Genomic DNA, 113438 nt, shown 5'->3' on the forward strand with positions numbered 1-113438 from the left:
GAATATGTTAACAATGGCATCTTGATCTAACGTCAAGATTTCAGTCTTGGTGACGTTTAGAAAAGCGCCCGATCAGAATCGAACTGACACCGGTAGCTTGGAAGGCTACAGCTCTACCATTGAGCTACGGGCGCGACTAAAAAGGAGATATTAATTTAATAAAGCTTTTTACGCAAGATTGTAATCTCTAGGTCTCTAGCTTCTAGGAAATTTTGACAGAAGATTGCTTCTTATATGAATGGGTTTTAGAAAAGAAATTTGAAGGTGGGGCAGGGGCTTTAAATAAAAAATCAGAACCCAGACGCTCCTAGGTTCTGATAGCGGGACAAAAAGTTAGGATAGTATAAACTAAATCCTTAGAATCTGAATTGAGCGTTTACGTGAGCAGCTCTTTCGTTGATTAAGCGAGCTTCACCAGTGATCGACCATTTGTCAGCATCAATTAAGGTTGCACCAACAGCAATACCACAAGCTTTTCTAGACTTCATTTTGTTGATTTGAAGCGAAGCAATTTGTAACTGGTCAGCATATTTTGCTCCAGTGTTTATAGTAGTAGCCTCCCCTAATAAAGTAGGGTTCCATGTAGTTAGGTTTAAAATGGCCGTAGGTAATTTAGGCTGAGCAATGCGGATAGAGTCAGCATCAAATGTAGCTCTGGACCAGTTTACTCCAATATATGGAACAAGCATGTTCAATCTATAAGAAAGAGCTAAACCAATTTGCCATTCATGATACTTAATTGTAGCTGATTTAGTATCAGTAGCGCTCTCTGTTCCAGCGGTTAAAGGCAGAGGGAAGTTGGCCGCTGTCCCTTTATATCCTCTAGGCTTATGAATCACAAATTGTGTTGGGCTAGAAATTACATTAAGCATTTCGATCTTAGGATTAGACTGCGCATATTGGAACTCTGCTCCTAAAGTTGCGCAACCACATTCCCATAAAGCTCCACGCGCACCAACGCTCCAAGAGAAGGTTGTGTCAGTATAAAGCTCTACAAGGCCTTGAGAGATGGCTACGTTTGGATATTGGCCTTGAAGATCTGTTCCTGTTACCCCAAGTAAGCCGACTAGATTGAAAGCTGCAGCATTTGCTTTGAGATAGCCGTTAGATGCCCCTAATGTGCAGAAGACATCAAAACGATCCCAAATGTTTAATGCTAAGAAAGCCGCGTTTGTGGACCATTCTGCATCTTGCATATGTTTGCCGTAGGCTATGTTATTCCTGTCTGCAACGGTTTTAAAGTCAGCAGCTGCATTACCAGTTGGAGCTGTCCCCATGCTGATAGTTTTATTAACATCAACTTTTAAGATGCGATCGAAAACATAATCTCCGTAGTACCCTGCGCGGATGCTGATAGCATCACACCAAGTAGAGCAAGGATCACAAGGATCGCCTGAAGCGCCTTCCCACATAGTGCCATCAATTAATAAACTTGGTTCAGCTGGATTCCCTACAGGCAAGGCTTGTAAGGAGAGAGCGGAACCCGTAGTGGCAAACAATAATGCCGATTTCAAGAGTTTTTTCATACTCACCTCTAAAGATTATGCTTAGTATCTTTTCTTTTTGTGCTCGCTATTCTAAATTGCTCTTCTGGCGGCACCACGTCCAAGTTAAAGCCAGACAAGATATCCTGTAGGCAATTAATGGCTTTGAGGAGTGTCTTGCAAGTGAAAACAGCCTTAAGCATGAACATACAGTTCATTAATCGAAAACATAACAAACTTTTCTTATTATAGTAAAGACGATAAGAAAAAACGCTGTTTCCAGGCATAGGCTTCAAGCACTAACTCCTTATACGTGCTAATAAGTTAGCTAATAGATTTTTGTCCACGCTTTTATTTCTTATGCTACTTAGAATAAGTTAGAATTGCCTTCACAGAAGGGTGTAAAAAGGCTTTCTTATAACCGAATCCTAAAGCGCTATTCTTTGTTTTTGCAAATAAAATAAAGCGAAATTATTTAATAAAACATTAAAGTTTTGGATGGTTTTTGCTTTTATATTTTATTTGTGATGTTTTCATGTTTGCAAAAATGGCATGTGTTTTACCCATTATTGTGCTTTGTGAAGTAGGGTTTATAACTAGCCGAATCACTTGCCAGACAATGGTTGAGAACCTAGTATTTGTTTTATGAAACCCTCTAAGAAACGTCGTTCTTATCTTACAGTTCCAGAAAAGACAAATAGGCTATTGTCGGGAATTATCGTAGCGTTAGCAATCATTGCTGTGCGTTTATGGCATCTCGCTGTTGTTGAGCATGATCAGAAGCTGGAGGAGGCTTATAAGCCGCAGGTAAGGGTGATTCCAGAGCTTGTTGAGCGTGCGACAATTTGTGATCGTTTTGGCAAAGTATTAGCAAAAAATACGATGCAATATGATGTGAGCGTAGCTTACGGAGCTATTCGGGACTTGCCATCTAGGGCTTGGCATGTTCATGCAGATGGCACGCGAGAGCTGATTCCTGTTAGGAAAAATTATATCACACGTTTATCAGAACTCCTTGCTCAAGAGTTGCATCTAGATAAAGATGCAATAGAAGACAGTATTCATGCAAAAGCTTCTGTATTAGGCTCTGTGCCCTATTTAGTTCAGGCTAATGTTCCTGAGCGTACGTATTTAAGACTAAAGATGATGTCGAAACATTGGCCTGGTTTGCATGTAGAGCCTAGTGTACGACGTTATTATCCCATGCGCAAGATGGCTTCTGATATTTTAGGTTATGTAGGACCTATTAGTGCTCAAGAATATAAGCAAGTTACGCATGAGCTAAGTAAGTTGCGAGAATGTGTTCGAGCGTATGAGGAAGGTGAAGATCCGAAATTTCCTGAAGGTTTAGCAAGCATAGATCAAGTGCGTTCTTTATTAAGTTCTTTAGAGAACAATGCGTATAGTTTGAATGCTTTAGTTGGAAAGTTGGGTATAGAGGCGTGTTGGGATGGGAAATTACGGGGTCAATTAGGTAAAAAAACCGTTCTTGTAGATCGTCGTGGTAACTTCATTCAAGGTATTAGTGCAATTGCTGCAACTTCTGGAAAGAAGTTGCAGCTTACATTATCTACAGAGCTACAAGAATTTGCAGATGCTTTGCTTTTAGATCATGAAAGAACGGAGCATTTCCGTTCGGCACAATCATTAAAGAAGCAAAAACTTTTACCTCCTTTATTCCCTTGGATTAAAGGCGGGGCAATTATTGCTTTAGATCCTAACAATGGCCAAATATTGGCGATGGCATCATCTCCGCGTTATCACAATAATGACTTTATTGATATGCGGATAGGGTCAGATTTAGAAGCAAGATCTGAAGTATATCGTTGGCTGGAAAATGTTGAACATATTGCAGAAGTCTATGATAGGAAGGTTCCTTTGCGTCGTGAAAAGAGAAATCCTTTGACGGGTTTATGCTATGATGAGGAGCTTTCTCTTACTTTTGATTATTTCCTAGATTTCATTCTTCCAAATACATCAGAGCTTAAGTCAGTTGTTAAGCGTTATGGGACTGTAGAGAACGCTATTAAGCTACAACAGGTTGTGGAGCGTTTATTAGATATATTTTCTTATTCTGAAGGGCATTGCTCGTGCTCTTCTATATTTGATGCTGTGTTTCCTTCAGAGCACGAGCACGTGACTATAGGCAGGGTGATTTCTAAAAAGCAGCAGCAGTGGATAGCGCGCTGTTGTAAAGACTATGAGCAAGAAATCGAGGAGGTTAAGCTTGAGCTTGAACCATTTTTTGCTGAGCTCCCAGCAAATTACGATAAGCTGTTGCTTATAGATCTATTTCAGATGGTTATCGATCCTTCGAGATTTCATCCTGAGCTACTTTCGTCAGTAGGCTCTCTTTCTTTATCGGAATTTTTCGAATGTCAGGGCCATTACGTAGCTTTGCGTAGTGCATTTTCTAAGATTGTGGAAGATATTTTTACTGAGATAGATTTTAAAGAGTGGAGAAAGCTTTATTTTGCAAAGTTTCTAGAGCTTAAGCGTAAAGAGGAAAACGAGAGGAAGCAACGTTATCCTACACCCTATGTAGACTATTTGTTAGAGCAAAAACGTGCGCAATATCAAGATTTTCGTCGTTGTTACCTTGATACGTTTTTAACGTATTTACTTTCTGGACAAGGGGAAACAGAGCATCTAAAGGCTTATTATGAAGCCCTTTCCATATGGAAAAGAGAATTAGAGAGTGGAGCACATAAAGCACTACCTTGGTATGAGCATTATGAGTTTTTAAAACAGAAGTTTTCTGATTCTTCAATTGATCTACTACAATTGTTCTTATCCTTCAGGGAGTTTTCTGAGCTACAGCGCCCTCTCTATGGTAATTATGCTCCCATGCTTACAAGAAATATTCCTCAAAAAGAACAAGATTTAGCTGCAGCATTTTATCCTACTTATGGTTATGGATATCTACGCCCACATGCTTTTGGTCAGGCAGCAACTTTAGGGTCTATTTTTAAACTTGTCTCTGCCTATTCTGTATTATCTCAAGAGGTGATGCGAGGGAATGTTGATGTAGACTATCTATCTCGTTTGCTGGTTATTATTGATAGGCAGTCTTTTGGTTATGTAAGTGCTAAGCCGCATGTGGGCTTTTTTAAAGATGGCTCCCCCATTCCTTCCTTTTATCATGGGGGAATTTTACCGAAGAATGATTATGCGGGACGCGGACGCATTGATTTGATTGCTGCTTTGGAAATGTCTAGCAACCCCTATTTTTCTTTGCTTGTTGGTGAGCATCTCTCTGATCCTGAAGATCTATGTCACGCAGCATCTTTATTTGGTTTTGGAGAAAAAACAGGCGTGGGATTGCCAGGAGAGTATGCTGGTGTCATTCCTCATGATGTGGCTTACAATCGTTCAGGATTGTACGCAACCGCAATAGGACAGCATACTCTTGTTGTTACTCCTTTGCAAACGGCTGTTATGATGGCAGCATTGGTTAATGGTGGGGCTCTTTATGTCCCTAGTTTAGTTTTGGGAGAATGGGATGGGGAGGAGTTTTATAAAGTATCTCCTGTGAAAAAACGGGATGTATTTATGCCTGAGTGCATAACGGAATTATTTAAGTCTGGGATGCACAATGTAATTTGGGGAAAGTATGGAACGACACGAAGTATTCGCGAGCAGTTTAGCCCAGAATTATTAAGCCGTATTGTCGGAAAAACAAGCACGGCTGAATCTATAGTACGTGTAGGTTTAGATCGACAATATGGAAATATGAAGATGAAGCATGTATGGTTTGCTGCTGTAGGGTTTCCTGATGCCGAACTTGCTCATCCTGATATTGTTGTCATTGTTTATTTGCGTCTTGGAGAGTTTGGAAGGGACGCAGCTCCTATTGCTGTGAAAATGATAGAAAAGTGGGAGAAAATAAGGAAAAAAGAAGGTTTTTCTTCTAATTTGTAAGGGCTGGCACGCTTTTTGCTCCTGTGAAACATGAGGTCAACGAACTTGTGTGCCAGGAGAAATATTCATGGAAGAAGCTGCGAAACATCTAGCCAAAGAATTTCTCTGCTCAGGAATTAACTTCTTTTTGAGTGGGGAATATGAACAGGCAGAACGAAGGCTAAAAGAAACTTTAGAGCTAGATCCTAAAGCAGCGCTAGCCTACTGCTATTTAGGAATTATTGCTTTAGAATTAGGAAGAATTCCTGAAGCGCTAACTTGGTGCACAAAAGGATTAGAATCCGAGCCTGGGGATAGCTATTTACGTTATTGTTATGGAGTAGCTTTAGATCGGGATAATCGTTGTGAAGAAGCTATAGAGCAATACCGTGCTTATATCATTTTGCATCCAGATGACGCTGAATGTTGGTTTAGCCTAGGAGGGGTCTATCATCGTTTGGGTAGATATATAGAAGCAATAGAATGCTTTGATAGGATCTTAGAGCTGGATCCTTGGAACCCACAGAGCATGTACAATAAAGCTGTTGTTTTAACAGATATGGACAATGAGCTAGAGGCTATTGCTCTATTAGAGACTACGGTAAGTAAAAATCCTTTATATTGGAAAGCGTGGATAAAGTTGGGCTACTTACTTTCACGCCATAAGCAATGGGACAAAGCCACAGAAGCTTATGAAAGGGTTGTGCAGTTACGTCCCGATCTATCCGATGGTCATTATAATCTAGGTTTATGTTACCTCACCTTAGATAAAACACGTTTAGCTTTAAAAGCTTTCCAGGAAGCTCTCTTTTTAAATGAAGAAGATGCGGATGCGCATTTTTATGTTGGGCTAGCTCATATGGATCTTAAGCAAAACCAACAAGCGTCCGATGCTTTCCATCGTGCGCTTGGAATTAATTTAGAACACGAGCTGTCTCATTATCTTCTCGGCTATCTTTATCATATGGAAGGGCAGTCAGAAAAAGCAGAGAAAGAGCTGTCGTTTTTAACTGTGAAAGACTCCATGTTCGCTCCTTTGCTACAAAAGACGGTGTCTTCGGGGCAATTTGAACGTAGATTGGATGTGCTGCCATAAACAATAAATTAGAAATCGCAAATTATTAAGGTAAGCAATTTTTTTGATAATTCGTTGAGCCCTCATGAGGTCAAAAAATTGCTTTGACTTAAAAAGTTTGGGGACAAAAAATAAAGATCTCAAATGGTTTTGTGTTTCAAGGCCATAGGTCTTTTTTTTTTTTTGAACACAAAGTATGATTTCTAAGAGAATGTCTGTTATCAACATTCTTTTCTAAACAGGCGTGGAAGCCGAAGCCAAGCTTTTTTTTCACGCCTTCTTTAATGCTTCGAAAAATATTGAAAATCTGTTAGTCTAGTTGAGCCCTCGTGTAGTCCTACACAATGACATTAGATACGCAGAGGTTGGGCGTTTATGAGCCAGTCTATAGAAGATTTTTTACAGAATCATCAAGATTATCCTTATGGTTTCGTCACACCTATAGAGTCGGAGGGATTAACTAGAGGTCTTAGCAAAGAGACTATCGAAGAAATTTCCCAATTGCGCAAAGAACCTTCTTTCATTTTAGATTTCCGCTTAAAAGCTTATCAGCATTGGAAAAAATTGCAGGAGCCTGGCTGGGCTAGGCTAAATTATAATCCTATGGATTATGAGGAGATCGTCTATTTTTCTGCTCCGAAGCAAAAAAATCCTTTAGGGCGTTTAGAGGAGGCTGATCCTGAAATTTTAGAGACTTTTAAAAAGCTGGGCATCCCTTTAGATGAGCAGAAACGTCTATTAAATGTTCAGAATGTCGCTGTAGATTTAGTTTTTGATTCTGTATCGATAGGGACGACCTTCAAAGAAGCTTTGGATAAAGCTGGGGTGATTTTTTGCTCAATGAGTGAAGCCATTCGTGAACATCCTGAACTAATAAAAAAATATTTAGGCACAGTTGTCTCTCATAGGGACAACTATTTTGCAGCTTTAAATGCTGCTGTTTTTAGTGATGGTTCTTTTGTCTATATTCCGAAGGGTGTGCGTTGCCCTATGGAGATTTCTACCTATTTTAGGATTAATGATAAGGAGTCAGGGCAATTTGAACGCACGTTAATTATTGCAGAAGATGATGCTTTTGTGAGCTATCTTGAAGGGTGTACGGCTCCATCATTTTCTTCAAATCAGCTGCATGCAGCTGTTGTAGAGCTCGTAGCGCATGAACGGGCTGTTATTCGTTATTCTACCGTGCAAAATTGGTTTTCTGGAGATAAGAAAACGGGCAAGGGTGGAATTTATAATTTTGTAACCAAGCGTGGCTTGTGCGCGGGTTATAAATCAAAGATCTCTTGGTCTCAGGTTGAAGTTGGCGCAGCAATTACGTGGAAATATCCAAGCTGCATTTTGAGGGGGAAAGAAAGCGTGGGAGAATTTTATTCCATAGCTTTGACAAATGGCAAAATGCAAGCCGACACCGGGACTAAGATGATTCATGTGGGGGAAAAAACAACTTCAACAATAGTTTCTAAGGGAATTTCTTCTGAGGACTCTCATAATACTTTCAGGAGTCTTGTTTCTATTTCGGAAGGAGCTGTAGGAAGTCGTAATTACACACAATGTGATTCGATGTTGATAGGCCAGTCATGTGGAGCTTATACCGATCCTAAAATTACGGTAGAAAACTCCAAATCATCAGTTGAACATGAGGCCACAACATCGAAATTACGCGCAGATCAGTTAATGTATTTGCGTAGTCGCGGATTGAGTGCGGAAGAGGCTGTAAGCTTGGTGGTGCATGGGTTTTGCCGTGAGATTATCGAACAGTTGCCTTTAGAGTTTGCTCGAGAAGCTTCGAAATTATTGTTTGTTAAGTTGGAAAATAGCGTGGGGTAGTTGATGCTACATATACAAAACTTACATGTATGTTGTGAGGATGTTAAAATCCTGGATGATTTAAACTTACACATCTCTCCAGGAGAATTACATATTATTATGGGCCCTAATGGAGCAGGAAAATCTACCTTTGCTAAAGTGTTATCAGGAGATGATAGCGTGTCTATTATTTCTGGAGATATTCGCTTGTTGGATCAGGATCTATTAGACAAAGCTCCTGAAGAACGAGCGCAGATGGGATTATTTATGGGATTCCAACAGCCTCCGGAAATTCCTGGTGTAAACAACAGGCTTTTCTTGAAAGATGCTTATAACGCCTGTAGGCGGTCTCGTCAGGAAGAAGAAATAGCAGAAGCTGAATTTGATATGCTTCTGTCTTCTGTTTCTGAAACTTATGAATTTGAATCATTTAATCACTTCTTAGAAAGAAATATCAATGAAGGATTTTCTGGCGGGGAGAGAAAGAAAAACGAAATCTGGCAAATGCTTGTTTTAGAGCCAGAGATGATACTATTAGATGAGCCCGATTCAGGATTAGATGTGGATGCTTTAAGGTTTATCTGCAAAACGATTGAGAAGTATCGAGAGATTCATCCTAAGAGTGCTGTGTGTATAGTTACGCATAACCCTAAATTAGGTAATCTTCTTCAACCCGATCACGTTCATATCTTATTAGAAGGAAGGATAGCGTGTTCAGGGGGAGTTTCTTTGATGCGTGAGCTAGAAGAAAAGAGTTATCACGAAGTATTGTCCTGCTCTTCTCGGGGGTAATATGTTGAATTTTTTAGAACATAGCCGCTCTATAGCTAAAGGTTCTCCTATACATCAAGCGACGCAAATATGCTATGAGAAACACTTTCAGTCTGAATCTTTTAAAGAGATTTTTCGGGCTTTCTCTTGGCTTAAGGATCTTACGCAATTTCCAGAGAAATACTATATTTCCCATGGAGGATCGGAGACTGCGAAGCAACATTGGTTACATCATGAAAATTCTCTGTCTTGCGAGTGCATTTTAATTAACGGTAAATACGAACCTTCACTTTCTCAATTACCAGAGGGAGTGTTGTCGATGTCGTTAAAAGATGCGCAATCTGTTTTCTCTACTTTTATTCAAAGATATGATGTAGATGCACAACCTCTAGCATTTCTGAATGCTGTGTGTTCTCAAGAAGAAGGAGTCGTTATTTATGTTCCTGAAGAATTTCAGGTGCGTGAACCTTTAAGCATTCGTCATATTTGCTTCCCAATGGCTCAAGATGAGCGGGTGATTTATTCTCCAAAGATTGTCGTCATCTTAGGAAAGCAATCCAGCTGTTCTGTCCAAATTTCTCATCATACTGCGCGAGAAAGCGGTGTTACTGAAAGCTTTGCTATTATTAATGGTGTTACAGAAGTTTTTGTATCAGAGGGTGCGGAGTTGTCTTTAACTATGCTACCTAAATACATCCACGAGGAAAGAATAAGTTGGTCGCATATAGCAACTATTGAAGAACAGGGGGCCTGTTCTATAACCCAATATCTTCAAGAAGATGTTGGAGGTTATGGTTGGTTTGACAATACCTTTTCTATGATAGGAAATAACGCTCATGGAGAGTCTTTGGTTTCTACCCTATCTCCGAAAAAGACGTGGGTAAGGAACCTTATGTATCATGATGCAGAGTCTACAACATCACGACAGAATATCAAATCCATCCTGTATTCTGGGCATTTCCTTTTTGAAGGAGGTATCCATATAACGTCTCGTGGGATGTTTGCTGATGCTTATCAAAAGCACGACACGTTATTGCTTAGTGATCACGCCCATGTTACAACTTTCCCAAGATTAGAGATTCTTACCGATGATGTTAAAGCCTCTCACGGAGCTACGGTAGGACCGTTAGATGCTCAACAGATGTTTTATATGCAATCTCGGGGAATGACACGCGAGGAAGCTCAGAAGAAGCTTGTTCGGGGATTTTTATCTGTAGAGACTTCTCAAGAGCATTTTCCAAAGTTGACCAGACTATCTCAAGAAATTATTAAGGAGCGCTCTATAGATGGTATGTAGGATAAAAGAAGACTTTCCTATTTTTGCTAATAAAGAGCTTCAAGGGGAACCCTACATTTATCTAGACTCTGCTGCTACCACGCACAAACCTAAAAAGGTAATAGAGGCGATTAGTGATTTTTATAGCAGTACATATGCTACTGTAAATCGTAATGTCTATAGTTCTTCGAAAAACATCACCGAAGATTATACTGCTGTTCGTGGAAAGATACGCGAGTGGATACACGCTGCGTATAATGAAGAAATTATTTTTACTCGAGGCACGACAGCAGCTTTAAATTTATTGGCAATATCTGCCAATGATACCTTCATTCCTGAAGGTGGTGTTGTATTAGTTTCTGAAGCAGAACATCACGCAAATGTTTTATCTTGGGAATTAGCTTGTCGTAGACGCGGATCTTGCGTGAAGAAAATAGCTGTTGATGATTCTGGTTATATAGATCTAGAGCATTTAGAGGCCTTGCTTAAGGCTGGGGCTTCTTTTGTCAGTATAGCACATGTAAGTAATGTTACAGGATGTATCCAACCTTTAAAGCATATAGCCCATCTTGTTCATCAATACGGAGCCTATATTTCTGTAGATGGTGCTCAGGGAGTTGCTCATACCTTTGTGGATGTTGTGGATTGGGATGTTGATTTCTATGCTTTTTCAGCTCATAAGATGTATGCGCCTACAGGGTTAGGCGTGCTATATGGTAAGAAAGAGCTTTTAGAAAAACTATCTCCTGTAGAGGGAGGTGGGGATATGGTCTCTATTTATGATAGTGAAAATCCAGAATATCTTTCTGCGCCATTAAAATTTGAAGCAGGAACCCCCCCTATAGCTTCTATTTTAGGATTAGGAGCTGCTATAGACTATCTACAATCTCTACCTGATACTGTATATCGGCAAGAGGAAGAGCTAACGCAGTATCTTTATAATGAGCTCATGACGATTCCTGGTATGCAGATACTAGGTCCGGGGATAAATCAGCTGCGCGGAGCTTTGGTGAGTTTGAAAGTTCAAGGCGCGCATCCTTTTGATATCGGTTGTCTTTTAGATCTTCAGGGAATAGCCGTGCGTACAGGGCATCAATGCGCACAACCTGCCATGAACCGATGGAATCTAGGCCATGTTCTTAGAGTATCCTTGGGGATATACAACGATAAGAAAGACATTGATACTTTCATGTCTGCTTTACGAGCTATACTAGCTAGAGTGCGGGTGTAGTCTTAGCGAGAGCTTTCTTGAAACGCAATGCGTTCTTTGTTAGGGCTCCAGCGCAAATACGTCTGTCTACATTTATCCATTAGCCAATTTTTGATGTATTGTGGTCTGTGGATATTGGGCAACGTATATGCTGCATGTGTCATATCTATACGATAGATCCCGTGATACTTTGTTTTTCTGTTTAGTGTATTTCCTAAAACAAAAGAAAAAGGGTAGTGTTTCTTAACTACTTCTGCACATGCATCGTCATATTTCCCAAAAGGATAGAAAAATCCTAAGGGAGTTTTCCCAAGAGCTTGTTCTATAGAATATTTAGATAAGAAAATCTCTGTAGCAAGGTAGGGAGGAGAGTGTTGTAAATTGCGAATAGCAAATCCTGATGAGGCTAATTGTATATAGGGAGAATCTGCAAGTATTTGCAATTCTTGTTTTGTACAAAATGGTTGATGAGCTGCAAAAACTTCATCTTGAAACGCGAGAGTTTCGCTAGGAGATAAACGATGGCTGAGAGGAAGAGAAGAAGCAGAATCTTTAGCGACATATCTCCAAGCAATTCCAACAACAGCAGGGATGTGATGCTTTTGTAGAAACGGAAAAATATGAGAGTAAAAATCTACGGAGGCATGATCAAAAGTTAACATCAGGGATAACTTTTTTATAGGTTCTCCGGGGAGCACTAAGGGATAAGCTTGTTTAAGCAGTAACAAATACCTTTGCAATTTTTCTAAAAGACCTGGCTGTTTAGAGAAAAAGACTTGGCGAAAGGCTAAAACAATCAGCATATGCTTGCCTTACGATGCGGGTTTGTTATCCTCGTGAGGATAGATAACTAAAGATCCAGAAAGAATTTTTGGGGAATGTTGAGGAAAGGGTTCTGTTGCTGTTTGTGTAGAAGAGGAAGATTCCGTTGAGGAGTTCGAGAGCTCTTGAGTGTCTACAGGAGATGGCATACAGATCCTTAATATAAATAGGTAGTTAGCGCTTTTTGCCAAAACGTTTAGTTAATGTCCACTCTCCATCCTTATAGAATTGTTCAAACTCTTTGAACAATGGCAGGGTTTTGAGTTCTTCAAAATCCGCTTCGGTATCTTGGTTTAAGATTTCTTTGATTTCTAGGATTCTTAGAAGTGTGAGAAAGCGTAATGTAGGATAATCTTCGGAAGATGCCGCCAATTGAAGAAGCTGGGAAGATTTTTCTAAAGCTACGTGATAATCTTGATTAGCTTGAGCATCTACGATTTCTTTTAATAAAACCTGAGCTGGAGAGGGCATATGGAAATTTGCTCCGCTACCGTAGGCAAGTCCTGCATAATAAGCACCACGTAGGGGCTCATTATGAATGTAAAAACATGAAGAAAGGAAACCTGCATAAGGTTTTAACGAGTTCCCACCCATGCGATAGGCACGTTCTAACATAGGTAAGGCAGTTTTAGGAGGTATGAACCCTTGAAAAACTGCAGCTTCTGCAGTTTTTGTAAGAAGAAGAATACTTTCATGCTTCTCGCGATCGCTCTTTTGGAAATTATAAATGATCTTTCCTGTCAGGAATAGGGACGAGGTCACTAGGACTGTTAAAGCAAACGAATAGGAATAAACCCTTTTCCATATAGAGGATAGTAAGTTCTTCATGATTTTAGAATGCAAAGCGCTTAATGCCCTCAGTGTATCTGGAAAAAATTTTTTCGTAAACTCCTTGATTTGAGATATCCTAACAGGAGGAAACACTAAAAAAAGCACTTCACTTCTACAAGCTCTTTTGATAGAAAAACTTCTGTGATACTATTTCTCCTTAAAATAAATTGGGATAAATACCATCTCTATGCCACTAATAATGTTTCAGAGATGAAAAGAAAATAGCGAAGGTAGTTTGTGAGCGGAGTTATCAATAAAGATACGATAATAGAAGTGGCTGTTGATAGTATTCGGGTGAGTCCCTTTCAACCTCGCCGGGTGTTTTCTGAGGCAGAGCTTCAGGAGTTAGTGGCGTCTCTACAATCCGTAGGGTTAATACACCCTCCTGTAGTTCGTGAAATTCGTAGTGGTGATAAAGTTTTATACTATGAATTAATTGCTGGGGAACGTCGTTGGAGGGCTTTACAGCTTGCAGGATATACTACGATCCCTGTTGTCCTTAAGCAAGTGATTGCTGATGATATTGCCGCAGAAGCAACGCTTATAGAGAATATCCAACGTGTAAACCTCAGCCCTATGGAAATGGCAGAGGCTTTTAAAAAGCTCATTAATGTTTTTGGTTTAACTCAGGATAAAGTCGCTCTGCGCGTAGGGAAAAAACGTTCTACAGTTGCAAATTACCTACGTCTTTTCTCTTTATCGGAAACTATTCAAAAAAGTCTTTATTTAGGAGAGATTACCTTAGGACATGCTAAAGTTATCCTGACTCTTGAAGATCCTAAATTGCGAGAAATTCTCGCTGAGAGGATTATCTCGAAGCGTCTTGCTGTTCGTGAAGCAGAGCAAGAAGCAAAGAAATTATTGTCAGGGGAGTCTATATCTTTATCTTCTAAAGAACATGTAAAAACACCCTCAACTGTATCTTATCAAGATATGCAAGAGCGTCTTAGCCAATCTTTAGGCTATAAGGTAACAGTAAAATCACAAGGTTCTCACCATAGCGTCTCTCTACATGTTCACGATGAAGAGCAGCTAAAGCAGTTAGAGGAGTGGCTTTTGAAGAAAGCCTAGTTTTTATAAAGAAGATCTTAGATCTTCTTTATTATCTTTTAAAGAATGCACTGATATGAGTGCTTATCCCCATCGGTTCGTTCTGGAATAGGTCCTTGAAGGCAGGTTTTTTGTCGCTTAGGACAGCGATTATAAAAAACACATCCCGTAGGTGAGGGGATCTCGGAAGAGTTTGTCTGATATGCTTTTAATTTGTGCTCTATACTGCGATTTTCTGGAAGGTCAGGAAGTTGCGAGTTGAGAAGCATTTGCGTATAAGGATGTTTAGGATTTAAGAAGATCTCTTCTGTTGTTCCTGATTCAACAATTTTCCCTTTATACATAATCATTACTTCCGAACAAAAAGAGCGCACAACAGCTAAATCATGAGAGATAAAAAGATAGCTCATCTTCAGCTCTTTTTGTAAATTTGAGAGCATATTTAAGATCTGCGCTTGCATCGAAAGATCCAAAGCAGAAACTACCTCATCACATATAATAAGCTTAGGAGCTCCTAATAAAGCTCTAGCTATGGAGACGCGCTGTTGTTGACCACCTGAAAGTTGATGAGGATAACGGTAAAAATAATCAGCAGATAACCCTACAAGTTCTAAAGTATCCCCAATAACAGAGTGGAGCTTCTCTTTTGTAATTATACGGTGATGAATAAGAGCGTGGCCCAAACTGTCAAAAATCGTTTTTCTAGGATTTAAAGAAGCTTTGGGATTTTGAAAAACCATACGCACGAAAGAACGAAGCTTTTTTAAATCATGCTTAGAGTGTAGTTTGATAGGGGTGTTATTAAAAGATAAATAGCCAGAGGTTAGCGATAATAGTCCAGAAAGCGCTAGGGCTAGTGTTGTTTTCCCCGATCCCGATTCTCCAATTAGACCTACGATCTTCCCTGAAGGTATAGAAAAAGAAACATTATCAATAGCTCTTGTTGCTATTGTTTTTTTCCAAAACCAGCTCGAACGCTTGTAGTAATATTTTTTTAACTGATTAGCTTGTACTAAAGGATCATTCATATAGCCAGCACCTTACTTTATGCCCCTCGCTTGCATTGTGAACTTCTGGAGACTCGTTTTTACATTTCCCATAAGCTTTTGAACATCTCGGGTAATAGCAGCATCCAGAAGGAAGAGAGCTATAGTGAGGAGGTTGTCCAGGAATTGCCCTAAACGTTTCATTTTGCAGCGAAGGGCGTGACGCTAAAAGATCTTGGGTATAGGGATGGCAAGGGTTATGGAAAATTTCCTTTGCAGAAGCATATTCTGCCTTTCTTCCTGCATAGAGGACGAGGACCTCATCAGAGGTTTCAGCAACAACACCCATATTATGGGTGATGATGAGCAAGCTCATCCCGAATTTCTCTTGTAAGCCTTTTAATAGTTGTAAAATCTGATATTGAACAGAAACATCGAGAGCTGTTGTTGGCTCGTCAGCAATTAAAATTTCTGGAGAAGCAAGCAGAGCCATAGCAATAGAGACTCTTTGTAACATGCCTCCGGAAAGCTGGTGAGGATAGAGTTTTAAACAGAGTTCAGGATTATGGAATCCTGTATCTATAAGAGCTTGGATGATTTTCTCTCGTCCTTCTTTATGGGGAAGATGGAGATGCGTGCGGATAAACTCTTGGAATTGTTGCTCTATTGTGAAAACAGGATTTAAAGAGGATTGGGGATTTTGGAAAATCATAGAAATTTTCGTTCCGAAAATCGATCTTAGGATTCCCCGCGGTGCTTCTAACAAATCTTTTCCATGGAAAAGGATTTTTCCTGACGTAGAAAATAGCGGAGAAGGTAATAGCTGCATAAGAGCCTGAGCAGTTACCGATTTCCCCGATCCTGATTCTCCGATAATCGCTAATGTTTTCCCCTTATGTAAATCAAAGGACAATGACTCGATAATGGAGTAGCGTTCGCGACGTTTATTCAGGCTGACCGATAGATCTTTAACCTGTAAGATAGGTAGATGAGTCATAAGTCATTTACAAGATCGTTAAAGCACGTTATTATTGCTAAAAAGGTATTCTTATGCAAACCCTTGCTCGTCTGTTCGGACAGTCTCCTTTTGCCCCGCTACAAGCGCACTTGGAAGTCGTAGCATTTTGCGTTCAGCAAATGGTGCCAATCTTCACAGCCTTGCGTGATGGGGATTACAAACAGGTACAAACAATAGCGAAAAATATTTCTGATAAGGAATACCAAGCAGATTGTATAAAAAATGATATGCGCAATCACCTTCCTGTAGGCTTATTTATGCCGATATCGCGGGCAGGATTGCTAGAAATTATTTCTATACAAGATAGCATCGCTGATGTTTCCGAAGATGTAGCCATCTTACTTACCGTTAGAAAGCTGCATTTTTATCCAGAATTTGAGAAGATCTTTTTCCAATTCCTACATAAAAGTGTTGAAACTTTTGATCTTACTATGACGGTCATACAAGAATTCAATAAATTACTAGAAAGCTCTTTTGGAGGGCGTAAAGCTGACAAAGTACGGTTTCTAGTAAGTCGCGTAGCGAAAGCTGAGCACGAGTGTGATGTTATTCAACGAGAGATCATGCAAATATTCTTTTCTGATGAATTTATGATCTCTGAAAAAGAATTTTATTTATGGCTGCAGGTAATTAAGCGCGCTGCGGGGATTTCCGATAGTTCGGAAAAACTTGCTCATCGAGTTAACATGACGTTAGAAGAAAAGTAATATTTCATGCTTGTTCTACTCATTTTTGTTCTCTTATGTGGTTTTTATACCTCTTGGAATATAGGAGCTAACGACGTGGCTAATGCCGTTGGTCCTAGTGTGGGATCCGGGGTATTAACATTACGTCAGGCAGTAATCATCGCTGCTATTTTTGAATTTTTAGGAGCTTTGTTCCTCGGAGATCGTGTTGCAGGAACTATAGAAAGTCGTATAGTCTCTGTTTCCGATCCGTTGATCGCCTCTGGCGATTATATTTATGGTATGACGGGGGCCTTATTGGCCACAGGAGTCTGGCTACAACTTGCATCATATTTCGGATGGCCGGTTTCTACAACCCATTCTATAGTAGGAGCTGTAATCGGTTTTGGTCTTGTTCTTGGTAAGGGAACAGTCATTTATTGGGGATCTGTAGGGACAATTTTAGTGAGTTGGGTAATCTCTCCGCTCATGGGAGGTTGTATTGCTTACCTCATCTTTTCTTTTATACGTAGAAATATCCTTTATAAGAATGATCCCGTAGGTGCAATGATTCGCATAGCACCATTTCTTGCTGCTTTTGTCATCATTACCTTAGGAATCATTATTGTTTGTGGCGGCGTGGTTACACGCTTGGTCCCTCTTCCCTTGGCTTTACTGTTAGTGTTTCTTGTCGGCAGTCTTGCCTATGCCCTCATGTTTAAGTATGTGCATACATCACATTGCTCCTTTATTTGTGAATCTCCGAAACCCGGAAGTTTGCTTTGTCGTTTAAAAACATGTGGGGGAAACTACGGTAGGAAATACCTTATCGTAGAGAGAATCTTTGCTTATTTGCAAATTATCATTGCTTGTTTCATGGCTTTTGCCCACGGATCTAACGATGTGGCTAACGCCATTGCTCCTGTAGCTGGAGTTTTGCGCCAAGCATATCCCCAAGTGTATTCTTCCTATACATTAATAGGGCTTATGGCTTTCGGCGGCGTCGGATTAATTATTGGATTATCCGTTTGGGGATGGCGCGTGATTGAAACTGTAGGGTGTAAGATTACCGAACTTACCCCCTCAAGGGGATTTTCTGTAGGCCTAAGTGCTGCTGTTACAATTGCTTTGGCATCAGCTATGGGCTTGCCTATATCAACAACTCACGTGGTTGTGGGAGCTGTGTTAGGCATAGGTCTTGCTCGTGGGATTCATGCGATTAATTTAAATATTATCAAAGATATTATCATGTCGTGGTTTATTACTCTTCCTGCAGGAGCGATACTCTCTATTCTATTTTTCTTTGCTTTAAGAGCGCTCTTCCATTAAAAATAGGGAAATCATCTTAGATAGTTTCTCAAGGTATATGGATAGATTGACAGTCAGGGAACTTTCCCCAGAAGAAAACAAGGTTTTAGTTCGTGTAGATTTTAATGTTCCTATAAAAGATGGGAAGATTCTTGATGATATTCGCATTCGTAGTGCTATGCCAACAATTAACTATCTGTTGCAAAAACGCGCTGCTGTAATTTTAATGAGTCATTTAGGCCGCCCTAAGGGAACGGGGTTTGAAGAGAAGTATTCCCTCCAGCCTGTTGTTGAAGTTTTAGAAGGCTACTTAGGCCATCACGTTCCTTTAGCTCCCGATTGTATTGGGGAGGTTGCTCGTCAGGCAGTAGCGCAGCTATCTCCAGGGCGCGTATTGCTATTAGAAAATCTCCGTTTCCATAGGGGTGAAGAACATCCCGAAGAAGATCCTACATTTGCTGCTGAACTTTCTTCTTATGGAGATTTTTATGTGAATGATGCTTTTGGGACTTCTCATAGAAAACATGCTTCTGTTTATCATGTGCCCCAAGCTTTCCCTGGAAGATCTGCAGCAGGCCTTCTTATGGAGAAAGAACTCGAGTTTTTAGGGCAGCACCTTCTGCATTCTCCTAAACGTCCTTTTACTGCTATCCTTGGTGGGGCTAAAGTATCTTCAAAAATCGGGGTAATAGAAGCCTTACTATCGCAAGTGAACAACTTACTCTTAGCAGGAGGCATGGGATTCACCTTCTTAAAGGCACTAGGTAAGTCCGTAGGGAATTCCCTAGTTGAAGAATCGGGAATAGAGCTTGCTCGTCGTGTTTTGAAACTTGCAGAGCAGCGTAATGTGCGTATCGTTCTCCCTATAGATGTAAAAGTTGCCAAGGCGTGCGAGCCTGGAGTCAGCTGGTCAGAAACACTTATAGATCAGGGGATTCCTGCAGATCTTGAAGGTTTAGATATCGGAACCAAAACGATTCAAGAGTTTTGTAAGATCATTGATGCTTCAGCAACAGTATTTTGGAACGGCCCCGTCGGTGTTTATGAAGTTCCTCCTTTTGATCAAGGTTCTATGGCTATCGCCAACTGTCTAGCACGACATTCTTCTGCAACTACCGTCGTGGGTGGTGGTGACGCCGCTGCTGTTGTTGCTTTAGCCGGATGTACCTCTCAAGTCTCACACGTATCGACAGGCGGGGGAGCTTCTTTAGAGTTTTTAGAAAACGGCTTTTTACCAGGCACAGAAGTTCTCTCTCCAGCGCAAGATTAAGATTATTAAGCGGTTAGCATTATATCAGGGGCTCTATATAGAGCCCCTGATATAATGAAAGCGTACGTATATAATGACTTTCTTCGTTGATTTTCGCAGTTAAGATTTCTTTAATGCGTATGTAATGTGCTTTTATAAAGAATTAATAATTTTCTATTTTCCTCGATACAAACTTATTTTAATTTCTCATTCAACTAAAGACCTTGTTTTTAAGCTATTCATTTATAGTGGTTAAGGTCGATTCGACGCGCTCTCGCTCTTCAAATCTCAAGAAGCCTGCTTCATATAGCCTAAGAAGCACATTTTCAGCGTGATACGCCTTATTTGTTTGTTAGTTTGTTTTTCTTCATTTTTATAATTAAACTGTTCAGTTTTGGTTTTATTTTTAAATAAACATGTGCGGCTAAATCAGTTTTAATTTTAAAATTAAAATATAAAAATGGAGAAAAACTATGGGAATTAATCCAAGCGGTCGAAACAATAACAATGATCTATGGATTTCAGGAGCTCATGAGCAACATCCAGATGTCCAGGAAACTAGAGGATCTTCTGAAGCAGCGGGACCCAGTAGAGTTTCTTCACAAAATAATACACCAGAGACTCAGGGTTTCTTATCAAGAATCAGTTCCGCTGTAAATAGTTTCTTCTCCGGAATATTTGGTAAGAGCTCTTCACAAACAAGTTCTCAGGATTCTTCGCAGCTAGCTACTCCGTCTAGTAGTCGTAGATCTTCGACTGCATCAGATTCAGATATGGATGTAGAGGGAGAGGGATCAGATACAGGTAGTGTAGCATCAACAGAAAGTACGAGCTCTAGCGATAGTGCAAGATCAACAGAGGGTGCTGCTAGAGGATTACAGAAGAAAGGCTATACTCCAGGAGTTAAAGCGGACTCTCCAAGAGTTCCTCGTAGAGGAATTCAACGTCCGAATACCCCACCTCCACCACCTCCAACTGCAGCAGGGACATCACAATCTCCATCAACAAGTGGAACTGGGGTGACAAAACGTAAGGCTCCTCAACCTCCAGCAGGAGATCCTAAAAGAACACGTCATGAAAGTGGATCCTCTATTTCTAGTACAGATTCTACAGTGAGTACAGATTCCGGTGTTGATGAGTCACAATCCATAGCAGCTAAATTAAAAGCAGAATTAGAAGCTAATAGCGCATCGAGACAAGAGCGGTTAGAGGCGTTATCTGGTCAGATTAAAGACCGTTGGACAAGTCAAGAAACTCAAGAGCCGGTGGCTTACAAGGTTTCTTGTATGCAGACATTAACAGCACGATTAGGGCAAGCACGTGCGGATGCTCAGAAAGAAGTAGAAGTAGCGCGTCCTGGAATTAATGAACGTCCATTAAAGGCAGCGTCTTCTCTAGCTCGATCTATATGGGATCTTGGAGAGAAAGAGCAGAGACAAGATGGGGATTCCGTCCTTCTTCAAGTGCTGATACGCATGGGATTAGAGGGAGGCTTATTAAGCCCTGAAGTTGACTACGTGGATTATGTAAATCAGCTTGTTAGTGAATATGGAGATTCTGAGGAAGATTACGATTGGCAACCTACAATGCAAACTCTTGCTCAAGATTTAAATGAGATAAGAAATACTAACCCCAATGGTATGCATAAATTCTGGTCTTCATTTTCTGGAAAAGGTGAGGTCGTTGTAAGGAGCTTAGCCAATAAGTATATGGCTACAAATGCAGGAAACTATGAGCCTTCTTCGGTTAAAACTGCTAATCGTTGGAATGCCGGTGCTTTGGATTTAATGAAGTCTTTAAATCCCGGAGTCTATGTAACAACAGTATCTGTCTTAGGCTTGGATGCTTTTAGTTCAGAAGAATAGGATGAGGAGGTTTTAGTTATGGGATCACCAATTTCAGGTGGTGGAGGCGTTGAACCCCCATGGAAAGATCTATTTACAGAGCAGGGTTCTTCGCCAGAGGGTGAGGCTGACGATATTGATTTAAACGATCGTATTTCCGATCATGTGGAATCTATCTTCGAAGATCAACAGGCTGAACGTGGTATTCCTGAAGCACATGCTTCTGAAGGAATGAATAGCGATCTGCAAGGCAGAGTACAGTCAGAACCTCAGGAAGGCTTCTTAAGAAGCATACTCAATAGAATCCGTAGCGCAGTTTATAGATTATGGCATCATAGATCGGGGTCTCGTTCAAGAAACGCGAGCTGTTCTAAAGGTTATGCCGATCTTTTTGCAGAAACAGAGCTGCCCGCATCAGCTATTGCTGAAGCTCAAGCAGCTACAAAAGAAACCGCGGGGTGCTGCGCATCTATAAGAAAGTTCTTCACGAAAGCATTTAGAAAAATGTGCAACTGCATCACTAAAAGACAAGCAGAGTCGTCTATAGATTTTTGCGGTGGAGATCCTGAAGGGCCTGAGGGAACCATGGCGCTTGCATTAATGTTGCGTATGGCGTGCAAGTGGGCCTCACAACAAGAATTTTTCTGCAAATTGCAAAAGAAGGGGTTGGACGCCTTTATATCCATGGGAACAGCTCCTATTGCAAGTATTGTAGAAGCCACAGCTATTTTAACACAGCTGGAGGACATAGTAGAAGGAGAGAAACCAGAGTCTATAGCCACAGTTCGGGGGATTACAAAACTTTGCGCTCTTTCTTATAACGCAAGAATTTGTTGCAGGGAAGCTATAGAGTCTCTCCAGGAAGGCGATCCTGACTACGACTATACAGCGATGCTGAAGTTGGCTACGCGTCTTGATAATCTTGCAAGTAAGGGCTCTCAAGAATCTACTACAGTGAGACAAATTCTCTCATCTTTGCGCTGCACGCATACAAATTTAATGGCAGAATATCTCAGTGTATGGGCAGATGATTCTTCACAAACCAGTCAGCCAGTTCCCATAAATTATGATTTAGTTGTTGCTATTGTTGGTAGCAACTTACCTTCTTTAGAAGAGGCATACCGAGATGATCGTGAGGAATACGAGAAAAAACTGAACGATATCATACGAAACTTTTTCTTTTCCTATGAACCAAGATCATCTAAATTGAGAAGGTTGTATCAAGGCAATACAGAAAATTTTCAAGATCTGGGGTAAAGATAGGGGAGAGCTATTTGTAGAAATAAAAATAATGCATTAATATTTCCTCTAGAGAATAAGCAAAAAGAAAACGCTACAGTCGTATTCTTCCCATGATGTTGGATTTGCGATTTTCTACAGACTATTATTTACGTGTTGTCGAATTAGCGATCCGTGATGGATCGCGCGCTCTTGTCTATAATAAGAAACAATCTCTTTTAGAAACTTGGCCTATAAATGCACCTCTTTCTTCTGATCACGATGACAGGAAAGAAACCATCCAACAAGGCATTCAGGAGATTTTTTCACGTTCCGTGATTTCCTATTCCTTATCAGGAAGGCTCCTTTCTATTATTGATACGCGTCTACGTCAAGAAACACCCTACACAGGTATTTTATATAGAGTGTTTCGCAAAGACACATTCTTGAGAAAAAAGGCCGTTGTTAAGAAGCTCCTATTATTAAAGAATATCATTTTCCTAGAGCATCAACGCCCCTTAAATAAAATCTCTACTGTGGCGCATTCTGTATTTGGAAAGGAAAAGACAAATTTTTCTTCATGGGAAGACTTTACCCATGATGTAGAAATCCATGCAGAAAATACTGATATGAGCTCTTCGGTAAAAGAAAGCATGGCTGCAGAGGCTTCTTCCCAAGTCATAATGGAAGCTTTGATGACTTTTTTAGAAAGCCAAAATACCTACCTACCTTTGAGTTTAGAGCTTTTAGATCAATTTCTTTCGGAAAAGGTAGTGCCTTTACATACACTGTCAGAAAGAAATTTCCACCTACTCACAGAACTAAAAAATCTCTACACATTCAGTCGTGAAGACTTCCAAGCGATTCTTGGAGGGATTATTACCAACTCTCTTTCCGATGTTCTTGCAAATTCTTTAGTAGGCTCTCAGCTGCTCTCCCCCCAAGGGAAAGCTATGGTAAGTACTTGGAAAGAAATTGTTGAATTTTCTTCAGAAGAGGCTATTGTTGCTCAAGGATTTCTAGCCGAAATCCTTCGGCGTATCGTTTCTGAAGATTTAACAACTGCTATTTCAATAACTAACGATGCCGCTCCAGAACAGATCGGCAGGATGTACAGTATCCGTGATTGCAGTCCAGGATTATGGTTGAAAATGATGCGCATACTTTTAATGCGCTGGCTTTTGGACTTCGATAATAGGGTGTACTCTTTATTGAAAAAAGGGATCAACTATTACACGCCACAACCGACCCTCTGGCAGCAAATATTGAGCCTATTTAAAAAATTTTAATACTAGTCTTTATTTTAAAATCTCCTTTTCTCTGCTATAGATAATAGAGTTTAAATAGATAGTTTTTCTTTTAAGGTTTTTTCAAAGGAAAATAACGTAAAAAAAGTGTATACTTCCTCCGTTATGGTTCCTTTTCGTCTACATCATTTATATACATTACTTAATGAGCTCTACACCACACCTATCGGTGAGGCTAATCGTGTAGCTTTATATTTTAAACAACATCGTTCTTTAGGTTCTAAAGATCGTCAATGGATAAGCGCGCGTATTTTTGCTATTCTTCGTCATCGACGGTTATTAGAAGCTCTTATCCAACAAGATAATCAAGAGGTGACTCCTGAGACTTTAGTGGCTAAGGTTGAAGAAGGCGTTTTGGATGATATTGAAAAATATCAAGATCTCCCTTGGCCTGTGCGCTATTCTGTATCCGATGATCTTGCTGAATGCTTAATCGAAGATTATGGCCAAGAACGAGCCAAGGAGCTCTGTGAGATTTTTCTTCATGAAGCCCCTTGCGCTATTCGTGTAAATACACGACGGACTTCTGTAGAAGATCTCCAAAAGCGTTTAGAATACCCCTGTACACCAGGATCTGTTCCAGGTTCTCTATGTTTTGATAAGCGCTACCCTTTACAACATAGTGCAGCTTTTCATCGCGGTTTATTTGAAGTTCAAGATGAATCGTCTCAGAAAATCGCTTTAGGCATTCCTATAAGTAAAAAAGATCGTGTTTTAGATTTTTGTGCAGGGGCTGGAGGGAAAAGTCTGATTCTTGCTGAGAGAGCGCATCACGTTGTATTACATGATAGCCGTAAGGATATTTTGGAAGAGGCAAAACAACGTTTGCGTAGAGCGGGAGCAAGGAACTTTTCTATAGGAGAGCAACATCTAAGAAGAAATAGCTTTTCTATTGTTGTTGTTGATGCTCCTTGTACAGGATCAGGAGTATTCAGACGGCATCCTGAAAAGAAAAGCCAGTTTTCTAAGAAACTTCTTACTACATTTTCACAAGTGCAGAGAAAGATTCTCAGAGAAGCTATGCATTATGTAAAACCTGGTGGAAGGCTGATCTACATTACCTGTTCTCTACTTTCTCAAGAAAATGAAAAGCAAGTTGCGTTCATGAAATCTTTGGGGTGGGAAGAAGAACGTCATGTACACACTGCGTTATCAGCAGAAAGCGGGGACGGCTTTTTTGCTGCCCACTTTGTTCATAAAAGTAGCAAGGCACCTATATAGAACGCCTATGCCATGTTCATGGTAAGGGTCATTATTCTATGTCGGATAATGACCAACAATAAATCGTGACATTCTCCGGATTTTTCTGAGAATTTATCAAATTGTAACAAGATATGCAGAAGATTTATAGGGTCGTTCCATATTTCAGGACGTTTTAATGCAGAAATTACCTGTTTGAGAAAGTAGGCATGTTGCTCGTCTCTGATAACTTGTGGGTCTTTCCAAAAGTGCCAAGATGATGTTGTTGGAGCATCATTTTTAGAAATACACAATGTAGCAAATACTAAACTCTCAGAAGTTTCGCCTCCAATTCCCGCTATAGGTAGGAAAAAAGCAAGCAAGCTACAAATTAGATATTTGCGCATAATATTCCCTGTTATCTCAATAATACCCACGTAGTTTATGCAAAAACCAGGTTTTCCATAAGCTAAAAGAAAGAGTTATATCATAGGTAATACCGAGAGGATTTCCTGCGATGTGCACGCGTTTTCCTATAATACAGAACGATTAACGTCAAAATAATATACGTTCTATATGAGGTGATTACACGCTTGCCATACAAACAGATTTTTTGGATCGCGAGCAGGCGGATAGTATCTGGTGCATATAGAGGTTCAGCACGGACCTTCTCCCCAGAGAGATTGCGAAATACCCAATGACCCAGAAGATCACCCTTTTGAATAGGAAACTTTGTTGCATGAGGAACAAAACAGATAGTTCGAAGCTCTTCTCCTTCAGAAGCATAGAAATCGTAGTAGACGCCATTAGGTAAAGGAATAGAAACTTTCCCTAAAAGCCCCAAGCGTAAGGTATATTTTTCCGTAGGAGGAATGAGATACCTCCGTAAAACAGGCTCGTTAAATACTCCCTCACATAAAGCGATAACATCTTCATAAAGCTCCCCCATAGTAGGATAGCCCGCAGCTATAGTGATAATAGAGCGACCATGTTTTTTCGCCGCGAAGACAAGATTTTTTCCAGCATCTTTTGTTGTTCCTGTTTTCCCTCCTAATGCGGGAGGATAGTAATAGGTAGATCCAGGAAGGATGAGTTTATTTGTAAGATTTAAAACTCTCTCTTGGCTGAGATTTGTCGCGGCCATTTTATAATTGGTAGTGCGAATAACCTGACGAAATAAAGGCTCTTTTAGACCTTCACGCATAATAGAGGTTAAATCTCGAGCTGTTGTGTAGTGGTTAGGGTGGTGCAAGCCATGAGGGTTATTAAAATGGGTGTCAGCGCAACCTATCTCTTTCAGGAAGCTATTTAATTGCTTCATAAACTCGCTTACAGATCCCGAGCAGGCCATAGCGAGGGTATTAGCAGCATCGTTAGCTGAGCAGATCAATAACGCATGAAATAGGTCCCATCCCGACACCTCTTCTTTATTTTGCAGTTGTATTGTCACACCATCGGTTTCTAGCCAATGTGGAGGGCTGCGATAGCCCGATTGTTTTTTAGCCTGAGGGGTGATTGAAGCGATAGCATCTTGTTTTACAGTAATGAAGCGATTCAAAAGATCGGGATGTTTTCTTAAGATAAATAGCGCTGTGGCTATTTTTGTCATGCTTGCAGGATAGATTCTTTTGTCTATGTCCTTAGCATAAAGCACCTTGCCAGTTTCCGATTGAATGACGGCTACGGCATTTCCTCGTGTTTCGGGGAAAGGTGAATTCGCATACGAAGGAATCGTAAAGATACCTGCAAAAAAACCAATCAGGCCAGATCTAAAAAAAACTCTTGTCATTGTAGGGGTTTTGATAGCTTGTTACTTAGGTTGGAATCTTCGCGTAAGTCTGAGAAAGCTCTTGACGCCCCTTAAAATAAAGAATTACCATGAGTGAGAGGGAAAACGCTATGAGTTTGGATTTTTTAGAAGAATTTTACCGTCGTTCTATTTGTAACAAAGGAACGGCATTTCCTGAGGGCTTCATGGATATTGCCGATGTCCTATCCCATTCTGCGTCTGAACTTAAAATCGAGTCTATGAGCGATCTTCCTGTTAACAATTTCATCATTGCAGAATCGGCAGATAAACTCACTTTATTTAATGCAGATTTTGCTGTTTGGTTAGTGCCTGAGCTTGTCCAAGGAGAAGCTGTGACTCGAGGATACATCGCTTTATACCATTCTGGAGGGGATTATACTCCAGAAATGGCATTTCAAGCCTCTGGGGAGTACAATCAATCAGCATTAATTCTTGAAGCACTTCAGATATATCTACAAGACATAAAAGATACCGAAAGCACGCTACGCTCTTTCCGCTTTAATCAAGACTAGTGCCGCTATTATGGATTTTTAGATGAACGATATTGGAGTCTCCATGTCTTTCATACTGAAATTCATCCACAGAGTTTTTTGCTAAGAAGATCCCTAGCCCACCCAGTTTTCTCTCATCTAAAGGAAGTTGATCTTGAATATCAATAGATGCCGTTAGAGGATTAAAAGAAGGCCCATTATCTTTGATAGTTACCTTTAAAGCCTCTTTATCTCCATCACAACAAATGATGATTTTTCCAGGAGAGGGGGCTTCTTGGTATGCATAGGAGATGATATTAACAAGAAGTTCTTCGCAGGCAAGTTCAAGCTTTAATAGCTTTTCTTTTGGGAATGTATTGAGTTGTCCTGTCTCTTTTACGAAGTCGAGCATATTGTGAAGTTCACTAAGGAGTGCTGGAAAGACTGCTTCTCCATCAGAAGAGGTCATAATATACCTGTTGAACAATAGTCTCAGCTAAATGAGCGTATAACACACGCCAAGCGCTCTTAATAGCTTCATTGTGCATTTCAAATTGGCCTAAGGCAAATTGATGAGCATTCGCCGTGCCTAAATCAGGTTCAAAATCAAAGGAGACCGATCTTCTTGATAAACAGTCATCGACAATGACTTTCCCCGAATGCTTGTCAATAAGTTGTACTTTCGCAGATATAGATAAACGCCCCTCACTAGAGACAATAAAATGTCTTGGGGTCTTATCATCAATTTTATTTGGGGCATACGTAAAACCCGTATTCTCGTCAACTTCATTCAGGAGCTGTACCTTGAGAAGATAGCGAGCGTTACTTTCTCCGTTGCGTATAGGAAGAGAACGTTTCCCTAATTCATAAATGAGAGCTGATGTCAATTGTCCTAAAGAATCTTTTTCAATAGGAGAAATGTAGATGCCCTCAGAACGTATAGAGCGTCCTAAATCCGATAAGGCCGCTGAAGAATTTAGGAGAGTATATCCACTGCAAGAAGATAGTCCTAAACCGGATAAACAAGAAAACAGGGCAAAAACTAATATACGCATGAGAATTATCTTAAAACTAAGAAGAATGTTTTGCTATTCTATTTAGTCGTTTATGACACTTAGCTACTAAAGATGATTCAGGGTAATTGTCAATCGCTGCAGTATAATAGATGCTCGCTGCATGATGCTTCTTCTTTTTCTCATAAAAACGTCCAGTAGCGTATAACCCTGAAGCATAACGCTCATGCATAGAGCGAACATTAGCAGAGACAACCTCTGTTAAAGGATGGTTAGGATGTTGTTTTTTAATAGCTTCTTCATTGATCTTTGCTAAATTTAAATACTGCACATTATGAGGCTCTTTTTGTGCTTGCATAAGATAAATTTCTGAAAGACGCACAAAGGCTTTTGGAGATAATGCATGCGCAGAAAATTGTAACGTGAGCTTTTTGAAAATCTTAATAGCTTCGGAAAAATCTTTTGTAATAACAAGCAAGTCACCTTTTAGATACAAAGCTTGAGCTCCTAAATCTTTATCTGGGAAAGCTGTGAGGATCTCATCGTAAATACGTAAGGCATCAGCATCAGCATTAACGAGTTTAGGGAATCCTTCCAAAAGGAATAAGCGCTTGCGTTTTCCTTGAGCAAAGCTCTGCGCTATAGAATACTTCATTAGAAATAACTCTTCAGAATAGTCAGCATCAGGAAGTTGCATGTAAGCAGCAAAAGCTTTTTCAGCTAAATCTGGTTGACCATTTTTAAAGTAACATACTCCAGTTAAGTATACAGCTTCAGTGTACAAAGGATCTTTTGGAAAATGATGAGTAATCATACCAAAACAAAGCAATGCTTTACGGTAACTTTGTTGTTCTAAATAGTTCTTTCCTTCTGAAAGATATTGCTCCGGAGAGTATTTAGGTACAAACTTTTGAGGAGATAATTTACCAGAAAAAGGCTCAAAAGAAATTGGCCTGGCGTAGCATCCAGAACACAAAAGTAGTAATAAAACAACGAACTGTAAAACAGATTTCATAAATCCGGCATGAAGCTATGATAACAAAACGTTATCATAGAAAAGAAAAAGAGAATTTGTCAAATCCGTTGTTTTTGTTTTGTTTACAAAATATAATTTTTTTGTTTGATAAAACACTTTTTTATTTAGTAAAATAAATAAAAAGGTTTTTTATGAAAAAGTTAGTTTTGTACTTTGTTACTTTTGTTGGTTCTCTTTTTTGCGGAGTTTTTTTATGGGATAATGTGCCGTGTGCACATAAAGCCATGCAAGTTACCGCAAGCTATAGCGTGAATGTTTTTGAAAAGAGTTGCCGATTTGTGCGCAAAGTTTCTGGATTTGAGAGGCTGCGAGTTTTTGAGAGGAAATTCTCTCCGGAGCAAGTATTGGCTTTCTTCCCAGAGCATATAGAGGGAAATGCTTCTATAGAGCTAACTTTTGTTCCTCATACACTGATGCATGTGCGTTTTTCTAAAGAAGATGCTGCTAAGAAAACGATGGTAAGTCAAGAAGGAGACATCCTTTGGAACTTAGCAAACGGTGAGATGGTTCTGAATACAGGAGCATGGTCCTATTCTAAAGGATTTAGAGAGTGCTTGATGTTGAAAGCAGGAAAGCAAGATGTCAGTGTTATGCAAACTCTAGCAAATCTTGGAGGAGCTGCTACTAAAGACTCCTTAGCGCAAGCTCTATCTATGAAAAATATCAGAGCTGATAAGGTAATTCGTGCTTGTCAGAAAAAGAAATTGATTTTCTCTACGGGCAGTCAAATAGGAAGTCATTTCCAACAGCTGCAGCCGATTAAAGGTTGTACAACAATCATCCACTCTTCTCCTGTATGGTTGCGAAGACCTCGAGGCTCCTCTATGGTATCGCCACAATTTTCTGAAGATCGCGTAAGCAATCTTGCAGGAATGATTTTTGGAAATAACTTCCTTATTTTAAACAAAGCTGTTGTTTATGTTCCTGTATATCAGGTGTCTTTAATGGCTGCGGATAATAGTGTGCGCATAGAATACATTAACGCGGTAACAGGAAAGCCGTTTTTAGATATTTAAACAGCGATAAATCGAACGGGAAGTTGAGAATTTTCTAAGTCTTTTTGAAGGTCGCTAGTATCGTTGGAGACGAAATAGTCGGTATCAGGAGAAATAGAAGCTATACGCTCATTGTCCTTTGTGAAAACTAGAGAGAGGGTACGCGGTCCAGGATATTTGCGTATGATTTGTTTTAATACACACAAATGACTATGGCGTAATTGCCCAAGATCAAGAGATAGCTTAACTATAGAAGCTTGAGATCGATTATCAGTAGCTTTTGACATAGTAGATGTTTTCCTCTGATTCGTATCTTTATTAGTTTCTAAGTTTAAATACGACATTTTCTGCATCTGACCTTTGATCTTATCAAACATATCATCGCATTCTTGAATGAGCTCTTGGTTAATAAGAGATAAGTCTCTCATCCAGCGGCAGGATAAGCGTAAAGATTCGCTACGTTTATCGATAGATAAAATAGCATAAATTAAACGATCTTCTTCTAAAAGGTCTTGTTGCTCAGTATACATTTCTGGCCATATCGGTAATTCATAAGAATCCACACCGTCATTAACACGTAACAAAGCAAATTTCCTTTGCCCTTTTGAAGAGATCCGCGTGGTGACTTTATCAATAATAAATATGGTTCGAATTACCGAGCCGTGAGGGAGATTTTCAAACTCTCCTGAGTTGACAACAGAAAGTTGAGGTAAAATATCTTTAACGGCATCCATCGGATGCTCAGTAAGATAAATGCCTAATAATTCTTTCTCTTTCTTGAGTATTTCTTTTTTTGATCTACGAACAACATTGGTCGCTGGAGGCAACGCTACACGATGTTCTTGATGCATAGTATTCAAAGAAAAGAATGTCATGACTCCAGTTGCAGCCTCTTTCTTTTCTTTAGATATCGTATCATAGAGAGTTTCTAAAGTCGCTTGAGCAACATCTCTGTCAGATTCAAAAACATCAAAACATCCTGCGTCAATTAGGTTTTCCGTATGCTTCTTAGTAACCTTTTTTAAATCAGAACGTTGGATGAAGTCTTGAATGCTTTGATAGGGACCGTGTTTTTCTCTTTCTTCGACAATACTTTCTACAAGACCTTTTCCTATACCGCGGATAGCTCCCATAGCAAAACGAATCCCTTTATCTGTAGCGACAAAATTTGTTCCTGACTCATTAATATCAGGAGGGAGGATACAGATATCCATGCTATGGGCTTCGTGAATGAGTTTCCCGACCTTCTCAATATCATCAGAGTCACAGGTAAGAAGGGCTGCTAGCCATTCTTTAGGATAGTTTGCTTTAAGGTAAGCAGTTGTATAAGTAATTAATCCATAAGCAGCCGCGTGGGACTTATTAAAGCCATAGGAAGCAAACTTCTCCATTTTATCAAAAATGGTTGTTGCCAAATCTGCATCGATACCATTTTTGCAGGCGCGTTCACAAAACTTTGTACGCTCTTGAAGCATTTGCTGGATATCTTTTTTCCCCATGGCACGACGTAAGACATCACCTTCCCCAAGGGAATAGCTTGCTAGAGAGCCAGCAATTTGCATCACTTGCTCTTGATACACCATAATGCCATAGGTTTCTTTGAGAATCGATTCCATGAGAGGATGATCGTATTCTATGATCTCTTTACCATGCTTTCGGCTAATGAAGGAGGGGATCATATCCATAGGACCAGGACGATATAAAGCGCCTATAGCAATGATTTCTTCAAAGGAATCAGGACAGAGATTTTTTGCTAACTCTTGCATCCCTTTAGATTCCATTTGGAATATCCCCATGGTCTTTCCTTGATGCAAAAGAGCAAAGGTCGTTTTATCATCTAAGGGAAGAGATGCCATCTCTAATAGCTTCCCAGTCTTCTTTTGGATTGCCTGAATAGCAATATGGATACTCGTTAAAGTTTTTAATCCTAAGAAATCAACCTTAAGCATTCCCACACTTTCCACAGGCTTCATGGAAAATTGTGTGGTAATCATTGTAGAATCTTTAGAAATACAGATAGGGATATGATTGGTTAAATGATCTCCACAAATAATAACGCCAGCAGCGTGGACTCCTGTATTGCGGATCGAGCCTTCTAGATGCATCGCCATATCAAGAACTTGAGCCGCCTCAGAGTCATTGGTATATAACTCATTTAGATGAGGATCTGTTTCTAAAGCTTTTGCCAATGTGGTATTCATCTCTGGAATATGCTTGGCGATATGGTTAACTTTAGAAAGAGGGACATCCAAAGTTCTTCCCACATCTTTTACAGCCATTTTGGCTTTCATCGTTCCGAAAGTAATAATCTGAGCCACGTTATCTTTTCCATGCCGCTCTATTGCATAGTTGATAACACGTTCACGCCCCGCCATACAAATATCGATATCGATATCGGGATAGGATAAACGCTCGGGATTGATGAATCTTTCAAAGAACAAATCGAAGCGGATAGGTTCTATTTCTGTAATTCCCAATAAGAATAACATGACAGATCCAGCTCCAGAACCACGGCCAGGACCTACAGGGATTCCGTTATCTTTTGCCCAACGGATAATATCCCAAACGATAAGAAGGTAGTCACACATCCCTTTAGGAATGATAATCGACATTTCCATCTCTAACCGTTCTTTAACTAATTCTAGAGGATCGCGATCGGGAAATTTTTTAGAGATATGCGCAAGTTGTTCTGCAGTATATTTCGTAAACAAGCCCTGTTCGCAAAGCTCACGAAGAAAGGTAGAAGACGCTGCATAGCGCTCTTCTTCGGTATATGTCTGCTTTTCTTTAAGAAACTCAGGAACATAAATAGGATAATGCTTAGACGAAAGATTCAGGCTAAGGTTACATTTATCAGCAACTTCTAAAGTATTGGAGATTGTTTCTGGATGATCGGCGAATAGAAGCGCCATTTCTTCAGGAGACTTAAAATAGTATTCCCTACTGCGGAAAGCTTTTCTTTTAGGATTAGGGATATACGTATTTTGTTTTGCGATTCTTATTGTTTCGCCTATTTGCACATTAAGAAGAATCTCATGCGCTAACCAATCATTAGGATGGATATAATGGATATCATTAGTAGCTACCGAACGAATTCCTAAACGTCGACTAGTTGCTAATACAGCCTGATTAACTTTTATCTGAGCTTCAATAAATTGATGATACTCGTGCTTTAACCATTCTTCTCCCAGAGAAGCTATTTTCTCCTCTGACATTTTGTGGAGCTGGATTTCACTATAAAAATCATCACCAAATAGATTTTGATACCAGAGAAGGTCTTTTTCCAGGGCTTCCTCGGATTCTAAAGCTGCCTGAGCTACAGAGCCAGAAAGACAGGCTGATAGACAAACCAAGCCCTCAGAATGTTGGCTGAGAAGTTCTCTATCTATTCTAGGGAAATAATAAAACCCTTCAGTGAATGCTAATGAGGATAATAAGCAGAGATTGCGGTATCCTTGTTCATTTTTACATAAAAGAATAAGATGATTTGCTACGCGGCTTTTTCTCTCTTTCTTCTTATCAAAACGTGAGGTGGGAGCTACATAAATTTCACAACCAATGATCGGCTTAATGTCATTTTGTCGACACTCTTTATAAAACTCAATCGCACCGTATAAGTTCCCGTGATCTGTTAATGCTAACGAAGGAATTTGATATTCCTTTGCCTTTGCTACAAAGCTCTTAATAGAGCTTGTAGCATCTAAAATGGAATATTGAGAATGACAGTGAAGAGGTATCCAAGTCACCAGTAATCCCTCGTTTCAACCTGCATTATTTTTTAGTCTGTAAACTTCTCTCGGAGGCATTCCATGTAGGTAGGAATAAAACCAAAGCAATTAAAGCACAGCTTAGAAGAGCAATGAAAAATCCTTTCCATCCCCAATCCTGAGCTATTTTTCCTAATGGATAACCTGCAAATGCTGCTCCGAAATAAGCAAACCAACCTGCGAAACCGCTAGCGGTACCCGCAGCTTTTTTATGGGATAATTCAGCAGCTGCTAAACCAATCATCATTTGGGGACCAAATAAGAAGAAACCGATAACAAAGAGCAGGGTGCCGTCTAACCACCACATATCTTGATCTCGGCCATACCACATGCCTAAAATTGCAAATAAGAGTCCTAAAGAAAATACAACATTCATCGGACCGCGCTTGCCCTTGGAAATCTTATCAGATAACCATCCAGCAATTAACATACCGAAAAGCCCGCCGATCTCAAATAGAGAAACGCAGAAGTTGGCCTTTACAGCAACATAACGTTTTGTTTCGATTAAGAATAACGCGCTCCAATCATTTACAGCCATACGGACAACATAAATGAAAAATGAAGCAAAAGATAATAACCAGATCCATTTGTTCTTCAAGACATAGGTGAAGAGGATTTCTCTAGTGGATAATTCTTTTTCAGCTTCTTCTTCTAGGATATCTGCTGTTGTCTTTTCGTGTTTTTTAGCCTTTTGTGCTTTTCTATATTTTTCAATAGCTGGAAGGCCTAAAGATTGTGGCGTATCACGAAGACGGTTGATTAAAACAAATCCCATCATAATACATAGGGCACCTGGAATAAACATCGCCCCACGCCAACCACAGCAATCAATAGCAAACCCTGTAAGAATAGGAATTAAAGCACCACCAATATTATGTGATGTGCTCCATACACTCCACCAAGTCCCTCTTTCGGATTTTGAGTACCAGTGAGTTAATAAACGAGCGCAAGGAGGCCATCCCCATCCTTGAAACCAACCATTAAGTCCCCACCATAAAGCGAATAAAAGAATAGAGGAGGACATTCCGAAAAAGATGTTAGTGAGCCCTGTGATAATTAAACCCAACGCCATGAAGTAACGAGGGTTGGACTGATCAGATATAACGCCGCTAACAAACTTACTGATGCCATAACTGATGTACAAAGTACTACCAATGATCCCTAGTTGTGCTTTATCAAAACCAAGGTCTGTCATCAGCGTAGGCATGGCAAAGGTAAAACTCTTCCTTGTGAAATAATAGAAGACATACCCTATAAACATGCTGTAGAAGATGCGAATTCTCCAATACTTGTACTGTTTTTTGACTAATTCTGGATCATCAAGTTCTTTAATGTGCTTGGGAGGCTGAAAGAATCTGGTCCAAATATTCATCATAAGATCTCATGTTTAAATATTTAATATAGTTTCAGTAGAATAGGGAAGACCCGAGGTTAACATATGGGCATTGAAAAAACAAGAACGTAATAACATGTTGTAGCGTACATAAACATGGATTAATTGTAGTTTTCACTTACTTATTTTAGTATAAATCGACTTATTAATACCTCAGATTACATCTTCCTATTTGTGTTTTATCATTACTAGAAAAATGAAGCAACTGCCTTGGAGAATCGTGTTGTGAAGAGACTGGCTGTACTGTTCATAAGTTTATTTTTAACTCCTATAGGCGTTGGAGATAATAATAGAGAGGCGTCACCTTCTGAGCCTAAGACTTGGGAGAAAATATTACGTGTATGTGTTCAAGAATACGAGTTTCCTCATCGAGAGATTATAGAACCTATCTTTTACAAGCCCCTTGATGCTCATATAGGAAGGGTTTAATTTTGCTCTTTATCTGAATTTGGGATATTCTACTCTTAAATTTGTTCAATTAAAATTAAAGACATACGGTGAAAGTAGCCTTACCCAAAGGGGTTTTCGATATATTCCCTTATATTACTGATGCGAAACATATGTGGAGACACACTTCCTTGTGGCATCGGGTGGAAGATGTTATTCATGAAGTATGTGATTTATACGGATTCTCAGAAATCCGCACACCTGTTTTTGAAAAGTCAGAAGTGTTCTTACATGTTGGAGAGCAAAGCGACATCGTAAAAAAAGAAATGTACACTTTTCTAGATAAGAAAGGACGGTCGTTGACTCTACGCCCTGAAGGAACAGCTCCAATAGTGCGTTCGTTCATAGATAATCCTATGAGTCAACGTGAAGATAATAAATTCTATTACATCCTTCCTATGTTCCGCTACGAGCGTCAACAATCTGGAAGGTACCGTCAGCACCATCAATTTGGTGTAGAAGCTATAGGAGTGCGCCATCCTCTTCGTGATGCAGAAGTTCTCAGCTTACTCTGGAATTTTTATTCCGCAATAGGTTTGCAGTATATGCAAATTCAATTGAATTTTTTAGGGGGAAGTGCCACACGTAAGCGCTACGATCAAGTTTTGCGTGGATACTTTCTCCAACATTTAGATTCCCTGTCTTCTTTAAGTAAAGAAAGATTTAATACAAATCTATTGAGAATATTAGACTCTAAAGAGCCAGAGGACCAAGAGATTATTAAGTCTGCGCCTCCTATTCTTGAATATGTGTCTGATGAAGATCGAAAATATTTTGATGAGATTCTTTCTGCTTTAAGTGCTTTAAATATTCCTTACTCTATTAATTCGAGATTAGTTCGAGGTTTAGACTACTATACCGATGTGGTTTTCGAAGCGATCACAACATTCGGAGGGCATTCTTATGCCTTGGGAGGGGGAGGCCGTTACGACGGACTTATTGCTGCATCTGGAGGCGTCGCAACTCCTGCATGTGGTTTTGGAGTCGGTTTAGAGAGAGTTATTCAAACTCTATTAGCTCAGGGGAATCTAACACTTCCATCTTCTCATAAATTACGTTTGATCCCTGTTGAGCCGGAAGCGGATTCTTTCTGTTTTGTTTGGGCGCAACATTTACGTAGTTTAGGCATCCCTACAGAAGTAGATTGGACACATAAGAAATTGAAAGCTGCTTTAAAAACAGCAGATACAGAGAAAGTAACTTTTGTTTGTCCAATAGGAGAGAGAGAGTTACTTTCCGAGCAATTAACCATTAAAAACATGTCTTTACGCCAAGAGTTCTCTGGTTCGAAGCAAGAGGTAGAGCAAAGGTTGCTATATGAAATACAGAACACATCGTTGTAATGAATTGTCCCTAAGCAATGTTGGAGAACGTGTGCGCGTATCCGGATGGGTGCATCGTTATCGTAATCATGGGGGCGTCGTTTTTATAGATTTACGAGACCGTTTTGGGATTACGCAGATAGTATGTCGTGAAGATGAGAAACCAGAATTACATCAGTTAGTTGACTCTGTGCGTTCGGAGTGGGTGCTCTCTGTAGAAGGAACTGTATGCCGACGTTTAGAGGGTATGGAAAACGCTAATTTAGCTACCGGGGATATAGAAGTAGAGATTGAAAAAGTAGACATCTTGTCGAAAGCTAAAAATCTTCCTTTTTCTATTTCTGATGACCATATTCATGTGAATGAAGAGTTGCGATTAGAATATCGCTATTTGGATATGCGTAGAGGGCAAATTTTAGACCGCTTAATTTATCGTCATAAAGTGATGTTGGCCTGTCGTCAATATATGGACAAGCAGGGTTTTACTGAGGTTGTGACTCCAGTTTTAGGTAAATCCACTCCTGAAGGAGCTAGAGATTACCTTGTTCCTTCTAGGATATATCCTGGAAGTTTTTATGCTTTACCTCAGTCTCCACAATTGTTTAAACAAATTCTGATGGTGGGTGGTTTAGATCGTTATTTTCAAATAGCCACTTGTTTTAGAGATGAAGATCTTCGCGCAGATCGTCAGCCAGAATTTGCTCAGATTGATATTGAGATGAGTTTTGCTACACCTGATGATCTCTTCCCTATTATTGAACAATTAGTGGTCGAGATGTTTTCTGTTCAGGGAATTAAAATAGATCTGCCCTTGCCTAGAATGACGTATCAAGAAGCAAAAGATTTGTATGGAACGGATAAGCCAGATCTTCGATTTGGTTTGCAATTACGCGATTGTCGAGAGCATGCAAAACAGTTTTCTTTCTCTATCTTTTTAGATCAGCTGGCGCAGGGAGGCACAATAAAAGGTTTCTGTGTTCCTGGTGGTGCAGACATGTCCCGTAAACAGCTTGATGTTTACACAGAGTTTGTAAAGCGTTACGGCGCTATGGGCCTTGTTTGGATTAAAAAACAAGAAAATGGCTTAGCTTCTAATGTTGCTAAATTTGCGTCAGAAGAGGTGTTTGACGCCATGTTTGCTGATTTTAGTGCTAAAGATAATGATATCTTACTTTTGATAGCAGCTCCGGAATCTATAGCCAACCAATCTTTAGATCATCTACGTAGATTGATTGGTAAAGAGCGCAACCTATATAACGAATCGCAATACAATTTCGTTTGGATTACAGATTTCCCTCTATTTGCTAAAGAAGAAGGAAAGATATGCTCAGAGCATCATCCATTTACTTCACCTTTAGATGAGGATATTTCTTTATTGGATACAGATCCTTTATCCGTACGCTCTTCAAGTTATGATTTAGTTCTTAACGGATACGAAATAGCTTCGGGATCACAACGTATTCATAACGCAGATTTGCAAAATAAAATCTTTTCTATTTTAGAGCTGTCGCCCGAGAGTATAAAAGAAAAATTCGGTTTCTTTATAGATGCTTTAAGTTTTGGTACACCACCACATTTAGGAATTGCTTTAGGTTTGGATCGTATTATGATGGTGTTAACAGGGGCTGAAGGTATTCGAGAAGTAATAGCTTTCCCGAAAACTCAAAAGGCTGCAGATTTGATGATGAATGCGCCTGCGGAAATTATGACTTCCCAATTAAAAGAACTAAATATTAAGGTAACTTCTTAAATAATTTTATACCTATTTTAGGTGCATGGCACCCTATAAGGTGAGTGTCTAGGCTACAACCATAGGAGAGAAAATATGAAAAAACGATGGCATTTAATGATAATAACAATGGTTGTGTCCTTTTCCATTGCTTCCTGTGATTCAAGTTCTCAAAGAGGGAACCAAATAGCACAAGTTGAGGAGAAAAGCGCTGCCAACGATTCGCAACTTTCTGTAAATCAACAGATATCGCGTACTTTCGGTCATTTGCTCGCAAGACAGTTACGCAAATCAGAAGATATCATGATGGATATCGCTGAGGTTGCTAAAGGATTGCAAGGTGAGCTAGAATGCAAAAGCGCACCTTTAACTGAATCAGAATATGAGGAAAAAATGGCAGAAATACAGAAATTAGTTTTCGAGAAAAAAGCGAAGGAAAATCTCTCCTTGGCAGAAAGATTCCTACAAGAAAATAAGAAAAATTCAGGTGTTGTCGAAGTACAAGCTGATAAACTGCAATACCGCATTGTCAAAGAAGGTACAGGGAGAGCTATTTCAGGTAAGCCTTCAGCGCTTCTTCACTACAAGGGGACTTTTATCGATGGTCAGGTATTTAGTAGCTCAGAAGCTAATAAAGAGCCTATTCTTCTTCCTCTAGCACAAACAATACCTGGATTTGCTTTAGGTATGCAGGGAATGAAAGAAGGTGAAACTCGTATCCTTTACATCCATCCTGATCTTGCTTATGGAACTTCTGGCCAACTGCCTCCGAACTCTTTATTGATTTTTGAAATCAATTTAATCGAAACTACAGATGATTCTGTAGCAGCACAAAACACAGAGAATGAAAACACTGCCTCATGAAAGTAGTTCTTTATAATCCTGATATTCCCCAGAACACGGGGAATATAGGAAGAACGTGTATAGCTCTAGGTGCTGAATTAATTTTAGTGAGGCCCCTAGGGTTTTCTTTATTGGATAAATTTGTTAAGCGCGCAGGGATGGATTACTGGGATAAGGTTAATCTATCTGTTGTAGACTCTTTAGACGAAGCTTTATCCGGAGTAGATCAAAACAAGGTTTTTTGTCTTTCAACCAAAGGATCACAATACTATGGGGATGTTTCTCTCCCTATGGATGGTGTGTATGTTTTTGGTTCTGAATCAAAAGGATTGCCAGAAGACGTATTAAAGAAATACTACAACCACTGTTATTACCTACCAATGCGGCCTGGTATCAGATCTTTGAATTTGGCAACAACTGTGGGCGTAGTACTTTTTGAAGCAGTTCGACAAAATAATCAAAGTGCTTGTATCCGCAATGGGGATTAAGAGTGCTGATTAATTAACCTAATCAAAGAATCCTTATCTTTTAGTCCGACTACACGATCAACCTCTTTCCCATCCTTAAATAGAATTAGAGTAGGAATTGAAGAAACACCGTACTGCTCTGCTGGTGCAGGATGGTCATCTATATTGACTTTTCCAATAAGCACTGAGGAGACTTCTGCTTCAAGACTTTCTAATACAGGGGTGAGCATTTTGCAAGGGCCACACCATTCAGCAAAAAAGTCTATAAGTACTAGGCCCGTGGCGATGAAGGAATTGAAATTTTCAGCAGATACGACTTTGACCATAATTCTCCAATAAGTTCGGGGGATTCATTTTGAATGTTACTTGCAGCTAAGAAGACTTGAACTTCCATGAGCCTAAGCTCACTAGAACCTGAATCTAGCGCGTCTACCGGTTCCGCCATAGCTGCATGAAGGCAGATTGTAGACATAGGTTAAAAAAAACACAATTCAGAAACTTTTTCAAAGGAAAAGAGAAAAAATCCCTATCTATTTCCACTGTTCTTTAATGGGAATGAATAGAGAGCGTCTACCTCTATGTATGCAAGGCGCTTGTGTTAGAAAAATCCTCACATGCCTCTGTATAGGTTATTCATGTTTGTCAGGTCTTCTAATTGTTTTTAATCACTTGATTTGAAATACTTTGAGAGTCTGTTAAAGACTATTTTAAGATTAAAAATTCTCAAGGAATGTTATGGAAACAGAACAATATGAAACTTCTGAGAACATGAAACAATTCTTTCAAAATCTAGAAAAAATCAAACTTTTCTTACAGGAACATGCGAACGAACATCCAAAACTTCAAGAAGCTTTTGATATGTTCGATAAAACATTTAAAGTTGAAGATTAAAAGAGATGAATAGTTTTATATTTAGGATGATGATCTGCTTTAGACGCCTGTGTGAGGGCCAGTAGAAGTTCTGGAGCTTCCATAGTAGATCCTAGAGGAAAGAGTTCTTTAGATATCTAAGAGCTTAAAAATTCTAACTATTAAAATTATTTTCTAATTTTTTCTTAGGCTTCATTATTTTAGTGCGGCATATTTAATAAAATGCCGCCGTAGTTAAAAAACCCCCACAATAACACCACTCTTTGCTTTATTGCAAATAATCAAATTATCTTTTTAGAGGGCGCAATAGGCTAGCAGCTTTATGTTCAACATAATTCTCGTGTTATGCTAGTATGATTAATTTAATGTGAAACAGCACTAAACTATTCTTGAGTTTATTGTTTTAGAAAACAGTTTTTCTTCAGTAAACCAAGAAAGCTTTTAATTTGCTTCATTAGCTGAAAAAGGGATGAGCATGAATATTTCTGGAAGTATCAAACAGAAACTTCTCCAGTTTTTGGGAAAACAAAAAGCACCAGAATTGTTGGCTACGTATTTATTTTATCTAGAACAAGCTCTAAATATAAATCCTGTGGTTTTTGCTCGCGACAAAATAATTTTTAAAACTCCAGAAGATGCTATTCGAATTCTTGAGGAAGATAAAAAGATTTGGCGCGAAACAGAGATACAAATTCGCTCTGGGAAGCCAGAAGTTAACGAACACACAAAAAGAATCTATATTTGTCCTTTCACTGGGAAAGTATTTGCTGACAACGTGTACGCTGATCCTCAAGACGCTATTTATGATTGGCTATCCTCTTGCCCTCAAAATACAGAGCGCCAAAGTGGTGTCCGTGTAAAACGTTTCCTTGTATCCGATGATCCAAATATGATCAAAGAGTACATAGTCCCTCCTAAAGAGCCAATTGTTAAAACTGTTTTTGCCTCCGCTATTACGGGGAAATTGTTCCATAGTTTGCCAGCGCTTATAGAAGACTTCACTTCTACATATTTACGTCCTATGACTTTGGAAGAAGTGCAAAATCAAAATAAGTTCCAATTGGAAGGCACTTTCTTATCTTTGCTACAAGATGCTCTCGAGGAAGACAAAATTGCTGAGTTTGTAGAAAGCTTAGCGGACGATACGGCCTTTCATGTATATATTAGTCAATGGGTAGATACAGAAGAGTAACCAATTCTGCTCAAGAAACTGTGGACATAGGCATCGAACTCGGCAAAATAGTCCCTCAAGGAGTTGTTTTGTTATTGTTTGGTGATTATGGTTCAGGGAAAACAGAATTTGTGCGCGGTATTGTACAAGGGTATTTAGGGGACACTCTAGCTCAAGAAGTTGCTAGTCCCTCGTTTTCTCTTTTACATGTGTATGGTAGTGAACCGCGAAGAATCTGCCACTATGATCTTTATCGGATAGATGCTATTGGAGAGGATCAGCAAGGCCTTTTTCAAGATGCTGAAGAAGACGATATTTTATGTGTGGAATGGCCGGACAAAATAACATTACCGCGATTCCGAGAGACAATACAGATTCATATTAATGTGCTAACTGCTGTTCAAAGAGAGGTGAGCATAGATGCCTCACCATCGATAATGTTAAAATTGCTGAAGGAATAAAAGAGAATCATGACTTTACTAAAAGATACGATTTTTGTTTGCCTGGATTGTGAAATGACTGGGCTGGATGTAAAAAAAGATCGTATTATTGAATTTGCTGCAATGCGTTTCACTTTTGATAAGGTGATAGATTCCATGGAGACTCTGATCAATCCCGACCGTGTAATTTCAGCAGAATCACAAAGAATACACCGTATTTCCGATGCAATGTTAAAAGATCAGCCTAGGATTGCGGAGGTGTTTCCGAAAATTAAGTCCTTTCTGAAAGAAGGAGACTACATAGTTGGACATAGCGTAGGGTTTGATTTGCAGGTCTTAACTCAAGAAGCTGAGAGAATAGGGGAGAGTTTCTTATCTAAGTACTACATTATCGATACTTTAAGATTGGCGAAAGAGTACGGAGATAGCCCGAATAATTCACTAGAAGCTTTAGCTGTACATTTCAATGTTCCTTATGATGGTAATCATCGCGCTATGAAAGACGTAGAGATTAACATCAATATTTTCAAACATTTCTGTAAGCGTTTCCGCACCATAGAACAACTTAAGCAAATGTTGTCAAAACCAATAAAGATGAAGTATATGCCTTTAGGTAAACATAAAGGGCGCTGCTTCTCAGAAATTCCTTTATCTTACCTACAGTGGGCATCTAAAATGGATTTTGACGCCGACCTACTCTTTTCTATAAGACACGAAATTAAGCATCGGCAAAAAGGCACAGGATTTACTCAAGTTAATAACCCATTTATAGGATTATAGAACAAATCTGATTTATAAAAAGTTTATTTGAAATCTTTAAATTTCGATTTATTAAAGAAATCAAAAATATCGTTTCAAGTAATCTCTTGATTTTCTTTAGGGCTAAGGATACTATCCAACAAAAAGTAGGAAGCGCTGTCTCTTCCCGAGGGAATTTTTAATGCTTAAGAAAAAGCCCGTATCTTTCAGTTGTATTGATGGCCATATCTATAAAATTTTCCCAAACGATCTAAATACCAATAACACCGTATTCGGTGGTCTATTAATGAGTTTACTAGATCGTTTAGCTCTTGTAGTTGCAGAAAGACATACAGAAGGAATTTGCGTAACAGCTTTTGTGGACGCTCTACGTTTTTATGCTCCTGCCTATATGGGAGAAAATCTAATTTGTAAAGCTGCTGTTAATCGTACGTGGAAAACTTCGTTAGAAGTTGGAGTGAAAGTATGGGCAGAGAACATCTATAAGCAGGAAAGACGTCATATTACCTCTGCCTATTTTACATTTGTTTCGGTAGATGAGAATAATGCTCCTACTCCTGTGCATCAGGTTGTTCCAGAAACCCCTGAAGAAAAACGCCGCTACGATGAGGCTGATCAGCGTAGACAATCTCGATTGAATATGAATAAATAGGAACGCTTTGTTCAGAATTCTTAGTTTTCTTTGTTCCTGGATTCTCATAGCCTTTGCTCAACCCGATATGAGTTGGTTTTTTTCTCTATTGGGGAGTGCCGTGGGTTACGGACTTTTGTGGTATAGTTTAGAACCTCAAAAGAGCCCCAAGCTATCTTGGAGGCAACTGACATCACTATTATTCTTGTGGTCTGTTACGGTATATGGAGTGCATTTTTCTTGGATGCTCTCAGATTTATATGTCGGGAAATTTATCTACGTAGTTTGGGGCGTGCTCATTAGTTTGTTAGCACTGCTATTTACAGCTTTCTCTTGTCTGTTGTTTTTTATCGTGCGCAAAAAACACACGAAAATTCTTTGGTGTTTACCTGGTCTATGGGTAGCCGTGGAGATGGTGAGATTTTATTTTCTTTGTTCAGGAATGTCCTTGGACTATTTAGGTTGGCCTATTACCGCAAATGCTTATGGACGCCAATTTGGAGGTTTTTTTGGCTGGGCTGGAGAAAGTTTTATCCTAGTCGCTACAGGAATTAGCTTTTACCAGGTATTGTTGAGAAAGTGTTTTTCACGATACGTATGGTTGGGATGTTTGCTTTTCCCTTATATTTTAGGAGGAGTGCATTATGAATATCTCAAAAATACTTTTTCAAAAGAAGAAAACCTACGCGTTGCTGTTATACAGCCTGCATCTTCAATGCTTCTAGAAGGGCCCTGGTCAGGATCCCCAGCAATGGCTTGGCAAAGGCTGGTTAGTCTTTCTTCTATTGTAAGAAAACCTGTAGATCTTCTTATTTTCCCTGAAGTTTCTGTTCCCTTTGGAAGAGATAGAAAAGTCTATCCTTACGATGATAGTCAGGTAATACTTTCCCCCCTGACACATTTTAAACATCAAGATGAGCTATTAGCCAATGTAGATTGGATGCAAGCCCTTTCCAACCATTTTAATTGTCCTATTCTTATGGGTTTAGAGAGATGGGAAGAGCTAGATTCTAAATTGCATCTGTACAACTCCGCAGAGTGTATTTCTCAACATGGCGAGCTAATTGGATACGATAAACGTATTTTAGTTCCTGGAGGAGAATATATCCCCGGAGGAAAAATTGGCTGGTCAGTTTGTAAGAAATATTTTCCAGAATATGCATTGTCATGTCAACGGATCCCTGGAGCGCGTTCCGGAGTTATAGAGGTAGAAAATTTACCAAAAATGGGAGTTTCTATTTGTTATGAAGAGACTTTCGGAATGCTATTGCGTAATTATAAGCGAGAAGGAGCAAAGCTCCTTGTCAACCTAACCAATGATGGATGGTATCCCTCATCAAGGTTGCCACAAGTGCATTTTTATCATGGGATTTTACGAAATCAGGAATTGGGAATGCCCTGTGTTCGTTCTTGCCATACGGGAATTACTGTAGCTGCAGACGCATTGGGGAGAGTAATAAAAATGCTTCCTTATGAGACGCGTTATAGAAAAGCCTCCCCAGGAGTTTTACAAGTATCTCTTCCTATGCAAAATTATCCAACTTTGTATGCATTTTGGGGAGATTTTCCAATGATTTTCTTGTCTTTGTTATCTATTGGATGCATTGGTTGTTATTTTGGATATCGCTTGCTTGCTAAAAAAGAAAAAGCATAATATACGGACACTCTTTGTCAGGTTTTTGCATGTTAGAACGAGCTCAAAGAACGTTAAAGCGCGAAGTACGTTATTCAGGTGTGGGAATTCACTTCGGAAAGTCAGCGACTTTAACTTTAGAACCTGCCAAAGAAAATACTGGAATAGTCTTTTGCCGCTCCGATCTTTTAGGAGAACGTATCCCCGCTTTACTCCCACATGTATACAATACAGGGCGCAGCACTACCTTATCAGCAGGAGATTCGGTTATTGCTACCGTTGAGCACCTTATGGCTGCTTTACGTTCAAGTAATATTGACAATGTCATTGTTCGCTGTAGTGAAGAGGAAATCCCCATAGGGGACGGAAGCTCTCACGTTTTTATGCAGCTCATAGATGATGCTGGTATTTGTACGCAGAATGATAAAGTTCCCATTGCGAGACTATCTCAGCCTGTGTACTATCAGTCCCAGGATACTTTTCTCGCTGCATTTCCTTGTGACGAGTTAAAGATTTCTTACACCTTACACTATCCTCAAAGTCCGACTATAGGGACCCAATACCGTTCTTTCGTTATTACGGAAGAATCTTTCCGTAAGGAGATCGCTCCTTGCAGAACGTTTGCTCTGTATAATGAGCTGTGTTTCTTAATGGATAGAGGTTTGATTAGAGGAGGGTGTTTGGAAAATGCCGTGGTTTTTAAAGATGATGGTGTCATTAGTCTTGGGCAATTGCGGTTTTCAGACGAGCCTGTAAGGCATAAAATTTTGGATTTGATAGGGGATCTATCTTTGGTAGGCAGACCTTTTGTTGCTCATATTGTCGCAGTAGGGTCAGGACATTCTTCAAACATTGCCTTGGGTAGAAAAATTTTAGAAGTGCTACAACCCTAAGAAATGAGTGACAGATGAAAGAGGCGCCTGTAATTAAATTACGAGAATTATTAAACTTACTTCCACATCGTTATCCTTTTTTGCTTGTGGATAAGGTGTTGTCTTATGATTTAGAGAAGCGATCCATTGTTGCACAAAAAAATGTAACAATAAATGAGCCTTTTTTTGTAGGGCATTTTCCTGAAGTACCCATTATGCCTGGAGTGTTAATATTAGAATCTTTAGCGCAAGCAGCCGGAGTTTTGCTAGGCTTGGTTTTAGAAAACGACAGAAATAAAAGGTTGGCTTTGTTTTTGGGAATACAAAAAGCGAAGTTTCGTCAGGCTGTGAGACCTGGTGACATTCTTACATTGAGCGCTGAATTTTCATTGATTTCGTCGAAGGGAGGAAAAGCTTCGGCACGAGCTTGTGTGGGTTCTCAGGTTGCTGCTGAGGGAGAACTGAGCTTTGCTCTTGTAGATAAGCAATCTTTAGATTAACGGAGACATATGACGAACATTCACCCAACAGCAATTATCGAACCCGGGGCTAAAATCGGAAAGAATGTTGTTATTGAGCCGTATGTTGTTATTAAATCTACGGTGACCCTTTGCGATGATGTAGTTGTTAAATCTTATGCGTATATTGATGGACACACTACTATTGGCAAGGGAACAACGATATGGCCATCCGCAATGATTGGCAATAAACCTCAGGATTTAAAATATCAGGGGGAGAAAACCTATGTTACCATAGGAGAAAATTGCGAGATTCGAGAATTTGCTATTATCACTTCATCTACATTTGAAGGGACGACAGTTTCTATAGGAAATAATTGTCTTATCATGCCTTGGGCGCACGTAGCCCATAACTGCACAATTGGGAATTATGTGATTTTAAGTAATCATGCACAGTTAGCTGGGCATGTTGTCGTCGAGGATTACGCAATTATTGGCGGCATGGTAGGCGTTCATCAATTTGTTCGTATTGGTGCGCACGCTATGGTTGGAGCTTTAAGTGGTATCCGGCGTGACGTTCCTCCGTACACTATAGGTACTGGAAATCCATACCAACTCGGCGGTATCAATAAGGTTGGTCTGCAAAGACGGCAAGTTCCTTTTGAGACGCGTTTAGCTTTGATTAAAGTGTTTAAAAAAGTCTATCGTTCCGAAGACAGCTTCTCTGAATCTTTGTTAGAAGCTCAAGAAGAATACGGCCACATTCCTGAGGTTCAAAATTTTATTCATTTTTGTCAGAACCCAAGTAAGCGTGGTATAGAGCGTGGAGCTGATAAGGATGCTTTGCAAGATGAGAGCGTAGAAAAGGAAGGAGCTCTTGTTGAATCTTAAAGTTATTTATTTCGGCACTCCTCAGTTTGCCGCTACAGTTTTAGAAGATTTATTGCATCATGATGTTAATGTTATAGGGGTTGTTACTCGCGTAGATAAACCTCAAAAACGTTCGTCTCAGCCGATTCCCTCTCCTGTTAAAACACTGGCTTTATCTAAGAATATTCCCCTTTTGCAACCTGAAAAAGCTTCAGATCCACAATTTATTGAACAACTCAAGGCTTTTGAAGCCGATGTGTTTATTGTGGTCGCTTATGGAGCTATCTTGCGTCAGGTAGTTTTAAATATCCCAAAATACGGTTGTTATAATTTACATGCGGGCTTATTGCCTGCGTACCGCGGGGCCGCTCCCATACAACGCTGTATCATGGATGGTGTTACACAGTCTGGAAATACTGTAATTCGTATGGACGCAGGCATGGATACTGGAGATATCGCTGGCGTATCCTATGTCCCTGTAGGCCCTGACATGACAGCAGGAGAACTGGCAGAAGCTCTATCTGCTCAGGGCGGAGAAATTCTAATAAAAACTTTACAGCAAATCTCTGACGGAACAATCTCTCATACGCCTCAGGATTCGTCCAAAGCATCGATAGCTCCTAAGTTATCGAAGGAAGAGGGGTTTGTTCTCTGGAATCATCCTGCTGAAAAGGTATATGCTCAAATACGGGGTGTTACACCGGCTCCTGGAGCCTGGACGCTCTATTCTTATCAAGATAAACCAGCAAAACGTTTGGTTATTCGCAAAGCCTCCTTAGCTTCTAACAAGGGCATTTATGGCAACCCCGGTGATGTTATCGTATCAGATCAGCAAGAGCTTCTTATTGCCTGTGCTGAAGGGGCTATTTGTCTAAAAGAAATCCAGCCCGAAGGTAAGGGAGCAATGGATTCAAAAACTTTTTTGAATGGACATTCTAATCATAAATTGAAATTATCTTTTCAAAACAACTAATTAAAGTTGGATCTTAGTCAAGATAGCTTAGTTTATTAAGTCACCATTGTGTTATAATTGCAGGCTAAAGTAGTTGTCTTTTACTAAAAATCTTTTAATTTTAGAGGAGGTGAATATGACATCTGCAATGCCTCGTGTGGCTAGCCTTGTAGTGGGCAGTAGAAATGTGTTTATGCAAACAGCTATGCAGGGAGCCAAGAAAGGCGATGTAGGCTGCTGCATTAGGCAGTTTGTTACGAATGGAAACAACCATTTAGCACGCTTTGTCGGAAGTACAAAAAATATAGATAAGGCATTTAAGTTTGCTAAATCCGTCTCTGAATTTAGCTGCGGTGTTATTGAAAGCACAGGTGATACAGGACCTGCTCTTCAGATAAGTAAAAACGTTGCATCGACTTTAAGCACGGCTAGAAATGTTGTCGCCTTGTCTAATGTGTTCACTGGTGCGATTCCTGGATTCGTCCTTTCCTCAAAGAATTGCTATAATCATATTAAGAAATGTTTTGCTCCAGAAACTGAGTACGATTGCGGTAGTATTGAGAAAGGCTTGCCTTATAACAAGCTTTATCTCACTAAGGGTGATCATGTGTTGGGTGCGATTAAAGAAGGTTGCTCTGCAGTTGGCGCGGGAACTTACGTTGCAACGTTTGGTGTCAGCCGTCCGGTGCTCTTGGCAAACAAGCTTGCTCACAAGCCTTTCCTCTCTTCAGGAGTGAAGGCAGCATTTTGTAACAGCGTAACCTATATGATGACAGCAAACCACGCTGCAGGGGTTATCGGCGGAGCAGCAGCCTTGCTCTATGAAAACCGTGTATATAAACGCGCTTCTGAGGGATTGTTAGCTTCTAAAATGACAGAGAGTCTGGATTCTGAAGTTTACGATCAAGTGTCTAAAGGCTTGAAAGAGTCGCACTACCAAGCTGTTAAAAAAACAATACTTGGAATTTTAGAAAAAGCATTTGAATTGATCGCTGATATATTCGATTTCATTGCTTTACCAATTACTGCTTCAGTTCGCTTGGCAATAAAAGCGGGATTAGTCACAGTATCCAGTGGTTTCGGTCTTTACAGCGTCTGGGTCAATTCTTAAGAAAAAGATTTGTCAGTTTAAGGCAATGCTGAAGTCGCTTCTAGGTTTTCTAGAAGCGATTTTTTTATTTATTAGCGAACTAAAATTTTATAAGAACTTTTTATCTTTCTCTCATTAAGGTGTTCCCGCTTTTTCTTATTGTAAAAATCTTTCCCCTCTGATAACCTGTCCCTTTATTTTCTTAAGGAAAAGGTTCCTTTTCTTTTTAGGGAATTCTACGAGTAAAAATGCTAAAACGATTTGCCTGGTTGCTCTCACCTGAGTGTGAACAACCATTGTGTTAATGGGTAATTATATGCGATCTCAGCTTAGCTTAATGGGAAAAAAGGAAGGCATGATTCATGTCTTTGACAAAGATGGAAATCTGGTTGCGTGTTCGGTAATTAGCGTGGGTTCCAATGTTGTTACTCAAATAAAAGTTGATTCAACTGATGGTTACAATGCTATTCAGATGGGCGCAAATGAAATCAATGTCCCAGAAAAAACATTAGAAAAACGTATGAACAAGCCTGAACTCGGCCATCTTAAGAAATCGGGGTCGCGTGTTTTTGGTTTGTTAAAAGAAGTTCGCCTTTCCGAAGATGCTATTAATGAAGTTTCTTTAGGAAACGAATTTGGTTTAGAAGTCCTTGAAGATATCTCTTCTGTAGATATTAGCGGTGTTTCTAAGGGTAAAGGGTTCCAAGGGGTCATGAAGAGATTTGGATTCCGTGGAGGTCCTAAAACTCATGGTTCCGGATTCCATCGTCATGCCGGTTCTATAGGAATGCGATCAACTCCTGGACGATGCTTCCCTGGAAGTAAACGTCCTAGTCATATGGGTACTGTCAACGTAACCGTTAAGAATTTAGAAGTGGTAAAAATAGATTTAGAGAAAAAAGTATTACTAGTGAAGGGGGCAATCCCTGGTCCTAGAGGCTCTGTTGTTGTCATCAGACGTTCTTCTAGAGCAAAAGGGTAATACAGAAGAGGTCCTAATGGTTTTATTGTCAAAGTTTGATTTTTCTGGGAATAAGGCAGGAGAGGTTGAATTGCCAGATGCCTTTTTTGTTCAAGAAGGAAATGGGCTTCAATTAGTGAAGGACTATCTTGTGGCTATTCGGGCCAACAAGAGACAGTGGTCTGCGTGTACGAGAAATCGTTCAGAAGTCAGCCATTCTACTAAAAAGCCTTTTAAACAGAAGGGGACAGGAAATGCCCGTCAGGGGTGTTTAGCTTCTCCTCAGTTTCGTGGAGGGGGCGTTGTTTTCGGCCCCAAGCCTAAATTTGATCAACATGTTCGCATTAATAGAAAAGAAAAAAGAGCGGCGATTCGTTTGTTGTTATCTCAAAAGATTCAAACAAATCGATTAATTGTGGCTGATGACAGCGTATTCACAAGTAGTTTAGCTTCTCCAAAGACAAAAGAAGCATTGAGATTTTTAAAATCTTGTAATGTGGAATGTCGTGGGATCCTCTTCATTGATGATTTAGATCATGCTCAAAACAATGAAGGTTTAAGATTAAGTTTGCGTAATTTGTCGGCTGTACGCGGGTTTACGTACGGAATGAATATCAATGGATATGATCTAGCTTCCGCCCGCAATGTAGTGATTTCCGAAAAAGCCCTGAAAGGACTCGCTGGGCATCTTATTTCTGGAACGAAAGATTAAAAGGGAAAATTAGGATATGAAAGATCCTTACGATGTAATCAAACGGCATTATGTAACCGAGAAGGCTAAAACTTTAGAAGGTTTGAGTCTAGGGAATGGTGAGGGTAAAAAGAAAGGCAGTTTCTGCAAGCATCCAAAGTATACATTTGTTGTATCTTGTGATGCTACTAAGCCTTTAATTGCTCAAGCTTTGGAATCTATTTATGCAGATAAAAAAGTAAAAGTTAAAAGTGTAAACACGATATGTGTGAAGCCTCAGCCAGCCCGAATGTTTCGTGGAAAACGAAAAGGAAAGACTGCAGGATTTAAGAAGGCAGTTGTGACCTTCTATGAAGGCCATTCTATCGGGTAATCTATCAGAGGGAAGAAAAACATGTTTAAAAAGTTTAAGCCAGTAACTCCAGGGACTAGACAGTTGGTTCTTCCGGCTTTCGATGAGTTGACCAGACAAGGCGAGTTATCGGGGAAAAAAACTAGAAAAAGTGTACGTCCAAATAAAAAGCTGTCATTTTTCAAAAAAAGTTCAGGTGGCCGTGATAATTTAGGTCACATTTCCTGTCGTCACCGAGGTGGAGGGGTTAAACGCCTGTACCGAGTTATCGATTTTAAACGCAATAAAGATGGTATTGAAGCGAAGGTGGTTTCTGTTGAGTACGATCCAAATCGCTCCGCCTATATTGCTTTATTAAATTATGCTGATGGAGAAAAGCGTTACATCCTTGCTCCAAAAGGCATAAAAAGAGGAGATGAAGTCATCTCCGGAGAAGGTAGCCCGCTCAAATTGGGTTGCTGTATGACTTTAAAAAGCATGCCTTTAGGGTCAACCGTTCATAATATTGAAATGAGACCCAACTCTGGAGGAAAATTAGTAAGATCCGCAGGTTTGGCTGCGCAGGTTATTGCTAAGACTCCAGGATATGTTACATTAAAAATGCCTTCAGGCGAATTTCGCATGTTAAATGAAGGCTGCAAAGCTACTATCGGCGAAGTTTCTAATTCTGATCACAATTTATGTGTTGATGGTAAAGCAGGAAGAAAACGATGGAAAGGCGTTCGCCCAACCGTTCGTGGTACTGCTATGAACCCTGTCGATCACCCTCACGGAGGTGGTGAAGGCCGTCATAATGGTTATATCCCACGCACTCCTTGGGGTAAAGTCACGAAAGGACTAAAAACTCGTGATAAGCGCAAAAGCAATAAGTGGATAGTTAAAGATCGTAGGAAATAGGGATTATGAGTAGATCGTTAAGAAAGGGTCCTTTTGTTGATCACCATCTAATAAAAAAAGTACGTGCTATGAACTTGTTGGAGAAAAAGTCTCCAATTAAAACCTGGTCTCGTCGTTCTATGATTACCCCTGAAATGATTGGACATACATTCGAAGTTCATAACGGGAAGAAGTTTCTAACAGTTTTTGTTTCGGAAACTATGGTAGGACACAAGCTGGGAGAATTTTCTCCAACGAGAATATTTAAAAGTCATCCCGTGAAGAAAGGGTAAGTCTAAAGGAGACATGTCATGTTTAAAGCGACCGCCCGCTACATACGGGTTCAGCCTCGCAAAGCTCGACTAGCTGCCGGGCTTATGAGAAATTTAAGTGTTATGGAAGCTCAGCAGCAGCTGAATTTTTCTCAGCTAAAAGCTGGAAGATGTTTGAAGAAAGTTTTAGACAGCGCTGTAGCTAATGCTGTGCTCAATGAGAATGTAAAACGTGAGCAATTGAGCGTTATCGAAGTCAGAGTGGATGCAGGTCCTGTATATAAGCGAGCTAAATCTAAAAGTCGGGGAGGACGATCCCCAATTTTAAAACGCACCAGTCACTTAACTGTTATTGTTGGTGAGAAGGAGCGGTAGGAGAAATTATGGGTCAGAAAGGATGTCCAATCGGTTTTCGTACAGCTGTTACTAAAAAATGGCGTTCCCTGTGGTACGGAAACAAACAAGAGTTTGGTAAATTTCTTATCGAAGATGTGAAAATTCGAGAACATTTAAGAAAAAAACCTTCTTGTCAAGGGGCTGCGGGCTTTATTGTAAGACGTATGAGCGGTAAAATTGAAGTTACAATTCAAACAGCTCGCCCAGGACTAGTTATCGGGAAAAAAGGGGCAGAGGTAGATCTTTTAAAAGAAGAGCTAAGAAAGCTTACTGGTAAAGAAGTTTGGGTAGAAATCGCAGAAATTAAACGCCCTGAATTGAATGCAAAACTAGTTGCAGACAATATCGCCAGACAAATCGAGCGTCGAGTTTCCTTTAGACGCGCTATGAAAAAGGCTATGCAGTCCGTTATGGATGCCGGCGCTATTGGTGTTAAGATACAGGTTTCTGGAAGATTGGCAGGCGCTGAGATTGCCCGTTCTGAATGGTATAAAAATGGCCGCGTTCCTCTGCATACATTGAGAGCTGATATTGATTACGCCACAGCATCTGCAGAGACTACTTACGGAATTATCGGTGTAAAAGTTTGGATTAATCTTGGTGAAAAAACCTCTACAGCTAATGCTAATACTGGCGCTACGGCACCAGCTGCACAATAGTTGTAAACAAGTGTGTGTGAATTATTATGTTGATGCCTAAACGAACAAAATTTCGCAAACAGCAAAAAGGTCAATTTGCTGGCCTAAGCAAGGGGGCTACTTTTGTTGACTTTGGCGAGTTTGGAATGCAGACCTTGGAAAGAGGTTGGGTAACTAGCCGGCAAATAGAAGCTTGCAGGGTTGCTATCAATAGATATTTAAAACGTAAGGGAAAAGTTTGGATCCGTGTTTTCCCAGATAAAAGTGTGACTAAGAAACCTGCTGAAACTCGTATGGGTAAAGGTAAAGGAGCTCCAGATCATTGGGTGGCGGTAGTTCGTCCAGGAAGAATTCTTTTTGAAGTGGCTAACGTTTCCAGAGAAGATGCTCAGGATGCCTTGAGAAGAGCAGCGGCAAAATTAGGAATAAGAACACGTTTTGTAAAGCGGGTTGAAAGGGTATAAGTAATATGGCAGCGAAGAAAAAGTTATTAGCTGAGCTTAGAGAGAAAAGTCTAGTTGAGCTAGATGCGTTTATCCATGAAAATAAGAAAGCTCTCTTTTCTTTAAGAGCCGAGGCTGCTTTACAAAATAAAGTAGTCAAGAAGCACTTGTTCTCTATGTACAAGAAAAACATAGCTCGATCTATGACGGTCATGCAAGAAAAAGAGGGAAAAATCGATGGCTAGTGAAGAAAGAGGCCTTAGAAAAACCAAAGTTGGTGTTGTTGTCTCGTCAAAAATGGATAAAACCGTAGTTGTTCGAGTAGAAAGAATATACTCCCATCCTCAGTACGCTAAAGTTGTTAGAGACTCTAAAAAATACTACGCGCATAATGGTTTAGATGTTTCTGAAGGCGATAAAGTTAAAATTCAAGAAACACGACCAATCTCTAAATTGAAAAGATGGCGTGTTGTTGAGCGTGTAAGTTAGTTTGGTAGATTAGCAACATTGGGTAGATGCAGTTATGATTCAGCAAGAAAGTCAGTTAAAAGTTGCCGATAATACCGGGGCTAAAAAAGTAAAGTGTTTTAAGGTTTTAGGCGGATCTCGAAGACGTTACGCTACAGTGGGTGATATCATTGTATGCTCGGTTAGAGATGTAGAACCCGATAGCTCTATCAAAAAGGGTGATGTGGTTAAAGCTGTAATTGTTAGAACACGACGCGATATTCTTAGAAAAGATGGTTCTTCTTTGAGATTCGATACTAATAGCTGTGTAATTATCGATGAGAAAGGAAATCCCAAAGGAACACGAATTTTTGGTCCGATCGCTCGAGAGATTCGGGATCGTGGCTTTGTGAAAATTAGTTCTTTGGCTCCTGAGGTGATTTAAGGATAAGAAAAGATATGAAAAGATATAGTGTTTGTGTTGGCGACACGGTTTATGTGTTGGCCGGGAACGACAAGGGAAAGCAAGGTAAAGTTTTATCTTGTCTTAGAGAAAAAAACAAAGTGGTCGTTGAAGGAGTCAACGTTCGTACGAAAAATATCAAGCGTAGTCAAGAAAATCCTAAAGGTAAAAGGATTAGTATTGAAGCTCCGATACATGTTTCTAACGTACGTTTAAGTATAGACGGTGCTCCAGCAAAACTTTCTGTCAAGGTTACTGAAAACGGACGAGAGTTGTGGAACAAGTCTCCTGATGGCACTTCTAAACTATATCGTTCTGTGAAAGAGAGAAAAGGTTAATATGAGCAGGTTAAAAAAACTATATACTGAAGAGATCCGAAAGTCCCTCCAAGAAAAGTTTGGGTATGGAAATACCATGCAAATCCCTGTTCTTAGAAAAATTGTCATAAGCATGGGTCTTGCTGAGGCAGCTAAAGATAAGAACCTTTTCCAGGCTCATTTAGAAGAACTTTCCATGATTTCCGGACAAAAACCTTTGGTAACAAAGGCTAGAAATTCTATCGCCGGTTTTAAACTTCGTGAAGGACAAGGCATTGGAGCTAAGGTAACTTTACGAGGCCAGCGCATGTACGATTTTATGGATCGTTTTTGCAATATAGTCTCTCCTAGAATTCGCGACTTCCGCGGTTTTTCAATGAAAGGAGATGGACGCGGATGTTATTCATTGGGATTAGATGATCAGCAGATTTTCCCTGAAATAGATTTAGATCGCGTTAAGAGAACTCAAGGAATGAACATTACTTGGGTAACTACAGCACAAACAGATGTTGAATGCACTACTCTTTTAGAGTTGATGGGTTTGCGCTTTAAGAAGGCTCAATAGGGGAGATACAAGATCAGAATGGGCATGACAAGTGATACTATAGCCGATTTATTAACACGAATCCGAAATGCTTTGAAAGCAGAGCATTTGTATGTGGATTTGGAGCATAGCAAGATGCGTGAAGCGATTGTGAGAATCCTGAAGCAACATGGGTTTTTAGCTCATTATTTAGTGAAGGAAGAGAATCGTAAACGCACAATGCGTATCTTTTTACAATATAGCAATGACCGCAGGCCTGTGATACGCCAATTAAAGCGAGTTTCTAAACCTTCTAGAAGGGTTTATGTTCCTGCAGCAAAAATCCCTTATGTTTTCGGAAATATGGGTATTTCCGTTCTCTCTACATCTCAAGGGGTGTTAGATGGAGCAACAGCTAGGGCTAAAAATATTGGCGGCGAACTACTCTGTTTAGTTTGGTAACAGGATAAAAGAATTTATAGGACGGTAAGGAATGTCTCGTAAAGCTCGAGACCCTATTGTGCTCCCTCAAGGAGTAGAGGTCTCCATTCAAAATAATGAAATCTTAGTAAAAGGTCCTAAGGGCTCTTTAAAACAAGTATTGGCTCCAGAAGTGGTTGTCGACATCAAAGATAGGGAAGTTTTTGTTCATGCTGCTCCCCATGTTGTTGATAGACCAAGTCGTATGCAAGGTTTGTTTTGGGCATTGATTTCTAATATGGTTCAAGGAGTCAATACAGGATTTGAAAAGCGATTAGAAATGATTGGGGTCGGTTTTAGAGCTGCTGTTCAAGGCTCCGTTTTAGATTTATCGATTGGAGTATCTCATCCTACGAAAATGCCTATTCCCGCAGAGCTTCAAGTTAGTGTTGAAAAGAACACTTTGATTTCAGTGAAGGGAATCAATAAGCAGCTAGTCGGAGAATTTGCTGCTAGTATCCGTGCTAAACGTCGTCCTGAACCTTATAAAGGTAAAGGTATCCGCTATGAAAATGAGTATGTCCGTCGTAAGGCAGGAAAAGCGGCAAAAACAGGTAAGAAATAGTGTAGTAAGGCAGAGTTAGGTTATGGAAAATTCGTTATTCAAGAAGTCTGAAAAGAAAGTTCATAGGGCTTTAAGAGTGCGTAAAGTCTTAAGAGGCTCTTCTTTAAAGCCTCGTTTGTGTGTTGTGAAGACCAACAAACATATCTATGTGCAATTAATTGATGATTCTATTGGCAAGACTTTGGCTTCTGTCTCAACTATGGCGAAATCAAATAAAGCTTCCGGATTAATTAAAAAAAATCAAGACGTTGCTAAAACGTTGGGAACCCAAATTGCCGAGATAGGGAAAAGTCTTCAAGTAGATCGAGTTGTTTTCGATCGTGGCCCTTTCAAATATCATGGAATTATTGCCATGGTTGCTGATGGAGCTAGAGAAGGCGGATTACAGTTTTAATGAAGGTTTAAAGAGATGACGTTATCAAAGAATTCTCACAAAGAAGATCAGCTAGAGGAGAAAGTTCTTGTTGTCAATCGTTGTTCGAAAGTAGTCAAGGGCGGTCGTAAATTTAGTTTTTCCGCGCTTATTTTAGTGGGTGACGGTAAGGGACGCTTGGGCTACGGTTTTGCCAAAGCAAACGAATTAACAGATGCTATTCGCAAAGGCGGAGAAGCTGCCAGAAAGAATCTAATTACTATTGAATCTTTGGAAAGTGGTTCTATTCCTCATGAAGTTTTAGTTGATCAGGATGGAGCTCAGTTGCTTTTGAAGCCTGCTAAGTCAGGAACTGGAATTGTGGCAGGTTCTCGTATTCGTTTGATTTTAGAAATGGCTGGAGTCAAAAATATTGTTGCCAAAAGTTTAGGCTCAAATAACCCAATGAACCAAGTAAAAGCTGCTTTTAAAGCTCTCTTGAGTCTTTCTAGCAGGAAAGACGTTTTGCAAAGGAGAAGAGTGACACATGATTAAATTAGAATCGTTACAAGATCCTTCACCACGTAAAAGAAGAACAAAATTATTAGGACGCGGTCCTAGTTCTGGTCATGGCAAAACAAGTTGCCGAGGCCATAAAGGAGATGGAAGCCGTTCTGGTTATAAGCGTAGATTTGGTTATGAAGGGGGCGGAGTGCCTCTTTATAGAAGAGTCCCTACGAGAGGATTTTCTCATAAGCGTTTCGATAAATGCGTAGAAGAAATTACTACTCAACGTTTGAATGTTTTATTCAATGAAGGGGAAGAAATTACTTTGGATGCTTTGAAGGAAAAAAGAGCTATAGATAAGCATGCGATTAGAGTAAAAGTAATTGTTAAAGGCGAATTAGAGAAAACGTTTATCTGGAAGGACGCTAATGTAGTATTGTCTCAAGGAGTACGAAACCTTATTGGTGTTGCTTAAAGATAAAAATTTTCAGGCCTGACTATGACAACTTTACGACAGATATTTTCCATTGCTGAGCTAAGAAAAAAGTTATTTTTTACTTTTGCTTTACTTGCGGCCTGCCGAGTTGGTGTGTTCATTCCTGTTCCAGGAATTAACGGGGAACGCGCCGTAGCTTATTTCAAACAATTACTAGGTTCTAGTCAGAACTTATTTCAGTTAGCTGATATATTTTCTGGAGGAGCCTTTGCGCAAATGACAGTGATTGCGTTAGGCGTGGTGCCGTATATTTCGGCATCCATCATAGTGCAACTTCTTTTAGTGTTTATGCCCTCAATACAGAGGGAGATGCGCGAAAGTCCTGACCAAGGGAAAAGAAAGATTGGTAGGATGACTCGTCTATTTACAGTTGGCTTAGCATTTATTCAGTCTCTGCTCTTTGCTAAGTTTGCTTTAAAGATGAATATGTCTATTCCTGGTATTGTTCTTCCAACCCTATTGTCCTCCAAATTATTTGGAGCTCCTTGGATCTTTTACATGACAACAGTTGTTGTTATGACAACAGGAACATTGTTGCTAATGTGGATAGGCGAACAAATTTCTGATAAGGGGATTGGTAATGGCGTTAGCTTAATTATCAGTCTTGGGATTTTAGCTTCCTTCCCATCTGTTTTGGGATCCATAGTGAATAAGCTAAATCTTGGTTCTCAAGACCCTTCACAACTAGGTTTGTTCTCGCTCCTCTTGTTGTGCTTTATTTTTGTATTTGTTCTCGTCACAACAATATTAATTATTGAAGGTGTGAGAAAAATTCCTGTGCAATATGCACGTAGAGTAATTGGTAGGAGAGAAATCCCCGGAGGAGGATCCTATTTGCCGCTGAAGGTAAACTATGCGGGCGTTATACCTGTTATTTTTGCTTCGTCCTTGCTGATGTTTCCTGCGACTATAGGGCAGTTCATGTCCTCGGATTCTTCATGGCTTAAGCGCATTGCTATGATGTTATCCCCAGGTAGCTGGGTATATTCCTCATGTTATGTTCTGCTTATAATATTTTTTACTTATTTCTGGACTGCAACCCAGTTCCACCCGGAACAAATTGCTTCTGAAATGAAAAAGAATAACGCCTTTATTCCTGGAATTCGACAAGGGAAGCCTACACAAACATATTTAGAATACACCATGAACCGCGTCACTTTATTAGGGGCGGTCTTCTTAGCTGTTATTGCTATTTTACCATCTATTTTAGGACGCGTTCTTCATGTAGATGCTAATGTAAGTTATTTTTTAGGCGGCACAGCAATGTTGATCGTAGTTGGTGTGGTTTTAGATACGATGAAACAAGTGGATGCCTTTTTGCTTATGCGTCGGTACGATAGTTTTTTGAAAAAAGATCGTTCCAAAGGAAGGCATTGAAAAATAACAATTTTTGACCTAAGATGCTTATACTACTTTAAGGGAGGCCCTACGTATGCCACGCATCATTGGAATTGATATTCCTGCGAAGAAAAAATTAAAAATAAGTCTTACATATATTTATGGAATAGGGCCAGCTCTTTCTGAAGAGATTATTGCGAAATTGCAATTGAATCCTGAAGCTAGGGCTGTTGAATTGACGGAGGAAGAAATAGGCCGCCTCAATTCCCTCCTACAATCAGAATATGTAGTTGAAGGGGACTTGCGACGTCGTGTGCAGTCGGATATTAAAAGATTGATCTCTATACACGCCTATCGTGGACAAAGACATCGTCTTTCATTGCCTGTTAGAGGACAGAGAACAAAAACAAATTCTCGAACACGTAAAGGCAAGCGTAAAACAGTCGCAGGTAAGAAGAAATAATTTTTTTAGGAGAACGTGTTTTGGTTAAACATCAAACGCAGAAAAAAGGCGTAAAAAGAAAACAGTTAAAAAATATTCCTTCAGGCGTTGTTCATGTTAAGGCTACCTTCAACAATACGATTGTATCCATAACAGATCCTGCAGGAAATACTATCTCTTGGGCTTCAGCTGGAAAAGTTGGATATTCTGGATCTCGTAAGTCATCTGCTTTTGCTGCAACGATGGCTGCACAAGACGCTGCAAAAAATGCTATGAATTCTGGCCTTAAAGAAGTCGAAGTATGTTTAAAAGGTACTGGAGCTGGCAGAGAATCTGCGGTTCGCGCTCTCATAGCCTCTGGTTTAGTTGTTTCTGTCATCCGTGACGAAACTCCTGTTCCTCATAATGGTTGTCGACCAAGAAAAAGGCGCAGAGTGTAGTTTTAGGGAAGGAGAAAGGGATGTCGGATAATTCACAAAATTTACTTTACGATAAATTTGAATTGCCAGAATCAGTCAAAATGATGGCTGTAGAAGGTAGCGGGGGATCGGTTGATAAGCAGGCGAGTTTTGTCGCAGAGCCTCTAGAGAGAGGTATGGGTCATACCTTAGGTAATGCTTTGAGAAGAGCATTATTGATTGGTTTAGAAGCCCCTGCAATTATTTCTTTCTCTATGACTGGTGTGCTTCATGAGTACATGGCGATAGAGGGAATCGTAGAAGATGTAACAAACATTGTCTTAAACTTGAAAGGAGCTTTGCTCAAGAAATATCCTTTCCAAGATAGTGAAGACGGTCGTTGTACTCAATTATTAAAGTCTACTATTTCTGTAGATGCCTCTGATCTTGCTGCTTGTGGTGGTCAAAAGTCCATAACATTGGCTGATTTATTGCAAGAAGGTGGGTTTGAATCTGTTAACCCTGATCATGTGATTTTCACTGTCACACAACCTATGCAGCTTGAAATTGCCCTAAGAGTGGCATTTGGAAGAGGATATTCTACATCTGAGAGAATCGTTCTTGAGGATAAAGGTGTGAATGAGATCGTCTTAGATGCGGCCTTTTCACCTGTAGTTTTAGTTAATTACTTTGTAGAAGATACTCGTGTTGGTCAAGATACAGATTTCGATCGCTTGATTTTGCATGTGGAAACAGATGGTAGGGTATCTCCTAAAGAAGCTTTAGCTTTCTCTACACAAATTTTAACTAAGCACTTCTCTATTTTTGAAAAAATGGATGAGAAGAAGATAGTCTTTGAAGAAGCTATTTCTATCGAGAAAGAGAACAAAGACGATATTCTTCATAAGTTAGTCTTAGGTATTAACGAGATCGAGTTATCTGTAAGATCTACAAATTGTTTGTCTAACGCAAATATTGAAACTATTGGTGAGTTGGTGATTATGCCGGAACCTCGCCTGTTGCAATTCAGAAACTTTGGTAAGAAGTCTCTTTGTGAGATTAAGAACAAGTTGAAAGAAATGAAACTTGAATTGGGAATGGATCTCAGTCAGTTTGGTGTTGGTTTAGACAACGTAAAAGAAAAAATGAAGAGTTACGCCGAAAAGATTCGGTCTAAAAACGTCAAGGGATAATTAAGTATATGCAACACGCAAGAAAGAAATTTAGAGTTGGTCGTACTTCTGCGCATAATCGTTGTATGTTAGCTAACATGTTAAAATCTCTAATTCACCAAGAAAGAATAGAAACTACTTTGCCTAAGGCAAAAGAGTTGCGTCGTTGTGCTGATAAGATGATTACACTAGCTAAGAAAAATACATTAGCTGCAAGACGTTTAGCTGTTGCTAGGCTAATGGTTAGATACAATAAGTTGACAAGCAAGGAAGCTCGTCAAGCTAAAGCAGGCGATTTATCAGCTTATAACGTAGACCGTACCGTTATAAACAAACTATTCGATCAATTAGGCACTCGTTTTGTCTCTAGAAATGGCGGTTATACACGCATTTTAAAGTTGCAAAATAGAGTTGGTGATAATGCACGAAAGTGTATTATAGAATTTTTAGCCGACTAGGCTATTTTTTTGCGAATACTGACTACTAGGGAATAGCGATGAAAGTTGTAATTAACGGTTTTGGACGGATTGGAAGATTAGTTTTAAGACAAGTTCTAAAAAGAAATTCTTCTGTCGATGTCGTGGCTGTTAATGATCTTGTCCCTGGAGAGGCTTTAACGTATTTATTCAAATACGATTCTACTCATGGACGTTTCCCAGCAGACGTGTCTTATGATAACGGCTATCTCGTTGTTGATGGCCGTAGAATTCAATTGCTAGATCAACGTGATGTTCAAAAGCTTCCCTGGAAAGATCTGGGTGTAGATGTTGTCATTGAAAGTACAGGTTTATTTACCAAAAAAGAGGATGCTGCAAAGCATCTTGATTCTGGAGCTAAACGTGTACTTATTACTGCTCCTGCAAAAGGAGATGTCCCGACGTTTGTAATGGGAGTAAATGAGAATGCATTTGATCCTGAGAAGGATACAATTATTTCTAATGCTTCCTGTACTACAAACTGTCTTGCTCCTTTGGCTAAAGTGTTACTAGATAATTTTGGTATCGAAGAAGGTTTGATGACCACAGTGCATGCCGCTACAGCTACCCAAAGTGTTGTAGATGGTCCATCCAAGAAAGATTGGAGAGGTGGTAGAGGAGCTTTTCAAAATATCGTTCCTGCTTCTACAGGAGCTGCTAAAGCTGTTGCCTTATGTCTCCCAGAATTAAAGAATAAATTAACCGGAATGGCTTTTAGAGTTCCTGTTGCCGATGTTTCTGTCGTTGACCTTACTGTAAGATTACAGAAGTCAACAACATATGAAGAGATATGTAAAGCGATTAAAAATGCTTCAGAAACTAATCTGCGTGGGATTCTAGGTTATACGGATCAAGAAGTAGTATCTTCTGATTTTATAGGATGCGAATATTCTTCTATATTTGATGCTGGTGCAGGAATAGCGTTAACCGATCGCTTTTTCAAACTAGTTGCCTGGTATGATAATGAGATAGGATATGCAACCCGCATAGTTGATTTGTTAGAGTATGTAGCAAAGAACTCTAAATAAAAGGTTAAATTCGTGTATTTTACAAGAGATCCAGTTATTGAAACTGTAATTACGTCGAGGGAAGGATACAAGTTATCAGTTCGCAATACCAAGCATTTTTCTCAGGATCCCTTTGTTGTTGAAGCGGTTGAAGTGATTTCTTTGGGGAACACCTGTTTCTTCCGTAACTGCGATCATAGTAAGCCATTCATTGTCCCTGCTGGTGATTACGAAGTAATGGAAATTCGAGATACTAAGATCAACCTAAAAGCTGTAGGTTTGGATCGTGGTATTAAGATTGCCGGAGGTAGAGAAGCCTTAATTAAGTTGCCTAAAGTAGCTCCTGTAACTGTTGAAGAAAGTTCTTCATCTGAGACAGTTGCTACAGCTGAATCTTCATCTTCAGAATCTTCCACAACACCATCTTCTCATTCTACAACTAGAAAAGAGAAGAAAGAACGTAAGGGAGATAAGTGGAAAGAGAAGAAAAAACAGGGCCGTAAAAAAGCCAATAAAGAAGTATCCGAAGTTGCGGGATCTTCACAAGAGATCATTGATACCGTTACTGAAGAACTTTGGGAAGAGTCACAGGAAAATAAATTAGGGGAGCAGAAGAAGTTTTCTCTACTACCTCCTCCAGCAAAATTAATTTCTGAGATTATTTCTCAAACTATTTCGGATCCTGAAATAACTTCAGCTGATTTAGATGAATCTCTACAGGCTTTAGTAACCGAAAGTTCTGAAGTGATCAATGCTTTACTATCAGGTGATCAGACAATTATTTTCCCTGAAGAAGAAATGGAAGCTTCTCCAGTTTGTGAACAGCCTGTCTGTGAACAGCCTCTACCTTCTTCTTTCCCAATGGAAGACGAGTAATAAGTCGTTATAGATTTTGCCCGTCTTCTCTTTGAAAACCATTGATCTAGAAAGTGTCATCTGGTAAGATTCTGAGTTATATTTTTGGTGTTTCTCTTAAAGTTGGTATATCCAAAAACTATAATTCGAATCATGTCAGTTGCTTAATTCATAATTGGCAAGATTCTTCATTATTGCTCAGATGGTGGAATGGTAGACACTAGGGACTTAAAATCCCTTGGGCGCAAGCCCGTGCAAGTTCGAGTCTTGTTCTGAGCAGTTTCTTCCTTTTTTGTTTAGATCTTAACCTAATCGCTTCTGTTCATTGTCGGACATCGTGCAGGTTATTTGGTTTTTTTTTTCCATATAATTTTTTTGTGAAATTCTAAAAATTGGCATCCACACTAGGAAATATTAACTTAGATTTCGTAGGTTTTTCGGATGTCTTTTTTTTGGTTGTGAATTTGAGACAATAACTCCCCCCTGTGCTATAAACCGGAAAAATCTAATTAATATCTTAGAGGTATCCTTTGCGGCGGCTCTTATCGGCAATTAAGCTGCATCTAACTTCTATATGGTCTAGCAACTCCACCTATTCTTCTTCAAATCACTACGACATATACTCGAGATCTATGCTTCTGTTGCTCTGTCGATGGAAAGATGCAGACATTATGGAATGGCAATACACATGTAATGCTTTAGCAGATGTTTGTAGCAAAATGAGTGGGCAATTAGTTTGTAGTAAATCTGAAGTATTACAAGTAGATCTTTCTCATGAGCAAGATATCCATTTAGAATGGAAACATCGGTTATTGGCTTTGGAAAAAGAGTTTTCATCTCGTGATGAGGTTAAAAATTCTGAAATTGAGAAATTAAAGAATGAGAATAGCTGGTTACAACATCGTCTTTCTGAGAAGTTACAGCAAACACGTCATCAAAATGACATCATCGAGGAATTAAAACGAGATTTGATAGAAAGTGTTCAGCAAACAGAAATTAGTGAGGGAAGACGTCTCTGTTATGAGCATAAGATTAAGGTCCTCGAGGAACAGTTAGATAAGTTAACGCTATCGCGTATTCCTGAAACTGATATGTTTGAACAAGGACCGAAAGAAAGCGTATTGCAACAAGAGATAGTCGATTTAAATGAAGCTATGACGGCTTTGCATCAGAAAAAAGCTGATCAGGATAAGAAGTATCAAGAAGAAATCGCAAGATTAAGTCTAGAGTTACAGAATTATAGACAGTCCGAACGCACAAATACAGAAACAGAGAAACTCCTACAGATTCAGGATGAGCTAGTTCAGAAGAAGAAAGAGGTTGCTTTACTACAAGATCTTGTTGAAGAACAGTATTGTCGTATACTGACGCTTAATAAGAAACTAGGATGTGAAGATGTTTTGAGTGTATCCCATTTAAAACGGCTTTTAGGTAGAGATTTAGACTGTGATACCGAATGTATTGGAGAATCACAATGTAGTGGGCTTGTAGAGTAGACCTTACATGGAGATTTCTAGTTGTAATTATATATAGCTAGCATAGAATAAACGCTACACACTCCGTTCGGGGAACTTTTCTTAAGCCTGTATAAGGACTCGATTATGACGCAATTGATTATGGGGATTGATCCTGGGACACTAGTTTCTGGATACGCTATTATCCATATTGAACAGCGTTATAAGATACGAGCTCATAGCTATGGGGCTATCCGTTTATCTTCAAAAGATTCATTAACACAGCGTTATAAACAGCTTTTTCAAACATTGTCTGGGGTATTGGATGATATTACTCCTGATGCTGTGGTTCTTGAAACGCAATATGTGCATAAGAACCCTCAAAGTACTATAAAATTAGGCATGGCGCGGGGAGTGCTCATACTTGCTGCTGCTTTACGAGACATTCCTGTTTTTGAATATGCTCCAAACGTAGCTAAGAGAGCTGTTGTCGGTAAAGGAAATGCCAGTAAACAGCAGGTGCAACTTATGGTTAGCAAGATTTTAAATATTCCTGATGTCTTAAATTCCAATTGTGAAGATATTGCAGATGCATTTGCATTAGCAATATGCCATGCACATACTTCTGCTTATACTTGTTTAGGAGTTCGATAATGTACGACTATATTCGTGGAATTCTTACTTATATGAGTTCTGGAACTCTTGTGATCGAATGTCAGGGATTAGGATTCAATATTTTTGCTCCCGATCGATGGTTGATTGAGCTGTCAGGTCAATTACATCGTGAAGTTGTTGTGTATACCTATACGGTTGTTCGTGAAACAGAACATGTGTTGTATGGATTTAGTTCTCGAAGAGAACGCGAATGTTTCCGTATGTTAATTTCATTTTCTGGAGTAGGCCCTAAGACAGGCCTAGCAATATTAAATACATTTTCTCTTAGCAAATTATGTTCTATAGCACGTGCTGAGGATGTCAGAGCTATAGCTTCTGTTCCTGGTATAGGGAAAAAAACAGCAGAAAAGCTTATGGTAGACCTCAAGCAAAAGCTTCCAGATTTACTTCCTTTAGATTCTAAAGCAATTGCTTCTTGGGAATCCGTAAAACCTTCGTGTATGGATGAGGGTATACAAGCATTAGCTGCATTAGGATATTCTAAACCTTCAGCAGAGAGAATGATTGCTGAAGCTATGAGTGAACTTCCAGAGAATGCATCGTTAGCAGAAATTCTTCCTATTGCTTTAAAAAAGAACTTACAAGGTTTGAACAAGAGCTAGACTTTCCTAAAGATAGTGGTATAATTTCTCCCACATTCATTTTGTTTTAGGAGATTGTATATACATGGAACAAACGCTATCCATTATCAAACCTGATTCTGTTGGCAAGGCTCATATTGGTGAGATTGTTGCGATTTTTGAAAAATCAGGATTTCGCATAGCTGCTATGAAAATGGTGCATTTATCAGTGAAAGAAGCTGAAGGCTTCTACGCTGTTCATAAATCTCGTCCATTTTTCCAAGAGCTCGTAGATTTTATGATTTCAGGCCCAGTTGTTGTTATGGTTCTTGAAGGTGATAATGCTGTAGTTCGCAACCGAGAAATTATGGGCGCTACAAATCCTCAGGAAGCTGCTCAAGGGACGATTCGTGCTCAATTTGGCGAGTCTATCGGCATCAATGCGGTACATGGATCCGATAGCTTGGAAAATGCAGCTATAGAAATTAACTATTTCTTCAGCAAAATCGAAATAGTTAACTCTGCTAAGTAATTAGAAAACACTTTTATAATAAAGTGGTAGATTTCCTGTGGGGTTTTTCCTGAATATCTTTCAGCTCTTGTTCTGAAAGAGTTCCCCAATGAAAAATACTACTCGCAGATGCTTTTAATTTATCAAAAAAGCTTTCTTTTGTGGGGAACCATGGGCGAATAGTTGTTAGGAAATCTTGATGTAGACGTTGTTTTCTATATGACGGTTGTTTTTGGGGTATTGGTAGATAACGTGTAAGCTTGTCTATATCCATATCCCATAGGAATGTTGTGTGATGTACCCAACGAGATTTTTGGATATATTGAGCATTTCCTGCGAATTTCTTCTCTCCTAAAGTATAATCATTTTCATTAACAGAAAATTCTTCAGGGAAGATGGGTGCATAGATACCATAAGACCATTGCATCAAATCTTGAGAATTGGCCATGGGTTCGGAAGAATTCATAATCCATGTTACGAATAAACTATTTTCATCAATAAATACCGTTCCACCCCCACTGTAACGTTTAATTATAGGAACGTTATCAGATCGTAATTTAGGGATATGGATATCTTCGTTTGGACGTCTTGAAATACCAAGGACAACGGCTTCCGGAGCATTCGAATTAATAATGCAAATATTTTCCTTATAGTTGCGAAGAAGAGCTTCTTCTATTTGCAACTGCTCGAAGATAGTCTTTCCAGATAAATTTAAGAAAATACACTTATTGGTGAGCATGTTTTTTTACAGCAACCATCAATACCTGAATATCAGCGCAGGCAATACCCGATATTCTTGAAGCTGACCCTATAGTTCTTGGGGTGAATTTAGCTAGTTTTTCTCTAGCTTCTAAACTTAAAGAGGAAATACTTTGATAGTCTATATCTTCAGGAATAACCATATTCTCTGATTTCGATAAACTATGAATCAACGATTTCTGACGATCTATATATCCCGCATACTTGATTTCCATCTCTAACGAAGCATTAAGCGTTGAGCCAAGGTCACGGACATCGTCAGGGAAGGTTTCCCTGAGAATATCGTAAGAGACTTCTGGACGGCATAAAGCTTTTGCTAGCGAGACTACAGAATTTCCATACTTTTTGAAAGTTTTATTGAGACGGGCTTTTTCGTCTTCTATAATTTGTTTTTGATTTTCAAAGATTTCATAACGCTCTTGACTTAAGAGGCCTAAATCCCGACCGTAGTGAGACAAACGTAAGCAAGCATTATCCTGTCTTAAAAGTAGGCGATGTTCTGCTCTGCCTGTGAACATACGGTAAGGTTCATCTAATACTTGAGTTGTAAGATCATCCAACATCACGCCAATATAGGACTCTTGTCGTGAGGGGATGAATGCCGGTTTTTTAAGGACTTTATTTACTGCGTTAATCCCTGCTATAAGACCTTGAGCAGCTGCTTCTTCATATCCAGTTGTTCCATTGATCTGGCCGCATAGAAATAGACCTTCTACGATCTTACTTTCTAAAGTAGGGTAGATCACATTTCCATGAACGTAATCATATTCAATAGCATAGGCAGGACGCGTAATAATCGCATTTTCTAGCCCGTGAACTGAACGGATCATGTTATATTGCACATCAAAAGGCATAGATGTGGATAGGCCATTTACATAGACTTCCTGAGTATAAATTCCTTCAGGTTCTATGAAGATATGATGACGCTCTTTATCTGCAAATTTAACGATTTTATCTTCAATAGATGGACAGTATCGAGGGCCTATACCTTCAATACGACCTCCATACAAAGCGGAACGGCTAATATTAGCAGCAATGATATCCTTAGTTTTTTGAGTAGTATGAGTAATATAACACGATACTTGAGGTAGAGGAGGAACAAAGGGTTCATCTCTATGAACAAAGCCTACACCAGGATCTCCAGGCTGTTCTTCTGCTACGGAAAAGTCTATGGAGGAAGCAAGTAATCGTGGAGGCGTGCCTGTTTTTAGTCTGCTGATTGGAAAACCACGCTCCTTGAGAGCTGCCGATAATCCTGTAGCCGCAGGATCGCCAAGACGTCCGCCAGGAAAGTTAAGGTCGCCAATGTGAATTAGGCCACGCATAAATGTCCCAGAAGACAAAATGACTGTCTTACCTAGATAGGTGATACCTTCTTTTGTTGTAACACCTTGAATGACATTTTCATTGTCTAGCAAGGACTCAACCGTACCCTGCATGATATGCAAGCCGGGAGTGCTCTCTAATAAGCGTTTCATATGAATATGATACATTTGCTTATCAACTTGAGCTCTTGGAGCACGGACAGCAGGGCCTTTGGTCTGATTTAAGATGCGAAATTGTATCCCAGACTGATCAGTAACCTCAGCCATGATACCGCCTAGGGCATCGATCTCTCGAACAATATGCCCCTTGCCGATACCTCCAACGGCAGGATTACAACTCAACTTAGCAATAGTGTCTAAGTTTGAAGTTAAGATTAGTACAGAGGCGCCCATTTTTGCAGAGCAAAAAGCAGCCTCGCAACCCGCATGCCCAGCACCAACTACAATAACATCGTAATTAATTGGGTGAGTCCACATAAACTAGCAATTATTTATTTTTATGACGGTCTCTTCGGCGTCTTTTATTACGCTTATGCTTAGCGATTTTAAGTCTTCGTTTTTTCTTAACAGATGACATAGTCTTTATTTATTGTTAGTGTATGAATATGTGTAGGTGTGATTCGATCTTTCCTTAAATGGGAAAAGGACCGCCAAAAGGGATAACTAAATTAGAGCTACCCTAATTTAATTCGGCACACCGCGTTTCACCGTTTTGTTTTATCCCACAATCTCAACACACTAAGTAAACCTAGGATTGTGGTACTCGTTTTTCTCACGGGAAACAACAAGGGAAATGTTACTACAAAGATATTTTGTGGTCCACTAACGATTTTAATCGAGGTTATCTAGGGAAATAGAATAATTTTTTTATTTAACCGTTGAGCTCAAAGGCTGCATAATTTCTAAATCTCGCGAGTTCCTTTTCAAAAACCAAAGGAACAGAGCCTATGGAACCATGACGGTTTTTCGCGACTATAAGTTCCGCTGTTCCGGGCTTATCGTTTGGATCATAATACTCTCGACGTAGTAAAAACATCACTAAGTCGGAGTCTTGTTCTATGCTTCCACTTTCTCTAAGATCACTCATCATAGGTCGGTGATTGGCTCTGTCTTCCACCTTTCTAGACAGCTGTGATAAACAGAGAATTGGGATATTTAATTCTCTAGCCAAAGTTTTCAGCATTCTTGAGATTTCTGAAATTTCTGTTTGGCGACTTTCTGCAGAACGTAGGGTCCCCGAACCAGAAAGAAGTTGTAGGTAATCGATAATCAAAAATTGAATATCATAGCTTTCTTTCATTCTTCGAGCGCGAGCTCTAAGATCTGTTACTTTTAATCCGGGCTGATCATCTATAAGTAGGGTGTGCTGCTGCATTTCATTTACGACAGCAACAATTCGTTGGAAGTCTTGCCCGGATAAATCTCCTACATTAATTTTTCTAGATTCCACTTCGGATCGAGAACATATGATTCTATGAATAAGTTGATCTACGGTCATCTCTAGAGAAAAAATTCCTATAGGAAGCCGACTTTGAAAACACATGTTTTCTGCAATATTTAAAGCGAGAGCAGTTTTCCCCATGGCAGGTCGGGCGGCAAGAATCATTAAGTTGGATGGGGAAAACCCGTTGATCATCTTATCTAAATCAATGAAATGCGTAGGAATGCCCGAAATGGGTAAAGCATCACCACTTTGAGCGTGCTGATGGAAGAACTCTTGTTTTTCTTGTAATTGTATTAAAAAGGGCTTTTCTTGAGCGGAAGTTAAGCCCTGAAGTTTATCGGCAACAAGAACGTATTGTGTGAGGGCTGTTGTTTGGCTAATTTTAAATAAAGCGTTTTGAGCTTCATCTAGAGCAACAGCAACATCTTTAGGTTCTTCAGTTGCTTTCTTCTCTATTTCCTTAGCTGTTTGGATCATCTTTCTTAAAATGGATTTAGAAAGAATGATCTGAATGTATTCTTCAATATACGCTGCAGTTCCTGCAAAATCTGCTAAAGTAATTAAGTAGCCAGGGCCCCCAATCACCGTAAGGTGATTTCTTCTCTTTAGTTCTTCTCCTGCAAGATGCACATCTATGGGTTTATCATGTTTAAAAGCGTCTTGTAGAACTCGGAAAATGATTTTATGTTCAAGGTAGTAAAAATCATCTTCATTAAGTTGGTTGGCCGCTAGATTAAGATAATTAACCCCTGTTAACATACAGCCCAGAACAATCATTTCTGATTCTTTAGAGCTGGGAGGACTGGGCAGTGTAGGGGCAGAGGCTTTTTCTGTTTGAGTCGACATAATTTCTATGATGCGATTTAAACGCGGGAGTCATTAGAGATCAGGTTAGGATATCGAAAATATATGCTCAAGTCATAAAGGTTAGGGAAACCGATAAAGTTTCCATCAAATATTCAGAAAAAACTTGGAGAGCAGGATATAGAAAGTACTAGATCACTAATATTGACTTACAATAGAATTGATTTCTTCTCCTGAAGGGTAGGATTCAAGTTTATTTCGTTCTCTTCTAATCTAAGGGATCGAAGGACTTAGAGGGGCCTAAAAGTTCGCTTGCTTTCATTGAAGATAGGAATTATTCTACTTTATTGAACAAGAAGGCAGTAAAAGTTTTTCTCTCGGGAGCTCTGAATACACCTTTGCTAAGGAAAGATGACTGAGTGGTCGAAAGTACGTCCCTGCTAAGGACGCGTACCCCTAAAGGGTACCGAGGGTTCGAATCCCTCTCTTTCCGAATTTTCTAACGGAGCCCGTAATAAAGTTAATTGGTTGCTCTTTTTCTTTAAAATTTTTCTAAAATATCAAATAGGTATCAATATAAGGTGATCTAAGAAAGGGTTATTGGAGAGGAGGAACTCTCTTCTTGCCTGTAGAATCGGCTTATTCTATAATAGGCCCTTTAGGTTATATTAAGATTCCTTAAAAGATCACGTTAGCCAAAATCATGAGACAATTTTGTAATTTACTTTCTCTATCACGTATATGGCTAGCCTTGTTCTTTTACCAAGAAAAGATCCATCTACGCCTACTGGTCATTTTAGGTGCCATGGCTAGTGATGTTTTGGACGGCTATCTTGCCCGTCGCTATAAGGCGACCAGTCGTTTTGGTTCTATGCTGGATCCTCTGACCGATAAGTTCTTTGTTTTTGTCTGTGTTGCCATCCTTTATTGGGAAAGGTCTTTGTCCCCTGAGCACCTCCTTCTTATTTTTGCTAGAGATATTTTCCTCGTTCTTTTTGCTATCTACCTCTCTGTTGTTAGGGGGTGGAGAGGATATGATTACCGAGCTCTTTTCTTTGGAAAGATTTTTACAGTGGTTCAATTTATTATTTTGCTAGGAGTCACCGCGGGCGTGCGCATCCCTGTAATGGGGTTAATGCCATTAATTATTCTCGGATTTCTCTACTTCCTGGAGAGAGTATTCGATTATAAAAAGCAGTGTCTCGACTAAGAGCTTGGTAAATTTTTATTTGAAAGAAAGAGCGAAAGAATCTCGTAGGAACAGCTTGTATTTTAGGCGGTGTTACATTACAATGGTCCTTTACATTTGTCGTAATCTTTTAAAATATGCCTTGCCGTTTGCTCAGCAACAAGTATTATAGGAACTGTACGGTTTCAAAGTCTTTTAGGCATGATTTATCATCTGTTTACAAATCTTTATGCTCTATAATTTTGGGAAGGAGTTTATGCAGTCATCAGAGATGAAACCCTTTTCAAGACTGCGGGCTTACTTCTGCCCCATATATCGATCAGAATTCCCTAAATTTATTCCTCTTTTCTGGCTAGCCTTTTTCGTAGGATTTAATTACTGCCTATTAAAAAGTATGAAAGATACTTTAGTGGTTGTGGGGTCTGACGCGGGTGCGGAAGTTATACCGTTCTTGAAAGTCTGGGGGATAGTCCCCGGGGCCGTTATTGTTACTATGATCTACGGTTGGCTAAGTAGTCGGTGTCCTAGAGACACCGTTTTTTATTCCTTTATAGGTACTTTTCTCGGCTTCTTTTTCTTGTTTGCCGTAGTAATTTACCCCATGGGGGATGCTCTACATTTGCATTCTCTCGCAGATAGGCTACAAGAGTTGCTGCCGAAGGGATTGCGTGGTTTCATTGTAATGATTCGCTACTGGAGCTACAGTCTATACTATGTGATGTCAGAGCTGTGGAGTTCAGTAGTTCTTTCAACGCTCTTTTGGGGCTTGGCTAATGAAGTGACCAGTGTAAGGGAAGCTGGAAGGTTTTATGCCCTTATTAATACGGGGTTGAATCTTTCTTCCGTGTTTGCCGGGGAAATCTCCTATTGGATGGGGAAACACTCGTTCTTCATCTATCCTTTTGTGAAGGACAAGTGGCATGAGGTTATGATGAACCTCACCATTTTAATCGTTTTAGCTGGATTATGCATGATTTGGCTATATAGAAAAGTTCACTTCCTCACACAACACACCTATAATTTCTCCACAGCCTTTGCTCCTTCTGAAGCGCCTCCTCAAGTTGAGGAAAGCGTGGCCAGTGTAAAAGCTAAGAAAAAGACGAAAACAAAGGCAAAAAGCCTCTTCCTCTATCTTATTCGCTCCCGGTACCTACTAGGTCTTGCCATTATAGTTTTATCCTATAACCTTGTTATTCACTTGTTTGAAGTGGTTTGGAAAGATCAAGTCAGTCAGATTTACAGCTCCCATGTTGAATTCAATAGTTACATGAGTAGGATTACAACCCTAATAGGAATTGTGTCTGTCTGTGCGGCTATTTTCCTTACTGGACAGAGCATACGAAAGTGGGGCTGGACGGTAGGAGCATTGACTACTCCAATTGTTATGTTGGTAACAGGCGTTCTATTTTTCGCTGCTGTATTTGCTGTAAAGAGAGACGTTATGATCTTTGGCGGCTTTTTCAATATGGCTCCTTTAGCCATAGCAGCTTGGATAGGTGGGATGCAAAACGTGTTCTCGCGTGCTGCTAAATTCACGTTCTTTGATCAGACTAAAGAAATGGCGTTCATTCCTTTGCCTAATGATCAGAAAAACTATGGTAAGGCCGCTATTGACGGCGTTGTATCTCGGATAGGGAAATCAGGTGGTTCGTTGATTTATCAAGGGCTATTGATAATCTTTTCATCCGTTGCAGCAAGTCTTAATGTGATTGCTGTAGTGCTTCTTTTAATTATGGTTGTTTGGATCGCTGTTGTCGCTTTCATAGGAAGAGAGTACAACATCAAAGAAGCTAGTGCTGTTGCGGAAAGTTCGAAAGCAGATGCAATCGCATCGAATGCCACTATCAGCAGGACTACAGTAGAAAATTCCAACAAAGAAGAAGTTGCTACGCTATAGTTTAAAGGGCTTTATAGCCCTTTTTATCATATTTTTTTGATCTTTAAGCCCTCCCTCACATACTTTATTTTATAAATTTTTGACTTTACGGGTGTTTATGAAAACGTTTTGGCATTTTTTGTCTAAAGGCTTCCTATCAATTCTAGGTTTATCTTTTGGAGTGGTTCTTGCCTTCTCTATTATCTTGGGATTTGTTGCTCTCTCCTCTGGGGGTGGCATTCAATTTGTGAATATGCCTAATGCTAAAGGGGAGATAAAAGATCTAGGCAAAGAGGCGCCAATTATTGCTGTATTAGAAATGAAGGATGTTATTGCCTCGAGTAGACATACGGAAAAAGTCATACAAGAAGCTATTATAGCACTAGATTCAGCACCTTATAAAGGTAGAGTGAAGGGCTTAATCATTGATATGGATTGTCCTGGAGGAGAAGTATTTGAAATCGCCCGTGTATACTCAACAATCAAATTTTGGAAACAATGTACGAAGTGCCCTGTTTATGTTTTTGTAAATGGTCTTTGTGCCTCTGGCGGATATTATGTTGCTTGCGCTGCGGATAAAATTTACTCGACATCCTCATCTTTAATAGGTTCTGTAGGAGTGCTTTCTGGACCTTATTTCAATGTAAAAGAAGGTTTATCTCGTCATGGTGTGCAAAGTGATTTGCTTATATCCGGAAAAGATAAAGCTCCTATGAATCCTTATACGGAATGGACAGCTAAAGATCGTGAAATTAGACAAGAGATCATAGACTATCTTTACGGTCAATTTGTTGATATCGTTGTAACGAATCGCCCGTTATTGACTAAAGAAAAATTAGTTGGTGTTTTAGGTGCACGTTTATATTCTCCTGAAAAAGCTTTAGAAACAGGCTATATTGATGTTGTAAACGCAACTAAACAACAGGTTCTTGAGGATTTAGTTGCTGCTTGTGACATTGAAAATAACTACCGTGTGATCGGTTTAGGAAGCGATGGCTGGTTGAAAAAATTCATGTCATCAGCTGCTAACAGCCCATTAATCACAGGAAAGATTCAACATGAATTGCTCCCTAATCTAGATAATTCTACCAGTACATTTTACTATTTGGAGCCATGATTCTGATTAATTAGTAAGCGGAGAGAATCAGTGAGAAAGATCTTTATTTTAGATGCTTCAGGATTTGTTTTCAGGGCATATTTTGCTCTCCCAGATATGAAAAATTCTTCTGGAGAAGGAACCCAGGCTGTTTTCGGCTTTATTCGTTCTATTAATAAATTAATTAAAGAGTTCTCTCCGAGTCATATGGTGGCCGTATTTGACGGCCCAAATAATAAACAAAGTCGTAGAGAGATTTATGCCGATTATAAAAGTAATCGAGAACAGAAAGAAGAGAATCTCTACCAACAAATTCCTGTAGTTAAAGAATACTGCAGTTTGCTTGGTTTGTCCTATCTAGAAGTAGAAGGAGTAGAGGCTGATGATGTTATAGCTAGCGCTACAAGGCAAGCTGTGTCAGAAGGCTATCAAGTCTGTATATGTACCGCAGATAAAGATCTACTTCAACTGGTGGGGCCTAATGTTGTTGCTCTAAATCCATGGAAAGATCAACCAGAAATTGATGAAAACCGTGTCATAGATATCTATGGCATCCCTCCAACAGGAATATCAGATTATCTAGCCTTAGTTGGTGATACTTCTGATAATATTCCTGGAGTTTCTGGATGTGGGCCTAAGAAAGCAACGGCCCTGTTACAAAAATATCATTCCGTAGAAGGTATTTTAGAAAATCTTGATGAGTTGACAGGATCTACTCACAAGATGCTTTCGGAGCAAAAAGATGTTTTATTATTAAGTAAAAGTCTTGCGGTATTAAACGACGCTATACCTCTTCCTAAGAGGATAGATGAATTAAAGTTCCCACTTTATGAAGCGCATCAGGAAGAGTTGAATGCTTTCTATATGCGGCAAGGCTTTAAAACTTTAGTACAGCAGGTTGAGGAAGCATCTAGCGTAGATGTTGAGATAATCAATAATAATAAACAGTTGGCTCACGTACTTTCTACTTTGCATGGGAAAAGCGTGGCTTTTTCTGTTGGTTATAAGGGGAGCTTTCTTCCCTCTTTAACTTTAATGGGAGTGGCTTTAGCTAGCGATGATGATGTTTATTATGTTGATATAGAACATGCTTTAGACGATGTTCTCACGCCGCTACAATATTTCTTCAGAAGAGAAGATACTACATTCTATGGTTACAACATAAAGAGAGATAATCATGCACTAAAGAATGCGGGTATTCATGTGCATAATATAGCTCTAGATTTAGCTTTGGCTGAACATTTGATTAATGGAGGAGCTAAGATTTCATACCAAACGCTTCTTATGGATCACGGATTAGTTAGTTCTGCAGGCAGATATGGAAAGGAATGGGGGCAATTAAGCTTGCCTATAGCAAAGTCTCCAGCAAATCCTGCGCAATATTTTGGGGGATTTGTTTCTCATTTGCCCAAGATAAAAAAATCGTTGCTAGAAGAATTGAAGATAAAAGGAGTAGAAGATCTTTTTTTCAATATGGAAATGCCCTTAGAGAAAGTTCTTTTTACTATCGAAAGAAACGGCATGCCTTTGGATGTTGAAGATCTTCAGGAGTTAGAAAGAATTCTATCAGAAGAATTAGCAATGCTTACTGATGATATTTATACGTTAGCCGGAGCCCCTTTTAATATTAAATCTCCTAAGCAGTTGTCAGAGGTTTTATACAATAAACTTGGTCTGAAACCTATAGATAAGGCTCGATCTACTAAGGCAGAAGTTTTAGAAGCTTTATCGGGTGAACATGAAATTATTGAGAAGATTTTAGCCTTCAGAGCTGTTGAGAAGTTGTTGTCTACTTATGTTAAGGCCTTGCCTAGACAAGTGGATCCTAGCACCTCTAGAATTCATCCTACATTTAATCAAATGGGTACGGTGACGGGAAGACTGGCTTGTCAAGATCCCAATCTACAAAACATTCCCATACGCTCTGAGCGGGGAAGATTATTAAGAAAGGCGTTCTGTAATACTCATCAGAATAATTATTTTTTATCTGCAGATTATTCTCAAATTGAGTTAAGATTCCTGGCGCATTTGAGCCAAGATGAGTCGTTGAAATTGGCCTTTGAGTCGCGAGAAGACATACATACGTTTACTGCCTCGCAGGTATTTCATGTCCCATTGGAAGAAGTCACCAAACAACAGCGCATGCAGGCAAAGACTGTGAATTTCGGTATTATCTATGGGCAACAAGCTTATGGATTGTCAAAAATTTTAAAGATCAGTGTTTCAGAAGCTCAAAAGTTAATAGACGCATACTTTGATCGTTACCCTGAAGTAGCTCGTTTTATTAATGAAACGGTGAGTCAAGCTTGTGAAAATTTACGAGTGAAGACTCTGCTAGGAAGAGAAAGGATCATAGATAATTGGACAGAATTTTCAAATTCTCGTGCTGCTTCAGGCCGTCTTGCTGTTAATACCCGTATACAAGGTAGCGCTGCTGAATTGATAAAGCTGGCAATGTTACAACTTTCTGATGCGTTGGAAAAACGCAAATTGAAAAGTCGTATGTTGTTACAGATACATGACGAGCTGATTTTCGAAGTTCCTGAGGAAGAGAAAGAAGAAATGCAAACTTTAGTGCGCGATATAATGGAATCTGCAATGATTTTATCTGTCCCGCTAGTTGTGAATATCTTAATTGGAAAAAATTGGGCAGAATGTTAGAATTATTAAAAGTTTCTATTACAGGGGATCTCTCTTCAGGAAAAACTGAAGCAAGTAGAGTTTTTCAAGATTTAGGTGCCTATGTAATTAGTGCTGATAAAGTTTCGCACAGTTTCCTTGTTCCTCACTCGCATATAGGTCGTCGCGTTATAGATCTTCTGGGACCAGAAGTTGTTGTTGATAATGCATTCGATAGGAAAGTCATAGCAGAGAAAGTTTTTGATAATTTAGTTCTTCTTCAGGCTTTAGAAGCTATTTTGCATCCTGAAGTGCGTCGGATTATTGAAGAACAATATTATCAAGTCGCTAAAGAGCGAAAGCATCCTCTGTTCATTGCTGAGGTGCCTTTATTGTACGAAATACATTATGCGAAATGGTTTGATCGCGTCATTCTTATTACAGCAGATGAGAATATTCGTAGGGAAAGGTTTACCAAAAAAACTAATTGTTCTGATTTAAATTTTTATCAGAGATGTGCTCGGTTTTCTTCTAATGAAGAGAAAAAGATGCACGCCGATATTGTTATAGAAAATAACGGCACTAAAGAAGAATTACGTCATAAAGTCGAAGAATATTTTTACGCTTTAAAGGGAGCATTATGAAAGAAGAACGTTCTTCAGAAGTCTTGCCAAAGGTGAAAGAGAATAAAAAACATACATGTCCAGTGTTGCAAGAGAAGTCTTTTGCAGGAGAGTGTGCGGTAGTTACGGATACGGTTGATGAAAATCAGAACGTGACTATTACAAAAATTGCTAAATTGCAAAGGATGGGAATTGAAGAGCTTAATGTATTAGCTCGTCAATACGGAGTGAAGAACATCGGGTCTCTCACCAAATCTCAAGTAGTATTTGAGATTGTGAAAGCAAAATCTGAGCGTTCAGACGAGCTTTTGATTGGGGAAGGAGTTTTAGAAGTGCTTCCCGATGGATTCGGCTTTTTAAGATCTCCTACTTATAACTACCTCCCTTCGGCTGAAGACATTTATGTTTCCCCTGCTCAGATCCGTAGATTTGACTTAAAGAAGGGAGACACCATCATAGGTACGATACGTTCTCCAAAAGAGAAGGAAAAGTATTTTGCCTTATTAAAGGTAGATAAAATCAATGGATCTACCCCAGACAAAGCTAAGGAACGGGTTTTATTTGAAAACCTCACCCCTCTATATCCTAATGAAAGAATTGTTATGGAGATGGGGAAAGAGCATCTTGCTGAAAGGGTATTAGATCTTACAGCTCCCATTGGGAAAGGTCAAAGGGGACTTATTGTTGCTCCTCCACGTTCTGGAAAGACCGTCATTTTACAAAGCATAGCCCACGCTATTGCTGTTAATAATCCGGATATTGTTTTAATTGTTTTACTCATCGATGAGCGTCCTGAAGAAGTCACTGATATGATTCGTCAAGTGCGGGGTGAAGTTGTTGCTTCTACATTTGATGAGCAGCCAGAGAGACATATTCAGGTTGCGGAGATGGTTATAGAAAAGGCTCGACGTCTAGTTGAACACGGAAAGGATGTTGTTATTCTTCTCGATTCTATTACACGTTTAGCTCGAGCTTACAACACTGTTCAACCGCATTCTGGAAAAATTTTGACGGGTGGTGTGGATGCTAGTGCTCTGCATAAACCAAAGAAATTCTTTGGCGCCGCTAGAAATATTGAAGGCGGGGGATCATTAACCATTCTAGCTACAGCATTGATCGATACAGGATCTCGAATGGATGAAGTGATTTTTGAAGAGTTCAAAGGCACAGGAAATATGGAGCTTGTGCTTGATCGTCGTCTTTCTGATAGAAGGACCTATCCTGCAATCGATCTCATTAAGAGTGGTACCAGGAAAGAAGAACTCCTTTATCATCCTAGTGAGTTGGAAAAAGTTTACCTCTTCCGTCAGGCAATTGCTGATCTTACCGCTATTGATGCGATGCATTTGCTGTTGGGTAGATTAAAGAAAACGAATAGTAACGCAGAATTTCTTCTTTCTTTAAAAGAATAGATTAAAAGAGCGCATCGTTTCTATTTTTTGAAATACTTTGATAAGTAAGAAACCTACGGTCTTAATTATTAAGACTGTAGATCTTATTTTTCACGCGTCCTTTTCTAATGATATCTATGATTTAGCAAAGCTCGAGATCATGGATCTTTTTATCACTTCACGTGTTTTAGTCTTTTTTCTGTGTTGATGGGGAATTGCCTTGTCAACACATTAAGAAGAATACGAGATATAAAAAAGATTGTCTTGCTAGTTTTTAGCTCTATTTCCCGATAAGAATCTCAGGGAAGATAACCAAAGAAGTCTCTTTGTCGGTGAGATATTTTCCCTGAGTGACTTTTTGTAAGATTTCTTGGGCTTGATGGTAATACTCATTGAGTTTTGCAACCTGTAACTCGGTTTCCGCAAGACTATAAATTCCTAAGTATTCTTTTTTTTGAAAGATTGCCACAGTTAGGGGAGGGTAATTGATTACTTGCAGTCCCTTAGTTAGGGGAATACCAAAAAATAAACGAATAAGCATATCCTTATGCTTATAATGAGAGTTTTTGTATTTTGTCAAAAAACGATGAGGATACCTGATAATGATGAGCTTTGAAGAAGAGCAGCTTCGTGATCATGCTGTGGTTAACCTATACCGCATAGGGGCAATAAGATTCGGTGATTTTATTTTATCAGACGGGAAAAAAACTCCTATTTATGTTGATATGCGCCTGGTTATCTCCTGTCCTGATGTTTTACAAACTATTGCTTCGTTGATTTGGCGTTTGCGTCCTTCTTTTAATAGCAGCCTGTTATGCGGAGTTCCTTATACAGCTCTTACTCTGGCTACATGCATATCTCTGAAGTATAACATCTCTATGGTGTTGAGAAGAAAAGAATTAAAACACCCAAATCAAGAAGATAAAATAAAAGTCGAAGGCTTATTTTCTCCAGGACAGACATGCTTAGTAATCAATGATGTTATTGCTTCGGGACGTTCGATTTTAGATACCGCTAAGGCTTTAGAAGATGAGGGTTTAAATATTCGAGAATCCTTGGTTTTTTTAGACAGACAAGTCGGTGGTGCAGACGCATTAAAAGAGGCAGGTATTAAATTAAGATCCGTATTTACTCTAGAAGAACTCGTTAAGGCTCTACTTTCCAAATGTCAATTAAGCGAGACAGACGCAGCGATTGCCCGTACGCTTTTAGAAACTTTTTAATAGTTGTTCATTTTTATTCTATTTAATAACAAAAGCTTGGTTTTTATTATTAAATTAATCTAATCGCATTCTAACTAGTTTGTGTAGCCTTTTTATTTGATTCTAATTTAAAATTGGGATTACAGAAGGCGGGCAAATGATAGAAAATGATTTTCAGGGCTACTCCCCAAGTTATCAGGCTTCTCATTTTTATAGAGATAAGGTTGGCGTTATTGTTTTATGTGGCGGTGAAGGGAAAAGATTGTCCCCTTTAACCTACTGGCGCTGTAAACCAACCGTATCATTTGGAGGAAGATATAAGCTCATTGATGTACCCATTTCCCATGCAATAGCTTCAGGATTTTCTAAGATTTTCGTAATAGGTCAATACCTTACCTACACACTACAACAGCATCTTGTGAAGACGTATTTTTATCATGGAGTACTTCAAGATCGGATACATCTCCTTGCTCCTGAGGGGAGGGAGGGAAGTCAGGTATGGTATCAAGGAACCGCCGATGCTATTCGGCAGAACCTCTTGTATTTAGAAGATACAGAGATAGAGTATTTTCTAGTTTTATCTGGCGATCAGTTATACAACATGGATTTTCGTAAGGTTGTAGACTACGCTATAGCTATGCAATCTGATATGGTAATAGTCGCACAGCCCATTCAGGAAAAAGATGCTTCAAGAATGGGAGTGTTGCAAATAGATAAAGATGCAAATCTTGTAGACTTTTACGAAAAACCTCAGGAAGAAGAGATTTTAAATCGTTTTCGGCTATCTTCTGAGGATTGTCGTAAACATAAGCTGGATCCTCAATATGGAAATTTCTTAGGGAATATGGGGATTTATCTCTTTCGAAGGGAAAGCCTATTTCAACTGCTACTAGAAGAACAAGGGGATGATTTTGGAAAGCATCTTATCCAAGCCCAAAAGCAACGCGGGTCGATAAAGACTTTCCTTTACGATGGCTACTGGACAGATATCGGAACAATCGAATCTTATTATGAAGCGAATATTGCTTTAACACAAAGGCCTAAACCTCAGGTTCGTGGATTGAATTGCTACGATGATGCAGGAATGATCTATAGTAAGAATCATCATCTTCCTGGGACTATAGTTACAGATTCTATGATCTCCAGCTCTTTGCTTTGTGAAGGTGCTGTTATTGATTCTAGTAATGTATCCCACAGCGTTGTGGGGATCCGTGGTGTGATAGGGAAAAATTCTATAATAGATCACTCTATTGTTATGGGAAATGACCGTTATGGCAATCCCCAACAAAACGCTTTAGGGATCGGGGATAATTGTGAAATTTATAAAACAATTATCGATGAGAACTGTAGAATCGGTAACGGGGTAAAACTCACGAATATCCAAGGGCATAAGGATTATAATTCTCCTGATGGGAAGCTTGTCGTTAGGGATGGGATTATTATCATTCCTCGAGGAACTAGAATTCCTGATAATTATACCTTCTAATAGGCGATTTTTTATAATTCATAAAAATGACCCGGAACGTTTTTATCCGTCGAGATTTTAGCCTCATATCCATTAGACTATTCCTATAGTGACAATGCACGGATCGTCTTCCTTATGCAGATATATGCAATAGCGGATTTACACCTGGCTATCGGAGTTCCTGAAAAGACCATGGAAATTTTTGGCGAGCCATGGATTTCCTATCACGAGAAAATCCGTGAACGGTGGGAAAAGATAGTCAATCCTGAAGATATCGTTTTGCTTCCCGGAGATATCTCTTGGGCTATGCATATCGAAGAAGCGAAAAAAGATTTCGCTTTCCTAGGTTCTCTCCCTGGAACTAAGTATATGATTCGTGGGAATCATGATTATTGGAGTTCCGCATCAACGACTAAAATAACACAAGTTCTTCCTGAAAATGTGCATTATCTAGCTCAAGGCTTTTCTCTACTACATCCGGAAATAGCTATTGTGGGAGTAAGGCTATGGGATAGCCCAACAATACGTGTAGCCCCTGAGTGTTTCCAATCTCCTCTTCCAGAGAAAGAGCGCCATTATAGTGAGAAAGATGAGAAAATTTTTTCAAGAGAGCTTGGAAGATTGCAAAGGGCTTTAGAAGCCGTTCCTCAGAATATCGAGCAAATTATTGTTATGACCCATTACCCACCTATCAGTAGTGATGGCACGCCAGGACCGGTATCGCAAATGCTTGAAGCTGATGGGAGAATATCACATTGCTTATTCGGTCATATGCATAAAGTATCCTCTCCTTTGAAAGGATTCGGAATGATCGGTACTATAGACTACAGGTTAGTTGCTGCTGATTATATAGATTTTATTCCCCAGGTTATACAGTGAAAATTCTTGCAGGCAAATATAAAGGGAAGTCTTTAAAAATTTTTTCTAACCCTTCAGTGCGTCCTACGTGTGGGGTAGTCAAAGAGGCTGTTTTTAATATTTGCGCGGCTTATATTGAGGATGCCACATTTTTAGATCTCTTTTCTGGAGTAGGATCCGTAGGTTTTGAAGCTTTAAGCCGAGGAGCTTCTTCAGTGACTTTCGTAGATTCCTCTGCACAATCTGTACGTTTAATTCGGGCAAATAGCCAATTATTGCATCCAGATTTGCCAGTTACCATTATGAAACAAGAAGCAAGATCCGCGATTCAGAGACTGACTAAAAAAGGTATGTCCTTCGATCTTATTTACATAGATCCTCCCTATAATCTTGAAAATCGCTATCTTGCAGCAGTATTAAGCGATATCGTTTTCGGCAAGATTTTGGATAAGGAAGGCTTACTATTTTTAGAAAATGCTTCAGTAGAACCTATTCTTGTTGAAGGCTTAGTCTTGAAGCGTAGAAGAAAATTAGGGGGAACATTTTTATCGGAATATATCCTTGACGATAGTTCGTGTTCGCTTTAAGAGATATTCTACAAAACGCTTAACATTAAACAACTAGTGTGTTTTTTGTTTTTATAAGCACCTTTTTTAGCTTTTTAGCCATTCTTTCAAAAAGTTTTTGTTCAGAGTTTATCTTAGATAGCATACTGGATAAAATTTCTTTTGTAGAATATGATGCGAAAAATAAGTCTGGAATCCGAGGCGTGAGTTAGCGTGAAAATCAAGAATTCCTCAAAGCTATATTTTCTAGCTCTTTTGTGTTTCCTTCCTTTGGTTTTTCTAGGATGTTCTAGAGAAAAGAAAGAGTTGTTAGTAGGAAGAGATACTACTTGGTTCCCAAAACAATTTGGAATTTATACAGCGAATATCAATGGGTTTCTTAATGATCTTGTATCAGAGATTAACTACCGCGAGAACCTGAATATCAATATTGTAAATCAAGATTGGATCCATCTTTTTGAAAATCTTGATGATCAAAAGACTGCAGGAGCTTTGACATCGATAGCGCCAACAGCAGAGATGTTAGATCATTATCAATTTTCTGAGCCTATATTGCTGACAGGTCCTGTGCTTGTTGTTTCCGAGAATTCTCCGTACAAGTCTATACAAGATCTTCGCGGGAAGCTTATCGGAGTGTATAAATTCGATTCTTCAGTGCTAGTAGGTCAAGATATCCCCGACGCTGTTTTAAGCCCTTATCAACATGTCCCCATAGCTTTAGAAGCTTTATCTTCTGGTTGTTATGACGCCTTATTAGCTCCTGTTATAGAAGTCACAGCTTTGATAGATACAGCATATAAAGGGCGCTTAAAAATTATTTCACAGCCTTTGAATCAAGATGGCTTAAGATTGGTAGTTCTTCGTGGTGAGAAGAATAGCTTGCTAGAAGGGTTTAACATGGGATTGGTAAAAAGCATGCGTTCTGGAAAGTATCAGACCATCAAACAGCAATACCGCCTGCCTTAACTGACTACGATTTTATTAAGCTTTTTTTCTCCACGTGTGGCGTACTTTGAATAATTGTTGCTAAGGATTCAACCCATTGAGAGGATTGATAAATAGCAGGTACGCGTAGAGCTTGATACCCCTTATCTATAAGTACGGCTATATACTCTTTTTCTATTTCATAAAGAGTTTCTATATGATCTGAGGTAAATCCAAAAGGGACAATTAGCACATGTTTTTTGTCTGTCTTTAATGTTGCGCATAGATCTTTTGTTGATGGTGATAACCATTTCCCAGGACCAAATTTCGACTGATAACAAAGATGGGTTTCTATGTTTGGTAATCGTTCAGAAATCGCTCTGAAGGATTTTTCACATTGCATGTTGTAAGGATCGCCTTTATTCACGTGTCTCATAGGAAGCCCATGGGCAGAAAATAATAGGCAGCAGTCATGAGTAGAGATATCGTGAGATTGTAAAAATTTTAGGATATGATCCATCATACATGAAATAAACTCTGGGTGATTTCCGAAGTGAGATACCCAAGAGATATTTAGCAAGGGGAGTTGGTTGTGGATAAATCTTACAATACTTCCTGTAACGGCATAAGTAAAATGTGGGAATAGAGGGACTCCAACAATCGGAAAATCCCCAAGAGTTTTTAACTGTTGAATTGTGTGCGGATGTGTATCAGGTAAATAGCGGTGAAAGGTAATTACAGGAGCATCTAAATGCGAAGATAGAGTTTCTGCTAGCAATTCTGTATCTTGATATATCGGGGAGAATCCGCCGATACAATTGTATTGAGGAAGAACCTTAAGAGCGCGTTTTTTAGCGATAAATGAAAATAAACGTTTGTGAATGAAAGAAGGAAGAAATCCTCCGGTAACATCACGATCTGTAAGTAATGAAGTTAAAAAAACCTCAATGTCATTAGAATGACGCGGACCGCCAAAATTTGCTAATAGGTAAGCAGAAACCATAGGTACAAGCTTTATTATTTAATAATATTGGAGCTATTGCATTAAAACAATTAGTTGCATAATTTCCCGTAAAATTAAGATGAGTTTGTAAGATACATGAAGTTAAATAATGCTCTCCCAACTCTAGAAGCTTTATGTAAAAAAACACACCAAAAATTACGCCAATACCTCATGCGGCATAGCTTATTGTTGTTTGGATGTTTATTATTAATGGCTGCCGAACTTGGTGTTTTTATTTATTTTTTCCTGTTTTCTGGAAAAACTATCGTTCCAGCATTTTGTCTAGCCTGCTTTTTTCTTACATTATTCGTCTGTCTTGTTGCGCGTTTATACATATTGTCGAGAAAGCCTGATTTCTTTGAAAACCTAGCAAGCGGCTATTTAAGAAACGCTCAATCCTTGTTTAAAGGGAAACAAAACGTTGTGGAAGAGCAAACACATCTAGCCTCATCTGCAACAAAGCTTGCTATAGATTTACAAAATCAAGAATACACTCTCTTATCGAGCATGTTAAATTTCCTCCCTCAGCACGACTTCATTAGGAAATTTAGCTGTTTTTGCTTCTGGAAAGATTACTTTCTGTTCAGAGAATGCTTACTACAGAAATCTATAGACGCCTACATTAAAGTAGTACAATCTATCCCCGTAGATCTCGGAGCTCATGTATCGCTAGCAGATGCTTACGTAGCTCTTTCTGGACTCTATGCCGATCCCAGGAAATATCCTGAATTCGATACGAACTATTGGGTCCCTCCAGGAAGATATGGAGAAGAAGTTCAAGAAAAATTTTTCATAACGGCTCAGCGTGCAATAGAAGAATTTAAAATTTTAAATGAATATGCACCGGGAAATGCTTGGGTCCATGCGCAATTGGCTTATAGTTATCATGATTTACAGATGCCTCTCGAAGAGATCCAAGAATATGAGATGATCCTCAAGTTAAAACCTGCTGATGTGGAGACCATGACCAAGCTAGGCATTCTATATTTTCAACAAGGAATGAATGCTAAGGGCTTGCGTATCTATGAAGAATTAAAAAAAAGAGATTACAAAAAATCAAGAAAATTAATTAAATTCTATGGAATGGAATACAATAATTATTAGTTTTTCTTGTTATTCTTTATAATAGTTCTCATAGTTTTATAGAGCATCTTATTTATGAAAAGTATTGATGTCAGTAGTGATACGATAATACGAAATAGTCTTTGCGATAGGATGAGTGTTTCGTGGCGAGCGCGTTTTTCAGTTCGTACGCGTTATGAAATAGCCAGTGCCGTGGCTATTTTTGGTTTAGTCCTAGCTTTATGTGGGTCTGGAGCCGTTTACGCTGTTTTTACATCGTGTGCAATCTCTGAGATATTTATTCAGGGATGCATGTCTTTAGGATTAATGCCCATTCCTGTGGCAATACTTTCATTACTTTTGGGTATTTTGATTCTTCTCTATGGGATCTACCTATTGCCACAGCAAAAAGAAGAAAAAATAGTGCGTATTTCTTAAATAGAAACGGCTAGATTTATTTCCTCATAAGAATATAAAATAAATGCGCATTTTATTTTAAATTAAAGAGAGTGGGAGTGAAAAAACTTTTGTTAATGTTTTTAGTATTAACTTCTTGTACAGCACAACAAGCATTCTGCTTAGAAGCATCTTTGGATAAAGTGGTTTGTTTATCAGAAGATGATGGTGATGATCAAGAAAACTGTTCTGAGTGCTGCGGCGACGGAAGCTGTGGGTACTGCCCAGGATGCCAGGACATCCACTGGGTGATCTCTTAGTTGCTACTAATGTTTTAGTATGTGTTTCAGAGATTAGGGGAAGGGGTTTTTCTCTGGACGTCTAATGGGATTAAATGGAAAAATTAATCTTGGTGCCTCTTCCAGCTTCTTTTTATGGTTATGCGGCTGTTTTCACTGGATAGTGTGGATGGCTATCTACTACGAACCTATGCCCTAGAGTAGATAAGAGACGTTATCTTTTTTGATGTCAAAAATACGTCTGTAAATAGCTTCTGGAAGGTATGTTTTTCGAATAAATAAAATCAGAAAAACATGAAGAATCCAACAGTATAATTCACAAGATAATGTGGGGTTTAATTATTCGCGTAATAGAGAAAAGCGAATAGTTAACATCTGAGGGGTCGTAGTTTTTTAATTGCGCATTATTCTTATTTTCTCATAAGGTTTATAAAAACCTTTATGTCGGTATCGCTTTTCCCATGTTTTGAGTTTTTCTAGACATGGTGAATAGGTATTTTTTTTCTGGCATATACAACAAGGAGAATAAAAATGAAAAAATTAATCTTAGCGCTTCTTCTAGCTTCTTCGTGTGCTTGTACAACAGCTGTTTTCGCTGATGATAGTGAAGATGTGAAAGTATTGGCTGATGGCGGGGATTCTGAAAATGGATCTGAAAACGACGACGGAAACGAAAGTTCCGAAACTCACGAATAAGAGCTTTTCTCTTGTGTTGAGGAAACAGGGGATAACCCCTGTTTCTTGTTGTTTAAAACAACCTTGAAGTATTTCAGAAAAACTCGTCCCAACACTCACTCACAGTTTAAATTGTTAAACTCTACATCTTCCCCATTCATTATAAAATTATTCCGCATGGGTTTATAGACCCCTTTTCTATACATTTTTTCTTTTTAGACAAGGTGTTGAGCCATATTTTGATCGCGCTAGCAATCGTGTAATTTTATGAAAACACGTGTATCTATCCCTTTATAATCTTTTTGTATTTTTTAAATTCTTAAAACGAGAATAAGCGCGCATGGCATATTACAGAGTAGGTTTCCGCGCGGACTAAAATTATTGCATTAATAAAGAAGATTATTTAAAACGTCTCTACAAGGATTTTTCATTTTGTTTAAGATCGGATAAAGAGATAATTTTAGACCGTTTATTTGATTCACAGTTAATATGCATAATGTTTAATTCAAAAAGGACTACGCTGGATCGCGTTTTAAGCCTATAGGAAAAGGAGGAATCTTTTAAAAAGCACATATGAGGCGCTTTTTTGCGCTATTTTAAAAAGTAAATAATTTTTATCGTTTGATAGAACTCTATAATAGGTCAAAATTTTTAGCTGCTTTTGTTAAGTTTTGCTATAATGGCTGATTGATAGAGTCTAGAAAAGCTTAAAGGCTGAAAGACATGTTTTTCAGGAACTGTCAGAGTGTAGTAGTCTTTGGCAGAGGATCTGTTTTATATGAATAAACGGTGCATAATAGACAAAATTTTAAAGTGTGTAGTTGTTGCCTCTTTGGTTTTGTTATACTGGTCATCTGATTTGCTTGAAAAAGATATCAAGTTAATCAAAACGAATGTTCGAGATGTGCAACAAGACATCCAAGAATTACTGAGTATTGTAAAGCAAAATAACGCTTCACGGTCTTCCAGCGCGTCCTATCCCTCTTCACTACCGATAACCACATGCTGCAACTTTATAGAAGTTGGAGATCCTCGGTACCCCAATCTACTTTCTCCAGATCCTTATAAGGAAAAAACCCTAGGGAATCTTGTAGGGGATGGATTTGTTCCTAAAGGTATTTTACGTACAGCTCATGTAGGTAAGCCAGATAATTTAAGTCCTTTTAATGGCTATGACTATGTCGTAAAATTATACGATTTATGTGTCCCTGGGTTGGCAAACGCCCATGTGGGAAAATACGAAGAATTTTCTCCGGGATTAGCTTTGAAAATAGAAGAGCATGACGTTGCCGATGGCTCTGGAGATCGCGAATTTCATATTTATTTACGTCCTAACGTATCTTGGGTGCCTATTGACCCAAGACGCTTTCCGAAACATGTGCAGCTAGCGGATGACTTTATACAGCCGCACCCCGTGACAGCACATGATTTTAAATTCTACTATGATGCGGTAATGAATCCCTACATTGCAGATATGCGTGCTGTAGCCTTACGCTCATATTTTGAAGATATTGTCTCTCTCACCGTAGAGAATGATTTAAAATTTATAGTGCGATGGAGAGCGCACACTCTTGTAAACGAAGCAGGGAAAGAGGAGAAAAAAGTTCTATATTCTGCTTTTTTGAATACTCTATGTCTACAACCTCTACCCCGATTTGTGTATCAGTATTTTGCTAATGGTGAGAAGATCATCAAAGATGATTCCGATCCCGATATCTATCGTAAAGACTCTGTATGGGCTCAGAATTTCTCCTCGCACTGGTCAAAGAATTATCTTGTTAGCTGCGGAGCGTTTTACTTTTCTGGTATGGATGACGAAAAGCTTATTTTCACGAGAAATCCAAACCACTATGACCCTAGGGAAGCTCTAGTGGAGAAGCGCTACGTCTATATTAAGGATAACTCAGATTCTCTATTTCAAGCTTTTAAAGCAGGGAACCTTGATATAGCCTATCTGCCTCCGAATCATGTGGATAATCTCGCAAGCTTTATGAAGACTCCTGCCTATAAAAACCAAGCTTCTAAAGGAGAAGCTATTCGTGAAATGGTCTATCCAGACCGTTCTTACGCTTACATTGGTTGGAATTGTTATTCATTGTTTTTTGAGAATCGTCAAGTGCGACGTGCTATGAATATGCTCATAGACCGTAATAGGATTATAGAAGAATGCTTGGATGGTCGTGCTCATGTGATCAGCGGGCCTTTCTCTCCTTTTTCTCCTTCCTATAATCAAAAAGTGGAGGGGTGGCATTATTCTCCTGAAGAAGCTGCGCGTATATTAGAAGAAGAGGGTTGGATCGATATTGACGGGGATGGCATTCGAGAGAAAGTCATAGACGGCGCTATTATTCCTTTCCGTTTCCGTTTATGTTATTATGTCAAAAGTATTACAGGCCGCACTATTGCAGAATACGTAGCAACTGTCTGTAAAGAGGTAGGCATTGAGTGTAGTTTATTAGGATTAGATACTGCCGACCTTTCTCAAGCATTTGAAGAAAAGAATTTTGACGCTTTGCTTACCGGCTGGTGTCTAGGATCTCCTCCTGAGGATCCCCGAGCTCTTTGGCATTCGGAAGGCGCAATGGAAAAAGGATCCGCCAATGTTGTTGGTTTCCATAATTCCGAAGCTGATAAAATTATAGATCAACTGAGCTATGAATACGATACGAGTAAACGTATGGACTTGTATCATCGTTTCCACGAAGTTATTCACGAAGAATCTCCCTATGCTTTTCTATTCTCTCGTACCTATTCTTTACTTTATAAAGATTATGTAAAAAACGTCTTTGTCCCTAAACAGAGGACTGATTTGATCCCTGATGCTCAAGACGAAATGGTTAATCTTCATATGGTTTGGCTAGACAGGAAGGAGGAAGAGTGCTCAAATATATCTTAAAACGTCTGATATTGATTCCTCTGACGCTTTTTGCCATTATTTCGGTTAATTTTATCATATTAAATGCAGCTCCAGGGGACGTTGTTGAAGATCAATCTATTGATGCTCACGGAGATGCATCAAAATCAGATAAGATTCGTACATATAAAGGCCCGGATCGCTATTTACAGTTTCGAGAATATTACGGTTTGACTCTACCTGTTTTCTTTAATACCCGCCCTGGCATACCACATGCTAAGGTAAAAAAGGGAATTCAAGAAATCGTAGATAACTTTCACAATAAAAAAGCTAACAAGGAATCTAGTTCTAAGCTAAAGGTTTATTGGGGTGATCGGGCAAAATTTATTATGCCGGTACTATTGTTTGAGGCTAGTGATAGTACAAAAAGTTCTTCTTACCGTCATGTTGCTGCAGATTTGTTCATTCGTGGAGCCATCCGTCAGGGATTTGTAGGCTCAGGCTTATCCGTGCAACAGTATGCGTATAACGAGAAAGTTTCTAAAAACAATGCTTTACTTGTGAAATTGCTCTCCGAAGAAGATATAGGGACCAAAGTTGAAGATTTAAAAGAATGGTTTCGTAAAGAGGGCGGGATGGAAACTTTTTCCTACAAACGCTTTTCTTGGAAGACATTCCTTTTTGAGACGCGCTTTTCTCGTTATATGTCACGAGTTTTGCGTTTAGACTTTGGAACTTTACGTAATGACTCTCATAAGACAGTAGTTTCCGAGGTGATCAAACGGTTGCGTTCATCATTAACTCTCTCGGTCCTTCCTATGATCTTGGTATTTATCTTATGCCAGGTATTTGGGATGGTTATGGCTTTAAATAGGAATCGCTGGTTGGATCATACTCTGAATTTTATCTTCTTATTTTTATTTTCGGTTCCTGTTTTTGTCGCCGTTCCTTGGATTATTGATAATTTCGTCATTAATAAAACGATACCGTTTACCTCTATCCCGATGCCCTACAGTGGCCTCCAGTCTTCTCCGGAAGTTTTTAATCAGCTGAGTTCTTTTGGGAAGCTTATAGATACCATAACGCATAGCTTTCTTCCTTTCTGTGCTGTAAGCTATGGGGCTTTCGCTTCTCAATCAAGATTAAGCAGATCGATATTTTTAGAAATTCTAGGGGAAGATTATATTTGTGCGGCACGAGCTCGTGGAGTATCTCGCTATGATATTCTTGTAAAGCACGTAGGGAAGAACGCAGCATCCTCATTGATTACCTCTCTTACGGCATCTTTAGGAGCAATATTAGGAGGAGCTTTAGTTGTAGAGACTTTGTTTGATATCGATGGATTTGGGAAATTTTTCTATCAGGCGATTTTAAATCGAGATCATAACGTAGTATTATTTTCTGTTATTGTTGGATCGGTTTTATCTTTATTAGGCTACTTAATTGGAGATATTTGCTACGTGCTATTAGATCCTAGAGTACAACTAGGAAAGAAGAGGATTTAAAACTATGCAATCCCAGACTTCTTTTTCCCGTAGATTTTTTCAGGCATACCATAAGAATCTCTTGGCATCACTGTCATGGAAATTTGTCATCGTGTTATCACTTATAGGTGTTTACGCTCCTTTATTTGCTAGCAGTAAGCCTATTTTAGTGAAGTGGGAAGGCTCTTTCTTTTTCCCTTTATTTAGGTATTTATGGTTCCCAGGTTTTTATACTAAACCGGTCGATCTTTTCTTTAATGTATTCATGGTGACGCTACCCCTGTTCTTTATAGGGTGTAGGTTTTTCAAGAGGAGTCTTCGTAAGGGGATTATAGGCTGTTTAGCTATTGTTCAAATCCTAGGATTTGTCTTTGTATATCGTGGGAATATTCAGGATCCTTCGGGAGATGAAAATCTTAAAAAAATGCGCGCTGAGAAAATCCTTTCACAAGTTGCCGATAGCAGAGCCGAATCTGTAGTTTTACTCCCTAAAGATATGCGTACTTGGGAATTAGAAAAGACGTATATGAGTAAGTACGAGCAGTTGGGGATTTTGATAAAATCAAAATACCGTCGAGCGCAACATGAGAAATTACAAAAATATTGTGTGGATTATGAGGGACATAAGGGCTCGCAAATGCCGACATTACACCACTTGCAGATGAAAAATGAGCAGGTGTGTCTGGAGCGTCTGCAGCGAAGATTACAGAAAATCAGTACTTCTTATGAGTCTTCTTTGCAAACTTGGCATAGGGCAATTGATGAGTATCGTCCTTTTCTTATGGCACTTACCCGTATAGAGCATGATTTAAACTTAGCTTTATATAATAAAGATCAGCATGAAAGTTTACTCATGAGACATTCTTCAATAGAAGAAGAGGCTGAACCTTTCCGCAAGCATGTATTAAGTACACGTCAAGTTCTTGAAGAATATAGTAAAATCCAAAGTACAATTAACTTTATTCAGGACAAACGTGCGTGGATTAATGAGGAATCTGAGAAATTGCAGATTCTTATCAGCCCACTCCTCTCTAAATTTCATTGGGAAGATGATGCAGGAGGATCTCGTGAGATGAATAAGTATGTGCGTTGGTGGCAGCTTACGCGTATTAACCGTAAAGATCTTTTAGCCTCTTTAATTTTCGGTATTCGTATCGCTTTAATTGTCGGAGGCATTTCCGTTGCTATTGCGCTATTTATTGGTACGGTTATTGGCTTATTTTCCGGATATTTCGGAGGAACTACAGATATGGTTCTTTCTAGATTTACCGAGATTTGGGAAACCATGCCTATGCTATTTATTTTGATGCTTGTTGTTTTAATAACGCAGCAAAAATCTCTAATCCTAGATACAATACTCCTCGGTTGTTTTGGTTGGACAGGATTTAGCAGATACATCAGGATAGAAACTCTGAAACAACGCAATATGTCCTACGTATTAGCTGCAACGAATATGTGCTATAGTCATTACCATATTATGGTGCATCAGATACTTCCTAATGCAATTGTGCCTATCATTTCCCTATTACCCTTTTCTATGATGGCAATGATCAGCTGTGAAGCAGGGTTAACATTTTTAGGCCTTGGAGAGGAAAGTTCTGCATCTTGGGGAAATCTTATGAAAGAAGGTGTCACAGCTTTTCCTTCAGAAAGCGCTATTCTTTGGCCCCCAGCTATCATGCTTACAGCATTGCTGATTGCCATAGCATTGATAGGAGATGGTATTCGCGATGCTATGGATCCTAAGTTACAAGACTAGCTTAAAGATCCTTCGAAATTCAGAAGGATGTTTTGGATCTGTTCTCCTGCGCAGTAATGGCGTTCGCCATTACTCCCAATTACCCTATGGCAAGGGAAAAATAGAAGAAAAGGGTTGTTTTTACACGCTGATCCTACAGTGCGTGGATGTGTATCCGTTTCTCTAGCAATCTCTCCGTATGTGCGCGTCTGCCCAAAAGGGATTTTCGCAACACAATCAAGTATCGTTTTTTGTTGTTCAGATAAAATAGATGTATTGATGTAAGAAGAACGTGGGATATCGAGTTTTTGTGAGTACTTAGCGCATAATAAAACAATTTCTTCCATAGCTTTATGTGATGCTGGGCCGAGAAATAAACAGCAAAATACAGGAGCTACAGAAAGTTGAGTTTTTACAACAGTGTTGTTTTGAAAATGAACAATGACTTGTAGAGGGGGATGCTTAGCTATCTGCAAGCCTTGTGAACAGGCTTGCGATAGAGACAATTTAGAATCATCGGAAACTAAGTAAAGATTCTCGGACATGCAAACAAACTATATTATCCTGCATTATTGAGTCTCTCGAACTTAGCTTTTGAGACTAGGCGTCCGCGGTGGTACCACTCGCATTTATAAACACCGGCAGCATAGATCTTTCTCATACCATGAGGGAAGTTATTTCTCCAAGACACTTCTTCGGCAATAACTTCGTCTTCATTATAGCGTAATTCACATCCTTCCTTAGATCCTTTTACAAAAGGAATCTCAGCAGCTTTGCAACCGTTTTTAAATACTGTTGTAGTTCCATCTTGGTAACCATAACGCCATTCTTCAATAGTGTTAGGAATCCCTCCAGGGAGATAGGTTAAACGCAATCCATGAGGTTGGCCATTAATATAATGCGTTATAGTTTCAGGATCTCTAGTAGCATAGAAGGTAGTTCTTTTTACCATAACGCCATCGTTAAAGGTTTCTTCAGAAAGAAGGACGTTACTTGGAGAAAAGTTCGAGCGTATGCCTTCTCCATTGCGAATTGTTGATGTATATTTCCCATTAAATGAGGAGTAGCTCCCTTCAAGTACACGACCCTGGTAGGTAGTCTCAGTAAAATAAGGATCGGTGATGGTATCGCTATTTTTGTTGTCAGGCCAGCGAGTCACAACAAGAGAGCCATCTTCTTGGTATAATTCTTCTTGAGAAGGTAAACCATTAGAAAAGAATGTTTTATATGAAACAAGCCTTCCCTGATCGTAAGTTTTTATTACAGCAAGAGTCGTAGAATGGGGGAATGTTAACGTTATCTCGCCATGAAGAAGACCCTGAACGTAAATTTCATAAAGAGTAGACCCATCCTTTAAAACTTTGGTGATTGTCCCATCACAGCCTCGTTTTACCCAATCTTTTCCTGATACAATAATTCCGTAGTTGTTACGGAAGGTTTCCTTCATAACAGAAGAATCTTGTTTTAGAGCTGAACCGTAGGTAAAGCATGAGAAAGAGAGTGCGCAAACGCAAAAAAGCAGCCGTTTCATTAATCGATAGTTCCTTTTGTATCGTTTATTTGCGCGTTAAGCATGGCAAGTAAACGCTCATGTTCTTCTTCTATTTCTTGATTAGATAATGTTCTTTCCTTGTCTTGAAATACAAGACGTAAAGAAACATTTTTATTCTGAGTAGTAGGGTTCTTATTTTGATATATACTGATAATAGAAACACTTTCAAGCCATTTAGAATGGAAACTTAAAAGTTTTTTCCTTAAGGAATCTGCGGGTACAGACTCATGAACAGTCAGTGTTATATCCCTGAATGAAGAGGGATAAATAGGGTAGGGTTTGTATAGATGCAAGGCTTTCTTCTGGGTATGTAGAAGAGAATCTAAAGAAAGTTCAGCAAAAAATACAGAATGTTTTATCTGGGCTTTTTTACATAATTGCGGATGCAAGGTTCCAAATCGTCCTAGCACATGCTTATGAAGATGAATTTCGGCCTGTTGGTAGGGATGGAAATTTGCATGCTCATAGGGTTGAATTGCATATGCTTGTGAAGAAACATGTAGATATTGAAATAGTCTCTCAATCCATCCTTTTATTGAATAAAACGATAGGGGACGTTCGTGAGATATCCAAGATATTTCTTCTGCCTGTCCTGATAGGATGATCCCTAAACTTTGTGTTTCTTGATACTTTGAACTTTTCTTTGTGTACGTCGTTCCTACCTCAAAAGCATGCACATAGGGAGCTTGTCGATTGAGATTTGTTGCCGTGCTTTTTAATAATCCAGGGAGCAAAGAGTCTCGCAATACAGTAGCCTGCTTAGAGCCTTGTAAAGAGATACAATCAGCCTCTTCTCTATTTAATGCTGCTGTTTCTGTATCTAGAAGATCACAAGTGAAAAACTGTTGTAGTCCTGAATTTGCTAAAAAGTCTACGACCCTTCGTTTAAGAGAGTACATAGGGCTGTAAATAGCAGGAGCTTTCTTATTCTCAACTTTCCAAGGTTGTGTTCTGCAAACTTCTTCAACAAGATCGATTTCTTCTTGGATATCATGACGATACGAAGGGATATTTACAGATAGAATAGAGTTTTCTTCGGAAGAAATGTTAAATCCTAACGAATGAAGTTGATCTCTTACTTGAGAAGCATGTAAGGGCATTCCAAGAATCTTCCCTACTAGTTCTGTACGGAACGATAAAGTAGAGGCTTGTGGTGTAGAACCTAAAACTTGGATAGGAGATACTTTAGCATTAGGGAAAAGTTTTTGTATGTAATGAATAGCTGCGTAGAGAGCTGGTAAAACATTGTTGGGATCAATGCCTCTTGTAAAACGGTAGGCAGCTTCAGAGTGTATGGGGACGTGTGTTTGTGAAGCACGTATTGCGCTCGGGAGGAAATATGCAGCTTCTAAAATAATCTCTGTTGTTGCGTCATTGAAAGAAGAATCTAAACTTCCCATGACACCTGCCAAACCTACAGTATGATCTTTATCGCAGATGATTGCTGTTCCCTGAGGGACAAGCACTTCTTCGTTATTTAACAGCTTTAAAGGTTCATCTTTTTGTGCTTTTTGAGCATGTAGAGAATCGATATCCACAGCGTTAGCATCGTAGACATGTAGAGGTTGTCCTAAAGACAACATAATGTAATTGGTGATGTCTACAATGGAATTAATAGATTTTTGCTTGAGTCCTCCGAGAGCATTTTGTAGCTCTTGAGGAGAAGCTTGAGCAGAGACTCCAGAAATTTTTACACAGCAAAAGATAGGGCAAAGATGTTGATCTTGTCCTGAAGTTTCTTTTGTAATTGTTTCTAGAGGAGTACATACAAATTCTGGGGGGAGAACAAGATCTACGTTTGTTACATAGGTAATTTCTCTAGCAAGGCCTAAAAGCGAGGCGCAGTGGCCTAAATTAGGAGTTAAGGAACATTCGATAAATGTGTCGGCAAGAAGAGCGCATGCACTTTCTCCTAAAGGTGTATTTTCAGGGAATTCAAAAAGGCCTCTTTCTGTTGTTTGTAGATGAGCAAATCCTAATTCATCTGCGCCGCAGCACATACCTTGGGATTCCACGCCACGTAGTTTAGATTTTTTTATTGTGTAGGCATTGCCTTCGTGATCATGGAGTTTTGCTCCTGGGAGAGCTAGAGGAATTATGATGCCAGGGCGGCAATTAGGAGCCCCGCAAACTATTTGGTATTCTTGTTGTCCATCAAAAAGAGTAGCGACTACGAGTTTATCAGCATTAGGATGGGGAACTGTTTTTAGTACTTTTGCTGTGATGATAGAAGAGAAAGAACAAGTAAGAAGAGTTTCTACTTCAGTTTCTATACCTATATGATCACAAGCTTCTATAATTTGCTTTATAGGTAAAGGAGAAGAAAAAAATCTTTGTAATGAGGATAAAGAGACTCGCATGGATATTAAAGATGAGACGTTTTTATGACAAATTTTACGGGGAGGGGTGTATAGTGGCAAGTATTTTAATAATCAGAGAGAAGCTAAGTTTTAGGAGTAATCTTTAAATGGCCCTGCAAAAAGCGACCCGGTGGCTGTGGCAAGCTTTAGTTTTAAGTGCGGTGTTAAATATTGTTTTCTTGCTTTTGTTTTATTCAACTATCTTTCGAAAGGATATTTATAAACTACGTTTATTTTCTGGTCCTTTAGTGGCGAAAAGTTGTCAGGTGAAATCTATCCCTGAGGATTTTTTAGAGAATTTGGCAGAAGCTTCTCTTGAAGAGCTTTACCGTTTGTTAGATGAAGATCATTTGCTTTATGGCCGCCCACTAAAGTTATGGGCGTTGAGTGTGGCCATCCACACTTATGATGTGGATGTGGGCAGTGCACTCTCTCATCCTCTGACATTCACGCAATTGCGTAGCAAAGGGAAAACCTGGTTACTCCCCAATATTGATGAGAGAGAATACAGTTTAATACGGCGTTATTTATCTCGCGAACGTTATCCTTTTACTTCTCGAGGTTTGTTTGTTTCTATTTCTAAAAATTTAGAGCAGGGTGTTGTTGACGAGGATTGTCTATACCATTTTTGTCATACTCCGGAATTTCTTTATTTACGTACCTTACTTTGTGGTGCTGACGAGCGTGTTGCTTCTGTGGCTTCTTTAGCCAGGATGGTAATACGTAATGGGGAACAAATCTTTTTTTCACTATGCAACGAACATAACCGCACTACGGCAATTTCTGATCGACAACGTCAGAAAGTTTTATCTGCCTATGTGAGCTTAGGAGAACCTTTAGCGGCTTTGTTATTACTCGTTCATGATGAAGATTGGGTGATTCATGAGTTCACAGATGAAGCTCTGAAGGCTTTTATCAATCTTCTTCCTGAGGAATCTTCTTATAGTCAAAATTTTATTTCCCGTGTGCTCTCAACGCCACGCTCTTTTGTTGCTCATGACGTGAGTGTTGTAGAAACTCCTGTTGCTGATGCTAAAGAGGCTGTTTTTGAAGATTATATTGTAAAAGACGGCGATTCATTATGGTTGATAGCGCGTCGTTATGGAGTGACTATTGAGGAGATCATGCGTGTAAATCACATGACTCATCATCGTCTACTGCCGGGGAAATGTCTAAAGCTTCCTCTAAAGTCGTCATAGGAACGAGATCTACCCCTCCTGGATGCCAAGGCCCACATTTTCCTATTCTTTTTATTGTTAACCCCAGTCCTTTAATGCATCCATGATGTTTTAGAGCTTGCAGGGCATACTGTGAACATGTGGGGAAAAATCTACAGGGGCTTCCTAGCAAAGGAGAGATTGTCCATCTGTAGATATGGATAAGGCCACAACATAGGTTTGTGGGCAGGTTTTTTATAAATAATTTAAATGACATTGAATACGTCTTTCAGGAGAGCGACAGAAACTTCTAACATAATCAACCAAATGATAGTCCATTCTAGTGACGAGGAATGCTGATGGTTGAGTTGATCATTTAAAATTTCCAATACGTCCCCAAGAATTGTTAATCTATGGTTAAGAACGTTAATTCTAGCGTTAATATCTAAGCAGTTAAGAACATCAATGTAAATGGGTTGTGTTTCTGGATGTTCCCAGAAAAAATCAGGTTCATCCAGAATATCAGAATGGAGATTTACAGAGGCTTTGTCTAAAAATAACTTGCCAATCTTTTTTGCAATTGCCTTCCTAGGCATAGAGATCTTTCCTTTCGTGGCGAGATCTTGGGGGAGGCGTTTAGAATCTTCAATAGTTTTATAAATAGTCGCTTCGAATATGGTGAGCTTGACTGACTGGGCAAGGCCGAAAGATATAGCTAGCTTTGTATTGAGTTGCGAATCGGCTAGGATGAGCCTATCTCTACGTATTTGGAGCTTTTCCCCGTAATGGAAGTTATAGCAATCGATTTCTGGTTGAGGAAGAATTTCTGGAGATGCTGAGACGATAGATTGTAGGATTTTGATTTCTTCGAATTCTTCCCACCCCCAAAATACAGCCACTCCGAAAGGAAAGAACACGGCAATTTTATCACATTCCTGGGGATCTTCCGAGGATACTAAAACATATTCCCTGGATAAGACGGTGGGGAAACGAGTTTTGAGTAAGTGAAAGAGCACGTGCAAGTTATAAGATGAAGCTGTGCAATGGGCAGTACAACGCATGATTCCTAGAATTTATTGTTAAACTTGTCTCTAATGTACCCCATTTTTACTCAGGCGGAAACATTTTTTTTCTTGAGGTAAAGGGGATTCCCTAGCTAAGCTATCTTTTTTGCGGAAGTGGCGGAATTGGTATACGCGCTATCTTGAGGTGGTAGTGGAGCTTTCCTTAGGGGTTCGAGTCCCCTCTTTCGCAATGGAAGTAGCTCATGGCCTCTTCTTCTTGATTTCTTTATCTTGAATTTTCATAGTGAGCGTAGTTTCAAGTTTGGGGTGTAAGCCTTGTGGTTTCTTTCGTTTATTTTCTTTATACTTTCTTCTTTAACCCTACCCAGTCTCCCGGTATTTGCTGAGCATTACATTTCTGAAGACGAAAAATTTTATATAGATCGGTTTAATTTTTCTGGAGAGTTTCCTGACATGGAAACTATGGAAATTCATGCACAGAGAAAAAAACGAGTACATTTGGATGCTTCTGGAGATTTCCCTAAACTAGAATCTATTGTTTACAACGGATCATTTGGATCCTTACGAGCTAAGCTCACTGGGAATTATCCCGAGCTTACTTCTTTGGTGTTTGTTTGTTCATCTTGTAAGATGGATTTAGATTTCCGTGGACAGTGGCAGAAAAATACGACGATTTCTGTAAGTAATGAGTCGGAACCTCTTACATTAACTCTTCCGAAGGACGTGGGTGTGATTGTTCATACAAAAGTATCTACAAAAGGAAAGGTAGTTTTAGAGGGAGATTTTGAAAAACGCGGGCGTGGGATTTGGAATAAAACGTACCACAATTCTTTAGTGGGTGTGGTGCCTATTACTTTAGTTTTTGAAGTCTATAGTGGCTCTGGCGGCGTGATTACTTTACGGTAATTTCTTGTTCTTTCCTTCATGAATGGTACTTTCAAATATGAGGGTAATCTTTTCTGAAAACTCTAAGTGAAAATTTGATAGATGTAGGAGATCTTGAAATCTCTTAGCATGAATCAGTGCACAGAGAATTTGTTCTTCTTCATTTTCTATCATCACGGCATTTTCTGGACGATGTTCTAGGCAGAATTTTCGCCCTTGATAACGATAGAAATTTGGAGAACTAATCGTTTTTTTACAATGTGCGCATGTTGAGGATAGGTCTAGGATTCCTTCATATTGTAGAAGTTTGAGCAGGAACGCTGCTGCAAACATTTCAGGATTTTTACTTTCTGGTAAGCGGTGTAGGAAATTTAAAAATAAGGAAAAGAGCTCTTGAGAGGGCTTTTCTTGCCATTGTGATTCTAAAATACTTTGGGCCATTTTCCCCGCTGCTTGCAGTAGGGAAAGAGAGGATTTTATCTCTGAAAAGGGATTTTTTACCTCTGCGCAAATTAGCTTACGCATTTTTGGCGGGGAATAATCTAGGCTATAGATTCCCAGGGATAGGGGGATAAGAGCTTCTCTAAAATCACAATAAATAGACTGACCTTGCTTTGCAAAAAACGTAAGAAGTCCCAGAGGAGAAAATATCGTGGTTACACAGTGATTTTTTCCAAGGGGGAGGTTTTGTAATGCAATAGCTGGGGTGAGGGTGTGCATGTCTTCAGTTTATAGGTTGTGCAGAGTTTAATGTAAGATAATAAGAAAGTAGCTGAGAGTAGCTGGGCAGCCCTGGATAAAAATCCAGGGTTTGTGTTTTGGGATTTAAAAATCCTGTTTGTTGTTTTTTATAACATACAAGAGAGAGACACGGGGCCCCAATAATATAGTTGTAGCTTAACAGCTGATTCACCGTTTGCTGGTTAATTACTCGAGCTTTGCACTCGATAAGCAGAAGGGGCTTGGGATGCCCTAGATTATAGGTTTTGCCTTCGGAATTCGTATATGTTGCTGGTGTGATGACAAGAAGATCAGGACGTCGTCGTGGAAGGCGTATAGTCTTACGAGCAAGAAGCGGGAATAAGGTTTTAAGCCCCTTTTCCACGATAATGAGGGCCGGAGGATAAAGTAATTCTTCGATCAGAAAGGCAATAAGTTCTTGGCGAACCTTTTCTTCGGGTGTTGACGCCAAGATCTTATGCCGTATGGGATCAAAGATAGTTAAAGAATTTTCATTTGTAGATGTCTGCTCATTAGAAGATATGGAATCCAGGGGCGATGGTAGGTTCGATGAGGACATAATTGTCGTCGTTTTGTTTATAGATTAGCTGAATCTTATGCTCTTTTTCATTTAGGAAGACCAGCACTTTATCTCGGGAAGCTTCGAATTTCTTAATGGCCTCATCCTCAGAAAGAACGGGGAGATCTGTTTTTTTCTTAGAGAGAGTCTTTTTCATAGATCCGGGGATATAACCATACTGTTTTAAAGAATCCCAGGCGTCCATAGCTTCTATAGGCAACATATCATCATAAAGATGCACAGATTCTTGAATCTCAACGATGTGCTCTTCTTTTTTCGATAGGCCTATATCGTGTTTCTTCTTATCTTGGCGTATTTTCTGATGTTTATTCGCTAAGGTGCGGATTTTTTTAAAGGCGGAAATTACCGCGCTATAAGCATTGCTGTGTTGGGTTTTTACTTGGAAGGTCTCTTTCCCAATAGAGGCAGTCAGATGCACTCCGGTTCCCTGCTTCTCCTTATGCGAAGTTAAGACTACATGAATAGAGTCTACTGCAAGTAATTGACCGCTTTTTTCAATGATTAATTGACGTAGAGGCTGGGAAATATGAAAAGACTTCCCTGTGATTTCTAGATTGGCGACCTCGCGTCTTGGGGTTTTCTTTTGCTTTGCTAATCGACGTTGAGGACTGTGCATGCCGTCTCCTTATGGTGAAAAAATTTATACAACACTCGGAGATGAAAAAATCAGAAAAAAGGAAAGAGATTCTCCTATCTGTATTATAAGAAGGAAGCTCTTTATTCTAAAAAGTTTTTAACGCACCGAAGAGGGCTCGAACCTCTAACCACCTGGTTCGAAGCCAGGTACTCTATCCGATTGAGCTATCGGTGCCTAAGGCAGCCCTTTTTCAGGGATCTGAGACCTTTAAGAAAGGAAAGCTTAACAGAAGTTCCTCTGAAACTCAAGAAAAACTCCCCTCTTTCAAGGTTGGGGGACTTTAGCAGAGAGCGAGCATAGTATCGGTGAGGTAGGTGGGGCTTTCTAGGATAACCACCCTTTCCAATACATTAGAGAGCTCTCGGATATTTCCCGGCCATGAGTAGTCAAGAAGAGCAGAACGTGCGCTTTCTGAGAGAGTTTTTATAGGCTTATTGTTCAATCTACAAAATTTTTCTAAGAAGTACTGCGCCAGGGGGAGGATATCTTCTTTTCTCTCCCTTAAAGGAGGAAGGTAGAGGGGAATGACGTTAAGACGGTAAAACAGGTCTTGTCTGAAGATCTTTTGATCTACAGCTTCCTTAAGGTTGCGGTTGGATGTCGCGAGGATGCGCACATCTACCGATAGGGTTTTGGTCCCGCCGAGATGTTCGAATTCTTTCTCTTGAATAGCTCTAAGGAGCTTTGCTTGAAGATTAATGGGGACTTCTGTAATTTCATCTAATAAGAGAGTCCCTGTATGTGCAAGTTCAAAACGCCCGGCTTTTTTTGCCGTAGCTCCTGTAAACGCACCCTTTTCATGACCAAAAAACTCTGACTCTAACAGAGTTTCGGGAATAGCTGCACAATTCACCTTTATGTAGGGTTGGCAAGCTCTAGGAGAGTTTTTATGAATGAAAAAGGAAAGGACTTCTTTCCCACATCCAGATTCCCCATGAATAAAGATGTTTGCGGAGCTATCGGCGGCTTTTCTTGCTTTAGACAATAAATCCTTCATTGAAGGGCTTTCTGCGATTAGAGGGTGCGATTCCGATGAAATTTGCGACTTTAGCAAAAGATGCTCGTTTACAAGATTTTGTAGTTCTTCAGCTTTTGCTATGAATGCAAACAGTGCCTCGGAGGAGAAAGGCTTGGTGAGATAGTTGAAAGCGCCTTGATGCATAGCCTTTACAGCATTCTCTATAGTGCCATAAGCTGTGATCACCAAGACGGGGGTTTGCGGAGCATATGCTTTAGCTACTTTAATAATATCCAAGCCACTACCGTCGGGCATATTCATGTCGGAGATGATCAGGTCATATTTCTCAGACCGAATCTTTTGACAACCCTGCTTCACATTATCCGCAGTACATGGGGAGAATCCTCGCGATAAAAGAAGTTCAGAAAGAAAGTCTCTGAGCAAGGGTTCATCGTCTATTATTAGCACTCTTTCTATATTCATGAGGCGCTTGTGAATTTTTAAGTTAAGATTCTTGTTACTAAATAGAATTAATCTGTGTAAAGAAACTTTTAATTATTTCTATTTTCACCTTTATTTTATGGGTAAGGTTTTTTTTGATTGATTTTAGTTCTTTAAGACATTAAAATTCTTCGACTTAATTTTTTATTTAGGGCATTTATAGCATGGCCTCTTCTTCAACACCAAATTCCTTGGCTTCTTCGTTGAACCCAGAAAGTACACAGTCTCGTTTATCCTTATTTTCGGATTTAACTCCTTTAGAGAGAGGGGAAGTTTCTTCCGTTTGGAAAACGCGGTGTCAGCTTGCCTCCTGTATAGGGCTATTTTGTTTATCTTTGCTTACTATTTGTGCTGGAGCTTTAGTTTTAACTTTACTGCCGGCAACTCCTGTAATTATTGGGGTGGCGTTTATAGCCCTTGGTAGCGTTTTGTTGGTTACAAGTTTGTTATTACACTTTGCAACACGGCCGAACAAGAAAACGGCGATGCAAAAGGTAAATATTCAAGATTTGCAGGCGCAACTTCAGGCTCTGCTCGCGACTACAGATGCGCGTGGTTTAGCTATAAACGGTTTTGATCCTAATGGCGATCCGCAATTAATAATTCAAGGGCGAGAGAATCTCTTAGCAAGATTTGATAGAGATTTGCGTAAAAAAGAAGTGGATTTATACCGTCTTATATCTTCTGAAGCGGAAAATAGACATTGTGCTTTGTCTGATTTATCAGAGTTTCGTGAGATGCAAGAGCGGGTTAGCGAGGAGTTAGAACTTTTATACCGTTCTTATAATCAGCATATAGCAGGAACGAGAGATACAGGAGATGATGAGCGTTTGACAAGGCTTTATCATGAGAGAGATTTGCTGATTCAAGAGCTTGTTGGTGTGGGGATTGAAAAATCCAATCAAACCGAAGCGGTTAGGAATTTACAAACTACATTAAATACTCTGGTTCAACGTATCAGATTATTAGAGAACCAAATTGCTAATGAGGCGGGTACTAGACAGCGACATGAGGGATTGGTAGCGGGCCTACAACCTCTATTACAAGAGCAAAATAGTTTATTATCCCGGCTCTCTCAATCATACGAAGCGCTCATTGCCTTATCTATACGTGATGAGAGCCTGACAAATCAACGTATTGATTTAGAAAAGGAGATTCAATCTCTTATGGAATCTACATCTGAGCGGCTCTTGCTTAATCGTGAATATAGAGATAAGTACCTACGTTCTGCGGGGGCGATAAATCAATTAACTAATAGCTTACGTGAAAAAGAAGCGAGGCTTTTAGGGCTTACTCAGGAATTAGAAGGCTTAACTGATGAGGTGGAAAGACTCCGCAATCGTCAGCCGGTTGGAGAATATTCTCAAGAGGATATCGATTTCCAACGCAATGCCATAGAAGTTAAAGATGCAGCTATTGAGCAGTTGCGAGAACAGCTTGCAAGTTATAGACGCCTGATTGATGAGGCGGTTGCTGTCAATAGTCAGATTGCTAAAAGGACTGAGGAGAGTGAAATACGTGCTCTGCATATTGCAGCTTTAGAGCAAAGAGAGAAAGTCTTAGGGACGAAGATTCATGCGCTACAAGGGGATATTGATAGATACGCAGCAGAGCAACAACGTTTACGTCTGGAAAATGAAGAGTTGCGGGAGCTAGTATTAACCGCAGAGAGCAATCCAGGCTCTAATGCACAAATAGAGGCTCTTCAAAGAGAGATTCAAAGAATAACAGCAGATTTAAACGTTGTGGTTAGAGAACGAATAGATATTTCTGACTCACTTTCTCTTGCACGAACACAATTGACAGAGTCGCAATTGCGCTATGCGAGTCTTAGAGAAGAGGTTTTAGCTAAGGATGAGGAAATTGCTGGTCTTGAAATAGAAATGAGTAGGCTACGCGCTGATATCCGTATTTATGATAGTGATATTGCTCACTTGCAAAACTCTTTACAAGGTGGCTCAGAACTACGTGGCACTATAAATGCCTTAAGAGATGAGATTAAGAGATTAGAGAAAGAGAAACTTGATCTTAATACACGTATGTTGGCGGCGGTTGAGCAAAACCGTGTGAATGTAGACCTACTGCAACAAAGTGAGAAGGAAAAAGAAAGACTTCTTCAAGAGGTTCAAGCTTTACGCATGCGCTATGATCAAGAGAAAGCTGCTTTGCAAGATCAGGTAGCTCAGTTGCAGCAGACAATGCACGACCGTTATCTAGAGCACATAGAAACGACCTCGCGATTAAAATTAGAAAACGAGCAGTTAGAAAAACTTCTCAAAGACGCCAATAGAATGGCAAGGTATAGCGAAGAAGGTGCTATGCAGATGTTGGCGGCACAGCTAATTACTTTATCCTCTAACATAAAGCAAAGGAAAAAAACTGAAGTACAACGCCTAGAATTTTCAGAGATGCTTGCTTTTACTGCTCCGAGATTCTTCGGTAATGTAGGCATGAATATATCTTGTAGATGGTTACGCCCCGGAATATATTTAGAAGCAGAACTCCCTGCAAGTGCTACAGATGCGCAAAAGCGTGGGGTTATTGAACAACGTTGCTTGCGTGAATGGTTCCTTGCATTGCTAGGGTCCTTCACCATACAACAGGTAGAGGCGATAGCGCAAAGAGCGAATGCTTTAGTTGCAGAATCTGGGGAACAACAACCCGCTCTTGATGAGTTGTTTAATGATTTGGCTGAAGAATTCCCTGAAATCCGCGCTTCTTCTGGAACACTTACCGAATGGCTGTCAACTTGCTATAGCTATGTGACAGACCTGCCGATGTTCAATGACTATGCACATTGGACAAGCTTCTTATTCTCGATGTTGAGGAAAATGCATAGAGATGCCGGGGGACTACTAGAGAACCTCTCTGAGGAAGAAAATAAATTCTTAAGCATGGTGTCATGCTTCTATGGGAAGATTCCTTTAGTATTAGGAAGTATTGGTCATGGTCTAGGAACAACACCGGGAGCAGCAAATCCTTTAGGTGATTGCAACTATGAGAATCTAGGAAATGTGTCCTGGAATCGCTTAATAAGAGTTGTCGAACAAGTTTTAGCTGTCAGAAGTGGTCTTAATGGTCCGCAACTCTTAGAGATGCGTGATATTTCTGAGGGCATGCAAAGAAGCGATGCATTAGCTCAAAGGTATTCACGAACCACTTGGACTCCCCCAAGAGATCTTTAAATCTCTATTTTAGGGCTGGGGAATTTTTAGAGTAAAGGTGATGCGAGCGTTAGCATTTTCCACGTGAACATCACCTCCGTGCAAACGCATGATCTTTAAAGCTTCTGCTAGCCCTAAACCATTTCCCTGGGCTTTTGTTGTAAAGAACGGAATAAACAGCTTATCAAAAATCTCTTGAGAGAGCTGTCCAGGATTGGTTACGGAAATATCTCCCGATGCATGCAGAGTTACTGTCATAGGGGATTCCGTCGCTTCTGCAGCATTTTTTACAAGATTCCATACAACACTATTCATTCTATCGGGATCTATAGCACGGACTATGGGGGTTGCGGTTTCACGTTCGAATTTGCAAAAAGGAAACGTAATCGATAGTAGGGGAATGAGCGATGAGAAAAACTCTTGTAGATCTATGGTTTTTAGATCCAATGGTTGGGACTTTGTGTATTCTAACATTGAGGAAACTAGAGAATTTAAAGATCGTGTCCCATCAATGATAGAGGAAAGCATGCGCTGGTGGCGTGGGGAGGAGAGCTCCTCTTTTAACAAAGAGGCAAATCCTGCAATGCCGCTTAGGGGATTGCGAATCTCATGAGCTAGAGTCGCGGTCATTTTCCCCAACTCAGCGATATTTTTATATCTTTCAATAGCATTTTCTAGCTGCTTATACTCTGAGCGATCTCGAATGAGTAAAAAGAGGTAACCATTTACAGAGTTTCTTCTTATGAAGATCTCCGCATCACGATCTTGATCATTTTTCGATAACGTTAGTCGTAACGTTTTTGGGGAGGATAAAGATTGCAAAGCCTCGTTTATAGAAAATCCAAAGAAGGTCTCTGGGAAAAAATCTGTAAATGGTTTTTGCAACATTTCTAATTCTTCAGGAATACCTAAAATTTCACGAGCTTGTGAATTGCAAATGAGAACATTGCCAATTTCTGAAAGTAGAATAATCCCATCAGGAATCGATGTAAGGATAGTATCCGCTTCTTTATAAGATTGGGTGATGCGAGATTTTATCTCTATCAGCTCTTGAGTTGAAGAACATGATTTACAGTTGTTGTTGCTCATAAATCCCTAACTCTTTTTTTCTCTGCAGATAGTTGAGCTTGTCTGTATCAAGAATTTTCGTAATGATTTCTCGGATATCGGAGAGTTCATCTTGGATATCTTGAGGTAGCGCTAAAGTAAAACAATGCCGAAATTCTTTAATTTGGTTATCCACTTTGTCTATACAAGATAGAAGGGTTTTTTTCTGTTGTAATACTTTTTCAAGTTCTATGGAAGTTAACGAAGGCTCTGTTTCCGTGAGATCAAGAATGGCTAGGAAAAAGCCTTTCTTTTTTTTAAGGAGAAGTAGGAGAGCTTGTTCTTTCATAGGAAGCAAAGGGTTCGGCATGTAGCTTTTCTTAAAAAAAACTACTAACGAATTTATTAGCAACCTGAAAAAACTGAGAAAAAAAACTTATGCCGGCGATTGGACTCGAACCAACACCTTATTGCTAAGAGTAGATTTTGAGTCTACCGCGTCTACCATTCCGCCACGCCGGCACAAAGTGTGCTTACAATGTACGTGTTCTTTTCTAATAAGCGCAAGGGAAATCTCTTAAGATAGGGGAGATGGGGGCACCCTCACAGGCTGGGCATTTTCTAGATCGTAAAGCATCTCTATAGCTAAGTAGGTTCCTTTATTTTCTCGTATCAGCGTGATAATAAATTCTTCATTACTTAGAGTGGTTTCTGTGGTTATAAACTCTATAGAACACGGATAGAGACACTTCTTTTTATACAGAGGATGTAAAATAGAGCGCAGAGTCTCTACAGAAAGCTCTTTATCAGAGAATAAAAGAGCGGCATTTCCCTCAAGATGCTTATTAGAGAGATTTTTCCCAGAGGCTTTTAGAAAACGGACATGCTTATGACAACAGAATCCTTCAATTATAGAGAGGGTACTGTGGGCATGGATTAAGCGCGTTATGGCAATAATTCTTGAATGTATCGGGAAGGTTTTATACAGACTATGGTTTAATCCGTCACAGTCATAGATAGTGCCTTTCTCGGTTTCTATAGAGGTTAAGGATCCGTGACAATGAAAAGAATACTTGGTGATTACGGGGCGTTGTGGGGTTGGCCAGGAATATTTCGGTAGGGGATTTTCCTGTCTTTCGGGATAAATAACGACAGAATGTCCTTGCTGAGAAGTGATTCTTCCTGCGTGTATATGCCTACGTGGTGTTTTTGTAGTATCTGCACAACTACAGAGCAACGGAAATACACATAATCCAAAACTTACCTTAATAAGAATCCTATGCACAGGGTAGAATCTCGCCTAGTTGTTTTAGAGAAATAAAGCATAACTTCTAAAGCTTATTTCACTATGTTTTAGATTTACTATATTGAGTTAGTGAAAAAATATAATAGAGCGGGTATTGAGATAGCCATGAATATCAATGATTATCAGGTTTTCTTTTTTGATTTAGATGGTTTGGTTATCGATACTGAACCCTTGTACTACAGAGCCTTTTTAGAGGGATGTAGAGAACGCGGATTAGATGTCTCTATGGATTTCTCTACATATTATTTATTATCGATGTTGGGAAGAGAAGTTTTTAAACAAAAATTCTTGGATATGTACCCTAATACAGAGGCTTTTTTCCCACAATGTTTCCATGATCGAGAGCGTATCTATAGAGAGTTAATACAAACCGAGGTGCCTGCGTTACTTCCTGGTGTTGAAGATTTTCTAGGACTGCTATTATCTGAAAATAAAACTGTAGGCGTAGTGACAAATTCTTCAGAGGTTCTTACGCAACGTTACCGCAAGGTTCTTCCTATTCTTAATCAGTTCCATTTTTGGGTAACGCGTGAAGATTATGAACGCCCTAAACCCTATCCCGATAGTTACCAACATGCCTACCAAGCGTTTGTTCAAGAGGGGGAGAAGGTTGTGGGTTTTGAAGATAGCGTGAAGGGGTTACGCGCCCTTGCAGGGATCTCAGCAACATTAGTTGCTGTAAATGCAATTATACCCATATCTCATGCTAGTCACGAAGACTTCTGTGAGAAGGAATTCCATTACTTCTCTTCTTTCAATGAATTGATTGGGCATTGCGGAATGCAAAACCAATTATAAGGTTCGGGGTAACATACGTGATGCAAAGATAGCGCATAGCTAGGAGCAGTCGGCGGTCCCTGTCTACGATTTTTCTTTTCTAGGATCTCTTGAACATACTCTGGGGGGTATTTCCCCTTGCTAATATCTAAAAGAGATCCAACAATATTCCTTACCATTTTATATAAAAACCCGTTGCCCTTACAGACAATGGTTACCGTATCGTCATTATCTATGATGTCGAGTTTGAATAACGTCCTTACTGTAGAGCTGTAATCTCTCCCATGATTTGCAAAAGAAGCAAAATCATGAGTGCCTAATAGATACGTAGCTCCTTTTTTCATAAGATTTACGTTTAAAAGATGCCGAGGGTAATAGGAAAAATAACGTTCCCAGGGAAGAGGCTTTTGAGATCTTGTGAGGGAATAATGGTATTCTTTAGCGGTAGCTGTAAAGCGAGAATGAAAGTCATCATCGGTAAGGATAACATCACGAATAACAATATCGTTGGGTAAAATCGCATTGAGCATTTTCTTTATGCCCCAAGCTTGTGAAAATAGTGGATGATCGGGTTGTGAAAAATGCGCCACTTGACCAAAGGCATGAACTCCCGAGTCGGTACGTCCTGAAGAGGTTACAACAATACGTTTCCCTACAACTCTCTCAAGGGAGTTTTCTATAACTTCTTGAATAGAGAGATCGTTAGGTTGCCTTTGCCAGCCGGCATAGGCAGTTCCTTGATAGGCTAAGAGTAAAACAACTCGTGTCATAGCAAGGCATGAGCAATGGTTAAATCTTCGGGATAAGTAATTTTTATTTGGGGATGTTTACTGGAGACTAAAGATACAGGAATGTCTAATAGCTCTGCAGCTTGTGTATCATCAACCAGGGTGATTCCCTCCCTACTAGCAAACTCAAGACCTGCAGAGAGTATCTCGGTCTTTACACATTGAGGTGTATGAACAATAGAAAGAGCATCACGATCTAAAGTTTTTACAGGATGACGTTGTTTGATCGTATAGGGAACGTTAGATACTAATGTTGCAGCTCCTGTTTGTTGCGCTACAGCAATAAGCTCAGTAACTTCGTCAGGATAGATAAAAGGACGTACGCCGTCATGAATCAATACCCAGGGGTTGCTCACGTGTTGTAGCCCTGAAAAAACAGAATCTTGACGACGTTTCCCAGACTCTGCAAATTTTACAGGAAAGCCTTCAAAAATATGGCGATAGCTTACATCACAAACAACAATAACTTCAGTGATTTCAGGAATATGGAGAGCGGTTTTTAACGCGTGTAGGATAAGGGGTTCCCCTTGAAAAGGTAGATATTGTTTAGGTTGATTTGCTCCGAAGCGTTCTCCTTTACCTCCACTAAGTAAAATCAAAG

At 39.4% G+C, this 113438-nt stretch carries 116 protein-coding genes and 7 tRNA genes (1 of these 123 only partly in view); 85 read left to right on the top strand and 38 right to left on the bottom strand.

Features of this window, described 5'->3' with window-relative positions:
• Positions 1-63: 63 nt before the first annotated feature.
• Together CCA_RS00260 and CCA_RS00265 are read right to left on the bottom strand one after the other, a co-directional pair.
• A tRNA-Gly gene (locus CCA_RS00260) sits at positions 64-134 on the bottom strand.
• 222 nt (positions 135-356) lie between these two features.
• A complete protein-coding gene (locus CCA_RS00265; protein ID WP_011006020.1) occupies positions 357-1526 on the bottom strand; it encodes a porin in 1170 nt (389 codons plus the stop codon).
• Positions 1527-2129: 603 nt separating this feature from the next.
• Here CCA_RS00265 and CCA_RS00275 point away from each other — a divergent pair.
• The 6 genes from CCA_RS00275 to CCA_RS00300 all read left to right on the top strand — a co-directional run bounded on the left by CCA_RS00275 (position 2130) and on the right by CCA_RS00300 (position 11546).
• A complete protein-coding gene (locus CCA_RS00275) occupies positions 2130-5405 on the top strand; it encodes a penicillin-binding transpeptidase domain-containing protein (RefSeq protein WP_011006021.1) in 3276 nt (1091 codons plus the stop codon).
• Between the two features lie 67 nt (positions 5406-5472).
• The gene (locus tag CCA_RS00280) at positions 5473-6480 is read left to right on the top strand and encodes a tetratricopeptide repeat protein (RefSeq protein ID WP_011006022.1); all 1008 of its coding nucleotides are present in this window, start codon (positions 5473-5475) and stop codon (positions 6478-6480) included.
• A gap of 354 nt (positions 6481-6834) precedes the next feature.
• Positions 6835-8289 carry a Fe-S cluster assembly protein SufB gene (sufB, locus tag CCA_RS00285; protein WP_011006023.1) on the top strand — a complete coding sequence of 485 codons (1455 nt, stop codon included), beginning with the start codon at positions 6835-6837 and terminating at the stop codon, positions 8287-8289.
• 3 nt (positions 8290-8292) lie between these two features.
• Positions 8293-9060 (top strand): Fe-S cluster assembly ATPase SufC, encoded by a 768-nt coding sequence (sufC, locus tag CCA_RS00290; protein WP_011006024.1) that lies wholly within the window; start codon positions 8293-8295, stop codon positions 9058-9060.
• Position 9061: 1 nt separating this feature from the next.
• On the top strand, positions 9062-10336 hold the full coding sequence (gene sufD / locus CCA_RS00295) for a Fe-S cluster assembly protein SufD (protein ID WP_011006025.1): 1275 nt from the start codon (positions 9062-9064) through the stop codon (positions 10334-10336).
• The gene (locus CCA_RS00300; protein WP_011006026.1) at positions 10326-11546 is read left to right on the top strand and encodes a SufS family cysteine desulfurase; all 1221 of its coding nucleotides are present in this window, start codon (positions 10326-10328) and stop codon (positions 11544-11546) included. The genes sufD and CCA_RS00300 overlap by 11 nt, the downstream gene beginning before the upstream one ends.
• Before the next feature lie 2 nt (positions 11547-11548).
• Here CCA_RS00300 and CCA_RS00305 read toward each other — a convergent pair whose 3' ends face one another.
• From CCA_RS00305 to CCA_RS00310, 3 genes are read right to left on the bottom strand one after another with little or no spacing between them, the layout of a single operon-like run.
• On the bottom strand, positions 11549-12328 hold the full coding sequence (locus tag CCA_RS00305; RefSeq protein ID WP_011006027.1) for a polysaccharide deacetylase family protein: 780 nt from the start codon (positions 12326-12328) through the stop codon (positions 11549-11551).
• Positions 12329-12337: 9 nt separating this feature from the next.
• Positions 12338-12496, bottom strand: a complete 159-nt coding sequence (locus tag CCA_RS05340) for a hypothetical protein (RefSeq protein ID WP_162826057.1) — start codon at positions 12494-12496, stop codon at positions 12338-12340.
• A 25-nt stretch (positions 12497-12521) separates the two neighbouring features.
• Positions 12522-13175 carry a hypothetical protein gene (locus CCA_RS00310; RefSeq protein WP_011006028.1) on the bottom strand — a complete coding sequence of 218 codons (654 nt, stop codon included), beginning with the start codon at positions 13173-13175 and terminating at the stop codon, positions 12522-12524.
• A 240-nt stretch (positions 13176-13415) separates the two neighbouring features.
• Here CCA_RS00310 and CCA_RS00315 point away from each other — a divergent pair, with 240 nt between their 5' ends.
• Positions 13416-14249 (top strand): ParB/RepB/Spo0J family partition protein, encoded by an 834-nt coding sequence (locus tag CCA_RS00315; RefSeq protein WP_011006029.1) that lies wholly within the window; start codon positions 13416-13418, stop codon positions 14247-14249.
• Positions 14250-14287: 38 nt separating this feature from the next.
• On the opposite strand, the gene CCA_RS00320 is transcribed toward CCA_RS00315, so the two are convergent.
• Together CCA_RS00320 and CCA_RS00325 are read right to left on the bottom strand one after the other, a co-directional pair.
• Entirely contained in the window at positions 14288-15256 is a 969-nt protein-coding gene (locus tag CCA_RS00320; protein WP_011006030.1) for an oligopeptide/dipeptide ABC transporter ATP-binding protein, read from the bottom strand.
• On the bottom strand, positions 15249-16211 hold the full coding sequence (locus CCA_RS00325; protein ID WP_011006031.1) for an ABC transporter ATP-binding protein: 963 nt from the start codon (positions 16209-16211) through the stop codon (positions 15249-15251). Before CCA_RS00325 ends, CCA_RS00320 begins: the two co-directional genes overlap by 8 nt.
• A gap of 53 nt (positions 16212-16264) precedes the next feature.
• Between CCA_RS00325 and CCA_RS00330 the strand changes: the two genes are divergently transcribed.
• From CCA_RS00330 to CCA_RS00360, 7 genes are all read left to right on the top strand, one after another.
• Positions 16265-16939 carry a TIGR00153 family protein gene (locus CCA_RS00330; RefSeq protein ID WP_011006032.1) on the top strand — a complete coding sequence of 225 codons (675 nt, stop codon included), beginning with the start codon at positions 16265-16267 and terminating at the stop codon, positions 16937-16939.
• A gap of 6 nt (positions 16940-16945) precedes the next feature.
• On the top strand, positions 16946-18226 hold the full coding sequence (locus CCA_RS00335) for an inorganic phosphate transporter (protein ID WP_011006033.1): 1281 nt from the start codon (positions 16946-16948) through the stop codon (positions 18224-18226).
• Positions 18227-18263: 37 nt separating this feature from the next.
• Positions 18264-19475, top strand: coding sequence for a phosphoglycerate kinase (locus CCA_RS00340; protein WP_011006034.1), 1212 nt, complete (start codon positions 18264-18266; stop codon positions 19473-19475).
• A gap of 452 nt (positions 19476-19927) precedes the next feature.
• Positions 19928-21319 (top strand): SemD/SinC family type III secretion system effector, encoded by a 1392-nt coding sequence (semD, locus tag CCA_RS00345; protein WP_011006035.1) that lies wholly within the window; start codon positions 19928-19930, stop codon positions 21317-21319.
• Positions 21320-21337: 18 nt separating this feature from the next.
• Entirely contained in the window at positions 21338-22555 is a 1218-nt protein-coding gene (locus CCA_RS00350) for a TmeB family type III secretion system effector (RefSeq protein ID WP_011006036.1), read from the top strand.
• 95 nt (positions 22556-22650) lie between these two features.
• Entirely contained in the window at positions 22651-23805 is a 1155-nt protein-coding gene (locus tag CCA_RS00355) for a hypothetical protein (RefSeq protein ID WP_011006037.1), read from the top strand.
• 123 nt (positions 23806-23928) lie between these two features.
• On the top strand, positions 23929-25044 hold the full coding sequence (locus CCA_RS00360; RefSeq protein ID WP_011006038.1) for an RsmB/NOP family class I SAM-dependent RNA methyltransferase: 1116 nt from the start codon (positions 23929-23931) through the stop codon (positions 25042-25044).
• 5 nt (positions 25045-25049) lie between these two features.
• On the opposite strand, the gene CCA_RS00365 is transcribed toward CCA_RS00360, so the two are convergent.
• Together CCA_RS00365 and CCA_RS00370 are read right to left on the bottom strand one after the other, a co-directional pair.
• The gene (locus CCA_RS00365) at positions 25050-25409 is read right to left on the bottom strand and encodes a hypothetical protein (RefSeq protein ID WP_041462188.1); all 360 of its coding nucleotides are present in this window, start codon (positions 25407-25409) and stop codon (positions 25050-25052) included.
• 80 nt (positions 25410-25489) lie between these two features.
• On the bottom strand, positions 25490-26791 hold the full coding sequence (locus tag CCA_RS00370; protein ID WP_011006040.1) for a D-alanyl-D-alanine carboxypeptidase family protein: 1302 nt from the start codon (positions 26789-26791) through the stop codon (positions 25490-25492).
• A 110-nt stretch (positions 26792-26901) separates the two neighbouring features.
• On the opposite strand from CCA_RS00370, the gene CCA_RS00375 reads away from it, so the two are divergent.
• Positions 26902-27324 carry a hypothetical protein gene (locus CCA_RS00375; RefSeq protein ID WP_011006041.1) on the top strand — a complete coding sequence of 141 codons (423 nt, stop codon included), beginning with the start codon at positions 26902-26904 and terminating at the stop codon, positions 27322-27324.
• On the opposite strand, the gene CCA_RS00380 is transcribed toward CCA_RS00375, so the two are convergent.
• The 3 genes from CCA_RS00380 to CCA_RS00390 are packed head-to-tail and all read right to left on the bottom strand — an operon-like array spanning position 27311 to position 29310.
• Positions 27311-27751, bottom strand: coding sequence for an ATP-binding protein (locus tag CCA_RS00380; protein WP_041462189.1), 441 nt, complete (start codon positions 27749-27751; stop codon positions 27311-27313). The two genes, CCA_RS00375 and CCA_RS00380, sit on opposite strands and share 14 nt — an antisense overlap.
• On the bottom strand, positions 27738-28337 hold the full coding sequence (gene lptE / locus CCA_RS00385) for an LPS assembly lipoprotein LptE (protein ID WP_011006043.1): 600 nt from the start codon (positions 28335-28337) through the stop codon (positions 27738-27740). Before lptE ends, CCA_RS00380 begins: the two co-directional genes overlap by 14 nt.
• Before the next feature lie 16 nt (positions 28338-28353).
• Positions 28354-29310: a tetratricopeptide repeat protein gene (locus tag CCA_RS00390; protein ID WP_011006044.1), complete on the bottom strand. Its 957-nt coding sequence runs from the start codon at positions 29308-29310 to the stop codon at positions 28354-28356.
• A gap of 152 nt (positions 29311-29462) precedes the next feature.
• Here CCA_RS00390 and CCA_RS00395 point away from each other — a divergent pair, with 152 nt between their 5' ends.
• Entirely contained in the window at positions 29463-30347 is an 885-nt protein-coding gene (locus CCA_RS00395) for a membrane protein (RefSeq protein ID WP_011006045.1), read from the top strand.
• On the opposite strand, the gene dnaE is transcribed toward CCA_RS00395, so the two are convergent.
• Positions 30344-34072 carry a DNA polymerase III subunit alpha gene (gene dnaE / locus CCA_RS00400; protein WP_011006046.1) on the bottom strand — a complete coding sequence of 1243 codons (3729 nt, stop codon included), beginning with the start codon at positions 34070-34072 and terminating at the stop codon, positions 30344-30346. The two genes, CCA_RS00395 and dnaE, sit on opposite strands and share 4 nt — an antisense overlap.
• Before the next feature lie 25 nt (positions 34073-34097).
• Complete coding sequence (pgtP, locus tag CCA_RS00405) at positions 34098-35465, bottom strand: MFS transporter (RefSeq protein ID WP_011006047.1); 1368 nt, start codon at positions 35463-35465, stop codon at positions 34098-34100.
• A gap of 518 nt (positions 35466-35983) precedes the next feature.
• Here pgtP and hisS point away from each other — a divergent pair.
• The 4 genes from hisS to CCA_RS00430 all read left to right on the top strand — a co-directional run bounded on the left by hisS (position 35984) and on the right by CCA_RS00430 (position 40315).
• On the top strand, positions 35984-37276 hold the full coding sequence (hisS, locus tag CCA_RS00415) for a histidine--tRNA ligase (RefSeq protein WP_011006049.1): 1293 nt from the start codon (positions 35984-35986) through the stop codon (positions 37274-37276).
• Positions 37251-39005, top strand: a complete 1755-nt coding sequence (gene aspS / locus CCA_RS00420) for an aspartate--tRNA ligase (RefSeq protein ID WP_011006050.1) — start codon at positions 37251-37253, stop codon at positions 39003-39005. The genes hisS and aspS overlap by 26 nt, the downstream gene beginning before the upstream one ends.
• A gap of 75 nt (positions 39006-39080) precedes the next feature.
• Positions 39081-39848, top strand: coding sequence for an FKBP-type peptidyl-prolyl cis-trans isomerase (locus tag CCA_RS00425; RefSeq protein ID WP_011006051.1), 768 nt, complete (start codon positions 39081-39083; stop codon positions 39846-39848).
• A complete protein-coding gene (locus CCA_RS00430) occupies positions 39845-40315 on the top strand; it encodes a tRNA (cytidine(34)-2'-O)-methyltransferase (protein ID WP_011006052.1) in 471 nt (156 codons plus the stop codon). Before CCA_RS00425 ends, CCA_RS00430 begins: the two co-directional genes overlap by 4 nt.
• Here CCA_RS00430 and trxA read toward each other — a convergent pair.
• Together trxA and CCA_RS00440 are read right to left on the bottom strand one after the other, a co-directional pair.
• Entirely contained in the window at positions 40312-40620 is a 309-nt protein-coding gene (gene trxA / locus CCA_RS00435; RefSeq protein ID WP_011006053.1) for a thioredoxin, read from the bottom strand. The genes CCA_RS00430 and trxA overlap by 4 nt on opposite strands.
• Positions 40621-40661: 41 nt before the next feature.
• Positions 40662-40745, bottom strand: a tRNA-Leu gene (locus CCA_RS00440).
• 284 nt (positions 40746-41029) lie between these two features.
• Here CCA_RS00440 and CCA_RS05350 point away from each other — a divergent pair.
• The 41 genes from CCA_RS05350 (at position 41030) to ndk (ending at position 67728) form a co-directional block, all read left to right on the top strand.
• A complete protein-coding gene (locus CCA_RS05350; RefSeq protein WP_011006055.1) occupies positions 41030-41185 on the top strand; it encodes a hypothetical protein in 156 nt (51 codons plus the stop codon).
• 454 nt (positions 41186-41639) lie between these two features.
• Positions 41640-42356 carry a DUF2709 domain-containing protein gene (locus tag CCA_RS00445; protein WP_011006056.1) on the top strand — a complete coding sequence of 239 codons (717 nt, stop codon included), beginning with the start codon at positions 41640-41642 and terminating at the stop codon, positions 42354-42356.
• Positions 42335-42796: a tRNA (adenosine(37)-N6)-threonylcarbamoyltransferase complex ATPase subunit type 1 TsaE gene (tsaE, locus tag CCA_RS00450; RefSeq protein ID WP_011006057.1), complete on the top strand. Its 462-nt coding sequence runs from the start codon at positions 42335-42337 to the stop codon at positions 42794-42796. Before CCA_RS00445 ends, tsaE begins: the two co-directional genes overlap by 22 nt.
• 9 nt (positions 42797-42805) lie before the next feature.
• Positions 42806-43555 carry a putative quorum-sensing-regulated virulence factor gene (locus CCA_RS00455; RefSeq protein WP_011006058.1) on the top strand — a complete coding sequence of 250 codons (750 nt, stop codon included), beginning with the start codon at positions 42806-42808 and terminating at the stop codon, positions 43553-43555.
• Between the two features lie 160 nt (positions 43556-43715).
• Complete coding sequence (locus CCA_RS00460; protein ID WP_011006059.1) at positions 43716-44186, top strand: acyl-CoA thioesterase; 471 nt, start codon at positions 43716-43718, stop codon at positions 44184-44186.
• Between the two features lie 7 nt (positions 44187-44193).
• Positions 44194-45819, top strand: a complete 1626-nt coding sequence (lnt, locus tag CCA_RS00465; RefSeq protein ID WP_011006060.1) for an apolipoprotein N-acyltransferase — start codon at positions 44194-44196, stop codon at positions 45817-45819.
• Between the two features lie 29 nt (positions 45820-45848).
• Positions 45849-46691: a UDP-3-O-acyl-N-acetylglucosamine deacetylase gene (gene lpxC, locus CCA_RS00470; RefSeq protein ID WP_041462191.1), complete on the top strand. Its 843-nt coding sequence runs from the start codon at positions 45849-45851 to the stop codon at positions 46689-46691.
• Positions 46692-46705: 14 nt separating this feature from the next.
• Positions 46706-47170: a 3-hydroxyacyl-ACP dehydratase FabZ gene (fabZ, locus tag CCA_RS00475; RefSeq protein ID WP_011006062.1), complete on the top strand. Its 465-nt coding sequence runs from the start codon at positions 46706-46708 to the stop codon at positions 47168-47170.
• Between the two features lie 9 nt (positions 47171-47179).
• Complete coding sequence (lpxA, locus tag CCA_RS00480) at positions 47180-48019, top strand: acyl-ACP--UDP-N-acetylglucosamine O-acyltransferase (protein ID WP_011006063.1); 840 nt, start codon at positions 47180-47182, stop codon at positions 48017-48019.
• Positions 48009-48971 (top strand): methionyl-tRNA formyltransferase, encoded by a 963-nt coding sequence (fmt, locus tag CCA_RS00485; RefSeq protein WP_041462192.1) that lies wholly within the window; start codon positions 48009-48011, stop codon positions 48969-48971. The genes lpxA and fmt overlap by 11 nt, the downstream gene beginning before the upstream one ends.
• A 115-nt stretch (positions 48972-49086) precedes the next feature.
• Complete coding sequence (locus tag CCA_RS00490; RefSeq protein WP_011006065.1) at positions 49087-50061, top strand: hypothetical protein; 975 nt, start codon at positions 49087-49089, stop codon at positions 50059-50061.
• A gap of 295 nt (positions 50062-50356) precedes the next feature.
• The gene (gene rplC / locus CCA_RS00495; protein ID WP_011006066.1) at positions 50357-51022 is read left to right on the top strand and encodes a 50S ribosomal protein L3; all 666 of its coding nucleotides are present in this window, start codon (positions 50357-50359) and stop codon (positions 51020-51022) included.
• A 16-nt stretch (positions 51023-51038) separates the two neighbouring features.
• Positions 51039-51713: a 50S ribosomal protein L4 gene (rplD, locus tag CCA_RS00500; RefSeq protein WP_011006067.1), complete on the top strand. Its 675-nt coding sequence runs from the start codon at positions 51039-51041 to the stop codon at positions 51711-51713.
• Between the two features lie 16 nt (positions 51714-51729).
• Entirely contained in the window at positions 51730-52065 is a 336-nt protein-coding gene (locus CCA_RS00505) for a 50S ribosomal protein L23 (RefSeq protein ID WP_011006068.1), read from the top strand.
• A 21-nt stretch (positions 52066-52086) separates the two neighbouring features.
• The gene (gene rplB, locus CCA_RS00510) at positions 52087-52941 is read left to right on the top strand and encodes a 50S ribosomal protein L2 (RefSeq protein ID WP_011006069.1); all 855 of its coding nucleotides are present in this window, start codon (positions 52087-52089) and stop codon (positions 52939-52941) included.
• A 5-nt stretch (positions 52942-52946) separates the two neighbouring features.
• Positions 52947-53213 carry a 30S ribosomal protein S19 gene (rpsS, locus tag CCA_RS00515; RefSeq protein ID WP_011006070.1) on the top strand — a complete coding sequence of 89 codons (267 nt, stop codon included), beginning with the start codon at positions 52947-52949 and terminating at the stop codon, positions 53211-53213.
• Between the two features lie 18 nt (positions 53214-53231).
• Positions 53232-53567, top strand: a complete 336-nt coding sequence (rplV, locus tag CCA_RS00520; RefSeq protein ID WP_011006071.1) for a 50S ribosomal protein L22 — start codon at positions 53232-53234, stop codon at positions 53565-53567.
• Between the two features lie 8 nt (positions 53568-53575).
• Entirely contained in the window at positions 53576-54247 is a 672-nt protein-coding gene (rpsC, locus tag CCA_RS00525; RefSeq protein ID WP_011006072.1) for a 30S ribosomal protein S3, read from the top strand.
• A gap of 26 nt (positions 54248-54273) precedes the next feature.
• Positions 54274-54690 (top strand): 50S ribosomal protein L16, encoded by a 417-nt coding sequence (gene rplP / locus CCA_RS00530; protein ID WP_011006073.1) that lies wholly within the window; start codon positions 54274-54276, stop codon positions 54688-54690.
• A 5-nt stretch (positions 54691-54695) separates the two neighbouring features.
• Positions 54696-54914, top strand: coding sequence for a 50S ribosomal protein L29 (gene rpmC, locus CCA_RS00535; protein ID WP_011006074.1), 219 nt, complete (start codon positions 54696-54698; stop codon positions 54912-54914).
• Positions 54907-55158 (top strand): 30S ribosomal protein S17, encoded by a 252-nt coding sequence (gene rpsQ, locus CCA_RS00540; protein ID WP_011006075.1) that lies wholly within the window; start codon positions 54907-54909, stop codon positions 55156-55158. Before rpmC ends, rpsQ begins: the two co-directional genes overlap by 8 nt.
• A gap of 34 nt (positions 55159-55192) precedes the next feature.
• Positions 55193-55561 carry a 50S ribosomal protein L14 gene (gene rplN / locus CCA_RS00545; RefSeq protein ID WP_011006076.1) on the top strand — a complete coding sequence of 123 codons (369 nt, stop codon included), beginning with the start codon at positions 55193-55195 and terminating at the stop codon, positions 55559-55561.
• A 14-nt stretch (positions 55562-55575) separates the two neighbouring features.
• Entirely contained in the window at positions 55576-55917 is a 342-nt protein-coding gene (gene rplX / locus CCA_RS00550; protein ID WP_011006077.1) for a 50S ribosomal protein L24, read from the top strand.
• A gap of 1 nt (position 55918) precedes the next feature.
• On the top strand, positions 55919-56461 hold the full coding sequence (gene rplE / locus CCA_RS00555; RefSeq protein WP_011006078.1) for a 50S ribosomal protein L5: 543 nt from the start codon (positions 55919-55921) through the stop codon (positions 56459-56461).
• An 18-nt stretch (positions 56462-56479) separates the two neighbouring features.
• A complete protein-coding gene (rpsH, locus tag CCA_RS00560; RefSeq protein ID WP_011006079.1) occupies positions 56480-56881 on the top strand; it encodes a 30S ribosomal protein S8 in 402 nt (133 codons plus the stop codon).
• Between the two features lie 31 nt (positions 56882-56912).
• The gene (gene rplF / locus CCA_RS00565; protein WP_011006080.1) at positions 56913-57464 is read left to right on the top strand and encodes a 50S ribosomal protein L6; all 552 of its coding nucleotides are present in this window, start codon (positions 56913-56915) and stop codon (positions 57462-57464) included.
• 22 nt (positions 57465-57486) lie between these two features.
• Positions 57487-57858 carry a 50S ribosomal protein L18 gene (gene rplR, locus CCA_RS00570; RefSeq protein ID WP_011006081.1) on the top strand — a complete coding sequence of 124 codons (372 nt, stop codon included), beginning with the start codon at positions 57487-57489 and terminating at the stop codon, positions 57856-57858.
• Between the two features lie 15 nt (positions 57859-57873).
• Positions 57874-58371 carry a 30S ribosomal protein S5 gene (gene rpsE, locus CCA_RS00575; protein ID WP_011006082.1) on the top strand — a complete coding sequence of 166 codons (498 nt, stop codon included), beginning with the start codon at positions 57874-57876 and terminating at the stop codon, positions 58369-58371.
• Positions 58364-58798, top strand: coding sequence for a 50S ribosomal protein L15 (rplO, locus tag CCA_RS00580; RefSeq protein ID WP_011006083.1), 435 nt, complete (start codon positions 58364-58366; stop codon positions 58796-58798). The genes rpsE and rplO overlap by 8 nt, the downstream gene beginning before the upstream one ends.
• A 24-nt stretch (positions 58799-58822) precedes the next feature.
• Complete coding sequence (secY, locus tag CCA_RS00585) at positions 58823-60196, top strand: preprotein translocase subunit SecY (RefSeq protein WP_011006084.1); 1374 nt, start codon at positions 58823-58825, stop codon at positions 60194-60196.
• A 55-nt stretch (positions 60197-60251) separates the two neighbouring features.
• Positions 60252-60620, top strand: a complete 369-nt coding sequence (gene rpsM, locus CCA_RS00590) for a 30S ribosomal protein S13 (protein ID WP_011006085.1) — start codon at positions 60252-60254, stop codon at positions 60618-60620.
• Between the two features lie 20 nt (positions 60621-60640).
• Positions 60641-61039, top strand: a complete 399-nt coding sequence (gene rpsK, locus CCA_RS00595) for a 30S ribosomal protein S11 (protein ID WP_011006086.1) — start codon at positions 60641-60643, stop codon at positions 61037-61039.
• A gap of 20 nt (positions 61040-61059) precedes the next feature.
• Positions 61060-62190: a DNA-directed RNA polymerase subunit alpha gene (locus tag CCA_RS00600; protein ID WP_041462193.1), complete on the top strand. Its 1131-nt coding sequence runs from the start codon at positions 61060-61062 to the stop codon at positions 62188-62190.
• An 8-nt stretch (positions 62191-62198) separates the two neighbouring features.
• Positions 62199-62627: a 50S ribosomal protein L17 gene (gene rplQ, locus CCA_RS00605; protein ID WP_011006088.1), complete on the top strand. Its 429-nt coding sequence runs from the start codon at positions 62199-62201 to the stop codon at positions 62625-62627.
• Between the two features lie 38 nt (positions 62628-62665).
• Positions 62666-63673 (top strand): type I glyceraldehyde-3-phosphate dehydrogenase, encoded by a 1008-nt coding sequence (gene gap / locus CCA_RS00610; RefSeq protein ID WP_011006089.1) that lies wholly within the window; start codon positions 62666-62668, stop codon positions 63671-63673.
• Between the two features lie 12 nt (positions 63674-63685).
• The gene (gene grgA / locus CCA_RS00615) at positions 63686-64528 is read left to right on the top strand and encodes a GrgA family transcription factor (protein WP_011006090.1); all 843 of its coding nucleotides are present in this window, start codon (positions 63686-63688) and stop codon (positions 64526-64528) included.
• A gap of 175 nt (positions 64529-64703) precedes the next feature.
• Positions 64704-64786 (top strand) — tRNA-Leu (locus CCA_RS00620).
• 392 nt (positions 64787-65178) lie between these two features.
• Positions 65179-66003, top strand: a complete 825-nt coding sequence (locus CCA_RS00625; RefSeq protein WP_193328802.1) for a hypothetical protein — start codon at positions 65179-65181, stop codon at positions 66001-66003.
• Positions 66004-66108: 105 nt separating this feature from the next.
• Positions 66109-66615, top strand: a complete 507-nt coding sequence (gene ruvC, locus CCA_RS00630; protein ID WP_011006092.1) for a crossover junction endodeoxyribonuclease RuvC — start codon at positions 66109-66111, stop codon at positions 66613-66615.
• Positions 66615-67238 (top strand): Holliday junction branch migration protein RuvA, encoded by a 624-nt coding sequence (gene ruvA / locus CCA_RS00635; RefSeq protein ID WP_011006093.1) that lies wholly within the window; start codon positions 66615-66617, stop codon positions 67236-67238. Before ruvC ends, ruvA begins: the two co-directional genes overlap by 1 nt.
• A 64-nt stretch (positions 67239-67302) precedes the next feature.
• Positions 67303-67728 (top strand): nucleoside-diphosphate kinase, encoded by a 426-nt coding sequence (gene ndk / locus CCA_RS00640; RefSeq protein WP_011006094.1) that lies wholly within the window; start codon positions 67303-67305, stop codon positions 67726-67728.
• Between the two features lie 13 nt (positions 67729-67741).
• Here ndk and CCA_RS00645 read toward each other — a convergent pair whose 3' ends face one another.
• The 4 genes from CCA_RS00645 to dnaB all read right to left on the bottom strand — a co-directional run bounded on the left by CCA_RS00645 (position 67742) and on the right by dnaB (position 72081).
• Positions 67742-68446, bottom strand: coding sequence for a lipoate--protein ligase family protein (locus CCA_RS00645; RefSeq protein ID WP_011006095.1), 705 nt, complete (start codon positions 68444-68446; stop codon positions 67742-67744).
• On the bottom strand, positions 68433-70268 hold the full coding sequence (gene mnmG, locus CCA_RS00650) for a tRNA uridine-5-carboxymethylaminomethyl(34) synthesis enzyme MnmG (protein WP_011006096.1): 1836 nt from the start codon (positions 70266-70268) through the stop codon (positions 68433-68435). The genes CCA_RS00645 and mnmG overlap by 14 nt, the downstream gene beginning before the upstream one ends.
• Positions 70269-70278: 10 nt before the next feature.
• Entirely contained in the window at positions 70279-70368 is a 90-nt protein-coding gene (locus CCA_RS05455; RefSeq protein WP_072667724.1) for an AURKAIP1/COX24 domain-containing protein, read from the bottom strand.
• 294 nt (positions 70369-70662) lie between these two features.
• A complete protein-coding gene (gene dnaB, locus CCA_RS00655) occupies positions 70663-72081 on the bottom strand; it encodes a replicative DNA helicase (protein WP_011006097.1) in 1419 nt (472 codons plus the stop codon).
• Positions 72082-72444: 363 nt separating this feature from the next.
• Between dnaB and CCA_RS00660 the strand changes: the two genes are divergently transcribed.
• The 7 genes from CCA_RS00660 to rho all read left to right on the top strand — a co-directional run bounded on the left by CCA_RS00660 (position 72445) and on the right by rho (position 80854).
• A tRNA-Ser gene (locus CCA_RS00660) sits at positions 72445-72532 on the top strand.
• 210 nt (positions 72533-72742) lie between these two features.
• Positions 72743-73249 (top strand): CDP-alcohol phosphatidyltransferase family protein, encoded by a 507-nt coding sequence (locus CCA_RS00665; protein WP_011006098.1) that lies wholly within the window; start codon positions 72743-72745, stop codon positions 73247-73249.
• Positions 73250-73484: 235 nt separating this feature from the next.
• The gene (gene npt2, locus CCA_RS00670) at positions 73485-75125 is read left to right on the top strand and encodes an NTP/H+ exchange transporter Npt2 (protein WP_011006099.1); all 1641 of its coding nucleotides are present in this window, start codon (positions 73485-73487) and stop codon (positions 75123-75125) included.
• Between the two features lie 97 nt (positions 75126-75222).
• Positions 75223-76221 carry a S49 family peptidase gene (locus CCA_RS00675; RefSeq protein ID WP_011006100.1) on the top strand — a complete coding sequence of 333 codons (999 nt, stop codon included), beginning with the start codon at positions 75223-75225 and terminating at the stop codon, positions 76219-76221.
• 30 nt (positions 76222-76251) lie between these two features.
• A complete protein-coding gene (gene polA, locus CCA_RS00680) occupies positions 76252-78861 on the top strand; it encodes a DNA polymerase I (protein ID WP_011006101.1) in 2610 nt (869 codons plus the stop codon).
• Positions 78855-79463, top strand: a complete 609-nt coding sequence (gene coaE, locus CCA_RS00685) for a dephospho-CoA kinase (protein WP_011006102.1) — start codon at positions 78855-78857, stop codon at positions 79461-79463. The genes polA and coaE overlap by 7 nt, the downstream gene beginning before the upstream one ends.
• Positions 79464-79627: 164 nt before the next feature.
• Positions 79628-80854 carry a transcription termination factor Rho gene (rho, locus tag CCA_RS00690; protein ID WP_370919298.1) on the top strand — a complete coding sequence of 409 codons (1227 nt, stop codon included), beginning with the start codon at positions 79628-79630 and terminating at the stop codon, positions 80852-80854.
• Positions 80855-81113: 259 nt separating this feature from the next.
• On the opposite strand, the gene CCA_RS00695 is transcribed toward rho, so the two are convergent.
• Complete coding sequence (locus tag CCA_RS00695; protein ID WP_011006104.1) at positions 81114-81374, bottom strand: hypothetical protein; 261 nt, start codon at positions 81372-81374, stop codon at positions 81114-81116.
• A 61-nt stretch (positions 81375-81435) separates the two neighbouring features.
• On the opposite strand from CCA_RS00695, the gene CCA_RS00700 reads away from it, so the two are divergent.
• The 5 genes from CCA_RS00700 to CCA_RS00720 all read left to right on the top strand — a co-directional run bounded on the left by CCA_RS00700 (position 81436) and on the right by CCA_RS00720 (position 85890).
• Positions 81436-82056 carry an orotate phosphoribosyltransferase gene (locus CCA_RS00700; RefSeq protein ID WP_011006105.1) on the top strand — a complete coding sequence of 207 codons (621 nt, stop codon included), beginning with the start codon at positions 81436-81438 and terminating at the stop codon, positions 82054-82056.
• Positions 82057-82192: 136 nt separating this feature from the next.
• A complete protein-coding gene (glgC, locus tag CCA_RS00705; RefSeq protein ID WP_011006106.1) occupies positions 82193-83521 on the top strand; it encodes a glucose-1-phosphate adenylyltransferase in 1329 nt (442 codons plus the stop codon).
• A 114-nt stretch (positions 83522-83635) separates the two neighbouring features.
• On the top strand, positions 83636-84379 hold the full coding sequence (locus CCA_RS00710; protein ID WP_011006107.1) for a metallophosphoesterase: 744 nt from the start codon (positions 83636-83638) through the stop codon (positions 84377-84379).
• A complete protein-coding gene (gene rsmD, locus CCA_RS00715; RefSeq protein WP_011006108.1) occupies positions 84376-84945 on the top strand; it encodes a 16S rRNA (guanine(966)-N(2))-methyltransferase RsmD in 570 nt (189 codons plus the stop codon). The genes CCA_RS00710 and rsmD overlap by 4 nt, the downstream gene beginning before the upstream one ends.
• A gap of 192 nt (positions 84946-85137) precedes the next feature.
• Positions 85138-85890: a transporter substrate-binding domain-containing protein gene (locus tag CCA_RS00720; RefSeq protein WP_011006109.1), complete on the top strand. Its 753-nt coding sequence runs from the start codon at positions 85138-85140 to the stop codon at positions 85888-85890.
• A gap of 4 nt (positions 85891-85894) precedes the next feature.
• On the opposite strand, the gene hemH is transcribed toward CCA_RS00720, so the two are convergent.
• Complete coding sequence (hemH, locus tag CCA_RS00725; protein ID WP_011006110.1) at positions 85895-86851, bottom strand: ferrochelatase; 957 nt, start codon at positions 86849-86851, stop codon at positions 85895-85897.
• A 96-nt stretch (positions 86852-86947) separates the two neighbouring features.
• Here hemH and CCA_RS00730 point away from each other — a divergent pair, with 96 nt between their 5' ends.
• From CCA_RS00730 to CCA_RS00755, 7 genes are all read left to right on the top strand, one after another.
• Positions 86948-87955, top strand: coding sequence for a tetratricopeptide repeat protein (locus tag CCA_RS00730; protein ID WP_011006111.1), 1008 nt, complete (start codon positions 86948-86950; stop codon positions 87953-87955).
• 54 nt (positions 87956-88009) lie between these two features.
• On the top strand, positions 88010-88351 hold the full coding sequence (locus tag CCA_RS00735) for a hypothetical protein (RefSeq protein WP_011006112.1): 342 nt from the start codon (positions 88010-88012) through the stop codon (positions 88349-88351).
• A 77-nt stretch (positions 88352-88428) separates the two neighbouring features.
• On the top strand, positions 88429-88629 hold the full coding sequence (locus tag CCA_RS00740; protein ID WP_157850883.1) for a hypothetical protein: 201 nt from the start codon (positions 88429-88431) through the stop codon (positions 88627-88629).
• A gap of 510 nt (positions 88630-89139) precedes the next feature.
• Positions 89140-89304, top strand: a complete 165-nt coding sequence (locus CCA_RS05355) for a hypothetical protein (protein WP_011006114.1) — start codon at positions 89140-89142, stop codon at positions 89302-89304.
• Positions 89305-90061: 757 nt separating this feature from the next.
• Complete coding sequence (locus CCA_RS00745; RefSeq protein ID WP_011006115.1) at positions 90062-92179, top strand: ABC transporter substrate-binding protein; 2118 nt, start codon at positions 90062-90064, stop codon at positions 92177-92179.
• A complete protein-coding gene (locus tag CCA_RS00750) occupies positions 92161-93642 on the top strand; it encodes an ABC transporter permease (protein ID WP_011006116.1) in 1482 nt (493 codons plus the stop codon). Before CCA_RS00745 ends, CCA_RS00750 begins: the two co-directional genes overlap by 19 nt.
• A gap of 4 nt (positions 93643-93646) precedes the next feature.
• Positions 93647-95380, top strand: coding sequence for an ABC transporter permease (locus tag CCA_RS00755; protein ID WP_011006117.1), 1734 nt, complete (start codon positions 93647-93649; stop codon positions 95378-95380).
• On the opposite strand, the gene CCA_RS00760 is transcribed toward CCA_RS00755, so the two are convergent.
• From CCA_RS00760 to pheT, 3 genes are read right to left on the bottom strand one after another with little or no spacing between them, the layout of a single operon-like run.
• Positions 95377-95904 (bottom strand): MGMT family protein, encoded by a 528-nt coding sequence (locus CCA_RS00760; protein ID WP_011006118.1) that lies wholly within the window; start codon positions 95902-95904, stop codon positions 95377-95379. The genes CCA_RS00755 and CCA_RS00760 overlap by 4 nt on opposite strands.
• A 14-nt stretch (positions 95905-95918) precedes the next feature.
• Complete coding sequence (locus CCA_RS00765; protein ID WP_011006119.1) at positions 95919-96890, bottom strand: toxin-antitoxin system YwqK family antitoxin; 972 nt, start codon at positions 96888-96890, stop codon at positions 95919-95921.
• Positions 96890-99271, bottom strand: coding sequence for a phenylalanine--tRNA ligase subunit beta (pheT, locus tag CCA_RS00770; protein WP_011006120.1), 2382 nt, complete (start codon positions 99269-99271; stop codon positions 96890-96892). Before pheT ends, CCA_RS00765 begins: the two co-directional genes overlap by 1 nt.
• Before the next feature lie 107 nt (positions 99272-99378).
• Between pheT and CCA_RS00775 the strand changes: the two genes are divergently transcribed.
• A complete protein-coding gene (locus tag CCA_RS00775) occupies positions 99379-100470 on the top strand; it encodes a LysM peptidoglycan-binding domain-containing protein (RefSeq protein ID WP_011006121.1) in 1092 nt (363 codons plus the stop codon).
• Here the strand turns inward: CCA_RS00775 and yidD are convergent.
• On the bottom strand, positions 100394-100705 hold the full coding sequence (gene yidD / locus CCA_RS05215) for a membrane protein insertion efficiency factor YidD (protein WP_011006122.1): 312 nt from the start codon (positions 100703-100705) through the stop codon (positions 100394-100396). The genes CCA_RS00775 and yidD overlap by 77 nt on opposite strands.
• A complete protein-coding gene (locus tag CCA_RS00780; RefSeq protein ID WP_011006123.1) occupies positions 100695-101489 on the bottom strand; it encodes an RMD1 family protein in 795 nt (264 codons plus the stop codon). Before CCA_RS00780 ends, yidD begins: the two co-directional genes overlap by 11 nt.
• Before the next feature lie 111 nt (positions 101490-101600).
• On the opposite strand from CCA_RS00780, the gene CCA_RS00785 reads away from it, so the two are divergent.
• Both CCA_RS00785 and CCA_RS00790 read left to right on the top strand, forming a co-directional pair.
• Positions 101601-101682 (top strand) — tRNA-Leu (locus CCA_RS00785).
• Between the two features lie 86 nt (positions 101683-101768).
• A complete protein-coding gene (locus tag CCA_RS00790) occupies positions 101769-102359 on the top strand; it encodes a hypothetical protein (RefSeq protein WP_011006124.1) in 591 nt (196 codons plus the stop codon).
• Here the strand turns inward: CCA_RS00790 and recO are convergent.
• The 5 genes from recO to CCA_RS00815 form a co-directional block, all read right to left on the bottom strand.
• On the bottom strand, positions 102351-103058 hold the full coding sequence (gene recO, locus CCA_RS00795) for a DNA repair protein RecO (RefSeq protein WP_011006125.1): 708 nt from the start codon (positions 103056-103058) through the stop codon (positions 102351-102353). The two genes, CCA_RS00790 and recO, sit on opposite strands and share 9 nt — an antisense overlap.
• Before the next feature lie 4 nt (positions 103059-103062).
• The gene (locus tag CCA_RS00800) at positions 103063-103638 is read right to left on the bottom strand and encodes a type I restriction enzyme HsdR N-terminal domain-containing protein (RefSeq protein WP_011006126.1); all 576 of its coding nucleotides are present in this window, start codon (positions 103636-103638) and stop codon (positions 103063-103065) included.
• Positions 103592-104275: an HPF/RaiA family ribosome-associated protein gene (locus tag CCA_RS00805; RefSeq protein WP_011006127.1), complete on the bottom strand. Its 684-nt coding sequence runs from the start codon at positions 104273-104275 to the stop codon at positions 103592-103594. Before CCA_RS00805 ends, CCA_RS00800 begins: the two co-directional genes overlap by 47 nt.
• A 121-nt stretch (positions 104276-104396) precedes the next feature.
• Positions 104397-104470: transfer RNA gene (locus tag CCA_RS00810), tRNA-Arg, on the bottom strand.
• Positions 104471-104576: 106 nt separating this feature from the next.
• Positions 104577-105737 carry a sigma-54-dependent transcriptional regulator gene (locus CCA_RS00815; protein ID WP_011006128.1) on the bottom strand — a complete coding sequence of 387 codons (1161 nt, stop codon included), beginning with the start codon at positions 105735-105737 and terminating at the stop codon, positions 104577-104579.
• Positions 105738-105919: 182 nt separating this feature from the next.
• On the opposite strand from CCA_RS00815, the gene CCA_RS00820 reads away from it, so the two are divergent.
• Positions 105920-108940 (top strand): membrane protein, encoded by a 3021-nt coding sequence (locus CCA_RS00820; RefSeq protein ID WP_011006129.1) that lies wholly within the window; start codon positions 105920-105922, stop codon positions 108938-108940.
• A gap of 9 nt (positions 108941-108949) precedes the next feature.
• Here the strand turns inward: CCA_RS00820 and CCA_RS00825 are convergent, their stop codons facing one another.
• The 4 genes from CCA_RS00825 to CCA_RS00840 form a co-directional block, all read right to left on the bottom strand.
• A complete protein-coding gene (locus CCA_RS00825) occupies positions 108950-110008 on the bottom strand; it encodes a two-component system sensor histidine kinase NtrB (RefSeq protein WP_011006130.1) in 1059 nt (352 codons plus the stop codon).
• The gene (locus CCA_RS00830; protein WP_011006131.1) at positions 109989-110315 is read right to left on the bottom strand and encodes a hypothetical protein; all 327 of its coding nucleotides are present in this window, start codon (positions 110313-110315) and stop codon (positions 109989-109991) included. The genes CCA_RS00825 and CCA_RS00830 overlap by 20 nt, the downstream gene beginning before the upstream one ends.
• Before the next feature lie 90 nt (positions 110316-110405).
• Positions 110406-110488, bottom strand: a tRNA-Leu gene (locus CCA_RS00835).
• A gap of 55 nt (positions 110489-110543) precedes the next feature.
• Positions 110544-111251, bottom strand: coding sequence for a hypothetical protein (locus CCA_RS00840; RefSeq protein ID WP_011006132.1), 708 nt, complete (start codon positions 111249-111251; stop codon positions 110544-110546).
• A 126-nt stretch (positions 111252-111377) separates the two neighbouring features.
• Between CCA_RS00840 and CCA_RS00845 the strand changes: the two genes are divergently transcribed.
• A complete protein-coding gene (locus CCA_RS00845) occupies positions 111378-112070 on the top strand; it encodes an HAD family hydrolase (protein ID WP_011006133.1) in 693 nt (230 codons plus the stop codon).
• Here the strand turns inward: CCA_RS00845 and truA are convergent.
• Entirely contained in the window at positions 112013-112819 is an 807-nt protein-coding gene (gene truA, locus CCA_RS00850; RefSeq protein ID WP_041462196.1) for a tRNA pseudouridine(38-40) synthase TruA, read from the bottom strand. The genes CCA_RS00845 and truA overlap by 58 nt on opposite strands.
• Positions 112816-113438, bottom strand: the 3' portion of a protein-coding gene (gene ispD, locus CCA_RS00855; protein WP_041462197.1) for a 2-C-methyl-D-erythritol 4-phosphate cytidylyltransferase. It continues 16 nt past the right edge of the window; 623 of the gene's 639 nt are visible here — the last part of the coding sequence; its start codon lies beyond the right edge, outside the window; the stop codon is at positions 112816-112818. The genes truA and ispD overlap by 4 nt, the downstream gene beginning before the upstream one ends.

The organism is Chlamydia caviae GPIC (assembly GCF_000007605.1).
Taxonomy (GTDB): Bacteria; Chlamydiota; Chlamydiia; order Chlamydiales; family Chlamydiaceae; genus Chlamydia; species Chlamydia caviae.

What these genes read in the sequence shown, in the direction of transcription:
- CCA_RS00675 (WP_011006100.1), top strand. Translation starts at nt 75,223, where the DNA reads ATGAAAACGTTTTGGCATTTTTTGTCTAAAGGCTTCCTATCAATTCTA.
- CCA_RS00745 (WP_011006115.1), top strand. Translation starts at nt 90,062, where the DNA reads ATGAATAAACGGTGCATAATAGACAAAATTTTAAAGTGTGTAGTTGTT.
- fabZ (WP_011006062.1), top strand. Translation starts at nt 46,706, where the DNA reads ATGAAAGAGGCGCCTGTAATTAAATTACGAGAATTATTAAACTTACTT.
- CCA_RS00280 (WP_011006022.1), top strand. Translation starts at nt 5,473, where the DNA reads ATGGAAGAAGCTGCGAAACATCTAGCCAAAGAATTTCTCTGCTCAGGA.
- CCA_RS00645 (WP_011006095.1), bottom strand. Translation starts at nt 68,446, where the DNA reads ATGCTCACCAATAAGTGTATTTTCTTAAATTTATCTGGAAAGACTATC.
- CCA_RS00845 (WP_011006133.1), top strand. Translation starts at nt 111,378, where the DNA reads ATGAATATCAATGATTATCAGGTTTTCTTTTTTGATTTAGATGGTTTG.
- rplF (WP_011006080.1), top strand. Translation starts at nt 56,913, where the DNA reads ATGTCTCGTAAAGCTCGAGACCCTATTGTGCTCCCTCAAGGAGTAGAG.
- CCA_RS00825 (WP_011006130.1), bottom strand. Translation starts at nt 110,008, where the DNA reads ATGAGCAACAACAACTGTAAATCATGTTCTTCAACTCAAGAGCTGATA.
- tsaE (WP_011006057.1), top strand. Translation starts at nt 42,335, where the DNA reads ATGGGTAGATACAGAAGAGTAACCAATTCTGCTCAAGAAACTGTGGAC.
- CCA_RS00830 (WP_011006131.1), bottom strand. Translation starts at nt 110,315, where the DNA reads ATGAAAGAACAAGCTCTCCTACTTCTCCTTAAAAAAAAGAAAGGCTTT.
- semD (WP_011006035.1), top strand. Translation starts at nt 19,928, where the DNA reads ATGGGAATTAATCCAAGCGGTCGAAACAATAACAATGATCTATGGATT.
- CCA_RS00310 (WP_011006028.1), bottom strand. Translation starts at nt 13,175, where the DNA reads ATGAAGAACTTACTATCCTCTATATGGAAAAGGGTTTATTCCTATTCG.
- rplC (WP_011006066.1), top strand. Translation starts at nt 50,357, where the DNA reads ATGCGATCTCAGCTTAGCTTAATGGGAAAAAAGGAAGGCATGATTCAT.
- pgtP (WP_011006047.1), bottom strand. Translation starts at nt 35,465, where the DNA reads ATGAATATTTGGACCAGATTCTTTCAGCCTCCCAAGCACATTAAAGAA.
- CCA_RS00425 (WP_011006051.1), top strand. Translation starts at nt 39,081, where the DNA reads ATGAAAAAACGATGGCATTTAATGATAATAACAATGGTTGTGTCCTTT.
- CCA_RS00265 (WP_011006020.1), bottom strand. Translation starts at nt 1,526, where the DNA reads ATGAAAAAACTCTTGAAATCGGCATTATTGTTTGCCACTACGGGTTCC.
- CCA_RS00335 (WP_011006033.1), top strand. Translation starts at nt 16,946, where the DNA reads ATGCTTGTTCTACTCATTTTTGTTCTCTTATGTGGTTTTTATACCTCT.
- CCA_RS05355 (WP_011006114.1), top strand. Translation starts at nt 89,140, where the DNA reads ATGAAAAAATTAATCTTAGCGCTTCTTCTAGCTTCTTCGTGTGCTTGT.
- rpsM (WP_011006085.1), top strand. Translation starts at nt 60,252, where the DNA reads ATGCCACGCATCATTGGAATTGATATTCCTGCGAAGAAAAAATTAAAA.
- rplR (WP_011006081.1), top strand. Translation starts at nt 57,487, where the DNA reads ATGGAAAATTCGTTATTCAAGAAGTCTGAAAAGAAAGTTCATAGGGCT.
- rpsH (WP_011006079.1), top strand. Translation starts at nt 56,480, where the DNA reads ATGGGCATGACAAGTGATACTATAGCCGATTTATTAACACGAATCCGA.
- glgC (WP_011006106.1), top strand. Translation starts at nt 82,193, where the DNA reads ATGATAGAAAATGATTTTCAGGGCTACTCCCCAAGTTATCAGGCTTCT.
- CCA_RS00760 (WP_011006118.1), bottom strand. Translation starts at nt 95,904, where the DNA reads ATGTCCGAGAATCTTTACTTAGTTTCCGATGATTCTAAATTGTCTCTA.
- dnaB (WP_011006097.1), bottom strand. Translation starts at nt 72,081, where the DNA reads ATGTCGACTCAAACAGAAAAAGCCTCTGCCCCTACACTGCCCAGTCCT.
- CCA_RS00780 (WP_011006123.1), bottom strand. Translation starts at nt 101,489, where the DNA reads ATGCGTTGTACTGCCCATTGCACAGCTTCATCTTATAACTTGCACGTG.
- rplV (WP_011006071.1), top strand. Translation starts at nt 53,232, where the DNA reads ATGTTTAAAGCGACCGCCCGCTACATACGGGTTCAGCCTCGCAAAGCT.
- lptE (WP_011006043.1), bottom strand. Translation starts at nt 28,337, where the DNA reads ATGCGTATATTAGTTTTTGCCCTGTTTTCTTGTTTATCCGGTTTAGGA.
- mnmG (WP_011006096.1), bottom strand. Translation starts at nt 70,268, where the DNA reads ATGTGGACTCACCCAATTAATTACGATGTTATTGTAGTTGGTGCTGGG.
- CCA_RS00600 (WP_041462193.1), top strand. Translation starts at nt 61,060, where the DNA reads ATGTCGGATAATTCACAAAATTTACTTTACGATAAATTTGAATTGCCA.
- CCA_RS00275 (WP_011006021.1), top strand. Translation starts at nt 2,130, where the DNA reads ATGAAACCCTCTAAGAAACGTCGTTCTTATCTTACAGTTCCAGAAAAG.
- rpsS (WP_011006070.1), top strand. Translation starts at nt 52,947, where the DNA reads ATGAGTAGATCGTTAAGAAAGGGTCCTTTTGTTGATCACCATCTAATA.
- rpsC (WP_011006072.1), top strand. Translation starts at nt 53,576, where the DNA reads ATGGGTCAGAAAGGATGTCCAATCGGTTTTCGTACAGCTGTTACTAAA.
- CCA_RS00350 (WP_011006036.1), top strand. Translation starts at nt 21,338, where the DNA reads ATGGGATCACCAATTTCAGGTGGTGGAGGCGTTGAACCCCCATGGAAA.
- CCA_RS00325 (WP_011006031.1), bottom strand. Translation starts at nt 16,211, where the DNA reads ATGACTCATCTACCTATCTTACAGGTTAAAGATCTATCGGTCAGCCTG.
- sufB (WP_011006023.1), top strand. Translation starts at nt 6,835, where the DNA reads ATGAGCCAGTCTATAGAAGATTTTTTACAGAATCATCAAGATTATCCT.
- CCA_RS00755 (WP_011006117.1), top strand. Translation starts at nt 93,647, where the DNA reads ATGCAATCCCAGACTTCTTTTTCCCGTAGATTTTTTCAGGCATACCAT.
- yidD (WP_011006122.1), bottom strand. Translation starts at nt 100,705, where the DNA reads ATGTCATTTAAATTATTTATAAAAAACCTGCCCACAAACCTATGTTGT.
- CCA_RS00700 (WP_011006105.1), top strand. Translation starts at nt 81,436, where the DNA reads ATGATGAGCTTTGAAGAAGAGCAGCTTCGTGATCATGCTGTGGTTAAC.
- CCA_RS00710 (WP_011006107.1), top strand. Translation starts at nt 83,636, where the DNA reads ATGCAGATATATGCAATAGCGGATTTACACCTGGCTATCGGAGTTCCT.
- CCA_RS00730 (WP_011006111.1), top strand. Translation starts at nt 86,948, where the DNA reads ATGAAGTTAAATAATGCTCTCCCAACTCTAGAAGCTTTATGTAAAAAA.
- sufD (WP_011006025.1), top strand. Translation starts at nt 9,062, where the DNA reads ATGTTGAATTTTTTAGAACATAGCCGCTCTATAGCTAAAGGTTCTCCT.
- CCA_RS00300 (WP_011006026.1), top strand. Translation starts at nt 10,326, where the DNA reads ATGGTATGTAGGATAAAAGAAGACTTTCCTATTTTTGCTAATAAAGAG.
- rplB (WP_011006069.1), top strand. Translation starts at nt 52,087, where the DNA reads ATGTTTAAAAAGTTTAAGCCAGTAACTCCAGGGACTAGACAGTTGGTT.
- CCA_RS00320 (WP_011006030.1), bottom strand. Translation starts at nt 15,256, where the DNA reads ATGAATGATCCTTTAGTACAAGCTAATCAGTTAAAAAAATATTACTAC.
- aspS (WP_011006050.1), top strand. Translation starts at nt 37,251, where the DNA reads ATGAAATACAGAACACATCGTTGTAATGAATTGTCCCTAAGCAATGTT.
- rplN (WP_011006076.1), top strand. Translation starts at nt 55,193, where the DNA reads ATGATTCAGCAAGAAAGTCAGTTAAAAGTTGCCGATAATACCGGGGCT.
- CCA_RS00805 (WP_011006127.1), bottom strand. Translation starts at nt 104,275, where the DNA reads ATGCACAGTCCTCAACGTCGATTAGCAAAGCAAAAGAAAACCCCAAGA.
- CCA_RS00340 (WP_011006034.1), top strand. Translation starts at nt 18,264, where the DNA reads ATGGATAGATTGACAGTCAGGGAACTTTCCCCAGAAGAAAACAAGGTT.
- CCA_RS00305 (WP_011006027.1), bottom strand. Translation starts at nt 12,328, where the DNA reads ATGCTGATTGTTTTAGCCTTTCGCCAAGTCTTTTTCTCTAAACAGCCA.
- CCA_RS00625 (WP_193328802.1), top strand. Translation starts at nt 65,179, where the DNA reads ATGGAATGGCAATACACATGTAATGCTTTAGCAGATGTTTGTAGCAAA.
- npt2 (WP_011006099.1), top strand. Translation starts at nt 73,485, where the DNA reads ATGCAGTCATCAGAGATGAAACCCTTTTCAAGACTGCGGGCTTACTTC.
- CCA_RS00505 (WP_011006068.1), top strand. Translation starts at nt 51,730, where the DNA reads ATGAAAGATCCTTACGATGTAATCAAACGGCATTATGTAACCGAGAAG.
- CCA_RS00455 (WP_011006058.1), top strand. Translation starts at nt 42,806, where the DNA reads ATGACTTTACTAAAAGATACGATTTTTGTTTGCCTGGATTGTGAAATG.
- truA (WP_041462196.1), bottom strand. Translation starts at nt 112,819, where the DNA reads ATGACACGAGTTGTTTTACTCTTAGCCTATCAAGGAACTGCCTATGCC.
- CCA_RS05340 (WP_162826057.1), bottom strand. Translation starts at nt 12,496, where the DNA reads ATGCCATCTCCTGTAGACACTCAAGAGCTCTCGAACTCCTCAACGGAA.
- CCA_RS00800 (WP_011006126.1), bottom strand. Translation starts at nt 103,638, where the DNA reads ATGTCCTCATCGAACCTACCATCGCCCCTGGATTCCATATCTTCTAAT.
- CCA_RS00360 (WP_011006038.1), top strand. Translation starts at nt 23,929, where the DNA reads ATGGTTCCTTTTCGTCTACATCATTTATATACATTACTTAATGAGCTC.
- CCA_RS00370 (WP_011006040.1), bottom strand. Translation starts at nt 26,791, where the DNA reads ATGACAAGAGTTTTTTTTAGATCTGGCCTGATTGGTTTTTTTGCAGGT.
- gap (WP_011006089.1), top strand. Translation starts at nt 62,666, where the DNA reads ATGAAAGTTGTAATTAACGGTTTTGGACGGATTGGAAGATTAGTTTTA.
- CCA_RS00695 (WP_011006104.1), bottom strand. Translation starts at nt 81,374, where the DNA reads ATGCTTATTCGTTTATTTTTTGGTATTCCCCTAACTAAGGGACTGCAA.
- ruvC (WP_011006092.1), top strand. Translation starts at nt 66,109, where the DNA reads ATGACGCAATTGATTATGGGGATTGATCCTGGGACACTAGTTTCTGGA.
- recO (WP_011006125.1), bottom strand. Translation starts at nt 103,058, where the DNA reads ATGCACACCCTCACCCCAGCTATTGCATTACAAAACCTCCCCCTTGGA.
- CCA_RS00815 (WP_011006128.1), bottom strand. Translation starts at nt 105,737, where the DNA reads ATGAATATAGAAAGAGTGCTAATAATAGACGATGAACCCTTGCTCAGA.
- CCA_RS00445 (WP_011006056.1), top strand. Translation starts at nt 41,640, where the DNA reads ATGAATATTTCTGGAAGTATCAAACAGAAACTTCTCCAGTTTTTGGGA.
- CCA_RS00665 (WP_011006098.1), top strand. Translation starts at nt 72,743, where the DNA reads ATGAGACAATTTTGTAATTTACTTTCTCTATCACGTATATGGCTAGCC.
- CCA_RS00820 (WP_011006129.1), top strand. Translation starts at nt 105,920, where the DNA reads ATGGCCTCTTCTTCAACACCAAATTCCTTGGCTTCTTCGTTGAACCCA.
- coaE (WP_011006102.1), top strand. Translation starts at nt 78,855, where the DNA reads ATGTTAGAATTATTAAAAGTTTCTATTACAGGGGATCTCTCTTCAGGA.
- rpmC (WP_011006074.1), top strand. Translation starts at nt 54,696, where the DNA reads ATGGCAGCGAAGAAAAAGTTATTAGCTGAGCTTAGAGAGAAAAGTCTA.
- CCA_RS00375 (WP_011006041.1), top strand. Translation starts at nt 26,902, where the DNA reads ATGAGTTTGGATTTTTTAGAAGAATTTTACCGTCGTTCTATTTGTAAC.
- CCA_RS00775 (WP_011006121.1), top strand. Translation starts at nt 99,379, where the DNA reads ATGGCCCTGCAAAAAGCGACCCGGTGGCTGTGGCAAGCTTTAGTTTTA.
- CCA_RS00365 (WP_041462188.1), bottom strand. Translation starts at nt 25,409, where the DNA reads ATGCGCAAATATCTAATTTGTAGCTTGCTTGCTTTTTTCCTACCTATA.
- hemH (WP_011006110.1), bottom strand. Translation starts at nt 86,851, where the DNA reads ATGGTTTCTGCTTACCTATTAGCAAATTTTGGCGGTCCGCGTCATTCT.
- ndk (WP_011006094.1), top strand. Translation starts at nt 67,303, where the DNA reads ATGGAACAAACGCTATCCATTATCAAACCTGATTCTGTTGGCAAGGCT.
- CCA_RS00765 (WP_011006119.1), bottom strand. Translation starts at nt 96,890, where the DNA reads ATGAAACGGCTGCTTTTTTGCGTTTGCGCACTCTCTTTCTCATGCTTT.
- rpsQ (WP_011006075.1), top strand. Translation starts at nt 54,907, where the DNA reads ATGGCTAGTGAAGAAAGAGGCCTTAGAAAAACCAAAGTTGGTGTTGTT.
- CCA_RS00395 (WP_011006045.1), top strand. Translation starts at nt 29,463, where the DNA reads ATGAAAAAGTTAGTTTTGTACTTTGTTACTTTTGTTGGTTCTCTTTTT.
- rplE (WP_011006078.1), top strand. Translation starts at nt 55,919, where the DNA reads ATGAGCAGGTTAAAAAAACTATATACTGAAGAGATCCGAAAGTCCCTC.
- trxA (WP_011006053.1), bottom strand. Translation starts at nt 40,620, where the DNA reads ATGGTCAAAGTCGTATCTGCTGAAAATTTCAATTCCTTCATCGCCACG.
- rpsE (WP_011006082.1), top strand. Translation starts at nt 57,874, where the DNA reads ATGACGTTATCAAAGAATTCTCACAAAGAAGATCAGCTAGAGGAGAAA.
- rplD (WP_011006067.1), top strand. Translation starts at nt 51,039, where the DNA reads ATGGTTTTATTGTCAAAGTTTGATTTTTCTGGGAATAAGGCAGGAGAG.
- CCA_RS00330 (WP_011006032.1), top strand. Translation starts at nt 16,265, where the DNA reads ATGCAAACCCTTGCTCGTCTGTTCGGACAGTCTCCTTTTGCCCCGCTA.
- CCA_RS05350 (WP_011006055.1), top strand. Translation starts at nt 41,030, where the DNA reads ATGGAAACAGAACAATATGAAACTTCTGAGAACATGAAACAATTCTTT.
- rplX (WP_011006077.1), top strand. Translation starts at nt 55,576, where the DNA reads ATGAAAAGATATAGTGTTTGTGTTGGCGACACGGTTTATGTGTTGGCC.
- rho (WP_370919298.1), top strand. Translation starts at nt 79,628, where the DNA reads ATGGGAATTGAAGAGCTTAATGTATTAGCTCGTCAATACGGAGTGAAG.
- CCA_RS00380 (WP_041462189.1), bottom strand. Translation starts at nt 27,751, where the DNA reads ATGACCTCTTCTGATGGAGAAGCAGTCTTTCCAGCACTCCTTAGTGAA.
- CCA_RS00390 (WP_011006044.1), bottom strand. Translation starts at nt 29,310, where the DNA reads ATGAAATCTGTTTTACAGTTCGTTGTTTTATTACTACTTTTGTGTTCT.
- CCA_RS00735 (WP_011006112.1), top strand. Translation starts at nt 88,010, where the DNA reads ATGAAAAGTATTGATGTCAGTAGTGATACGATAATACGAAATAGTCTT.
- sufC (WP_011006024.1), top strand. Translation starts at nt 8,293, where the DNA reads ATGCTACATATACAAAACTTACATGTATGTTGTGAGGATGTTAAAATC.
- CCA_RS00460 (WP_011006059.1), top strand. Translation starts at nt 43,716, where the DNA reads ATGCTTAAGAAAAAGCCCGTATCTTTCAGTTGTATTGATGGCCATATC.
- secY (WP_011006084.1), top strand. Translation starts at nt 58,823, where the DNA reads ATGACAACTTTACGACAGATATTTTCCATTGCTGAGCTAAGAAAAAAG.
- pheT (WP_011006120.1), bottom strand. Translation starts at nt 99,271, where the DNA reads ATGCGAGTCTCTTTATCCTCATTACAAAGATTTTTTTCTTCTCCTTTA.
- rplQ (WP_011006088.1), top strand. Translation starts at nt 62,199, where the DNA reads ATGCAACACGCAAGAAAGAAATTTAGAGTTGGTCGTACTTCTGCGCAT.
- lpxA (WP_011006063.1), top strand. Translation starts at nt 47,180, where the DNA reads ATGACGAACATTCACCCAACAGCAATTATCGAACCCGGGGCTAAAATC.
- rplO (WP_011006083.1), top strand. Translation starts at nt 58,364, where the DNA reads ATGATTAAATTAGAATCGTTACAAGATCCTTCACCACGTAAAAGAAGA.
- CCA_RS00430 (WP_011006052.1), top strand. Translation starts at nt 39,845, where the DNA reads ATGAAAGTAGTTCTTTATAATCCTGATATTCCCCAGAACACGGGGAAT.
- CCA_RS00355 (WP_011006037.1), top strand. Translation starts at nt 22,651, where the DNA reads ATGATGTTGGATTTGCGATTTTCTACAGACTATTATTTACGTGTTGTC.
- CCA_RS05455 (WP_072667724.1), bottom strand. Translation starts at nt 70,368, where the DNA reads ATGTCATCTGTTAAGAAAAAACGAAGACTTAAAATCGCTAAGCATAAG.
- rplP (WP_011006073.1), top strand. Translation starts at nt 54,274, where the DNA reads ATGTTGATGCCTAAACGAACAAAATTTCGCAAACAGCAAAAAGGTCAA.
- ruvA (WP_011006093.1), top strand. Translation starts at nt 66,615, where the DNA reads ATGTACGACTATATTCGTGGAATTCTTACTTATATGAGTTCTGGAACT.
- lpxC (WP_041462191.1), top strand. Translation starts at nt 45,849, where the DNA reads ATGTTAGAACGAGCTCAAAGAACGTTAAAGCGCGAAGTACGTTATTCA.
- CCA_RS00490 (WP_011006065.1), top strand. Translation starts at nt 49,087, where the DNA reads ATGACATCTGCAATGCCTCGTGTGGCTAGCCTTGTAGTGGGCAGTAGA.